The organism is Rhodococcus jostii RHA1 (assembly GCF_000014565.1).
GTDB lineage: Bacteria > Actinomycetota > Actinomycetes > Mycobacteriales > Mycobacteriaceae > Rhodococcus_F > Rhodococcus_F jostii_A.
The window spans coordinates 229695-343516 of sequence record NC_008269.1; the positions used below are offsets into that span (position 1 = coordinate 229695).

Here is a 113822-nt window from a genome sequence, read left to right on the forward strand (position 1 = left end):
CGAAATCCGGCCGCGGGAGGACACCTCCAAGCCCGCCCCGATCGCCCACGCACGAATCTCCCTGGTCGTCTTCTTCGTTGGCGCCCCGCTTGCCGCTGCCCTGTTCGTCGAGGCCTTTTCCCCGACTACCTTCTTTGCTGCCCTCTTCTTCGCCGTCGTCGTCTCCGCGATCGTCTTCTTCGCGGCCGTCCTCTTCACCTTCGCCGGTTCAGCCGGAGCCGGCTTCGCCTGCGCGTCATGGAAGGCTTGCTCGATCTCGACCGAAATCCGGCCACGGGAGGACACCTCCAAGCCCGCCCCGATCGCCCACTCACGAATCTCTTTGGTCGTCATCTTCGCCGAACCTGCAGAACCCCTCGGTGATACCGCCACGTTGTCTCCCCATTTCGCCAGGCAATCGTCAAACACACAGTAGCGGCATTTCGGCGCCCCCGCCGCCAGCCGATGAAACGGCAACCAATCACACGCGGGCCGCACTGATCTGGGAAGACCCGTAGCCCTCACCCTGTCGTCTGACAGGACCACACAGAGCACCATCTGCCGACGGTGCCGGACGACTGCAGGACCATGTCAGCCAACCAGGCCTGGGTCTTCTTTTCGTATCGGAGAGAGAATACGGACTCTATTGCTCTGCAATCGTTTCCGACGATCAATAGGGATCACGGCAGAACCGTCGACATGCACCGAATTCGCGGAACTGCCACGACGTGAAACGCAGCCCCAAACAGAAATGGCGTGAAAGTGTTCGAGCCCCCAACCACGGCCTCGAGGAGACCGAGAGATAGAGAATCACCTGATACCCCATTTTCCCAACCGATCTCCAACCCATCACCAAGCATGAACCCTGTGTCACCGTGCTGGATGCGAGTCCACACCCACGCCCATCCGTTGCCGAAGCCCGGGCTACGGAAGCCGAGCGCTTCCCACACCCACACATTTCAAGTGGTGGACCTCACCCGGGACCGTGACCACCTCGTCGACGGTGCCCTGGTCGGTCAGCCGCGTCAGTGGACTCGGCGAATGGTCAGTGCAGTCGAGCCCAGGGTTCCGCGGCGGGCAGCATCAGGACGAGTTCGGCGGGGTGGTTGCGGCAGCCGCACATCACCCCGTCGAAGTCCGGGGCGGCGGCGAGGATCTGATGGCGAAACATTGGCCGAGGGCCGGATCGCTCGCGCTCACCCCCGGGAACAGCTGCACCCGATCGGCCCACCGCACGCCGTCATCGAGGGCCGTCCCGACGAGGGCAGTCACTGCTGTTCGGTTGCCCCTGACCCACTATGTCAACGTCGACAGGCGAACCGTCGGAACCATCGATACCCTCACCCGATCCCCACCTGAAACGGTGAGCCGGCCGCGACAGACCCCGAATCAGTCTCGCACACCACGCATCCCAGCGGGGACCCGCGTACACCGTTCAACGAGATTCCTATAAACAGACCGCTCATACTTTTCGCAGGGGAGGCTCCATGAAGAGCACGATGGTCATCGCCGCAGGCGCATTGGCACTCGGCTTCGGCGCAATGTGCGCTCCGACCGCCACCGCGCAGGACGCCGGCTACGGGGAGTACCCCTGCAGTGACCAATTCCAGGTCCCATGGTCACTCGATGCATGGAACGGCACCCACAAGGTCGCATTCAGCCCCTTCGGAACCGACAACATCGAGTGCGTCTCATTCTACGGACAGACCGCGGCGTACCAGCTCGATGCGCAGGGACGAAAGCATGCCCTCAATCCGCCATCCGGCGTACTCGGTGCGTTTGTCCCGAATCTCTACTTCTGAGACCCCGCGGCGTACTGACCACCCCCATCGGATCTGCCCTCCCATCGGCCCCGCGCGGGCAGGGCCGCTTCCATCTCCGGGGCCTGCACCACCCCCACATCGGTGACGAACTCCGGCGCCTGCGCGCCCCGACCGCGCCATCGTCGGTCAAACCCATCAGCGCCACCCCCGCAGGATTGAGATACAGCGGGCGACCGCTGTCGTAGTCGGAGACGGCAACCAGGTTCTGGGCACGTTCGATCACCGCGAGCAGCAGCCGAGTATCCGCCGCCGTCGGCCCCCCTTACGATCCCGTTCCGTACCGACCGGCGAGGTGTCAGCGAGCGGTCGGAGTGTTCGGTCGGCGATCGTCGGCGTACATGGCCTCGACCCGCGCCTTGATCTCGGCGGTGCTCATCACCGGGCCGCCGCCACGTCCGGGATTCGGGCACGGACATCGTCGGGGTCGAGGGTATCGCCATGAGAAATCTGCCTTCGTCACTCGGGTGTGGGGCCGCCACCGCGGCGGCCCGCGTGGCTGGTCCAGCACCCACGCATAGGTGTGATCTGATTCACATGCCGCGGCGTTACATGCACCATCCCCAACCATCGACCGGCCACCACCAGCACACCGGCCTGGGCCCGACACCCTCCTCGCCGCCGACACCCCCACCTTCCCGGACGGCCGCCCGCCACGTGGACCGAGCCGAAAGCCTGCACGACGGGCACACACCCCCGTCTTTGACCGACACAATCGCCCAATCCCTGCCCGCACACCTCGAGCACGCGTGGTGTGGGCTGACCGATGACGACCCGACGCCCCGACGGCCTGCCGGCCCGCACAGACGGCCACGTCACGGATGTGATGCCAGTTACTTTCCAGCGATTCTCTTCGGCATCGGGTGCCGCGCCGCTACGCTCGACAACACACCCCGATACCAACCCCTGAGACGGGCGCCGGGTGTAGAGCATCCGGGCACCTCCCGGATCCACCGATGTCGAGCCCAGGCATCACCGCACCGACATCCCCACCCGTGTGGGCGCGGTGCGCACCGAAACCAGTCCCGAACCCCGGTCGGTCACTGTCGTGAACCCGACCGCCCATCCCCGGGGCTCAGAAGTGAAACCGCGATGCGTCGAGGGGTCATGTCGCACAACACTTCCCGGACCACAACGAAACGGTGCGCACCCGATCCCACACCGTCCGCGCCCACAGGAAGCCCACACTCACCCACATCGATGTGCCGTACACGCGCGGGCCGGGGACCGCCCACAGCCCGCCAGCCGCACCGTGCGCACCGTGCGCACCTCGCTGCGCGATCCGCCGATCGTGTCACCGTTCATTTTTCGAAAGCGACTCATCTGCTGTGCCTGATCATCTCCACCACCCCATCGACCTGGACTGGCAGCACCGCGCCTCATGCCGCGGCACCGACACCGACATGTTCTTCTCCCTCGACGGTGAACGCGGCAACGTCCGCGCCCGGCGCGAGCGCGCCGCCAAACAAATCTGCCAAGACTGCCCCGTGCTCGACAACTGCCGCGCGCACGCCCTCACCGCCACCGAGTCTTATGGCATCTGGGGTGGCATGTCCGAAACCGAACGCGCCCGCCACACCCGGCGCACCCGCCGCCCGGCACGACCCCGCGAGCGTGTCGTGTCGACGGACCCTTTAACCTGGCGGATCCGAACACCCTGAGCGTGAAGGTAGAACAGCCATGGCCACCGACTACGACGCACCACGAGTCACCGAATCCGACGAGCCGGACACCTCCCTCGAACAGCTGACCGCCAGCCGGAAAGACACCCAGTCCCCCGTCGTCGACGTCGAAGACACCGACACCGCCGAGTCGTTCGAACTGCCCGGCGCGGACCTGTCCGGTGAAGAATTCACCGTCCGTGTCATCCCGAAGCAGTCGGACGAATTCACATGCACCAGTTGTTTTCTGGTCCACCACCGCAGCCGCCTCGCCGACGCTGCGCAACAACTCTGCCGCGACTGCGCCTGAGTACGTCAGCGCACTCGAGATACTCGGCCCATCGCCAGGTTGAGCGGAGTCCGCATTGCCCACGCTCGTTCCGCCGGCACGGCAGCCCTGACGGAGCCCTTCCCGAAGGTCGCCCGGCGGCGCGGTGGGGCGGGCGGGGCTCGAACCCGCGACCAATGGATTATGAGTCCACGGCTCTAACCGACTGAGCTACCGCCCCATCACCGCACCACCCCTCGCTCTGCGGGCGTAGCGATGGTATCTCCACATTGCTGCCCCGTCCCGCTCGCGGCGGGGCAGTGCTCATACGCGGCCGAAGAGCTGCCGCACGCCACCACCGTCCTCATCGACGGCATACAACGCCATTCCCAACAGATCGAGAATCCGTTGCGGCATCGACACCGCCTCGATCCGCTGCGCGGCCCCCGCGGGCAGGGTGTCGGTGAAGAAGGTGCCGAGCGCGGCGGCGTGCTTGCCCTCGGTGCCCCAGACGATCTTGCCGGTGTCGTGGTCGGACACCATCGTCAGGTACTTGTGGTGGCGGCGCCACGAAATCTCGTCCACCCCGATCTCGACCAGATTCGTGAATCGGTCGAGGTCGAGTTTGTCGGCGACGACCCGGCCGCAGATCGCGCCGACGGTGCGCCAGGTGATGCGGTAGAACGTCGCCACGGTGGACTTGTCTGTCTTGGTGGCCAGCCACACCGCCAGGTCCTCGAAGTCGCGGGTGAACCCGGATCCGGGGCGGGCGAAGTCCACCGCCTCGACCAGCACCCCGTGCTCGGGGCACCGCAGTCGCCGGCGGCGCATCGTGAGCACACAGACGCGTCCGCCCAGGTTGAGGTGCCGCCACGACGAGTCCACCTCCCGGGTGTCGTAACGATGAAGGGTTGAATAAGCAGTGCCGAGCAGCCCAGCATGATGCGGCGTTTGCCGTACAGGTCGCCGAGGCGTCCGCTGATCGGGGTGGCGACGGCGGCGGCCAGCAGGGTTGCGGTGACGACCCAGGTCGCGTTCGAGCGCGTCGTATCGAGCAGCTCGGGCAGCTCGCCGATCAGCGGCACGACGAGCGTCTGCATGACCGCGGCAACCACGCCGGCGAAGGCGAGCACGGCGACCACGGCATTGGTCCGAACCGCAGGCCCTGGGTCGTTCGGGATCGGAGGCGTGGCGCCATCAGGTTGCGCGGAGGAGGGAGAATCAGTCACGAAACCGTGGGAGAACGTCATCGCGGGTTGATCCGTATCTCGCCCTGCAGGCGGGTTTGCTGTGAACCACTGGTCTCAACTCGCCCTGACACCCAGGGCCTTAACCAACCCACAACCGTTCGGTGGATCGAGGATAAGGCACGCTGGGGACTTGCTCGATCGGAGTGAAATCCCGCGAGACCGACGATCAGGCGAGGCCCTGCCCGTCGGCAGAGCCGACACGTGCAAAAGTAGCACCCTCGACGTCCAGCTCGAGGTCGGTTGCGGCGCCGCCGGTGGCGGGCTGTCGTCCGTGTCGCATAAACATGGAAATTATCAGGGCGATGACAGCGCTCCCTGCACCGACAAGGAAGATTGTGGTGAACGCGGCGTCGTTGTATAACGGCCCTTCGGGGCCTACGTCCGCGACATTGCTCGACAGCACGGCGCCCACGATTGCACTGGCGATAGCAGTTGAGATCGAGACCGAGCAGACCTGGATCCCACCCGAGACTCCCGTGTACTTCCGAGGCACCGCCTCCACCATCAGATTGGGTTGGGCCGCCCAAAAGAGCCCGAACCCGACACCCATAACGCATAACCAGACGAGAACAAGTACCAGTGAGTGGTGCGCTAGAGCCAGCAGCGTCGATCCGATCGCGAAGCTGGCCATGCTGGAGATCATGATCGCCCGCGGGTTGAAGCGTTTCGTAAGCAGCCCGCCGAGCGGTCCGAACACCATGGACGTGATCCCGAATGGGATCTGGGCCAGGCCGACCATCAACGCACTGAGACCGAAGGCGTACATCATGCCGGTGGAGGAAGGGGTCTGCAGCATCTGCGGGAGGGCGATCGCCATCATCCCGCACGCCATGAACCCAACCAGACCGACTGTAAGGGTCAGCGCGACGGCTGGGTTGCGCAGTACCCGGAGGTCGATCATGGGTTCTTCAACCCGGCTCTCGACCAACACGAACATGCCCAGTGCGATAAATCCACCGAGAATGACCAGCAGGGTTAGGGGCGCAAGCCAGCCCCACTTGTCACCCTGCCCAAGCCCAAGCAGGATCCCTCCGATGCCCAACGCCAGTAGCAGGCCACCGAGGATGTCGACTCGCCCGACCTCAGCGGACCGTTGCCGAGGAGTGCGGGGCAATACGATGACGCTCAGCGGCGCGAGCACTGCCGTGAAGGCGAAGAAGAACCAGAAGATCGACCGGTAGCCCAGACCATCGACGAACGCACCCCCGATGACAGGTGCTAGCAGTCCGGAGACGCCGAACCCAGTTCCGAGTGCCCCTAACGCAATCGGGACGACGCGTGGTGGTAGTGAGTCCCGGAACACCCGGTACGCGATCACAGGCATCACCGCTATCGTCCCCTGGAGTGCCCGACCCACGATCATCAAGGCGAAAGACGACGATAGCGCCGAGATCAGGCTTCCTACCAGAAATACCGCGCAGGCGGTGAGAACCACCGGCCGTTGGCCGAAGCGGTCAACCAGCTTACCTCCGAGGGGCATCACCATCGCGCCGACCAGAGAGACTATCGTTATTGTCCAGGCGAGTCCTTCGACCGGAAACTCTGCTGCCATAGGGCGTAGACCAGGTACCAGCATTGCGACAGCCATCGCGTTGAGTTCGCACAACAGCAGGATGACCGCGACGATCGCTATCTGCCGTCGGACCCCGTGGATTCGTCCGTCAGTTTGACCCTCGGGGCAGCCATCCTCACTCGGCGCTTCATTGATAGACATTGAAACATCGCCCTTTCAGTCGTTAATGACCGTGTCTGCAGGGATCGCGTACACCGGGGCCGCCGGGAGAGGATGGCTTCTGTGTGCTGCCCTTGAAGGAGGCCGAGGGATTGGCTCAGATCGGCCCTTCGCTTCTCGACGACTTCAGACGTTAGCCCTGAGACTGCGGAAAATCGGGGTCCTATTTGGGCGCTTAATGATTCGTTGATTAGTCGTAGCCTCGGCGGACAGACCTCATCGGTCAGGAATCGTTCAGTAAGGCGACCTACTCGGCTTCGGCGAGACGCGATCCGCCTCCGGCAGTGAGCGATCACCTCGTCGTCGGTGTCGGTCGCCCCTCTATCGAGGACGACGACTTACCGACTGAACCAAATTTTGTGCGGGCAGGCGCCGTCGAACTTGACGCGTCGGACCGAAGTTTGGCGGAGGCTGCTATCTGCGCGATGACCAGCAGCCGATACCTGTTTATTCGTTGGTCTGAGTTCGCATCGCTTGGTGTGGCCGCGGAGGGTCGCAATATAGGGCACTAATCTGGACGGCTGGCGCCCCTACAGTTCATTGTGATGCAAATCTCAACGAGGCCTTCATGGCTAAGGGGTGTTTGAGAACTCGCGATCGCGGGCGTGTGCCTCGCTTAGAATCGAAGAATGAGGGCTCCTGGTTGGGTCGGTGAGTACATGTCCCCGACTACACCAGGAGCCCACAATGACATCATCGCCGATACCGCCATGCCGGTCGTGCCCGCCCCACGCGGCGGGCGGGCACGGTTGCGTGGTGTACCCGTCGTCGGTCACCGACGCAGAGTGGGCGACCCTCGAACCGCTGTTGCCCGCGCCCGGCATCTCGGCAGGCCGAGGCGGCAGACCCGAAGCATTGCCGCCGTTTGGACGCCATCTTGTTCATCGTCCGCGGTGGTATCGCGTGGCGGCAACTGCCGATGGAGTTCCCGCCAGCCGGGACGGTGTACGCGATCTTCACCCGCTGGTCCCACAGCGGCGCGTGGCAGCGCATCGGTATCGGCGGCCGGTACCGTCTGCGAGTCGATGATCGCCGCGGTCGGGCACCGGGCCCGCCCGTCACGCACCCGCAGGCGGTCGCGCAGCGCGTCGACGTGCCCCGATCGGGCCGCGGCTGGGATGGCGGCAAGAGAACGAACGGCGTCAAGCGACACGTTGCCGTGGATGTGAACGGACTGCTGCTCGCCGTCGTCGTCACCGCTGCCTCGATCCAGGACCGCGACGCCGCGCACCGACTCCTGACCGCACTGCGCGGCAGGTTCTCCACCATCCGGCTGGTCTGGGCCGACGGCGCTTATCCTGGACGGCTGCCCGTCTGGGCGAAAGACGCTCTCGCCCTGCCTATGCAGATCATCAAACGCATCCCCGGCGCCACCGGTTTCCACGTCCGACCCCGCGTTTGGGTGGTCGAGAGAAGTTTCGCGTAGCTCAACAAGCACCGCCACTGCGTGCGAGACTACGAAACCAGACCCGACCACCACGAGGCCATGGTTCACATCGCGACGATCGCGACACATGACGAGGCGGCTCGCCCGAACCTGACGGTTTTCAAACGCGCTCTAAGAAACATGGCCCAAGTGGATCACCGAGGATGCCCTATGGCCCGGTCTGCCGGGCCGCCTCAGAAGTGCCTGCACGGCCACGGTGCCGCCGATTCCTCCGGCGAGCAACCCCAGCAGCAGTGCCACGTTGGTGTACATGTCAACCTCCCTTCGGGTGTGGTGATGGTCGGACACTGTTTCGGCGGGCTTGACCCCGTGCTCACGTACGCATAGTCAGATGACGGGCGGAGCCGTCTCTACTTCGTTGTACCCGCTGTCGTCACGGATGCCTCTGCAAAAGAGGGCGGGCGTCGGCGCGACTTAGCTTCGCGAGCGTCGGCGTTGGACCGCAGGGGGTTGCCTGTCTTGGCCACACGATGTCCGACAAGAGTCAGTATCGGTCGTGGAATCCCGAGACCCTTCACCGGCATGCCTGTCACATAGCCTTCCGTGAAGAGATAGTTCGCGGCGTCGTACACCTCGTCGTCGCTGAGCGCCGACGCGGCCCACCCGACTTCTCCTCCGATGGCATCCGCGTCCAAGATCGGGCTGCGATAACCCTCCGTTGTCTTTGCAAGAAGCCAACGCAGGACAGCGTCACGAACCGCCCACTGACGATCGGTAGCTGCACTCACATTTCAGTCCTCCGGTAGATGCCGTTGATGCCTCCATGCACCATAGCCGTCGGCAAGGAATAGACAAGTATCGAACTATTCTGCGCGTCTTAGGATTTCAGAACAGCCCCGGTCGATGCCGCAAGCTCGTCGGCGCGGGCGCGACTGAGGCGCAGGGCATCTCGCGCGGCAAACAGACCCGTGACAACGTTCTAGCCGATCCCGTCGTCACCATCGACGCACTCCGAACCGGCCCTTTTGCGCGTGACTCGGTAGACGTGCCCTTCCCCGAATATACCACTGAACTGGACTTATTTCTTTATTTGGGTATGGTCGAGGTCAGTTCGCGGTTGCCGATTCGGAAAGGACCGACAATGGCCGACAAGTCCGCCGTCAAGAGTTCAAAACAGTCTGCACGTGCTCTCAAGGAGCGCCGGGCGGAGAAGAGAGCGAAGGCCCTCGAATCGACTCAGTTCATTCGAAAGCGTAAGAGCTGACGTCATCCTGGAGCATCGCCACCTACCTGCCATCCTCGTCACTGCCTGAGGGTTGGAATGTCGCACCCGACGCTCGGCCAAGAGAAAAGCCGACTCGCCCCATCACGGACTAGCAAATTTCGGGTTCCAGCTACGTGGGGTGAGGACCTCGCCGGGCTTCCCTCCTTTCCGCTCATAAACAGAATCGGAAAAGGCTCACGGAGCGCTGAAGAGTGTTCTGGAAACACGGCGAATGTCATCGGCCTGCATCCGCGTGAGACCTAACGGGGGGCCAACTTCCGGCGCAGTTTAGTGCTGGGTGCCGGATCGACTGAAACGAGTGGTGACGATGCGAGTGTTGAACGTGATGCAGCGACCGGTTCGAGTGGTGCGCCAATCCGACAGTATGCGCACGGCCGCAGTGCTACTGGCCGAGTACGGGTTCGCGGCGGTGCCGGTGGTCGACGACCACGACCGGTTGGTCGGGATGTTGAACAGCGGAGACGTGTTGCGGGCCGGACAAACGTGCTCGGAGACGGTGGGCGAGGTGATGACTGCACCCGCCGTCGCTGCGCCGATGTACCACTATTTGGCCGATGTGAGCCAGATGCTGCTTCAGCAGGGACTACGCAGTCTACCGGTCGTGGATATCGACGGGCGGGTAGTGGGCATCCTCAGCCGCAGTGACGTGGTGCGGTTGATGCTCAAACCGGACGAGACGATCGCCGTGGGCGCGCAACGCTGCCTCGACGACTATACCGGGGACGGACGCTGGCGCGTGACGGTCGAGGAGGGCCGCGTCACCCTCGCAGGCCCCTTCGCAGACGAATCCGAACGCCGCATCGCGATCGCGTTGAGCAAGACCGTACCGGGCACCCGCACAGTGTCCATTGCCACTGAAGAATAGGTGGTGGTCGATCAGGCACAAGCTGTTGGCAACAGCGCGCCACGGTGATCACTGCACCGCCGCGACTCAGTGCGCGATGAGGGTGTTTCGGCATCGCCCCGACGGCCCGAGTGATCAGTCCGCGGCCACGCCACCTGGCTGTGGCCGAAGGCACTCTGATCGCGTCCCCCGTCGTGACGCTGCGCCGCACGCACGGCCACCCTGCGCCGGTAGCGGCCCGGAGGCCGAGAAAGAGAGAGAAGAGGAATGTACCGATCGCGCACGCCCGCCGCGGCAATCCATCGATCCTTCGCCCACGGCGGATCGATGAGCACGCGCCAGATCAAGGCCCATCTCGAGGTGATGTTCGCCCCCGAGACCGATCACGGCGCCCCGGGAGGAAACGCCGGTTCAGTGCTCGCACACCGGCTCAGCGAGGTTGAGGAGAACACGGTTCCGCTTCTCGCAGGCAGTGCCTGAGAGCGCAGAGCGCCGGACACCCCGCAGCACACGTGAGTACCGAACTCACCGACGGGCACGATCCCCCACCACGCCGACAGCACAATCGGGACAACATCGGCCTGGACGACCACACCAAGGACCCCGACACCGACCTACGAAAACGTCAGGAGCAACCATGACCCCTACCCCCATCACCACCGCCCTCGACGCCGAGCAGCAACGGATCGCCGGCAAGGCACTGCAGGGCACCGTCGTCGACCTGATCGACCTGAGCCTGATCGCCAAACAGGCCCACTGGAATGTCATCGGACCCCACTTCCTGGCGGTCCACCCCTCCCTCGACGAGCTAGCCACCGTCACACGCAATTTCACCGATGAGGCCGCCGAGCGCGCCACCGCGATCGGTGTCAGCCCGGACGGCCGCGGGGCCACCGTGGCCGCGGACGCGGGTACCACGGGATCCGCCGCAGGGTGGACACCCGACACCGAGGTGGTCGAGACGATCGTCGCGAACCTGGCCGCCGTCATCGAGCGGTTCCGGGCTCGCATCGAGTCCACCGAGAAGGCGGACCCGGTCACCCAGGACCTGCTGATCGGCATCACCGCCCGACTCGAGCAACTGCACTGGATGTGGCAGGCCCAGAGCGCACAACCATCTGCCCAGCGCCGTCGACTCGGACAGTTGCTCAGCGGATAGCTCCACCAGACGGTGAGCAAAAGAGGAGGCGGCCGCGCCGAACGATCGGCACCGGCGGTCTCGGCCATCAATGCCATAACGATCGCGTTTGCATGCCGCACTCCAATCGCCCCAGCACGGGAAGCCCGAGTGCGACGACAGTCCATGCCGCCCAATGATCGGTTGCGGGTCATTCCAAGCGGCTGCGCCACAGTGTGTGTGAGAACTCGAACTGGCACGCTTTGTGCCTCGCCGAGAATCGAAGAAAGTGGGCTCCTGGCTGGGTCGGTGATCACCAGATCACCGACCCAACAGGAGCCCACAATCTCATCATCGCCGATTTCGTTGTGCCCGGGGGGACATGGTTGCGCGGTGTACTCGTCGTCGGTCACCGACGCAGAGTGGGCGCCCCTCGAATCGCGATTGCCTGCACCGGTGGCACGGCAGGTCGCGGGAGGCGACCCGAGAAGAATGCCGCCGTGGATAGTGGATGTCACCCTGTACATCGTGCGCGGTGGTACCGCGTGGCGGGAAACCGCCGGTGGAGTTCCGGTCAACCGGGACGGTGTACGCGGTCTTCGCCCGCAAAATACCTGTGCACGAAACTCACCCAGAAACTCATCGCAATGGTCTGCAGATCTGGATTTCGACGAACACCGTCTGCACTCCACAGGACACCGGAATCCACACGATCAAGTGCAGCCTGCGGTACCCGTTCGGCTCTGTCGACGATGCGTGAAAACTCGATCTCGAGCCGTCATCTGACTGACCTTCGGGCCGCCAGGACGATGCCGGGGTCATGCCCACGGTGCTTCCGTGCCTCGCCGAAGCGTCCGACGGTACGAATCGGCCCGGTCCAGGTCGGCGTGGCTGTCACCCGGTGGTGGGGCGACCCCTCGACGCCCCACCGGTGTACGCACGGTCGAACGACCCGGTGAACGCGGCCCGGCGTACCCCCGACGCAGCGCCAACAGGCCGCTCATGGAAAGACCCGAGCGGTCGACGCTCACCGCGGCGGGCACGGTGGGTGTGCTTTCGTCGGTCCGACTCGGTCATGCCACCCCACACGCCATAGGATTCACCCACCGTCAGCGCGTGATCGCGACACCGCACCAGCACGGGGCACACCTGACAAATCTGCCGGGCCCGCGCTTCACGCCGATCGCGAGCGCCGCGCCGTTCGCCGTCGGGGGAGAAGAACACCGACAGATCGGCGCCGCGACACGCGGCACGCACCCGCCACTCACCAGAATCAACGGTGACCGCCACCAAGGGCGGATCCTTCGGGATCGACAACGGCGGATTCCTATCCATTGACACCACCGCCGCCGTCGCGGCGCGGCAGATGCGCTGTTGCACGGGGATGTTGCTCACGGCCACCGCGATCCGCAGACGGCCGCGACAGGACTCGTACAGCTGCGGTGGTGACGCTGACGTGGCTACGGCGCGCCACATCGAGGAGAGCATCGAAGCCGGCGTCATGGCTGCAGGCGCGCTGCTCGGCCAGAACTGCAGCCGCGGCGGACAGCAACTGTGCGTCCGCGGCCTGCGGCGAAGGCCCTCGTCCGGGTACTGCGGAGGTGTCGGTCGGCATGAGAGTCCTTTCGCTACATCGGGCGGTACTGCGATACAGGTGACGTCGGCGCGGTGGGGCGATGTCTCGCGTCTCACTGTTGACGGCCCGGTATCGTCCGTGGCTCCAGCTTCCATGAAGGGACATCCAGAGACCACCGGCCTTTACCTAGTCCTTACCTAGGTAAAGCACGGGTGTCGTGGGTGAGACCGTTGATGGGGTGCTCGGTCTTGTGTCGCGGACCACGCACGGCGGCGTGGCCGATCTGCGACCCGACACCGATACGCGGCGTGTACGCGCGGTTCAATTCGGCGAATGGTGCGGATGACTCTGGCTGTGCAGGGGTAAATCCGATGAGGCCTCCGGCCTCTGTGATAGCTGACACCACTAGCGAACGATCCATCGCACGCCTTTCGCCGAGCGGTGCCTGATTTGACAGTGTTCGTCGCAGTGGTCGACTCCTGCGCGCGGCACCCACTCCGAACGGTGCGATGCACCCCCTGCCGGGTCGATCGGGACGCTCTCGACCCGAGGAAGGAACCGGATTCAGCCTCCGGCCGACAGATCTCAGCCGCGATAGCATGCACCACAGCCATCGACGACGAATGGGCAGCTGAGTCATCCTGCGTCTCTCATACTCTCAAGGTGAGCGTGCGGTGATGCACCAGGATCGAGGTTGATGTGGTCGAGGTTGCGGTGCGCATAGACATCGGGTGTGCGGCGGATCTGGTGCCCGTCGTCGCGGCGAACATCCAGCGGGGCGTAGACCAGGTGTACCGCGCACACCAGGGTGCATCAGCGTCGACGGTGCGGGCAGCTCTCAAACGCAAGTTCGGCAGGGCGATCGGGACAACCGCAATCGAGGACCTCGCCGGATGCATCTCGGACGGGAACACTCCGGTGATCACACCCTCGTCCCCGTGGCGATCGGGCCGGCAGACGAAAGGAGGACCCGAGCGATCCGAACGTCCTGGTCTCCATCACCGCCACTCACAGCTGCAGCCTGCACCGGCGGTCACACGGGACGCCCCCATGCGGCTGCATCCGGAAGACCAATCCAAGAGCGGACTGGCGCCGAGGGTAGTGATCAAACGGTCGTCGGCGACTGGCCACCGCCGAAAACTTCGGGCGCCGGCACCCTCGATATCGTCGCCATAGACGACGTCGCCAGGGATCGGCCTGATCGTGCACCTCGACGTCGTGCAGGGCCCTTTCGACACCACGGCGCCACTCTCCGCGCAAGCCGTGTTCGCCATCCTGGTGGGATCCGCAGTGCCGTGGGTTGACGAAGTCGGCCAGGCATCTGCCCGGGCCCACACGCACCCGGCGGCACGGACATGCGAATGAAAGTGGGCCGGCACGGGATGCGCGGCAGCGCCCGTATCAGACCCACCCCCCATCGCGGGATCGCTCATCCTCTTCCCTTCGCGGCCCCCGGGGGCCCGGCGCCGAGAAGGATTGGTCAGCCGTTGACGTGGAACACCGCACGCCGGCCGCGATCGGCGCCGCGGCGCAACGCGGCCTGGACGGCGGCGGTGCCACCGATTCCGCCGGCGAGGACAAGTAGCAGCAGGGCGACATTGAGGTTCACGGGACAGGTCCTCCTCGGGGCGGGCCAAATGCGGCGGCCGGTGCGGATCGTAATGTGGTGGGGCTCAGTTCACTCGCAGCCCGCGGGGTCGGTACTGATCGACCCGGCACCGGCGAGGATCGACGGAATCCTGTGGTCGGGTCTCACACTCATGATGAACGCCACGAGAAGGCCGCGAAGTCATTGCCGACCGTTACACCCTCACCAGCGAACAACGTGCCCGCCGCCGCGCGAACGGCGACGGGCAGGCGAAACTGTAGCTCGCCCTGCGCACCTTGGCCGATCCTTCCAGCGCCCACGCTACGATATTCGGAGCACCCTGTCATCCAGTAGGACCGCAATGAATTCTGCTATCCTTCCGAAGTTTTCGGTGATGCACCCTGGCCGCCCGGCGCCGACATACGGTCCAGGCCGTACCGATCGCTAACCAATGAAATAGTCGACCGATGGGTCGGTCCTTCGCGACGGAGTGTGCGTACGCGGATACGACACATACCTCGCGGCGCGACCGGACTGGGTAACCTCGTCGGTGCCGGCGTGGTCTGCGCCGACGACGGCGCGGACCGCACAGGTTCCGCGCTCAACCCCGTGCTCACGTACTCATCGTCGAGTGACCGGTCGAGTCATTCTCTCTTTCACTTCACTGCCGCCGTTGTCGCGGATGTCTCTGCGAGCGGTGCCGCCAGACGCCGGCGCACCTTCGCCTCGTGAGCGTCGACCTTGTACCTCAGCGGTTTGCCGGTCTTGGCCACCCGACGTCCCGCGACAGTCAGCATCGGTCGTGGAATCCCGATCCCCATCACCGGCACGCCTGTCACATAGTTCTCCTTGAACAGGAACATCGAGGCGTCGACGACTTCGTCGCGGGTGAGCGGCGAGGCCACCCACCCGACCTCTGATCCGATGGCATCCGCGTCCAGAATCGGGCTGCGATAACCCTCCGTTGTCTTCGCAAGAAGCCAACGCAGAACAGCGTCACGAACCGCCCACTGACGATCGGTAGCTGCACTCACATTTCAGTCCTCCAAATAGATGCCACTAATGCTGCCCTGCACCATAGCCATCGGGAAGAAATAAGCAAGTCCGTGAAATTTCCTGCACGCCTTGCACCTCGGAAACTCCCGGCGGACGTCGCACGCGACCGGATCGGACGCCACAGGGGGTGAGAGTACCTCGGATCGGGGAACAGCCCGCCGACGCACCAACCGACGCCGTCGTCACGGCCCGCGCATCATCGAACCGCCTCTAATCGGCCGCTGAACTGGACTTATTTCTTTTGTTGGGTATGGTCGAGGTCAGTTCGCGGTTGCCGATTCGGAAAGGACCGACAATGGCTGACAAGTCCGCCGTCAAGAGTTCGAAACAGTCCGCACGAGCCCTCAAGGAGCGCCGGGCGGAGAAGCGAGAGAAGGCGATCGCGTCCATTCTACTCACCCGAAAGCGGAAGAGCTGATGCGACACTGGCGTCAACACCGCACCCCGCCACCCTCCTCGCTGCCTGAGGATCGATGATATTCCCCCGGGAACTCGGCCAACAGCCCTGACCCGCGCCCACATCAGATGTAGCAGCTTCGGAAGAGAACGGCTCGGAGCGTGGAAATATCAGCGACTGCACTCTCTTCCAATTTTCTACAACGGTGAAAGCGGCTCACAAAACCCTGCCGAGTTCAATGGAAGCACACCGCAGTCTTATTGGTCCGCCCCGCGTGTGACCACCCGATCGGGGGGCCAACTTCCGGCCTCTGACACGCCCGTCCCGGCCCCTCCACGGCCGGGACGACGTGTTTCCCAAAGAGTTCAGGGTGAGCGAGACAGGGGCACTCCCACAACATCCGGTGAGATGACCGTCTCCCCTGCCGACCTATGGGGTCGGTGCAGGAGTACCGGATGTGTCGAGAATTGATGGAACAGAAATGAATCGTCCTGGACTCGTTACCCGTCGGCCGAACCAGGCTTCGCTGTCGTCGAGGAGACGCCGGGCACTGTTGCGGGTCATCCTGCTGCCCTTGGACATCGTCGAAAGCGCCGACCCGGTCCCGGTACCCGCGGTCGACGAGGTCGAACCGTTCCTGCCGGCCCGCATCAGCGCCCCCTCCGCCACCGGGGACGATGGACCGCACGCACAGTTGCTGGCGTTCCGGCACATCGTCGATCGCAGCAGTCCGCCGGTTACCTTCGGCCTCGCACTCGATGGACAGCGCGCACCTAACGGCCCGCAACGCCGCTACGTCGGCCCCCCGGCGACGTGCCTGTCACTGTGGGAGGTTCCCGGCAACGGGCTGGTGCTGGCCTGCGAGGAACTCACCCCCGACCGCACCGGCAGCCTGATCGACCGGCACAATGACCCGCTCCGCGGCGGCGGTAGCCCCGAATTCTGGGCCGCTATCGAAGCATTTCTTCGTCCCTTCGGGCTGACGACCGAGGCGAGCCCGATCGACGTCTTCCCGCGGCTGGACACCCGACTGCCCAGATCTGAGGTCTACCGGCCGCTACGCAGCCTGACAATCCACGGCCCTAATTGGACCGGGCGGGACACCCTCGAGGGCCTGATCATCGAGGTCCACACCGACGGGGTCGATACGGTACAGCGACTGGTCGACGAACCGGGCACTACACCCAGCGCAGGGGCCGCGTCCCGCTCCTACCGTGGACTCTTGGGCTGGCACCGGGTCCCGCTGATCGACAGGGCGTCACGTCTCGGATCGGGGATCGCGATTCGCGAGGACGCCCGAGCCCTTGCCGTCGACCTCGGTTCCCCCGCCACCGGTCCCGGCCATCTCGATCGGGGCACCCGTGAGATGGTCTACTGCCTCATCGGCTGGGTCGCCCTCCGCGCACAGCACTCGGCGGACCACCGACGAGTACTGTCGCTCCTGCGCAACCGCCGCCAACTGAGCGAACGCGGCGCCCTCGCGGGCCTCGGCGACATCGCGGCGGCCCGCAGACGGATGATCGAGACACGGCTTCTGCAAACACACCCCGCGGGTGCTCACCGGCCTCCGCGGATCGAATCGACACACCTTCGATCAACGCTGGCGAACCGCACCGCCGACGAGATCGCCGTCCTGCATACCGAACTCGGTAAGCTCTGTGACAGTGCTGAAAGCTGTCTGCTGCCCCACACGCTCGCCTCCGCCCGAGACCGGCGGTCCACGCTCGTATCGGTCGCGGCCGCCGGTGCGCTGTTCGCCACCTCGCTCCACGCGGCCGTCGCGGCATCACCGGAGTACCTCCAGCGCTGGGGGTTCACCGTGGCGGTTACCGCCGCGATCGGCGCTGTCGCCCTACTCGACGTTGGGGCACGTCGTCGCCCCGGCGGGACACTGACGAAACCGACACCGGTCGCGCCGCCGCGGGCCTCGCCCGCCGTGACACCTGTCAGGGACCTCGAACGTCGACGGCGGGAGTCGATCTTCCCCTTCGAGACGCAGGTGTGGCGCACCGCTCCGAGTCGCCGCGGCAAGACGCCCACGTTGCGAGAGTGCCTCGAGGCCAACGACCTTTCCGGCTGCGCACCTTCCAACCCACCGTTGGTGGCGGCAAGTTCGTCGTCCCGTCCAGCACCAAAATGGACCTGACCTTCAGAACAGGCACCCACGCTTGCAGCGTCGAAGTCGAACTTGAACTGTAGGGAACCGCGAACATGAGCGAACTGATGACGCAACTATCGGTCCTCGACCGCGTTGCCGGAGTCCATTGGCGAAGACCCACCCGAATAGGGGCGCTCCGCCATCGACTCGGGCCGGGTAGCGGTGAGGGAAAGGAAATACGATGACCGGAGACACGGCAAAGGTGAATCGGATGGTGACCTTCGCGCTTCGCTGGTTCCCGCATGGCGGCGGCCCGGCGGAGGAGATTATCGCTGTTTTCGGTATGGATACCGGCGAGTTCTTCCGCTGTCTGCACGCGCAGCTGCACCCGAACCCCCCGACTCCGCTTCGGCCGACGATCGTGGAGAAGATGAAGGCAGTGGCACGGCGGCGTCTGTGGCTCGCGGGTTGAGATCCACGGCTCGCGGAACGCTTGGACGCGCTCCGGTTGCATACCGGCAGCTGGCGCTAGTGGGAACGCTGTGCGTGGGGCAGGCACGGCTCCGGGAGTTTTCCACAGGACTGCCGCAGATCATCTGTGGGAATGCAGGCGCGCCGCTTGCCGGTCGACAATAGAGCGTGCCGTGTCCTCGAACCCGTCGGTGATGATCTGCGGGGCCTGCTGGCGAAGAAGGCCGTACAGCGGGACCGCCGCAAACCGTGGGCGACGACGTCACTGCCTCCGGGAGCGCGTGTGGTCACCGAATACGGCTGAACGGGCCGGACGGCTCCCCCAGCTGGAACGACTCGGCTTCGGACTCGTCGGCTACGGCTACACCACCTGCACCGAAAACTCCGGCCCGCTGGCCGGGCAACGCGAGTGTGAGCAGTTTCCCACCGGATGAGCGGCGGGGCGATCATGGCGACGAGGAAAGCCGTGTCACTCACTCCGTCGTGGTCATTGGTCTGTTGCCGCTGCTGACAGCGGTGTGATGAGGAACGCGAGCCGGAATTTTCCGATTTTGATCTCGTCACCGTCGGCGAGCAGTGCGGTGTCGACCGGTGTCCCGTTGCGGTAGGTGCCGTTGAGGCTGCCGACATCGGTCACCCGAAATGTGTCGTTGTCGCGCCGGATCTGGGCGTGGCGACGGCCGACGGTCGTGTCGTCGAGGTAGATGTCGCTGTCGATGTGGCGACCGATCGTGGTGACCGTCTGATCGAGCAGGAACCAGTCACCGCGGTTGGGCCCCCGGGTGACCACGAGCAGTGCCGAACCGGACGGCAGTGCCTCGACCTCGGCACGGTCCCAAGGCGGGTCGCTGGGGGCCGGATGCCGTCGACGGCGGGCGGTGGGGAGGTTCACCCCGGCACACGTCTTCGCCGACAGTGGGCCATTGAGTGACAATTCGGTCACCAGTGCGGCTTTCGCTCGATACTCGCGGAGCAGACGGTGAGCGTCGTCTCGGTCGATTTTGGTGTCGGTGATGTCGAATGGTGCGGTCACGACGAGGTCCTCTCTCTGCGCGAGGAGAGCAAGCTAGCACTACCTCATACAACAACTATTATTTACTATTAGATTAGTGCAAACTCATTGACCGACGGTAGGTGCAATGCATGTGACGCGCATCACTAGCACCGTGTGACCTCGAAGGATCCGACGCTCGACCCCGCGCTGAGTTCCCTCGCCGATACGGATGGTTTCTACTAATAGTCTCGGCTAAAGTAGGCACTATGAGCGAGCAGACGTTGATCGACCCCACGCTGCCGACCGCGCTCGGCGAGACCCGGAACCGGGTGCTGGACCTGTTGTGCGCCGCGGCGGAACCGATGGGCGTACAGGACATCGCCGACCGGGTCGACCTGCATCCGAATACGGCCCGGTTTCATCTGGACGGATTGGTCGACGCGGGCCTGGCCGAGCGTCGCGCCGAGGACAGCCGCCGGCCGGGTCGGCCCCGGATGGTCTATGCCGCTACCCCCTCGGATGCGTCCACCGGACAGCGCAGCTATCGGTTGCTGGCGGAGATGCTGACCGGTCTGATCGCCGACACTCTGCCGGAGCCCGGCCGGGCTGCCGAGACGGCCGGGGAGGCGTGGGGTCGCTACCTGGCGGAGCGGCCGGCCCCGTCGCAGCGGGTGGACGCCGCCGACGGGGTCCGCCGGTTGTCGACGGTGCTGGCCGAGTCCGGCTTCGCCCCGGGCGTGGTGGAGAACCTCGATCGACCAGTGATCCCGTTGCGACACTGCCCGTTCCGGGAGGTAGCCGAGCGGCACCGGGACGTGGTGTGTTCGCTGCACCTGGGCTTGATCCGCGGGGCGCTGGCCGAGGTGCGGGCACCGCTCGCGGCCGATCGACTCGAACCGTTCGTCGAGCCGTCGCTCTGCCTGGCGCACCTGATCCCCACCCCCGAATGAGAGTTACCTCCACCTCGTGTGATTAGCGAGTGGTTGTTTCCCGGACAACCTCCCGGACAACCGATCACGCCGTAACCAGATATCGGTCATTGTGGCAGCCACCGAGAACGTCGCTTGACGGATTCAAGAAGACATGATGCCCTGAGGGGTATGCGGCACAACACATCACGCGATGTGGAATTGCGGTTGCGGGAAGTCGACCTTCGGCTCACCAGCCCGCGACGGGGCTGTGCTCGAGGTTCTCGATGATCACCCACACCTCACTGCGAGAGACATCGCCCATCTGGTCCGCGAGCAGATCGAAACAGGTGTCTCAAGCAAGCGATACCGAGGTCGTCTTCTGAGGGCTGTGTCCGCAACGTCGAAAGAAAGAAGGGCATGATGGTTGAGAACAACTACACCACCGATGATGCGGGAATTCCGGTACCGAGCGACGAGCGTTCGCTCACCGTCGGCGCGGACGGTCCGATCTTGCTGCACGACGCCTACCTCATCGAAAAGATGGCTGCTTTCAATCGCGAGCGTGTACCCGAGCGGCAGCCTCATGCCAAAGGAGGAGGGGCGTTCGGCACATTCGAGGTGACGGGCGATGTCAGTGCGTTTACCTTGGCGGACCTGTTCCAGCCTGGCAAGAAGACGGAGATGCTCGCACGGTTCTCCACAGTCGCCGGCGAACGTGGCAGTCCGGATACCTGGCGCGACCCGCGCGGTTTTGCCCTCAAATTCTATACCGAACAAGGCAATTTCGACATGGTCGGCAACAACACTCCGGTCTTCTTCATGCGGGACCCGATGAAATTCCAGGATTTCATCCGTTCGCAGAAGCGGCGTGCCGACAACAATCTGCGCGATCATGATATGCAGTGGGATTTTTGGACGCTGTCTCCGGAGTCCGCGCATCAGGTGACGTGGTTGATGGGTGACCGCGGAATTCCGCGCACCTGGCGGCACATGAACGGCTATTCCAGCCATACGTACATGTGGATGAACGCCGCGGGCGAGAAGTTCTGGGTGAAGTACCACTTCATCACCGATCAGGGAATCGAGTTCTTCACGCAGGACGAGGGCGATCAGATGGCCTCGATCGACACCGACTACCACCTTCGTGACTTGTGGGAGCACATCGAACAAGGTGATTATCCCAGCTGGACACTCAAGATGCAGATCATGCCGTTCGAGGATGCAAAGACGTACCGGTTCAACCCGTTCGACCTCACCAAGGTCTGGCCGCATGCGGACTATCCACTCGTCGAAGTCGGCAAGATGACGCTGAACCGCAATCCGAGCAACTACCACACCGAGATCGAGCAGGGGGCATTCGAGCCCAGCAACGCCGTGCCCGGAACCGGGCCGAGTCCGGACAAGATGCTGCTCGGCCGGTGGTTCTCGTATCCCGATTCGCATCGGCACCGCATCGGCGCCAACTACAAGGAGCTGCCGGTCAACCGGCCACACGCGACCACCGTGCGGTCGTATTCGAAGGATGGCCACATGCGCCACGAGAATCCCGGAGACCCGGTGTATGTACCCAACTCCAAGGGCGGCCCGCATGCGGATCCAGCGGTGGCGGGCGAACCCATCGGCTGGTACAGCGACGGGGACATGGTGCGGCAGGCCTACACACTTCGCCAGGACGACGACGATTGGGGTCAGGCGGGCACGATGGTACGCGACGTTCTCGACGATGCGGCCCGCGGACGCTTGGTCGACAACATCGTCGGGCACCTACTCAACGGCGTGAGCGAACCTGTCCTGGCGAGAGTGTTCGAGTATTGGCGCAATGTGGACAAAGGCCTCGGCGACAAAGTCGCGCAGGGGGTGCGCGCCAAAAAGGATGAACTCGATCCCAAGGCCGCGGGACAAGACAACCCGTCGCGTCGATCCGCTCAAGAGAAGGCCTGAGGACTTCGTCAGATCGTGATCACCTACACCGAGACCCCTCACTCCGTCTGCACCGGGTCGATGCGCTTCTCGGGTGGTTCCACTGGTAGCTGATCCGCCAACCACACATGAATACGCCTGTCGCTCAGTATGGATTAAACGACAGGCATATTCGGATCTATCGCCACCCTCGGCCGACTGCTTAGGCGGGCCGCCCCCTCATGAAGAATCGCGCGAGAAGGACTGGTATTGAATCGAGCGTGGTTGCACACTGGATAGATCGGCCTACGAGCGAACGAGAAGAGCATGCCCGTGTTCGTCGTTGAATACACCTACAGCCCCGAAACATCCTCCGGTCGTGATGATCACCGAACCGACCACCATGCGTGGCTCGCCGAATTGGTCCGCCGCAAAGTGGTCCTGTCATCGGGTCCCCTCGCCGACCATACCGGCGCCCAGTTCATCGTCGACGCCGCCGACGAAGACACCGTCACACGTCTGTTCACACACGATCCATTTGCTCAAGCAAACCTCGTAGCAAAGGTTCTCATCGGCACATGGAACCCCGTGGGTGAAATCCGCGCCTAGATGCTGATCCACGCCAGTGTCAGGATCGGGCATCGTCAGCGGAATTGACCGAACCGTGCACGGTATCTCTTGAAGGCTCGATGACCTCTGGTACTCGACGGTTCTCGTCGAACGGTCATAACCTCGACGCCGGGGATCCGTTGTGCGTAACTCGTCGTCTGAAATAGCCAGACCGCGGCACGGTCGCATTCGATAACAAGGCGCTCGTCTTGCCAGCGTGGCGGATGCACCACCGCCTGTGGTCACCCGCGGAATCGTTGCGCGATCAGCTCCCGCGGTAGCTGCTCGGGGCCCGGGTAGGCGACGATGACCCGGATGCCGTCCGGGTCGCAACCATCCACGAAGGTCACCCCACCGACCGTCTGCGTGTATGTGGCCGCGTCATATGTGCGTAGTCGCTCGGTGATCCGCGCCAACTCGTCCTCGGTGTCGGCGGCCCACATGACGTAGTGGACGCCGATAACGCTTACCCCGCGACGGGTCGATGCCCCCTTCTTCGCGTACATGTAGATCTGAAAGTTGTCCGGCGTCAGAAGGAGTGCTGCATCGGGCTCGCGCACAGCGACACGGCAGGCGAATACGTCGCAGTAGTACTTCACCGACCGATCCAACTCGGCCACTTGCATCACCGACGAGGCAACCTTGGCAGCGCACATTTTCATCTCCTACGCCCGGGCGGTCCATGATCTTCAACCGCTCACGGCGCGGGGTGGACCCGTCGCTCAGATCGGAACGCACGCATCCAATATTGTCCTCCGACACCATCGCGCCGCGCAATGCGGCAAGCGAATCGGGCCGATGACTAATCGTCCCACACTGTCCTGCAGATCGCCCCACTCCGTCTGCACCGTTGAGCCACCGGATCGGTCGTGGAGGTGGGGACATTCGGCCCTGGCAATTTGATGCGGACGGGCTATGGTGGCAGGCAAGGTCCGCGCTGCTGCTGCGGTGTCTGTGCTACGGCTGGCAACGCTGAAACAGGAGGACAGCTGTATGCCCGAGTCGCTGTATCAGCCCACCACGCCGGAGATTTCGGAGCGCCGCAAAACGCTCGCACCCGGGATTCACGAAGCCTTCGAGAATTTCAGTCGCTCCGTCTTCGCCGACGGTGCGCTGCCGGAGAAGACGAAACAGCTGATCGCGGTCGCGGTCGCCCATGTGACGCAGTGCCCCTACTGCATCACCGGGCACACCAAGCTCGCCCGCCGCACGGGCGCCGAACCGGAGGAAATCATGGAAGCCATCTGGGTCGCGGCGGAAATGCGGGCCGGTGGTGCGTTCGCACACTCCACGCTGGCCCTGAACGCGATGAACCATAGTGGCCACACCACTACCGGGGAGCCCGAACCGTGAGCGGCAACAGTTTCGGTGCGCGCTCCACACTGACGGTCGCAGACCAGACGTACGGTATCTACCGGCTGGATGCGATCGAGACCGACGTCCAGCTTCCCTACAGTATGAAGGTGCTGTTGGAGAATTTGCTCCGCAACGAGGACGGCCGCCTGGTCACCCCCGGTCAGGTCTCGGCCCTGGCCTCCTGGTCACCGCGCAATCCCGGCCACACCGAGATCCAATACACGCCCGCCCGGGTGCTGATGCAGGACTTCACCGGCGTGCCGTGTGTGGTCGACCTGGTGGCGATGCGGGACGCGATGACGGCGCTGGGCGGCGACCCGCGAAAGATCAACCCGCTCATTCCCACCGAATTGGTCATCGATCACTCGGTGATCGCGGACGTCTTCGGTCGGCCCGACGCCTACCGGGTCAACGCCGACCTCGAGTTCTCCCGCAACAAGGAGCGCTATCAACTGTTGCGGTGGGCGCAGCATGCCTTCGACGATTTTCTGGTCGTGCCACCCGATACCGGCATCTGCCATCAGGTCAACCTCGAATACCTGGCCCGCGTGGTGTTCACACGGGACACACCGGACGGCCCCCTCGCCTACCCGGACACTCTCGTGGGCACCGACTCGCACACCCCGATGATCAACGGCCTCGGCGTGCTCGGTTGGGGAGTCGGCGGAATCGAGGCGGAGGCGGCCATGCTCGGCCAGCCGATGAGCATGCTCCTGCCGCAGGTCCTCGGGCTCAAACTCACCGGCGCCCTACCCGAGGGCACCACCGCCACCGACCTCGTCCTCACCATCGCCGAGTTGCTCCGCAAGACCGGTGTCGTCGGCAAATTCGTGGAGTTCTACGGCCCTGGCGTCGCCAACGTCCCGTTGGCCAACCGGGCGACCCTGGGAAACATGAGCCCCGAATACGGTTCGACCTGCGCCATCTTCCCCATCGACGACGAGACCCTCCACTATCTGCGTCTGACCGGGCGACCCGAGCAGCAGATCCGACTCGTCGAGGCCTATGCCAAAGAACAAGGAATGTGGCACGACCCCGATCAGGAACCGGCCTACAGCCACACCGTCGAGCTCGACCTCGCCACCGTCGAGCCCTCCATCGCGGGCCCGAAACGACCCCAGGACCGCATCCCGCTGGCCAGCGCGTCGCACGCCGTCGGGTCCTTGCTGGCTGGCCAACCACTGCCGACTGCGCTGGAAGCCGGCCTCGACGAGGCATCCGACGAGTCATTCCCCGCCAGCGATCCGATCGCGATCGACCACGACCGCGCCTCGGACGGACCGGCGGCACCGTGCCGGTGCGGGAAGAGCCATGAATGGCCCTCCGACCCGGTGGAGGTGGTCCTCGACGGCGAGGTGCACAGTGTCGATCACGGGCACGTGGTCATCGCCGCCATCACCTCGTGCACCAACACCTCGAACCCGTCGGTGATGATCGGCGCGGGCCTGCTGGCGAAGAAGGCCGTGCAGGCGGGCCTGACCCGCAAACCGTGGGTGAAGACGTCGCTGGCCCCGGGATCGCGTGTGGTCACCGACTACTACGAACGGGCCGGTCTGACCCCCTATCTGGAACGGCTCGGCTTCGGACTCGTTGGCTACGGCTGTACCACCTGCATCGGTAATTCCGGTCCGCTGATCCCCCAGGTCAGCGACGCGGTCACCGGACACGATCTGACCGCCTGCGCGGTGCTGTCCGGGAACCGCAACTTCGAGGGCCGCATCCACGCCGAGTGCAAGATGAACTTCCTCACCTCCCCGCCGCTGGTCATCACCTACGCACTCGCCGGGACCATGCTCGCCGATGTGCGCCGCGACCCGATCGGGACAGGGTCGGACGGGCAGCCGGTGTACTTGCGCGACATCTGGCCGAGCACCGAGGAGGTCAAGGCAGTCATCGACGAATGCCTGCAGTCGCAGATGTTCACCGACGGCTACTCGAATGTCTTCGCCGGCGACGACAACTGGCGCGGCCTCGATGTCGCCTCCGGCGAGATCTTCGAATGGCACGAGGACTCCACCTATGTGCGGCGGCCACCGTACTTCGACGGCATACAGCCCGAACCGCAACCGATCTCCGACATCACCGGCGCCCGGGTGTTGGTCATGTTGGGGGATTCGGTGACCACCGACCACATCTCACCCGCGGGCACGATCCGCCGCGACAGCCCGGCCGGTATCTACCTGCGCGAGCATGGTGTCGAACCGCCCGACTTCAATTCCTACGGATCCCGTCGCGGCAACCACGAGGTGATGATCCGCGGCACCTTCGCCAACATCCGCCTGCGGAATCTGCTGGCTCCGGGCACGGAGGGCGGCGTCACCCGCCACCTCCCCCGCGGGGAGGTGATGAGCATCTTCGACGCCTCGAACGCCTACGCCGCCGAGGGCACTGCGCTGATCATCCTCGCCGGCGCCGAATACGGATCTGGGTCCTCGCGCGACTGGGCGGCCAAGGGAACACTGCTCCTCGGGGTCAAAGCGGTCCTCGCGACGTCGTTCGAACGCATCCACCGCTCCAACCTGATCGGCATGGGGGTGCTGCCCCTGCAGTTCCCGCCCGGTCGCACCCGCGAAAGCCTCGGGTTGACCGGTGAAGAGGAATACTCGATCACCGGACTCGAAGGCGGCGACCCGCGCGCGGACTTCCCTACCGAGGTCACCGTCCGAGCCGACCACCATGGTCAAGTACAGGAATTTCCGGCCACGGTGCGGATCGATACCCCCGCGGAGGCGGGATACTTCCGGCACGGCGGGATACTGCAATATGTGCTGCGACAGCTCCTCGTGACCTGAGCGGCTCGCCATAGAGCACCCATGCGGAAACAGCGTCTCTCGCACAGCCCCCGCACCTCCGCCGCCGTCACCCGGCGTGGAGTGAACCGTGCCAGGCCGCCCACGTGCATCGGATGCTCGCGGGACTCACCCCACAGCAACAGTGAGTCGGTCGTGGAAGCAACAGGGTGACACCCTTTCGTTCCCCGACCAGGGCCGGAGACCCCTGTTCAAGGTCTGGCGGTGCAGAACTCGTGCGGCTACCGCACGACTGCCTTGCGGTTGAACAGCAACGCGCGTTTGACTTCGGTGATCGCTTGCGTCACCTTGATTCCGCGCGGACAAGCGTCGGTGCAATTGAACCGCCAGATCAAACCGTTCCTGATGACATCGGGTCAGGAGCCCACCCGCGAGCGGATCCAGTCCCAGGCCGATCGTGCCCGGTACGACGACACCACCGAGTGCATCCTGTGCGCGTGCTGTACCGAGTCGTGCCCGGTGTATTGGGCGGATGGTAGCTATTTCGGGCCGGCCGCCATCGTCAACGCCCATCGCTTCATTTTCGACAGCCGCGACGAAGGCGCCGGGGAGCGGATGGACATTCTGGGGCGGCGTCGACGGCGTCTGGCGTTGCCGCACCGTACGCCGAGAAGAACGGCTCCATGTCGACGACGAGATCCTTCTCGACCGGGAGTCCCTTGAGGGGTGCGATCGTGACGGTGGTGTTCTTACCGTCTTTGTTCAGCATGTCGCGCATGAGCACCTTGCACGCGAGCCGGTTGACTCCGTTGATGACCATTGCATCCGATCCGCACACGCCGTGCGCGCACGAGCGGCGGAAGGTCAGGGTCCCGTCGAGATACCCCTTGACGTAGGTGAGCAGGTTGAGCAACCGATCGGTGGGCAGGCACGGAACCTCGAAGCTGACCCATCCGGCCTTGCCCGGGTCCTCGGGGTTGAAACGGCGAATCTTCAACGTGACCATCACGGCGCCTTCGGGGACTGGCGGTAGCGCGACGAAACCCGGGCCCTCGTTGTTCATGGTGACAGACATGGTTATCGACTCCAACCTCGTCAATTACGTTTTCGGGGAGCTCGTCTCGGATTGTCCACAGGTTAGCTCAGTGGTCGGTTGTCGGATCGGAAAACCGGTCCGGACCCTCTCTCGCGCCGGGGGCCGCGTGATGTGCGGACGCGACACCCCTCCTAACGAGGGCCACGAGCACCGACAGTCCGTGCACGAGCATCCCGAGGGACATCGTGGCGTGGCCGGCGAAGGCGCCTGCCGGCACCACGACACGGTTGCGGGCGCGACACCGATGTTCTGCCGCATCACGGCCACGGTGCGCTCGCCAGGTGGATCGACTCGGGCAGCTTCAGCAGGTTCTCACCCATCAGTGCGGTGTCCGCGGTCTTCACCCCCCACCGCCACCGCCACAGTGCACCGCGGGTTTGTCATTCGTTGTGGGCACCGTCATTTCGTGTCATGATCGATCTATGGGCCCGATCGAATTGGTGCGAGCCTATGACGCTCGCGGCACCAAGAAGACATCGCCAACCTTCTTGGTAGATCGACTGTGGCCACGGGGCATCGCGAAAGCGGACCTCGACTGCGACGCCTGGATCAAGGAGGTGGCACCCAGCACGCAGCTGCGGACCTGGTTCGGCCACCAGGCGGATCGCTTTCCGGAGTTCCGCACCCGCTACCTTCAGGAACTCGACACCAATCGCGCTGCCGCCCAACCGATCGTCGAGGCGGCGCGTAACGGGACTGTGGTGCTGCTGTATTCGGCGAAGGACCTCGAGCACAACCAAGCCGTGGTCTTGCGCGAGTGGATCTCGAATCAGTTCTGACATCACCGTAGGACGGCCTGAATACTCATCGCATCCATGAACCCTCGGCCTTGCACCTCGAGCCGTGCCGGTCGGCCGCGGTCAGAACGGGGCCGTGGTCCGCGGGGCGGTGGTGGGTCGGTCGCAGGTCAGTGCGGGCAGTCAGACCCCAAGGCCCGCAGGGCGACATCCTGGAAACCCGGAAGACACCGGGTGACGGTCCTGCCCCCTACCCGTAAGTCCCGCCGCAACAGAGGTCACCGTGGTGTCGGGGTGAACCACCGCTCCCGACACCGCCTGCTGCCCAGGACCCCCGAACGGAACCGGCGATCACCGCTCTGGAACTTGCAGGGTCTATTGGCCCTATCCGAATCGTGATTGCTCGAGGGCGAATCCGCGGGCGTCGACGGATCTGTGTTGTGTGTGCCGGGTCGACGGTTCGTTGTTTACGTTGGCAGGCGTGGTTGTGGTTGTAGGTTCGGCTGTTCGCGTCGGAACATGGGCGGTGTGCGGTGTCGCTCGTTCCAGAAAGCGGAGCAACTCGACCGGGAACGGCAGCACGAGGGTCGAGTTCTTCTCGGCCGCGACTTCCACGACGGTTTGCAGGAGCCGCAGTTGCAGGGCGGCGGGATGTTCGGTCATGGTCTCGGCGGCCTGGGCCAGTTTCGCCGAGGCTTGCAGTTCGCCGTCGGCGGTGATGATGCGGGCCCGCCGTTCACGTTCGGCCTCGGCCTGGCGCGACATCGACCGCTTCATCGAATCGGGGAGGACCACATCCTTGATCTCCACCCGGTCGATCTGCACACCCCACCCCAGCGCGGGGCTGTCGATCATCAGCTCCAAGCCCTGGTTGAGGCCCTCCCGGTTGGACAGCAGGTCGTCGAGTTCGCTCTTGCCGATGATCGACCGCAGCGACGTCTGTGCGACCTGACCGATCGCGGAGACGTAGTCCTGCACGTCCACTGCCACTCGCACCGGATCGGCGACGTTGAAATAGACGACCGCATCCACCCGGACGGTCACGTTGTCGCGGGTGATGCCGTCCTGGGCGGGCACCGGCATCGTGATGATCTGCATGTTCACCTTCTCGAGCCGGTCGGCGATCGGGATCAGCAACATCAGGCCCGGTGCGCGGACGGCGGGCTGGACGCGTCCGAACCGAAACACGACGCCGCGTTCGAACTGTTTGACGACGCGAATGCTCGAGCTCAGGCCGAGCAGGCCGAGTCCGACCAAGACGGCCACCGCATAGAGAATCATGGTGTTCTCCCATCCGCCCGTGGCCTCTACCGATACCCGGTCACCACGGGCTTGCTGCCAATCGATGAATTAACCTCGCGTCCCCGCGTTGACGGCTCCTCGGAGCAGCGCCTCGATTCGTAGAGGCGCCCAAACCTGCGCGAGGCGTTGGATTTCCGAGTTCGCCACTCAGTTCGGTGCCGGCACCTCGCGGGGCGGCCACGGTATGAGCACAGCACCGGACGCGGTCGACGGATCGAGGATCCGGACGGTGTCGGTATCGACCGGAATCGCGCTCGCGGAATGGGAACTGCCGACGGCCAGACGGTTGCGTGCAGGCACCGCCCGTGTTGTACGTGGCGTCGGTGAACTCTTCCGGACGGTGATCTCGGCGTCGTTGAAAACGCGGGGCCCCCGCAGTGCAAACATGCCGAACGTCACCGCGAGCACCAGCACTCTCAGCCGGACCCGCACACTGCGATCGTATGGTGGGCGCGGTGTGACGCCGTGAAACACTCGGACCAGCGTCGGGCTGCTTGCGAGTAGCCGTTGTTCGATCTCGCACAGAGCATTTCGTTCATCGTCGCTGAGCACAGCGCACCTCCCGGACTCCCCCGGCGAGGTCTTGGTGCCGGGACGACCACTTTTTATATCGTATCACGATAAAAATGTTTCGCCAGTAGCACGGGAAGGCGCGGCGTCGGCCACCCGGTTGACTGCGCTCCTCGCCGGTGGTTCGGTAGTGGACCTTCTTCGTGCGCGAAGGCACTCGCGCCCAACCACATATCCGGTCCCATCGCTCGATCCGTATGCGACTTTCGCGAAAATCACGGTCGACATCCGGCACCGCGGTAAGCCCGGCCCCTGCCGGACACGAAGGTGATTGCGCGCCAGTAAAGGTGGGGATGCCGCCGCTACCCCCTTTTCTAGCAACGGTCGGGGATTGGTGCGGTCGGTGATGTCGCCGCATGGGCGCCGGTCCCGCACCGCGCGAATAGGGGTTGCGGTAGAACTCGCCGGGAATCGGGCGGATATGCCTGGGTGGGCTTTTCGAGCTGTACTTCTCGTTCAGTACCGGGAGTAGTGCTGTCCAGTCGCCGGTTCGCCAGCGCAGATGCACTTTCGGCCGAGGTTTCGGTCCGAGGTCGCGGCGCAAAACCGAATACCGAGCGCATCGTGGGAATCCGGGCTGTGCGGACATGCCGTGCAGTACGGCGTTGATTCCAGTGCCCGTTCAAGGCTCGACACATTGGTCGCGTTCGACGCCATGGCGGCGCTCCAGTTCTCGGCCCTGCGATCGGGCCGGTTCGGGCGCCGAGGACGACATGGCTTGACCGCGCATGTTCGGGCCCTCGGCACCCTCAAGGCTACACGTGCCCGCCGGCTCCTTTGGCTCCGCGGGTGAACGACCCTCTCCCGGAACCTATTGCGATGACGCGTCGAGGGTTCACAACGTCCCGACGACCCTTCCTCGGCCCTCGGCGATCCTGTCGCAATTGCACCCGAACGAGTCCTCGATGCTTTCGTTGCGGAATCGTCCGCCCGTGCTCATCGCTCCGCTGCACGGGGCAGTGCGGGCGCTGATGCATGATGTGTTCCTGTGCGTCCTTCTTCTGAGGGAATCGGAAATCGTCTGCGCTGGAATCACGACCGCCAATCGGCGATACTTTGTCGACATTGCCGCGTCGGTGGCCGATCGCACGGCGGGGCGTTACGCACTCGTCGCCGTGGCATCGACGTCGGCGCTGTCTCCAAGGACTCGTCGCACGATGTCGGGCAATGCCCCGTTCAGGCGTGATGACCACGAGAACATCCCTGGTGTATCGTATGACGATATATAGTGCGGCGGTTCTGACGACTGAAGGGGCGAGGTGCCGTGACTGCAGAGGAGCACGTGGAGTCGGAGCCGTTGACGAAGCGGGATTTCGAGGCACTGGCACGTTTCCGCTTCGGTATCCGCCGCTATGTGCGCTTCAGTGAGGATACGGTCCGTGACCATGGCCTCACCCCGCAGCACTACCAGCTGCTGCTCGCACTCAAGGGATTTCCCGGCCGCGAATGGGCCACCATGCGAGAGTTGGCCGACCGCCTGCAGCTGCGTCATCACAGCGTGGTGGAGCTGGTCGACCGAGCGCAGAAGCAGGGTCTCGTGGAGCGCGCGCCGCACCCGTCCGACGCGCGAGCGGTACGGGTGGAGTTGACCGAGCACGGGCAGCTGATCCTGGCACGTCTGAGTGCGATGCACCGCGACGAACTGCTGCGCCTCGGACCCGCCCTCGAGTTACCCATCTGGGACGACCCTCCCCAGGATCGGTGACGTCGCGTCCGTTCGTCGACCGCCCGGGGCCGTGATCGGTCGCCCGCACATCAATCCCGGTTCCCATCAGCTGCCGGTCGGCGAAGATGCGATTGCCCGAGGGTCGGTAGGCACCGAGTGAGGAGCTGGCGCAGTCGGATCCCGGACATCGGGGACGTCGCGCTCGTGGGCGCAGGTTCTGCGGTAGGTGGTGCGACGTAGCCGGCCTCGGCGGGACTCGGGCGAACACCACAGACTCCGGCGATGCCGTCAAAACCTAGACGAGTCGGCGTTCGTCCAGTCGCGGAGCCAACTCGTCGGGGGGTCCTCTGTGAGCAGGTCGCCGGGCTGCAGCCACTCGTGTAGGTCCGCGTAGGTCATCGTGCGGTGCCCCTGAATGCGCCGGTGGAGCATCGACGGATCGAGGTCGCAGAAGTCGTCCAGCCCCATCGATGCCAGGATTTGTTGGGCGCTCGCGACGGTGGATCTCTGGAGGTTGTACACCCGGGTGGTCTTGTCCGGAACATTCAGTGCGCGGGCCCGGCGGGCGTCCTGGGTAGTGACACCGACGGGGCACCGGTTGGTGTGGCAGCGTTGGGCCTGGATGCAGCCGACCGCGAACATCATCGCGCGGGCAGCGAGGGTGAAGTCCGCTCCCTGGATCAGGCGTTTGATGATGTCGATTCCGTTGGCGACCTTGCCCGAGGCGCCGATCTTGATCCGGTCCCGCAGCCCGGTGCCCACCAACGCGTTGTGCACCAGCATCAGACCTTCGGTGAGCGGCATCCCGACGTGGTCCTCGAATTCGAGTGGGGCAGCCCCGGTTCCGCCCTCAGATCCGTCGACGATGATGAAGTCCGGGGTAATGCCGGTCTCGATCATGGCCTTGCAGATGGCGAGGAATTCCGTGCGGGAACCGACGCACAGTTTGAAGCCGATCGGCTTTCCGCCGGACAGTGCACGAAGTGTGGTGATGAAGTCGATGAGCTCGAGCGGTGTGCAGAACGCGCTGTGGGAGGGCGGCGAGATCACGCTCTGCCCGACCGGCACCCCCCGGGTTCGGGCGATCTCGGGGCTGACTTTCGCGGCGGGCAGTACGCCGCCGAGCCCTGGTTTCGCCCCCTGGGAGAGCTTGATGGAGATGCATTTGACCTGCGGAAGGGCGGCCTTGGCGGCGAACTCGCCGGGATCGAAGTGCCCGTCGGCGTCGCGGCAGCCGAAGTAGCCGGAACCGATCTCCCAGATCAGGTCGCCGACCTGCGCGAGGTGGTAAGGACTGATACCGCCCTCGCCGGTGTCGTGGGCGAACCCGCCGCGTGCCGCGCCCCCGTTGAGCGCCTCGATGGCGTTGCCCGACAGGGCGCCGAAGCTCATCGCCGAGACGTTGTACAAGGCGATGTCGTACCCCATGGTGCACTGTGGACCGCCGATCCGAACATGTGGTGTGTCATCGGAGGCCGGATGCGCGCGCAACGAGTGGGTGACGAACTCGTATCCGGTGGCGGTGACGTCCCGTTCGGTTCCGAACGGTTCCACGTCCTTGGTGCCCTTGGCGCGTTCGTACACCGTGGTGCGGGTGTCGCGGTCGAACGGTGTTCCGTCCGTGGATCGTTCGATGAAGTATTGTTGGATTTCGGGGCGTATCCTCTCGAGCATGAACCGGGCGTGGCCGATCACCGGATAGTTCCGCAGCACACTGTGCCTACGCTGCAGCAGATCCCAGGCGCCGACCATGGCGATCGCCGCCACGATCACCGTGCCGAGCAGCCACCACGCCGAGACGAAGAAGACCAGCAGCAGCGACGCCGACCCCAACACCCAGGCGCCCGCGATGACCAGCCACCGGATCATGGGAATCCCTCCCGGCGCGTGGTCGCGGACGCACCCACCCTCCGTTGCGACCCCCGCGCACCCGACCGAGCAGGTCCGGCCGAACCGGAAGCGCCGTCGGTAAATCCAGGAAGTCCCGACGAGTTCGAACAGACCTGTCGACACCACTGAGACGGGGGCGGTGTCTCGGGGGTTCGCGTCCGTTCCTGCTGGGGCATGAGCGTCACCGCGCACCTCCCGGCACCCGATCGGCCAGGTACCTCAAGAGCTCGTCCGGGTCGGCCAGTTTCGCCGGGTCGACCCGCTCACCGGAGCGCACCAGCGCCTCGATGGCATCGGTGACCCCCCAGGTGTTGACGTTCATGCCGGCCAGCACCCGCCCGTCCCGCATCCAGAAGGCGATGAACTCGCCGGCGGCGACGTCGCCGCGGAACACGACCGAGTCGTAACTACCGTGCGGGACGTAGCCGGAATACTCCATCCCGCTGTCGTACTGATCGGAGAAGAAGTAGGGCACCTGGTCATAGGCGGTGACCCGGCCGATCATGTTCTCCGCCGCCACCGGTCCCTGGTTGAGGGCGGCCGACCAGTGCTCGAGGCGCAGATGAGTTCCCAACAGCGGGTAAAAGGTGTTGGCGACGTCCCCGGCGGCGAACACGTCGGGGTCGGTCGTGGCCAGGTGTTCGTCGACGACGATCCCGTTGTCGACCGCCAGCCCGGCCGTCTCGGCCAGTGCGGTGTTGGGCACGATGCCCACCCCCACGACGATCGCGTCCGCCTCGACCACGGTGCCATCGGTGAGGCGGATTCCGGTGGCCCGGTTGTCCTTACCGACGATCTCGCGCACCCCGGAGTTCAGGCGCAACTCCACACCGTGGTCGCGGTGCAGGGCGGCGTAGGTTTCGGCGACCTCGGCGCCGAGCACCGCCAGCAACGGCAACTTCGATCTCCCCACCACCGTGACTGCGCAGCCCGCCGCTCGGGCGGCGGCCGCGGTCTCCAAACCGATCCACCCCGCCCCGACGATCGCCACCCGGTCCGCCGCGGCGAACGCGGCCTTCATTGTTTCGCAGTCGGTGACCCGGCGCAGGTAGTGCACCCCGTCCAGATCAGCGCCGGGCACCTGCAGCCGGCGGGGCGACGAACCGGTGGTCAACAGCAACTTGTCGTATCCGAGCCTCTCGACGCCGTCGATGACCACCTCGTGTTCGGTCCGGTCGAGGGCGGTGACCGGGGTCCCCACCCGCAACTCGATGTCGTGGTCGGTGTACCACCCGGCCGGGTGAATGTAGATCTTCTCCCGCGCGGTGGTGCCTTGGAGGTAGGCCTTCGACAGTGGGGGTCGGTCGTAGGGGCGGTCGGTCTCGTCGCCGATGAGAACGATCCGTCCGTCGAACCCGCCGGTGCGCAGCGCCTCAGCGGCCTTCGCACCGGCCAGTCCGGCGCCCACGATGACGAATGTCTGCTCTGCAGTGGCCATGTCATGTCCTTCTCTGATGCGAGGTGTTTCAGGTGTGAGGACCGATTTCATGCGTTGCGGTTCAGGTCGCGGTGTCCTGTTCACCGCGCGCCGTCCGTATCGCGCGCCCGGTCGGGTCGGGTCGGGTCGTGCCGGTCATCGTTGCGCCAGCTGGTGGGCTTTGGCGTGGAGTTCGGTGAGCAGATCGGCGTACGACTGGTGAAAGGCGGTGACACCCTGGTCTTCGAGGGTGCGGCCGACGTCGTCCATGTCGATGCCCACCGCGGCGAGCTCGCCGAGGACGGTGGCCGCGGCGGCGGGGTCGGTGTCGATGGAGCGCGTGAGGGTGCCGTGATCCTCGAATGCCGTGATGGTGGCCTCGGGCAGCGTGTTGACGGTGTCCGGGCCGATGAGACTGTCGACGTAGCGGGTGTCCGGGTAGTCGGGGTTCTTGGTCGAGGTCGATGCCCACAGTGGCCGTTGCACCCGGGCGCCGCGGGCGGCGAGTGTCTCCCACCGCGGACCGGTGAAGCGGTCCCGGAAGATCCGGTAGGCGAGGCGGGCCTGGGCGATCGCCGCCCGACCCCGCAACCCTGGGGCCTCGGGGTCGCCGCTGTGCTCGAGTCGTCGATCGACCTCCGTGTCGACGCGGCTGACGAAGAACGATGCGACGCTGCGCACCGCGGCCGGTTCCCCGCCCCGTGCCGCCAGCGTCTCCAGACCCTGCAGGTACGCCTCGATCACCTGTTCGTAGCGGGCGAGGGAGAAGATCAAGGTGATGTTGATGCTGACGCCCTTGCCGATCATGTCCGCGATCGCCGGTATTCCCTCCGCGGTCGCGGGGATCTTCACGAACACGTTCGGTCGGGCGATCCGTTCGTGCAGTCGCCCGGCCGCGGCGATCGTGGCGTCGGTGTCCCGTGCCAGTTCCGGGGCGACCTCGATCGAGACGAACCCATCGGTGCCGCCCGAGGTGTCGTAGACGGGCCGCAATATCGCGGCTGCGTCGACGACATCGGCCGCGGCGAGCTCCCAGTACGCGTCCTCGACCGCGAGTCCCTGGGCGATGAGCGCCGCGAACTGTGCGTCGTAGGCATCGGAGCCGGCGATGGCCCGCGCGAAGATGGTGGGGTTGGCCGTCACCCCCCGGATCCCGGCGGCCACGAACCCGGCGAGGGTGCCATCGCGCAGGTAGGGGCGGGTGAGGTTGTCCAACCAGGGGCTTTGTCCCTGCTCGCGGTACAGACGATGCAACCGGCTCACCGCTGCCCCTACCGATGGGGGTGGGAATCTGTTCATCGCCGTGCCTCTCGTCGTTCGGGCGTCTCATCCACGCCCACTTGGCTCCCCGCTCTGCCGGCGTGTGCACCGTGTCACTGCCGGTCGGTCGGTGGTTGATCTCGTGTGGTGAGAAACTTCGATGGATCGCTGCCCGCCCGGGCCCCGGCGGTGAACCACGCCGCGAATCCCTGCGGATCGCGGCGCTCGATCTCGTCGAGGTACTGCTGACGGATCCGGGCAAGTCGCAACCGGTCGGTGACCGACCTGGCGTTCTGCAGCTCCGCGAAACTGGTGCGCCAGCCGCGGCACAACGCATCGCCGGACAATTCCGCACAGCTCGGCGGCGGTGCCGCCGGGGAACCCGGAGCGCTCGCCTCGTCCGGATCACACAGAGCAGAGGGCTGCCGGGAGAGCAACTGCGCCAACGGCGGCCAGCTTCGAAGCCACCGCGCCACCGGCCGGGCGGTGACCGTCAGCACGAGCACCAGCGGCACGGCCGCAGCGCCGGACAGCGCGATCAGGCCGACAATGCCGATCAGGGCCGCGCCCGCGGTAGCGGCGTTGAGTGCGGCGGTCGGCAGCGATGAACGCGGCGTGGCGGTGGCGGACCTGTCGGCCACCATCGCGGTCAGGCCGCCGCCGGTCACTGCCGCCGCGAACGCCGCGGACACGAGGACGTCGGGGTGGACGGTGAAGATCGCGACCGCGAAGCCGACCAACCCCAATGGCACGGTCACCACCCACCAGAGGATTCGATAGACACCCATGGGATGTAATCCCTTGCAGAGATATGGCTTTGAGCGATGCGGACCGCCCTGGACCCACTGTGTCACCGAAAAGAGTGACGAACGGTGAGCCGTCATGGGTCCCCGGTTCGGGGGTTTCCAGATGCGGTCCCGATGGTTCGCGGTGTGATGCGCGACGAGCGCGTCCTGGCACGCAACGCTTGCATGGAGCGCCGCGGTCGCGGTGCGCCGGAATGCCGGTGCTCGGATGGGCGGGTCCGTCGATCGACGCGCGAGCCGATCCGGCGCCTCGCTCCTGCCGGTTCGTGTCCGTCAGGGACGGGCGGCGGTGCCCGGGGGCGAGTGTGCGTGTGCGGACGCTGCGTGGTGGACCACGACACAGCACCGGTCCGGTCGCGGGTCCAATTCTGCGTGCGCGTCGTGTTGGGTGCTCCCGGCGATCGCGCCCTCGACAAGGCGTAAATTCAACCCGCACACCACGTCCAGGTGGTCACGGGCGACATGGTGAAAGGGGCAGTTGCGTAGGTCGATACGGCCGTCGTCGGCGACCTGGGGCAGGTATCCGCAGCCGCGGAGCGCCGCCAGGAGATCTCCCCCGGTGTCGGCGACGGCCCGCTTGCCGGCGTCGAGCGCGGCCTCGTTCACGGCCGCCCGCACGGTTCCGCTGGTGTCCTGTTCGACCGAGGAGACGAGCAACCGTGCGAGCAGTTCATAGTCCCGGGGCGGCACGCTGACGGTCATTTCCGTCGTGGCCCGGGTGTAGAACTTCGCGGGACGGCCGGCGCCGGGCCCGCCGCGGCCGGCCGGCCGCTGGTAACTGACCGTCACCAGGTCGGCATCGGCCAGCTTGTCGAGGTGATAGGCCGCGAGGGTCCGGCCGACGTCGACGGCGGCGGCCGCCTGCTCCCGCGAGACCGGTGCGTCGCTTTCGGTCACGTAGTCATACAGCCTGCGCCGCAACGGATCATCGAGGTTGCTCAACGCCGCCAGCACCGCCGGCGCAGCGGATCGCGGAGTGGACATACCCCGACTGTAACACCAAAAAGTATTGACAAATAGGTGTGGAGGGAAGATTCTAAAAATGAGTCCTATTACTTTTACAAAGGGGTTTCTGATGACTACTCCCACGCCCGACTCGTCGGCGACCGCACCCACACCCGGCACAGCCCTGCAACGCGCTCGCAGTGACCCCGCCTACGGCGCGTTCCTGTTGCTGCGGATCGGATTCACCGTGCTCCCGATCGTGATGGGCATCGACAAGTTCACGAACGTGCTCACCACCTGGGAGGACTACCTGGCGCCGTGGATCGTCGACCTCAGCCCGTTCAGCGCGCACCAAACCATGCTGGTCGTCGGAGTGATCGAAATCGTCGCCGGCATCGCCGTCGCGATCAAACCACGCTATGCGGCCTACATCGTCGCCGCCTGGCTCGCCGGAATCGTGATCAACCTGCTGAGCTACCCCGGCTTCTACGACATCGCACTGCGTGACTTCGGACTGATGCTCGCCGCCCTCACCCTCGGCCGGTTGGCCTACGTGTACGACCCGGCCTGGCACCGGCGCACCGCACTCGCCCCGAAACTCAGTGCCGCCTAGCCGACACCGACGTGCGTCCCCTCGTTCCGGGGCGCGCGACGTCGACACCCTCATTCGTCCACCCGCCCGAGACCGCTGCGCTTCGCCGGGTGGACGCCACCCACCACCACTGCGGAAGGAACCCGGCATGCCGTCGACCGCGACACTCCACGTTCTCCATCAGGCACCAGGACGAGACCTGGCTGCGGCCGAAGAGGCGGCAGCGGCGTTCCTCGAAGCTCTCGGGATCGACCTGGACTCGGAGAGCCTGCGCCAGACGCCCCGCCGCATGGCCCACGGCTACGCCGAACTGTTCACCCCCCGCGCCTTCGATCTGACCACCTTCCCCAACGACGAGGACTACGACGAGCTCGTCCTGGTCCGCAACGTCCCGCTGCGATCGGTGTGCGAGCATCATCTGCTGCCGTTCGCCGGTACCGTGCACATCGGGTATCTGCCCGGCGAACGCATCATCGGATTGTCCAAGCTCGCCCGCGTGGCAGAGCATTTCGCCTGTCGCCCTCAAGTTCAGGAACGGCTCACCAAGCAGATCGCGGGCTGGCTCGACGAACACCTGCATCCTCGGGGTGTCGGGGTGGTCATCGAGGCCGAGCACAGTTGCATGACCCTGCGCGGCGTGCAATCGGTGGGATCGGCCACCGTCACCTCCGCCCTGTTGGGAGCGTTGCGCGATGATCCTCGTTCGCGCCAGGAATTCTTCGCCCTCGCCGGCGTCCACGCCTGACCGGGTGGGTGGACGACCCGCGGCCCGTCATTGCTTCGGCCGGGCGGCACGCCGAGCGCTGCGCCGCTCCGCGTTGCGGTCTCGGCCCGGTGCCGGGCCGGAGCGGACGTCGGGCACGAGTGCGGGCCACCGGGGCTGCCGATCAGGACCTCGCCCGGGGGCGGTCCCAGACCACCTGGCCGTCGGCCCGCACCCGAGCGCCCTGCGCCGGGAGGTGCGGGGTGCGCCGGCCGTCGTGCATGAGGTGCTCGACGCGCACCCCGCGCCGCAGGACTGCGACGTCGGCGACGAGCCGGCGGTGGCACCGCCACCACACGCTCTCACTGCACATCATCGCCGTTTTCTGCCGCGCCGCCCGATCCAACAGCTCGGTCAGTGCCGCGGCGAACTCGGTGGTGCGGGTGTGTACGGCATAGGCGGCGAACTGATCGACCTGCCACCACGGATCCTCACGCGGCTCGCCGGGCGGCAGGCGGCGGCGACCGCCCAGTCGCGGCTCCCAGCGATAGCCGATCCCGGCGGCCGGCAACCAGTGCGTCATCATCTCGCTGCCGACATCGGGATTGCGGCGACTGCCGGGATACCGGCGAATGTCGACCACCGCGTCGACGCCGGCCGCGGTCAGCAGCGTGGTCAGCTCCTCCCGACCGAGCCGGCCGTGCCCGACGGACAGCAACATCGCCTCACCACCTCCCCCTGCCGGAGACCACACCGCCCCCGTGCGCGATCGAGGTCGGCGCCGGGCATACCGGGCCGGCTAGCGTCGCGCCAGGTGAGCGATGCAGGTCCGGGGCGTTTCCCACGGGATCAGCCGATTGTCGGTTTCCGGTGCACCGAGCCGGTCGAGGACGCCGCGCATCAGTCCCAGATGCAGCGCGCACACGACGTTCGGGCTCTGCCGGGCGACCGACTCGAACGGGCAGGCATGCAACCGGATTCGCATTTCCTCGGGTTCGGACTCGAGCTCGGGGTCGAATCCCATCTCCGCGAACAGGGTGGTGAGGGTGCTCGCGGCGTCCTCGATCGATCGGGGTGCCCCGGAGGTGCCGGTGAGGTCGTCGAGTGCCCACGCCCGCCCGGCCGCCTCCGCCCGGCCCACGGGGTCGTCCTCGGAGCTCGCCCAGTGCGCCGCCAACACCCGAGCCAACCCCTGGTATCCGGAATCGGCGTGCCCCGGTTCGAGGGGGGCCAGCGCCCGGTAGAGCCGACGCGGGCGGCCTCGCGCCGGATTCCGCTCGGGTTCGGCCGAGACCAATCCGGCGCCGGTCAACGCGTCGAGATGGAAGCGAACCGTGGTCACGTGCAGCTCGCACAGCGCCGCCAGTTCCCCGACGGTCATCGGTGTCGGACTGGCCCGCAAAGCGTCCAGCAGCTGGACCCGCCTGCGCGAGGCCAACACTGCGTGCGTCCCGGCGCGTCCGGCACCGGTTCCTTTTCGTATCGCCATACTGTATGACTTTAGAGGAAGGGATTCCTCTAAAAAAGGGTTAGCTTCCCGGAGGTGGCCATGACCTATGTGATCGCAGAGCCGTGCATCGATGTGATGGACCGGGCCTGCGTCGAGGAATGCCCGGTGGACTGCATCTACGAGGGCGGCCGGTCGCTGTACATCCACCCCGACGAATGCATCGACTGCGGCGCATGCGAGCCGGTCTGCCCGGTGGAGGCCATCTACTACGAGGCCGACCTGCCCGCCCGGTGGGAGGCGTTCACCGACGACAACGCCCGGTTCTTCCACAGCCCGCTCCCCGGCGCGAGTGCCGCACTGGGGATGCCGGGAGGGGCGGGCAAGCTCGGCCGGCTCGCCGCCGACACCGAATTGGTCAGTGGGCATCCACATTCGGACCCCGCCGCTACCGGCGAGGGGTCCCCCTGCGGCGGCGGTGCATCGTGACCCCTCTCACCGTAGACGTCGTCCCCGTCCGGCCGTACCCACAACGGCGCGGGATCAAGGGGACGTTCCTCTACAAGGCCGCCACCACCACCGACCCCAAGATGCTGGGTCTGATGTACATGGTCACCTCGTTCGTGTTCTTCATGGTCGGCGGGTTGATGGCGCTGCTGATCCGCACCGAACTCGCGGTCCCCGGTCTGCAGTTCCTGTCCAACGAGCAGTACAACCAGCTGTTCACGATGCACGGCACCATCATGCTGCTGCTGTACGCGACGCCGATCGTCTTCGGATTCGCGAACTACATTCTGCCGCTGCAGATCGGCGCACCCGACGTGGCGTTCCCCCGGCTGAACGCGCTGAGCTACTGGCTGTACCTGTTCGGCGCGATCATCACCGTGTCCGGGTTCCTCACCCCGGGAGGGGCCGCGGACTTCGGCTGGACCGGGTATTCCCCCCTGACCAGCGCGGTGCATTCGCCGGGGGTGGGCGGCGACCTGTGGATCACGGGACTGGCGTTGGCGGGTGTGGGCACCATCCTCGGTGGCGTCAACATGATCACCACCGTCATCTGCCTGCGGGCGCCGGGGATGACGATGTTCCGGATGCCGATCTTCACCTGGAACATCTTCATCACCATGATCCTGGTCCTGATCGCCTTCCCGATTCTGGCCGCGGCACTGTTGGGCCTACTCGTGGATCGGCACCTGGGGGCGCACCTGTTCGACCCGGCCACCGGCGGCGCCCTGCTCTGGCAACACCTGTTCTGGTTCTTCGGTCACCCCGAGGTGTACATCGTCGCGATCCCCTTCTTCGGCATCGTCTCGGAGATCTTCCCGGTCTTCAGCCGCAAACCGCTCTTCGGCTACACCGGCCTCGTCTACGCGACCATCGCCATCGCCGCACTGTCCACCGCGGTGTGGGCGCACCACATGTTCGCCACCGGCGCCGTTCTGCTGCCGTTCTTCTCGCTGATGAGCTTCTTCATCGCGGTGCCCACCGGGGTGAAGTTCTTCAACTGGATCGGCACCATGTGGAAAGGGCAGCTCACCTTCGAAACCCCCATGCTGTTCTCGCTCGGTTTCGTGGTGACCTTTCTGTTCGGTGGCCTGTCCGGCGTGTTGCTCGCGAGCCCGCCGCTGGACTTCCACGTCACCGACTCCTACTTCCTCGTCGCGCATTTCCACTACGTGCTGTTCGGCACCATCGTGTTCGCCACCTACGCCGGCATCTACTTCTGGTTCCCGAAGATGACCGGAAGGCTGATGGATGAACGCCTCGGCAGATGGCACTTCTGGACCACGTTCATCGGTTTCCACACCACCTTCCTGGTCCAACACTGGCTCGGCGCCGAGGGCATGCCCCGCCGCTACGCCGACTACCTCCCCACAGACGGGTTCACCACCCTCAACACGATCTCGACGATCGGCTCGTTCGTCCTCGGCGGGTCGGTGTTGCCGTTCGTCTGGAATGTCTTCAAGTCCTACCGGTACGGCCAGGTGGTCACGGTCGATGACCCCTGGGGTTACGGGAACTCGCTCGAGTGGGCCACCAGTTGTCCCCCACCGCGCCACAACTTCACCGAGCTGCCCCGAATCCGTTCCGAGCGCCCCGCGTTCGAATTGCACTACCCCCACATGGTGAAACGGATGCGCGCCGAAACGTACGTCGGCCGACGGCCCAAGTCGGTCACGGTCACCGCCGGCACAGCCCGGGTCCCGAGCGAGAAACGGGCCGGCGATGAGTGACACCGCCGATCGTTCCCACAGTTTCCTGCGGTGCCCCGAAGCCGAGGCGGCCGCGACGCCTGCACGGTCCTGGTCCGGTGAGCGGCGGCGACCGGCCGACCCCGCGGGACGACTACTGCTGCACCCGTCCACCGGAGAACGTCCGACGGACCCGAACCCGCCCGACAAGGGGGGTGGCACATGACTGAAGTGGCGCGCTACACGCAGTTGATCCTGCCGGTCTTCTGGTTCGGGATGGTGGTGGCGATTTCGTTTCTCGAGGCGCCGATCAAATTTCGGGCCCCGGGCGTGACCCTGGCCATCGGGCTCGGCATCGGCCGGAAGGTCTTCCTCGCCCTCAATGCGGTGGAATTGGTTCTGGCACTCGCGTTGTTGGCGTCGTGCGTCGGCGCGCCCCCGGACGCAACCGTGTTGACGGTGCTCGCGCTTGTCACGGTGGTGCTGGTGGTGCAGATCGCGGTGGTCCGCCCGCCCCTGAGTACACGATCGGACCGGATCCTCGCCGGAGAGCACCTGCCACGATCGAGGATGCACCTGGTGTACATCGGACTGGAAGTAGCGAAGGTCGCATTGCTGATCGCGTTGATCTTCCAGCTCTTTCGGGCGGTGGCCTCATGCCTTCACTGACACCAGACGAACCTACGCGCACGGATCTGGCCACTCGCACCGACATCGAGGACCTGCTCCGCCGCTTCTACGGGCGCGTGCTCGTCGACGACCTCCTCGCCGACCCGTTCGCCGAGATCCGCGAGAGCGGACTCGAATCACACCTGCCGATCATGTGCGACTTCTGGGAGACCGTCCTGTTCGGGGCCCGCCTCTACCAGGGCAGCGCCCTGCGGGTGCACCGGAGCGTCCACACCCGGCGTCGACTCGAGGCACGACACTTCCTACGATGGCTCACCCTCTGGTCCACCACGGTCGGGCAGATGTTTCAGGGTCCGATCGCCGAACACGCCACAGTCCACGCCACCAGGATCGCCCGGGCGATGCACCGCAATCTGACCGGCACCGACTCCGCCGAACTCGACGCCCTCACCTCCCGACTTCACCGTCGGGTCCGCGAGGACCACACGCCTGATCGCTCCCCCAGCGGTCACCTCGAGGACAGAACGGCATCGCATCGCCGGGCGCACGGTCAGGCCACGGATCTCCCGGAAAACCACCACAATCCGCGCCGAACAGAGCAGACAGTGGCCGCAGACACCCCCCCCGGGGCCATCAGGGTCGACCCGGATGCGTCCGCGACGGCAGAACACGAAAGGAAGTGCATCAACCGTGAACGAGAAGACATGGTCGGTGAACATCGTCATCGACGAACACAAATCGGCGGAGACCGGCGCCCAGACACGCGCGAGGGCCCGTCTGCGTACCAGCGGCCGGGCCGCCTTCGTGGGAACGGGACTCGCCCGGCGCAATCCGCGCCATACCGACGTCCCGGAGGTCAGCGATGACATGGCCGCTGCCCGCGCCCTGGCAGACCTGTCGCATCAACTGTACGAAGCGGCCGCGCAGCGGGAAGCGGTCACGCGCAGCGCGCTCACCTCCGCACGCGCCGCCGACTTCGGCCGTCGACGTTCGTCGGCCTGAACTCGGCACGCACGAATCCCCTGTCGACCCGTTGGCGCGGGGCGGCGCCCGACACCTGCATTCCCCGCGGACATTCCTCCACAAGGACATCACGATGAGCGAACATCTCTTTCACATAGCCCTCGCCGACGACTGGGAAGGCGCCGCACGGTTCGGAGAATACGAGGCGTCCACCCGCGCCCACACACTCGATCAGATCGGATTCATCCACGCCGCGACCGCGGAGCAACTCGAGCACGTCCTCGCCGCCGTCTACGGTGACGTCAATCTTCCCCTGGCGGTGATTGTGATCGATCAGGACGCACTCCGCGATGCCGGTGTCGACGTTCGATGGGACGAGATGGCGGGGCCGTCGGGTACGCCCGGTCGGTGGGTTCCGCGGATCATGGGAGCGGTGCCGTTGGATCCGGACATTGTTGTGGCGACCATCCCGCTCGAGAAACACGGTGAGAATTGGGCCGTCCCCGACCTTTCCGGGTACAGCGTCGGCGAGGCGGCGTCGTAGCAATCCCCCTGCCCGTAAACCCGGCCCACCGCTGTCGGCACACGTCCGCCGACACGGGCCAACTGTGCAGATTCGCGCGCGGCCGCACCGGTAGCGTTGGCGCACAGTGCAGCTCGGGCGTTCACGAGTGCCTCACATCACCAGATGCGGTCGAAAGAAACCCGGAGCCTACAGATTTCGATGGAATCGAACATTATCCACAGAGTCACTCTCGGAAACAACGTGTCACGACGCGTTCCGGAGAACGATCGCCACAATATTCCCGGCATCGCCGCCGTCACCCCGACCCAGACCCTGGCACCGGCAGCGCCGCGTTTCGGGCAACCTGACTCATCCCGCCACCAGCCTGGCCACGCACAGTTCGGGTTCGACGAACGGCTCGAGGTGAGCCGAGATGGCCGGTCGCTGCGGCTTTCGGTTTCCCTCGGTCGCTGACGTGTCCAGCAGACCCTGCAGCAACCCCCGATGCACTCCGCACACCACCTCTGGATGCGACCGGGCCAGATCCCGTACCGGGCAGGCGTGCAGGCGAATGATCCGTTCACGTTCGCCCGCGGGGCCGCCGCTGTCCGTCGACGGCGGTGTCGACGGTCCCGGCGCCGAGACCAGCTCGGGGCCGAACCCCATCCGCGCGAAAGCATTCGTGGTGCGGGCCGCCGCGTGATCGAGCGCATCATCGGCATCCGACTGCGGGGTGTGCCCGCTGTCACCGGTGCCTGCGCTGCGGGAAGCCGTCATCCGCGTGGCCCATTCGTGCCCGGCGTGCTGCGCGCGGCGAGCCCGCGTCTGCACCGTCTGGCCCAGCTCCATCGCGAGGACGTCGGCGAGAGTCCGGTAGTCCACGCGTTCCTCGATCGCCAGATAGCCGGTACGGGGCCGGCCGGCGCCCGGCCGGTTCATCCGGGTGCGCGTGATCGCGCCGTCGTCACACAGCGCGTCCAGATGGAACCGCACCGTCGTCACGTGCACACCGAGCTGTGATGCCAGTTCGACGGCGTCCACCGCACCCTCGTGCTCACGCACCATCCGAAGAACACGTTCCCGTTGCCGGTTGCGCGGCAGGAAATTTCGCCGCGGCCCCCGGGTATCGCTTTCCTCGTCCACCTCGTCACCTTACATTCGACCAATTTAACGGATATACTTCCGTTAAATACTAACCGCTTCACAACAGCAGAGGTAGGGCATGACGGTCGACAACATCTGCGATCCCGACTTACCGATGACGACGCAGTTCGAGCTCTTCGGTCCCGAATTCACCCAGTTCGTGTTGCCCTACCAATGCGCAATCGCGACGTTGACCACCAAAGTGCAAATCCTGCGAAAGGGTTTCACGCACCTGGATCGCCACTGCCCGATCGAGCATGTCTCGGCACGGGTGAAATCCCCCGACAGCATCATGGCCAAAGCGCAGCGTCTGCGCTGCCCGCTCACGGCCGCCGACATTCGTCAGAACATCCGCGATATCGCCGGAGTCCGCATCACCTGCGGTCTCATCTCGGACACCTACCGCGTTGCGGACCTGATCGGCGGTCAGCCCGATGTCACCGTGCTCGAGGTCGAAGACTACATCGCGAAGCCGAAATCCAATGGCTACAAAAGTTTGCATGTGGCAGTCGAGATCCCGGTGTTCTTGAGCGACCGAGTTGTCCAGGTACCCGTCGAGCTGCAAATCCGGACAATCGCCATGGACTTCTGGGCCAGCCTCGAGCACAAGATCTACTACAAGTACCAGCGCTCCGTCCCCCGCCGATTGTTGCAGGAGCTGACCGAGGCCGCCGACGTCGCGCACCGACTCGACAGGAAGATGGAGCGGCTGCACAACGAAGTTGCCGGTCTGAAGTCGGCGCTGGACTCCGACGACGGTCCACTGAGCCTCAAGGCCATTGACCACGATCACGGCGATCGCTCTCAGAACCGTGCCGGAAACCACACAACGCGACCGCCGGGCCTCTCGTTCGATACCCGCCGGCAGGTCGTGTGGATGTCTGCCGAACCACCACACACGTCACCTAACGGAGCGTTGCAGGACAACACCCGAGAATGACCTAGCACCACAGCAGTGCCGACGAAACCCCAATCCGTAAATCCCACGACACCAGTTTCATCAATCATCAACAGGCGGGAGGCCACTCATGTCCACACCAACTTTGCATGTGGATGCCTCGAAGGCGACACCCTCAACCGGTCGAGGACTGCGATTGCGGCTCAAGCCCGCCCAGTCCCGTGGATTCGTACAGGGCGCCTGGTGGCCACGATCGACTCACCTCACCGATGAACTTCCGGCCCTGCTCACGGCCCTCTCGCGGCGGCTGGGCCACATCGACCGGATCATCTACGACGAGAACGGCTGGGCGCCAGCACCGTCGTGTATCGACCACGCAGGCAACACGGTGGATCTGCGACACTCCAGCGACCAGTCGAGCAATACCCTGGCGATCACCGGCGAGAAGTTCGGGCGGCTGGTCCTGCTGGTGGTCCCTCCCTACACCGACCCGGTCTTCGCCTATGCGACCATAATGACGGCGGCGAGTCCGCGCGACGTCTCCACCGCCGACGAACTGCTGGCGATCGGTGCGCGCGAGGCCGAGGATCGCCGGCTGGCACTGCTCGCCCAATACCGCTGGGAGTCCGAAGGCGGAGCACTACGCCACCGTGGAGACAGGTCTGTGCGGCCGCACCGCACCGGCGACCGCGACGGGGTGCGACGCGGCTGAGTGAGACCCTGGGGGACACAAATCTTGTCCGTCCACCCTGCCACCGCCACAGTGATCCTCGACAATGGGCGGTCAGGGTGAGAGCACCCAGTGCCCTCGTGGACAACGCGTGCGACAGCAGCCCGTCGAGCCACGCGCGAAACGTTGTCCAACGGACGCGGAAGTTCCGCATGCGCTCAGAAGTCGTGCGCGTCGCGGCGCGGTCATCGTGTTCCACCATTCACCTGGTGATAAACGACTCCACGGCGCAGAAGCGTCCGTACCGCTGAGTGAATGGGACACGTGCTCGCAGAATCGCAAGACGGTGCGGTCGGTGCCTTTTCATGTCCGCGGGTAGTTCGGCGGATTACCGACGGCCTCACCGAAGAGGGCGGAACTGCGACCCACACACGCCTCGATGCCCGAAGTTCGACATCCACAGGATGTCCCCCCGTCTGGTGCTGGTGCTGCCTCCTCCAGTGCCACTCCCCCCTGCCACCACCAGTCGCATAGCCGAGAGGCACTGTCGTTCCGGCCCACTCACACTACCGAGCACACAAGTGAGACAGCCAGTGCAAGTGTTGCTTGATACAATTGTCGTGCACACCACGGCACGGATACCAACGTCGTTTGCGTGCTGTGGGACGCGAAAAGTCCTCCTCCGATGGGATTCTCACGTCGAGGTTCTGTCTCAGTGGAAGTATGTCGAGTATGCGAAGACGCTGGCCGGCCGCACCCCCACCCTCGTGGCGCGGGGTGGGTATTGTTCACGGGCGTTCCGTTCTCGCTGCGGGCCTCGGGATCACCGTCGAACTCATCGACCTTCTTCGCTACCCGGCCGGGGTGGAACTGCGTCTTGCCCTCACCGCCTACGGGCACGCGGCCCAGCAGGCACGCTATGAAACACGACCGCTGACTGACCCCGGGGACCCGTCGCCGCGGTGGTCGTTCCTCCGGACGCACGTGCGCGCCGGGGATCTCACGGGCGAGGCCGACCCGTACCAGGCCCCGATCCTGTCGACCGGAACGACGCGGTTAATCGACTTCCGCACCACGCCGCGGTACTGGATAGACGGAATCCCCGCGCCGGTGTCGCTTACGGTGACCGTGGAATGGGCCCGGATCGGACTGGCGGCAACGTCGTCGACCATCGAGATCGGACCCGTACCCCACGCCCTCCCCTAGTAGGACGGCGCCAAGCGGTGTGGTGGCACAGTCGGCAGGTACCGATCCAACGAGCAAGTGCGCGTTGCACGTTCGCGGAGGCAGTTCTGCCCAGCCTGTTTTGGAGACAATCGGATCAATCGCAGGGCGGTAAGAGGTGGGCGGCGGCGGTGACCAGGGTGGCGTGGTGGTGCCTGTCGAGCCAGGTGGGCTCGCCGTAATGGTCCAGTCCGAGCCCGGTTTCCAGTTCCCGGTAGTCGCGCTCGATGCGCCATCGGATCGCACGTGTGACCTTTTCGCACGAGCCGGTCACCACGGGAGCGGGCAGTTCACCGCACGAACGAACTGAGCGCGGGTGGTGTCGACGTTCCGTCGAGGCACTCGTGTATGCGACGCAGGGTGGCCGCACAGTCGGACCGCTCGGTGGGGTCGAGTTGGTCGAGGATGCGACGTAGCTCCCCTTGCCGTCGTGCATTCACTTGCTCGACGACGGCGCGCCCCCGTGCCGTCGATTCCAGGGTGACGACGCTGCGATTCGATTGATCCGCGCCTCGTCTGAGGTGCCCGGAGGCGAGGAGACGATCCGCGAGGCGGGTGACCGTCGATGCGGCAACACCCAGTGCTCGCGCCGCTTGACTCGAACTCACTGTGCCCTCCTCGCTGAGTACCATCAGCAGCCTCAGCTGCGGCAACGTGACGTCGACGTCGCCGCCCTCGATGCTGCGGAGCGCCACACCCACGAGATCTCGGGTGGCGACTTCGAATGCTCGCAGATCCTCGGGGCTCGTGCTCACCGACTCGTCGTCACCGCCGCGTTTGCGCATAGCTCAAGTATTGCAGAAGCTAAGCCTTGCATGCTGCAAGAACTTGGGTAGCTTGGTGGGTACTGGACCACCGCGCCGGCTGAGCCTCGTCAGTGATGTTCGAGCTTCGGCCCGAGCCGGGCCCGGCGCAGCGACACGAGTACCCAGCCCGCTCGAGACGAAATGAGGCCTCAGTGCACACAGATTCCCCGCACCCTATGACCCCCGCGTCCGCATGGAAGATTCTGTGGCAGGGAAACGAGCGATTCGTCGACGGGACCCCACTGCATCCCAACCAGGGGATCGCGGACCGCGCAGCGCTCTCCGACGGGCAGCACCCCACCGCCGTGTTGTTCGGATGCGGAGACTCGCGAGTCGCCGCCGAAATCATCTTCGATCAGGGTCTCGGTGACGTGTTCGTCGTGCGCACCGCAGGCCACGTCCTCGACGACGCCGTTCTCGGCTCGATCGAGTACGCCGTCGAAATCGTGAACGTTCCGCTCATCGTCGTGCTCGGCCACGACGGCTGTGGCGCCGTGAAGGCGACGCTCGACGCGCTCGACAACGGCGCGGTGCCGGACGGGTTCATTCGCACTGTTGTCGAACGCGTGGCACCGTCGGTCATGACGGGACGTCGTGAAGGGCTCTGCACCGCAGACGAACTCGAGGCCCGTCACGTAGTGGAGACCGGCGAACTTCTCGCGCAGCGTTCACGCCTCATCGCCGGACGCATCGAGGCCGGTGCCTGCGCCATCGCGGGCGTCACCTACAAGCTGTCCGACGGCCGAATACATCTTCAGGGGACGGTGGGAGACATCGGTGAGCCCGGCAACTGACTCCCCAGAACCACGACTTACGTCGGATCCAACACCACCACATCACTCACCACCGGCGGATAGCGCGGGCGGGGCACCGGCGCGGCCGCGGATCGACCAGATCGACCCCGCGATCAACGCCATAGTCACTGTCCAACCCGAGCACGCACTCGAACTCGCCCGAAAAGCCTATGTCCGCACCATGTCTGGTGAACCACTCGGCCCCCTCCACGGGTTGCCGATCGCCCACAAGGACACCCTCGATACCGCGGGGCTGCGCACCACCCATGGGTCCCCGATCTTCGCCGACCACATCCCTCCCGCAGCCAACTCGTGGTCGAACGCACCCACGCCGCCGGCGCAATCCCGCACCAACACGGCATCGTCGACGGGGACGTGCTCGCGATCTCCACCCCGCGAGGAACCCTGCACGCCCAGGCGCGGATCACTGGCATCCGACCCGGCGTGCTGTTCGTCCCGTTCCACTACGGCTACATGAACACTCGCCGCATACAAGACCTCGTGTCGACTATAGGTCGAATGTTGCATATTGCCAGTAGCCGCTGAGCCGGTAGTACCCGACGGTGTCCAACCACTGCTCCGCGGCCGCGGGGTCGACGAGGGACTGTCGGGATAACGGTTGAACTGGATCTGGCCGACACGCCGAGTTCTCTTGGCGAGAAGGCAAGACGATGACCGAAACACTTGATCACATGGATCAGTCGAAGATTGACCACCAGAAGCTGGCCCAACAACTGTTGGCCCAGGCCAAAGCCGAGGGCGTCGAGCTGGTCGGACCGAACGGACTACTCAACCAGCTCACCGCGAACGTCCTCGAAACCGCACTCGAAGCCGAAATGGACGAGCACCTCGGCTACGAGAAACACCACGTCACGGGACGAAACAGAGAAAACTCCCGGAACGGGAGGCGGACGAAGACCGTGCTCACCGAAATCGGACCGGTACAGATCCAGGTGCCACGAGACACCGATGCCTCGTTCGATCCGCAGATCGTCAAGAAACGGCAGCGACGCCTGACCGGGGTCGACGAAATCATTTTGTCCCTCTCGGCGAAAGGCCTGACCACAGGCGAAATCGCAGCACACTTCGACGACGTCTACGGCGCATCGGTCTCGAAGGAGACCATCAGCAAGATCACCGACAAGGTCCTCACGGAGATGGCCGAATGGTCCGTCCGTCCCCTCGACCCGGGGCGGATTCCACTAGTCGTGGCGAATCATCGGGTAATCGTGCAGGGGCCACCATCGTCGCACAGCCTGGTTCGGAGTGAGGTCATTCAGGCATAGCCTCGGACGGTCGTTGAGTTCGGTGGCGACCTCGTCGAGCTGGTCTTGGGTCCAGCCGCTTAGGTCAGTTCCCTTCGGGAAATACTGCCGCAGAAGTCCATTCGTGTTTTCGTTTGATCCCCGCTGCCACGGCGAGTGGGGATCGGCGAAGTAGATCTTCAGGCCGGTGGCGTCCGCGATACGCTCGTGGTGAAACATCTCGTTGCCCTGGTCCCAGGTAAGCGACCGACGCAGGGAGACGGGCATCTGCGTGAAGCGCTCGATGAGAGCATCCCCGACGACTTGCGCGGAGTGGCCACCACGGATCGCGACCAGGATGGTCAATCGCGTCTTGCGCTCGACGAGTGGCGCGATCGCCGATCTCTGGCCGGCGCCGATGATGAGGTCGCCCTCGATATGCCCTACCCGACGACGTGATTCCACGTGGGCTGGCCGTTGCGCGATGGGCGTCATATTCGTTGACTGCTTGAGCGAACCGTCCCGGGATCGTCCGCGGCCACGGCGCCGGCGATAAGTCCGGCCGGTGCGCAAAGACCCGCCAGTCGCAGCCAAGACCAGTCCGCGGTACACCGCTTCATAGATCGTCTCAACGCACACGTGCCACGCCGTGCGGCGTGGGTAACGTCGCCGCAGCCACCGGCTGATCTGTGCCGGTGACCAGCGCTTGCCGAGCTTAGCGGCGACGAGCCGACGCAGCGTGTCATCGTGGGTGAACACACGCACTTTCGGGCGTCGTCGACGCTGGTGTGCCTGGTTGTGGGCGTACCACGGTTGGTAGCGACCATCGGATTTTCGATTGCGTGCGATCTCCTTGTACACCGACTGGAAGCTTTTGCCGATGCGTTCCGCGATCGTCTTGACCGACTCCTCACGGGCCAGCCCGTCGGCGATCTCGATACGGTCGTCTTGGCTCAAGTAACGGCTACTGATCGGACTCTCGACATAAGACATACTGCCAGCGTCGATGAACCACAGCGACCCACAGCTCAGCGGCACGCCGACCGTCGCTGCCGCCTTCGATCCTGAGTGGCCTTGTCTGATCAGCTCGAAGTAGCGGCGCTTGTCTTCCTGTGGTGACTTGTTCCACGCATACCTGGGCATCGTAATCCTCTCGGGAAAGGATTCGCCTCGATCAGTGGAATCCGCCCGGTGTATCCGGTGCTGTTCATCGATGCCATCCACGTCAAGATCCGCGACGGTCAGGTCGCCAACCGGCCCGTCTATGTCGCCATCGGCGTCACCACCGCCGGGGAACGCGAGATCCTCGGGCTGTGGGCAGGTGACGGCGGGGAGGGATATGGAACGCGCACAGGTTCGTTTCCGTAGTTTTGTGCTGCTGCCTGAGGGTTTCCCACTGATTGGCGTGTCGTTGATCTTCGAGGTGGAAGCCCGCGAGTTAAGGTGTTACCGCGAAATGCTAGGTGCGAGGAAGGCGTGCGGTGGGCGACGAGCGATTGCGGGTGATCTCGGGCGACGTCGCACCGATCGTGGCGACGCGAGATCCGCAGTGGTTCCAGGCCGAATGCGTGGAGGCGTTCGTCGCGTCGTGGACCGCGCGTGGATTCGCGGCATCGACGATCGCCAACGACATCGGTGTCCTGGAGCGGATGCTCGCGGGGCTGGGTCGGCCGGTGTGGGAGGTGACCGCCGCCGACGTCGACCGGGTGGTGGGCGAGCTGGCCAACTCGGGTCGAGCGGTATCGACGCGGCGTAACTACCTGCAGGTGTTCAAGGGGTTTCACCGGTTCCTCGAGGTCCGCAAGGCCGCGGAGATCGAGGCAGCATTCGGGGTGCGGCTGGCCTGTCCGCTGGACGAGTTCAACGCCACCCGCCACGTCAGCGACGACTCGCCGGCTGCGGAGGCACCGCCGACACCGGAGCGGGTGGGCGGCGTTCTTCGAGGTCCCCAAGCAACGGATCGCGACCGCCCGCAAGTACGGCCCGGCCGCGCGGGACTACGCGTTGTTCCGCACGCTGTACCACGCCGGCCTACGATCCGAGGAGGTCGTGATGCTCGACCGCGGCGACGTCCACTTCGGGCGAGGCACGTTCGGCAAACTGCATGTGCGCTTCGGAAAGGGCGCCAAAGGATCCGGGCCGCGGCCGCGCTGGGTGCCGATGCTGGACGGGCTGGATCTGGTGTTGCGCTGGTATCTCGACGACGTGCGCGGCCGGTTCCCGGACAGCGCGGCGCTGCTGTGCGACGAGTCCGGCGGACGGATGGCCGCGGCCACGATCCGCAACCGGCTGCGGCACCTGATGAGCGTGGAAGGACGGCCCGAAGCGGAGTGGTTCAGCCCGCACGCGATGCGTCGCGCCTGCGCCACCCACAACTACGAGCGCGGCGTGGATCTGGTTGCCATCCAACAACTTCTAGGCCACTGGACGGTCGCGTCGACCATGCGGTACGTGCGCCCGTCGGAAACGTTCATCGAAGACGCCTACCAACGCGCGATCTCGGCGACGCTGACCGAGTTGGCCGGACAGGAGTGAGCATGCAGATCAGGTGGAAACTCCGGATGGCCGCCGCCCACCGCGAGGTCTGGACCGGCACCCAGCTGCAACGGCTGCTCGCCGAGAAGGCCGGATTGGAACTGTCCTCGGCGTCGGTGTCGGCGTTGTTCACCAAACAGCCCAGCCAGCTCAAGCTGTCCACCCTGATCGCGCTGTGCACCGCCTTGGACTGCACACCGAACGACCTGTTCGACATCGATACCACCCCAGTCGCACAACCGATCTCGTCGAACCCGACCAAGGTCGCGGCGAACGACACACAGGCGTCGCGGCGGGGCCGGTCGATGCCGCCGATCTGAGCATGACCCGCCGGATCCGGGACTGCCGCCGCTGCGGCCGCGCGGTCGGCAAACCCGACCGTGACCTGTGTGCACGCTGCCACTGGGCGGCCTCCCACGCCCCGGTCACCCACCCCTGCCCGCGCTGCGGCGTCGACCGGGTCCTGCAGCCGGACACCGGCCGCTGCGTGCGCTGCTCGCGCACCTGCCGACAGTGCCAGGCCCCGGTGTTGTTCGTCGACCGAGACCTGTGCAAGGAATGTCTCCGACGGCAACGGCGAGACGCCGATCGAGCCGACTGCCCGCGCTGCAGCAAACGCCGGATACTGCGACCGGCCACCGGCCTGTGCGGTTCGTGTTCGCATCCGGGCCGGCCACCGAATCCGGACACGGCCTGCGTCGACTGCGGCCGGGTCACCCGACTGACCGGTGCCGGGCGGTGTCGATCCTGTTGGGAACGCTCGCCGCACAGGATCACCGTCCGCGCCGCCAATCTCGCCGAGGCACTGGCTGATCCGCCAAACTGGCTGGGCACCTTCGCCGCCTACCTGGTCGGCCGCCATCACCCCAGCCGCGCGTGCGCCATGCTCACCCGACTCGGCAAGCACCTGACCGACGAGCACCCGACGCATCCGCAGGCACTGCTGGGAGCTGTCGCCGACGACGTGCCGCTCGCGCGGGCCCTGGAAGACTTCCTCACCGCGAGCAAGCTGGCACTGCCGCCCGACCGCGACGAACGCCGCGCCGCCGCCCGCCGCCAGTCCCGCATCGACGCCGTGCCCGCCCCCTTGCGACCGGCGGTGACCGGGTTCGCCGAACACCTTGTCGCCGGCCGCGATCGCGCCCGCCGCGCCGGCACCCGCCCGCGCGGGCACACCACGCTCGAGGCTCGCCTCACCGCGGTGCGTGACTTCGCGCAATTCCTGACCGCGCGCCGCTGCAAGACCGACTGGGCGACCGCCGATGTCGGCGACATCGAAGCGTTCCTGCACGCACATCCCGGCCGACGGGCCTCCTACCTGACCGGACTGCGCCAATTCTGCCGCTACGCGCTGCGCCGACGGTTGCTGCTCATCGACCCCACCGCAGGGGTGCAAGCGCCGCAGACCATGGCATTCAGGGGACCGACGCTTCCCGTCGACCGGCAGCGCGAGTTGTTCCGGCGATGGAGCACCGACCCCGAGGTGCACCCGCACGAGGCGTTCGTCGGGCTGGCCGCCCTACTGCACGGCGCTACCACCCAGGAACTGCAACACCTCACCGACGACGATATCGACCATGAACAGCACCGCATCAGGCTGGGGCGTCGACCGCAGCCTACTCCGTTGGACCCGTGGACCTGGACCGCGCTGCAACGCTGCCTGCAGCACCGTAAGAACTTGGGCAGCAACAACGCCCATGTGCTGATCACTATGCAGACCAAGGCCACCCGCGCGGCCGCCTCCGACTCCTACGTCAAGCAGACCCTGCGCGAGGTCGGTATCCAACCCAGAATCCTGCGCTCCACCCGGCTGGTCGACCTCATCGGCACGGTCGACGCGAAACTCGTCGCCGCCGCTTACGGCATGACCAGCGAGGCCGTCATCGCCTACCTCTCCGACCACGTCGACTTCGCCCGGCTGCCGAACCCGTGACAGTTCAGGCGCCACCTCGCACACGTTCGCGCGAACGTGTGCGCTTTGGCCAAGTTCTGGCTCGCCGTCCTGACGGAAATCCGCAACCGCGGGGTCGCAGACGTGTGCATCGCCGTCTGCGACGGACTCAAGGGACTGCCCGACGCGATCACTACCGTGTGGCCACTCACGGTGGTGCAGACCTGCCTGATTCACCTCTTGCGTAACACCTTTCGTTACGCATCGCGTCAGTACTGGGACGAAATGTCACGGGACCTGCGGCCGATATACACCGCTGTCAACGAGGCCGCGGCCAAGGAGCAGTTCACCGAGTTCGCCGACAAATGGGGGCCGAGGTATCCGGCGATTGTCCGGCTGTGGGAAAGCGCCTGGAGCGAGTTCGTGCCCTTCCTCGACTACGACCCCGAGATCCGCCGGGTCATTTGCTCAACGAACGCGATCGAGTCCCTCAACGCGCGCTACCGGCGGGCGGTGCGGGCGAGGGGCCACTTCCCCAGCGAGCAGGCCGCGCTCAAGTGCCTCTACCTCGCCACCCGGTCGCTGGACCCGACGGGTAAGGGAAGAGCACGATGGGTGACGAGGTGGAAGCCGGCCCTCAATGCGTTTGCTATCACATTCGAAGGCCGAATCACCCCAACCGTGATCTAGATTCATGCGCCAGAACTGGATCCACCGATGTTCTGACAGTCCCGTCGACGATCGTCATGCCCCGCGATTCCAGCAGCTGCCGTGCTGGGGAATGGTCTTGAACGGTTTGCCGTAGGCGGGCTGGCTCATGAGGATAAAGAAAACCAGCCTCCCCCTCGAATGAGTGGAAGGCTGGCCGTGTTGGCGTCAACTGTACCGGAACCGGTCTGGTCGTTCCTTCCTCGGTTCGGCGCCAGGTGTCGGCGCCACTTGTCTTCCATACAACGCGCAATGGTTGCGATTGCGCAATGGTTGGGTGCAGGATTGGGTATGAGGCGTGTGTGCGCCGGCAGCTGCAGACCGGCAACGGGGCAGGTGAGGCGGTGGTGTGACGTCGCGTGCTGGTCGGGCATCGCGACGGCGTCGGGTGTCGGGGTCGAGGACGTCGTCCCGACGCCGCACTGTAGGTGCGGTTGCCGAGGGCACGAGGTGAATTCGTCAGACGGTGACCTCGCGTCTAGGCAATGTGCCTGCGCCACCGACCGCCGTGCCGGAAGCGCGCACGCAACCATGGGAGTGGGCTGACAAGTGGCAGTGGTGGTCGTTCGCGACTGCGCACCATCCCGAGAGGTCGCCCCGGGAAGAAATCGAGAACAGTATGCCTACGTTCGTCGTCGAGTACACCTACAGTCCCGAATCCTCGTCCGGTCGTGACGATCACCGCACCGATCATCATGCATGGCTCGCGGAATTGGTTCGCCGCAAGGTGGTGCTGTCGTCGAGTCCCGTCGCCGACCACAGCGGCTTCCAGTTCATCGTCGACGCCGCCGATGCCGACACCGTGGCCCGCCTGTTCGGGCACGACCCGTTTGCGCAGGCACACCTCGTATCCCATGTATCCATCAGCCCCTGGAACCGGTGACAGGACGATCTCACGAGTTATGGGAGCCGGTTGTGGGCAAAGGTTGAGATGTCCGGTGACGAGGTAGCTGAGAGCGACTCGTACCCGCAACGGTGCAGCCTCCGGTCACGATCCGGGACCGGAGGGGCCCCGCGGGTGCCCGGAGGCGATCGACGTGGCTCCTCCCGCTGCCACGTGTCGAAGCGTCGCGCCCGCGCGATGTGGGGGTACCCCAACCGCGCGGTGGGGCACGGAACCTTCCGTAGCCGTCCGGCTGGGATGTGACGGTGAAAAGGGACTGTGACAGATTGCGCGGCAGAAGACCCGCACTGCGAGGGTTCGTACATTTCGGGTGGCGTCCTGACCCGTGACGCCGGCCGCTTTCCCGGGCGAGGGTCTTGCGCTGCCCGCCAACGTCCACGCGTCTGAGTATCACTCGTTTCCGGGGTTTGGTGCGCTTTAGGGTCGGTGTCCCGGCTCGGCGCCGGGGTGGAAGGTGTCCGCGCTGGCTTCGGCCCAGTCGGCGGCCCAGGCGCGCGGTGTGTGATGGAGAAGTTCACCGGGCGTCAACCATTCGTAGATTTCGGCGTAGGAACTCACCCGGGTCGGGGTGATCTTCTTTCGCAGCAGGTGCGGGCCGAGCCCGGACGGGTCGGTGACGCCCATCGAGGCCATGATCTGCACGGCCTGGCGGACGGTGGCCTCGTGGTAGCGGTACGCGCGAAGGCTCTTGTCCGCCACGTCGAGGGCCCGGGTGCGCTTCGGGTCCTGGGTCGCGACACCGACCGGGCAGGTGTTGGTGTGACAGCGTTGCGCCTGGATGCAGCCGATGGCCATCATCATCGCCCGGGCGGCGTTGGTGTAGTCCGCGCCCTGGATCAGCCGCTTGACGATGTCGTTGCCGACCGCGACCTTGCCGCTGGCCCCGAGCCGGATCTGCTCCCGCAGTCCGGTGCCGACGAGGGCGTTGTGGACGGTCATCAACCCATCGGTCAGCGGCAGACCCACATGGTCTTCGTATTCGAGGGGTGCGGCGGCGCTGCCGCCCTCGGCGCCGTCGACGACGATGAAGTCCGGTCCCGTGCCCATCTCCAGGATCGCCTTGCAGATCGCGAGGAGCTCCACCCGCGAGCCCACACACAGCTTCAGTCCAACCGGTTTGCCGCCGGAAATATCGCGCATCCGGGCAACGAATTCGATCATCTCCCGTGGGGTGTGGAACGCGGAATGCGCCGCGGGGCTGACGCATTTCTCCCCGACCGGCACGCCCCGGTATTCGGCGATCTCGGCGCTCACCTTCGCTGCCGGCAGCACACCCCCGACGCCGGGTTTCGCGCCCTGGCTCAGCTTCAGCGAGATCGCCTTGACCTGTTCGTGTGCGGCCTTGTCGGCGAACCGGTGCGGATCGAACTGCCCACCTGGGGTGCGGGTGCCGAAGTATCCGGACCCGATCTCCCAGATGATGTCACCGCCGCCGGACAGGTGGTACGGGGTCAGGCCGCCCTCGCCGGTATCGTGGGCGAACCCGCCCCGGGCGGCGGCGCTATTCAACGCGCGCAGCGCGTTCGCGGACAGCGCACCGAAACTCATCGAGGAAATGTTCAGCAGGGACATCGAATACGGCCGGGAGCAGTCCGCGCCGCCGACGAGCACCCGCGGCGGATGCTCGGGTTCGGCGGCCGGCATCACCGAGTGCACCAGATATTCGTAGCCGACCTCTTCGATGTCGCGTTCGGTGCCGAACGACAGTTCACCGTGGATCCCTTTGGCGCGTTCGTAGATGACGGTGCGCACGTCCCGGTCGAAGGGGCGGCCGTCGAAGTTGCGTTCGATGAAGTACTGCTGCAGTTCCGGGCGCAGGCTTTCCAGTAGATACCGCAGATGCCCGAGGATCGGATAGTTACGCAGCACCGAATGCCGACGCTGCAGCAGGTCGTAGAGGCCGACGATCAGCAACACCGCCAGCAGCGAAGCAACCGCCCACCATGCCCAGGACCCGAGCGCGGCCGCGGCGGTGACGACACCGAGCCCGAGGACGGTGAATCCGACGATCAGGAACCGGAACATCGACACCCTTCCCCGCCGAGGAACAACGAAGGCGGAGCATCCCAGGTTCGAGCTGATGGGCACGGAGTGCAGGACACCCCTGACCAACCGGCGTGCCCGCTCCCCCACGGCCCGGCGTTGCGACCATGCAGCCGTCTCATCGGCAGTTCACTTCCTTGAAGGCCGTCCCGCCGCGAGAGGCAGGTGGTCCCGGATGGTTGCGCCTGCCGGCAGGCGAGGTAGTTGCGGGGAGAGCCCACCTACCATCCAACGCGCAATGGTTGCGGTTGCGCAATGGTCGGGTGCAGGATTTGGGTATGAGCGCGGTGCGGGGACAGCAGGCGGAGTCGGGGCAACGGTTCACCGAGCAGGTGGAGGCGGTGTTGTGGGCGTCGCGGGCGCTGGTGGGGATCGCGGCGGCCTCGGTCGCCGAGGTCGAGGATCTCGTCACGGTGCCGCACCTGCGGATTCTGGTGATGGTCGACACCCGGGGGCCGCTGAATCTGGGGGCGGTCGCCGAGGCGCTGGGAGTCAATCCCTCCAACGCCTCGAGGGCGGTGGACCGGCTGATCAAGTCCGGGTTGCTGGATCGGCGCGATGCCCCGGAGGATCGGCGGAATCTGAATCTGACGCTCACCGCCGCCGGGCAGGAGCTGGTGGATCGGGTCAGCACCCATCGCCGGGAGGCGATTTCGGGGGTCCTGGAGCGGATGACACCGGAGGATCGGGATGCGTTGGCGTCCGCGTTGCGCCGCTTCGCCGCCGCCGCGGGCGAGCCGATCGACGGTGATGTGCTCACGTTGTTGTGGCCGCCCGCCCACTGAGCGTGCTGTCGGCGCAGGCGTGTGCGGTCCGCACACCGGCGATGGTGAAACCGTTGGCGCACACCATTTCTGCGATCGCGGTCCGGCGGCGGCGCCGATCGCACGCGGCGACCATCATGCTGGCCGCGTGCACGGCGTCGACACTCGCGCCGCACCGCAGCGCCGATGGTGTGGGCAGCGCGGTGGTGACCGCGGCCTGCAGCAGATGCCGGGCGCCGAGTAGCCGCAGCACCAGCTGGTCGCGGCGGCGCAGCGGCCGTCTCAGTAGGCGGGCGGGCACCAGGTTCGGGGCGCTCAGTTGCAGCAGCCCGTAACCGACTCGAATTACCACGAGGGTGCGGGCGGTCATCGTCGCCGCCGGGCCGTAAGGACGGTGGCGGCGCCGGCGGCGAGCAGGCCGGCGGCGGCGCCGAGGATCCCGTGGTGCTGGGAGGCCCACAGTTGCCCGCTGCGGGTGTGGGCTTGGGCGTCGAAGATGCCGTGGGCGCCGAAGTCGTGGCCGTCGGGGTCGTCGGCGGGGTGCCACAGATTCGTCGGTTGCTGCGGGTCGCGGGGCTGGTCGGTTTGCTGGGAGGAGATCCCGGTGGCCGCGAGGTACCGGTCGAGCAGACCCGGGGCGATGGCGTTGGCGGCGAGGGTGGCGGCGGTGCTGGCGCCGACCCAGTATTCGCGGCGGGCGGGGTGCTCGGCGGCGTAGAGGACGGCGCGGGCGGCGACCTCGGGTTGGAAGATCGGCGGCACCGGCTGCGCGTGGTGGGGCAGCCGGCTGAGCACCCAGGAGAACTGGGGGGTGTTGACCGCGGGCATCTGCACCATCGTCACCCGGATGTTCGAGCCCTCGTGCAGCAACTCGCAGCGCAGTGCCTCGTGAAATCCCTGGATGGCGTGCTTGGCGCCGCAGTAGGCGCTCTGCAGCGGGATGCCGCGGTAGGCGAGTGCGGAGCCGACCTGCACGATCGTGCCCGCATTCCGGGGCCGCATGCGGCGCAGCGCGGCCATCGTGGCGTAGACGTAGCCGAGGTAGCTGACCTCGGTAACCCGGCGGTATTCGGCCGCGGAGATGTCGGTGAACGGGGCGAAGACGGAGGTGAAGGCGACGTTGACCCAGATGTCGATCGGTCCGAGGGTGTTCTCGACGAGGTCGGCGGCGGCCTCGACCTGGTCGGGGTCGGCGACGTCGGTGGGCACCGCCAGCGCGATTGCCCCGGCGTCCTCCACCTCCCGAACGGCTCCTTCGAGGCCCTTCTTTCCGCGGGCGAGGAGGGCGATCTGGTCGTGGCGGCCGGCGAACGCGCGGGCGACGGCGCGGCCGATGCCGCCGGAGGCGCCGGTGATCACGACGACGCGTCCGGGTGCCGGTGTGCTCATGGTGGGCGTTCCTTTCGGGCGTGGCAGTTCCTGGCGGCAAGGGATTTTCAGGGGTCCGCCGGCCACGGGCGGGCGAGGCGGTGCGCGGATTCGAGCAGCAGTGCGTGGACGAACGCCTGCGGCAGGTTGCCCCGCAGTTGGTGTTCGATGACGTCGAATTCCTCGGTGAACAGGGCCGGGGAGCCGCAGGCGGCCCGGTTGCGTTCGAACCAGCGCACCGCGTCGATGTCGCGGCCTTGCTGGTGTTCGGCCAGGGCCAGGAGGAACCCGCAGAGCAGGAACGCGCCTTCGGCGTCGGCGAGGGGCCGCTCGTCCTGGCGGAACCGGTACACGTAGCCGTCGCGGCCGAGTTCGCTACGCACGGCGGCCAGGGTCCGGGTGGTGCGCGGATCCGAGGCCGGCAGGGCCCCGCGGAGCGCCGGCAGCAGCAGCGCCGCATCGACCCGCTCGTCACGGGGGGTGCGTTGCCACCGGCCGGTGTGGTGCACGCAATCTCGGGCGGTGTCGGTGACAATCCGGTCGGCGAGATGAGACCAGGACGCCGACTGCGGGGCCGGGGCGGCGGCGGCGATCGCCCGCAGCCCGGCCGCGCAGATCAGCCGCGAGTGCGCCCAATGCTCGTTACGGAGTTCCCAGATGCCGGCGTCGCGGCGTCGCCAGCGGTGCTCGATCGCCGCCACCGCGATTTCGGCGGACTTCCAGTGCTCGCGGTCGAGCCGGTCGTGGCGGTCGGCGGCGGCGAGCAGCAGCAGCGCCTCACCGAAATTGTCGAGTTGGAACTGGTCGTTGACCCAGTTTCCGGTGCGGGCGTCACCGCCCGGATAGCCGGGCAGATCGAGGGTGGTCTCGTCCGGAACGCGGCCCCCGCCGACGGTGTAGGCGGGTTTGAGGTCGGGGCCGTCGGCGAGCAGGCGGTCGCTGACGAAGCCGACGGCGTCGTCGAGGAGCGGCAGCGGACCGGCTGCGGCGACGGCGTGTCCGGCGTAGCACTGGTCCCGGATCCAGCAGTACCGGTAGTCGTAGTTGCGGCCCTGCTCGGCGCGTTCGGGCAGGGCGGTGGTGGCGGCGGCGACCATGCCCCCGGTGCTGCTGGTCAGCCCGCGCAGTACCGCGTAGGCGTGCCGGGTGTCGCGGTCGGCCAGCGATCCGTCGATCCGCGGAACCTCCTGGTGCCAGGCGTGTTCGGTGCGCTCCCACAACCGGCCTGGGTCCGGCACGGTACCGGGCAGGGCGTTGTCGCCGATCTCGAGGACCAGATCGTGATGATGGCCGGCGGGGATGTCGAGAACCGCCTCGAGCCGTCCGCTGCGGTGATGCGCCGCCGGCGCCCCGGACCAGCGCACCTGCAGGGGCCCGGCGCGCAGTGTCCGGATCCCGTCCCGGTGGCCGATCTGCTGCATCGGATGTGCACCGAAGTCGGCGGCCACGTCGAGTCGCACCGTGACCTGCGCGTCGCCGTCGACGGCCAGGACCCGGCGCAGCAGGACCGCGGTGTGCCGGTCGCCGGGAAAGGCGAGCGCCTCACGGCATTCGACGATGCCGGTGGTCGTAACCCAGCGGCTGCGCCAGATCAGCGTGCCGTGCTCGTAGTACCCACCCCAGGTGAACCGCCGGTCGGTCGGCGCGAGGGCGTAGACGCCGGGACCACCGAGCAACACCGAGAACACCGCGTCGTCGTGCCAGGTCGGCACGCACAACCACGCGATGTCCCCGCGCGGGCCGATCAACGCGCCGCGCTCACCGTCGGCGATCAACGAATACTCCCGCAGCACGTGTGGGGGAAACAGCGCACCGGCCGTGGTCACCATCGAACCACCCTTCACATCGCAATCTTTGCGCGCTCGCAAACAACTGTCGTCGAATCGAGTTCCCGATGACCGGACGCTCAAACCGTGAACTCGGATTGATCAGGAAAATCTCAGAATGTGCGACCGCCGCGGGGCCGCCGTCGAGATCGGCGAAACTTTGCCTCAGCCCTTGCGCTATCGCAACCTTTGCGCGTACAGATGGAGGAGGACGTCCGCCGCTCGAGAAGGCCACACCCTGCGAGCCGGCGCGGACCGCGTCACGTCGCGGGACGTCGATCCCGTGTCGGTCAGACGCCCCAGCCGGCCGACCCCCGCCGGGCCGAAGACGTCGCACCTGCCGCGAGGAGGACCACCGATGGCCAGCCAGAACGTCGCCGACTACCTACTCGAACGCCTGCGCGCGTGGGGGATCGAGCACGTGTTCGCCTACGCCGGGGACGGCATCAACGCCATCCTCGCCGCCTGGGCCCGCGCGGACAACCGGCCGCAGTTCGTCCAGGCCCGGCACGAGGAGATGTGCGCATTCGAAGCCGTCGGCTACGCGAAGTTCACCGGCCGGGTCGGGGTGTGCATGGCCACCTCCGGGCCGGGCGCGGTGCACCTGCTCAACGGCCTCTACGACGCCAAACTCGACCACGTCCCGGTGGTCGCGATCGTCGGGCAGACCAACCGCACCGCCATGGGCGGCTCCTATCAGCAGGAGATCGACCTACTCAGCCTCTACAAGGACGTCGCCAGCGACTACGTGCAGATGGTCACCGTCCCGCAGCAACTGCCCAACGTCCTCGACCGGGCCATCCGGGTGGCCCTGACCCAACGCGCCCCCACCGCCCTGATCATCCCGGCGGACGTGCAGGAACTCGACTACTCCCCGCCCACCCACGAGTTCAAGATGGTGCCCTCCAGCATCGGTATCGACTGGCCCACCACCACCCCCGACGATCAGGCGATCATGCGGGCGGCGGAGATCCTCAACGCCGGCAGCAAGGTCGCGATGTTGGTCGGGCAGGGTGCCCGCGGCGCGCACGAGGAGATCGCCCAGGTCGCCGACCTGCTCGGCGCCGGGGCCGCGAAGGCACTGCTGGGCAAGGACGTGCTCTCCGACGAACTGACCTGGGTCACCGGGTCCATCGGTCTGCTGGGTACCCGCCCGTCCTACGAGCTGATGACCGGCTGCGACACCCTACTCACCATCGGGTCGTCCTTCCCCTACAGCCAGTTCCTGCCCGAGTACGGGCAGGCCCGCGGCGTGCAGATCGACATCGACGGCCGGATGATCGGGATCCGCTACCCCAACGAGGTCAACCTGGTCGCCGACGCGACAACCGCGCTGCGCGCCCTGATCCCCCATCTGATCCGTAAGGACGATCGGTCCTGGCGGGAGGAGATCGAGGCGAATGTGGCCCGCTGGTGGGAAACGATGGACATGCAAGCCCAGGTGGACGGCGATCCGGTCAACCCTCTGCGGCTGTTCGGCGAACTGTCCCCCCGGCTGCCCGACGATGCGATCGTCACCGCCGACTCCGGGTCGTCGGCGAACTGGTACGCCCGCCAGTTGCGGTTCCGCGGGAACATGCGCGGCTCCCTGTCCGGGACGCTGGCAACCATGGGACCCGGTGTCCCGTACGGGATCGGCGCCAAATTCGCCCATCCCGGCCGCCCGGTGATCGTCTTCGCCGGCGACGGCGCCATGCAGATGAACGGGCTCGCCGAACTGATCACCGTCAAGCATTACTGGCGGCAGTGGGACGACCCTCGGCTGATCATCGCGATCCTGCACAACAACGACCTCAACCAGGTCACCTGGGAGATGCGGGCGATGTCCGGGTCCCCCAAATTCGCCGAGTCGCAAACCCTTCCGGACGTCGACTACGCCGGGTTCGCCGCGTCCCTGGGATTGCACGGCGACACCGTCACCGGCCCCGATCAACTCGCCGGGGTCTGGGAGACAGCGTTGTCGGCGGACCGGCCCACCGTCCTGGACGTGCACACCGACCCGAACATGCCCCCGATCCCCCCGCATGCGACGTGGGAGCAGTTCAAGTCCGCCACCGCCGCGGTCCTGGGCGGCGACGAGGACTCCTGGGGGTTCATCAAGACCGGGATCAAGACCAAGGCGCAGGAATTCCTCCCCCACAAGAACACGTGAGCCGAGATCCGTCATGATCGACACCCCGATCACCGACCTGACCGCGACCGCCTACACCATCCCCACCGACGCGCCGGAGGCCGACGGCACCCTGACCTGGGACTCCACCACGATGGTGCTGGCGCAGGTGTCCGCGGGCGGGCAGGTCGGGACGGGCTGGACCTACGCACCCCCCGCGGCCGCGGCCGTGGTCACCGGGATCCTCGCCGACCTGATCACCGGCGGCGACCCGACGGCAGTGCCCGGCCTGCACGAAACCATGGCCGCGGCAATCCGCAACGCCGGCCGCCCCGGGATCGCCGGGTGCGCCCTCTCCGCGGTCGACATCGCCCTGTGGGACCTCAAAGCCCGGCTACTCGCGGTGCCGCTGCACCGGTTGCTCGGCGCCGCCCGCGACACGGTGCCGATATACGGGTCCGGCGGATTCACCACCTATCACCGTCACCAACTCGAGACGCAACTGTCCGAATGGGTGCAGGAGCAGTCGATTCCGCGGGTGAAGATCAAGATCGGCGAAGGCTGGGGCACCCGCACCGACCGGGACCTCGACCGGATCCGGCAGGCCCGCCGCGTCATCGGTGACGACACCGAACTGTATGTGGACGCCAACGGCGCCTACGGGCGCAAACAGGCGATCCGGGTGGCCGCCAACGCCGCCGACGCGAATGTGGTCTGGTTCGAAGAACCGGTCTCCTCCGACGACCTCGACGGACTTCGCGAGATCCGGCAGGTCGTGCGCCCGGATGTGGCCGCCGGCGAATACGGCTACGACCTGCCCTATTTCGAGCGGATGTGCGCCGCCGGGGCGGTGGACTGCCTGCAGGCCGACATCACCCGCTGCGGCGGCATCACCGACTGGCTGCGGGTGGCCGCCGTCGCCGCCGCCCACAACCTGGAGATCTCCGGGCACTGCGCACCCCATGCGCACGCCCATGCCGCCGCCGCGATCCCGAATCTGCGGCACCTGGAGTGGTTTCACGACCACGTCCGGATCGAACAGCGGTTCTTCGACGGCGCGTTCAATCCCGCCGGCGGTGCCCTGCGACCGGACCCGCACGCTCCGGGGCACGGTCTTGCCCTGCGCGCACCCGACATCGCACCGTTCCAGATCGCCTGATCCGGACATGAAGGAGTCGACACCGATGTCCAGGACTTACCCCGGTCGCGTCCTCGCCGCACCGGTTCCCGCATGTTGCGAAGCTCTGTCCGCTCCTGGCTCGAGGAGGTTGCGGTGACCGTCGAGCACACCCGTACCACTCCCCTGTTCCAGGCTCTCGAACAGCGCCTGCGCGAGACGGTCGACGGTGAGGTGCGGTTCGACCCCGGTTCGCGGGCAGCGTATTCCACCGACGCCTCCAATTACCGGCAGGTCCCGATCGGGGTGGTCATCCCCCGCACCCCGGATGCCGCCGCGGCGGCGATCGCGGTGTGCCACGAGCACGACGTTCCAGTCCTCTCCCGCGGTGGGGCGACCAGCCTGGCTGGGCAGTGCTGCAACACCGCGGTGGTGCTGGATTGGAGCAAGCACTGCACCGACATCGAATCCCTGGACGCCGAGGCCGGCACCCTGGTGGTGCAACCCGGCATCGCCCTCGACCCGCTCAACGACCACCTCGCCCGGTGGGGGTGGATGGTCGGCCCGAAACCGTCCACCCACGTCTCCTGCACCATCGGCGGCATGATCGGCAACAACTCCTGCGGGTCCACCGCGCAGGCCTACGGGAAAATGGCCGACTCGGTCCGCCGCCTGGAAATCCTCACCTACGACGGACACCGGATGTGGGTCGGCCCCACCACACCAGCCGAACTCGAGCGCATCACCGCCACCGGCGACCGCACCGCCGACATCTACACCGGCCTACGTCAACTGGCCGACACCTACGCCGACGAGATCCGTGCCCGCTACCCCGACATCCCCCGCCGGGTATCCGGCTACAACCTCGACCAACTGTTGCCCGAGAACAACTTCCATGTCGCCCGCCTGCTCGTCGGCTCGGAAAGCACCCTGGTCACCGTCCTGCGGGCGGAACTGTCCCTGGTGCGGGTGCCGGCAGCGACATCGCTGGTCCTGCTCGGGTTCGACAACATCTGCGCCGCCGCCGACGCCGTCCCCCAGATCCTCGAACACACCCCGGCCGCACTGGAAGGGATCGACCACCGGTTGGTGCAGCTCGAGCACAGCCAGCACCTCGCCGCCGCCGCCCTGCGGGAGCTCCCCGACGGAAACGCGTGGCTGATGGTGCAATTCAACGGCGACACCAAAGACGACGCCGACCGCGCAGCGCAGGCCATGATCGACGACCTGCACTCGGTCACCCCGCACGCAAAGCTCCTCGACAATCCCGACCACGAGAAACAGGTATGGGCCGCCCGCGAGGCCGGCCTCGGCGCCACCGCCTATCCGCCGAACGACCCGGAAACCCACGAGGGCTGGGAGGACGCCGCCGTCCCACCCCGCTTCCTCGGCAACTACCTCCGCGACTTCCGCAGGCTGCTCGATGACTACGGGTACGGGACCGCGTCCCTGTACGGGCATTTCGGGCACGGCTGCGTCCACACCCGCATCCCGTTCGACCTGCGCACCGCCGAGGGCATCGCGAAGTACCGGTCCTTCGCCACCGCATCCGCCCAGCTGGTGGTCGACTACGGCGGATCTTTGTCCGGGGAGCACGGCGACGGGCAATCCCGCGGGGAACTGCTGCCGATCATGTTCGGGGACCGCCTGGTCACCGCCTTCGAAACCCTCAAACGACTCTTCGACCCCGACAACCGGATGAACCCCGGCAAGATCGTCCACCCCTACCGCCTCGACGAAAACCTGCGGCAAGGAACCCACTACCTGCCGCTCGAACCGGCCACCCACTTCGCCTACCCCGACGACGAGCACCGGTTCAGCCGCGCCGCCGCCCGCTGCGTCGGCGTCGGCAAATGCCGAGGCCACGAATCCGGGGTGATGTGCCCGTCCTACCGGGCCACCGGCGAAGAGGAACACTCCACCCGCGGACGCGCCCGACTGCTGTTCGAAATGCTCCAGGGCGAGGTCATCACCGACGGCTGGAAATCGGTCGCCGTCCGCGATGCCCTCGACCTGTGCCTGGCCTGCAAAGGCTGCCTGTCCGACTGCCCGGTGAACGTCGACATGGCCACCTACAAAGCCGAATTCCTCTCCCACCACTACCGGCGGCGGATCCGGCCCCGCGCCCACTATTCGATGGGCGCGATACCCCTATGGGCCCGGATTGCGGCCGTCGCACCCACCCTGATCAACAACCTCACCCACACCCCCGGACTGAAGACGGTGCTCGAGGCCGCCGGCGGCGTCGACTCCCGCCGGCCGTTCCCTCGGTTCGCGCGGCGGCGGTTCACCGCCACCTGGCGCCGCCGAGCACCGGCGCCCCGCCCCGGCAGCCGGGGACGGGTGGTGCTCTGGCCGGACACCTTCACCAACAACTTCGACCCGCAGATCGCCGCCGATGCGGTCACCGTGCTCGAGGCCGCCGGGTTCACCGTCGAGGTCCCCACCCAGGCGGTGTGCTGCGGGCTGACCTGGATCTCCACCGGCCAACTCACCACCGCCAAGCATGTTCTCCGCCGCACCCTGACGGTGCTGGCGCCCGCGCTGCGGGCCGGCACCCCGATCGTGGTCCTCGAACCGAGCTGCGCGGCGGTGTTCCGCTCGGACCTGCCGGAGTTGTTGCACGGCAACGAAGATGCCCACCGGCTCGCCCAACAGACCGTCACCCTGGGCGAGCTCCTGCAACAGAAGGCACCGGACTGGTCCCCACCGAGGCTTCACGGGGTGGCGGCGCTGGTCCAGCCGCATTGCCACCAGCACGCGGTCCTCGGCTACGACTCCGACGACAAGGCCCTGCGAGCGGCCGGGGTGGACACCCGCGTCCTCGACGCCGGATGCTGCGGTCTCGCCGGGAACTTCGGGTTCGAAAAAGGGCACTACGAGGTGTCCGTCGCCTGCGCCGAAGACACCCTCCTACCCACCCTCCGCACAGCGGACCCCTCGACCCTGGTGCTCGCCGACGGGTTCAGTTGCCGCACCCAGATCCGCGACCTGCACCCCGGCGCGTCGCCTCTGCACGGGGCGCAGGTCCTCGCCGCCGCCATCCGCGGCGACGACCCCACCGACTCCCGGGCACAGGCCGAGGTGTCCCGGCCCACCGTCCCGACGCGGACCGCGCTCCTGGCCGCCCCCACCGCGGTGGCCCTCGCCCTGCTCGTCCGCCGGATGCGCCACCCACACCACTGACCCCGCCCGGTACAGGAGAAATTATGCCCAGACACATCAACGATGTCGTGGTCATCGGATCGGGACCGAACGGGCTGGCCGCCGCCGTCCTCTGCGCCCGCGCCGGACTGGACGTCCAGGTCCTCGAGGACCAACCCACCCCCGGCGGTGGGTGCCGCACCGAGGAGATCGCCCTCGCCGGCGCCGCACTGCCGCACGACCTCTGCTCGGCGGTGCACCCGATGGCCGCCGCGTCCCCGTTCTTCACCGCCTTCGACCTCCCCGCCCGCGGGGTCCAACTCAACGTTCCCGCAGCGTCCTACGCCCACCCGCTCGACCACCGTCCCGCCGGGATCGCCTACCCCGACCTGACACGGACGACCACCGAACTCGCCGAATACGGCACCCCCGGCGACGCCGCCGCCTGGCAGAACCTGATGCACCCGCTGGTCGACGACTTCACCACCCTCGTCGCCCTCTGTCTCGGGGACATGCGCTCGATTCCCCCCGCCGCCCGCGACGTGCCCGGGATTCGGACCGCGCTCGGCTTCGCCACCCGGGTCCTCGAGCAAGGAACCCGGGCATGGAACCGCCGGTTCACCGACGACCTGGCGCCGGCGATGCTGACCGGCATCGGCGGGCACGTCCCCGCCCCCATGCCCTCGCTCGCCGGCGCCGCCACCATGCTGCTGCTCGGCTCCGCCGCCCACACCGTCGGCTGGCCGATCCCCACCGGCGGCTCCCAGGCCATCACCAACGCACTGATCAACGACCTGCACGCTCACGGCGGACACCTCGACTGCGAGCAAGGTGTCTCGGACTGGCGGCTGCTGCCCCCGGCCCGAGCGTATCTATTCGACACCTCCCCCTGGATGCTGGCCCACATCCTCGGCAACCGGCTGCCGAGCCGGTACCGGCGGGCGATCAACCGCTACCGTCCCGGCCTCGGGATCGCGAAGGTCGACTTCGTCCTCAATGATGCGGTGCCATGGGCGGATCCGCGGGTGCAGCAGGCCGGGTCGGTGCACTGCGGCGGCACCCGGGCCGAGATCACCGCCGCCGAAACCGCCATCGCCGCCGGCCACCACCCACCCAGACCCTTGGTTCTGGTCAGCCAACCCGCCGTCGTCGACCCCACCCGGGTCAATCGGGAGGCCCGGCCGCTGTGGACCTACACCCACGTCCCCAACGGCTCCGACACCGATGTCACCGAGACGATCACCGCGCAGATCGAACGATTCGCACCCGGCTTCCGCGACACCGTCGTCACCTCCCGCTGCACTCCCGCCGCCCGGCTGAGCGCCCACGACCTCAACTACCGCGGCGGCGACATCGCCGCCGGACGGGTGTCGATGTACCGGATGATTGCCCGCCCCGCACCGAAATGGAACCCGTACCGCACCCCGCTCGACGGCGTGTACCTGTGCTCGGCATCCACCCCACCCGGACCCAGCGTCCACGGAATGCCCGGCTACTACGCCGCCCGGCAGGTCCTGAAAGACAAATTCGGTATCACCACACTCCCCCACCTCGGACCCACCCCGGAACAACGCGCCACCGCACCGACGAACACCGACGATCGAAACCGGCGGTCGTCTCCGTGAACCCGCATCGGCTCCGCCACAACGACATCGACGTACAGCGCACCCGCGGCCCCGACCGTCGACGGTGCCGCGATCACCCCGTGCCGGTGCCTACCCGACAAGGTCGCTCACCGAACTGCTCTACGACCCACCGCCGTGGCAACCCAACCCTTCACCCTCCCACCGGCCTTCTGCCACTGTCGCCATCGGCGAGAACGGCCACGTGGCAGACGCACCGCGTCCACCGTCGCCCCACGGCACGGACAACCTTCCTACCCACCACAACTACACGAGGAGCACCGTCATGACCTGTCGGCACGTGACCACCGACCACAACGAGATCCGCCTCTGGATCCAAACCCACCACGGCGCACCCGCCCGCATCACACCCCCGGCCCGCACCGGCGACGCGCAACTGTGCATCGACTTCCTCGGCCTGAGCACCCCGAACCTCGAGCACCTCGGGTGGCAGGACTGGTTCACCGCGTTCGACGCGCAGTCACTCGCCCTGAGCTACCCCGACACCGCACCATCTCGCGGCCCCGGGATGTGGGAGCTGGTCCACCGCCCCCACACACGGTGAGATCCCGGCCCGCCTCCGCGGAATATCCCTGGGCTCGACGAGCACGCCCGAGAATTGTGACGGCGGCCGGCGGTCGGACCCGTTCCGGGACTACCGACGCGGCATCGAGCGTCACTTCCGCCACGCGGGGAGGCGGATGGTGGGGCGGTGTCGGTCCGCAGCTCACCGGCGATCATCGGAGCCTCCCCCACTCCTCATTCTTCGGCGGACCCGGGGTGCGGCGACGATGCGCGCGAGGTAATCGCGACCGCCAGCGGCCACACCGGCTGGGCGAACACGCACACCCGCTCCGCCAACCCGAGCAACGACCACCCATCGATGGCGGCACCGGCCAACCAACCCAGCAACCCGAGCAGCACCGCCGCCGCGGCGATCGCCACCGGCGCCCGGCACGCCGCCGCGGCGTCCGGTTCGCGGGAGATCACCAGAATCGGCCACACCGCGATCAACAGCGCCCCCACCGCCGTTGCGGCCACGTGCACCGGCACCGCCCGAGGCGCCGGCGGGAACACCGTCAGCACGAATCCGCACAAGCCCGCCAACGCCAGCGTGATCCGGGCCGGCATCCGCAGCACCCGCAACCCCACCGCGGTGACGACGTAACAGCAGGCGACCGCCAGGAACCCGGCGGTCATCACGGCATGACCGTGTCCATGGGCGGCCAGCGTGCTCAGTGTCTGCCCCAACGGGCTGTAGCCCGGCGGCTGCATCCACCGAGCCGCCGTCGCGGTCACCACCAGGATCACCGGGGACAGTGCCGCGGCCAGCAACGCCCACACCGGCACCACCGGTGCAGTCGCACGCGGTCCGCGACGCCGCCGCGCCCACTGCGGCACACCACCGGAGGCGAATGCCCGAACCTGCTCACACGGACCGGTCCGAGCGCCGACGCGGCGATCGTCGGTGCAGGGCCAAATCTGCCGGTCGCTGCCCGCCGCCGCGGCGGCGCCTGGGGCTACCCGCGGGCTCATGTTCTCCACCGCTCCACATCCTTGTAGGCCGTTCCGCCGAATCACCTCTACGCCGCGTCGGCATCGAGGAGATAGTCCAACCACACCACGGCATCGATGAGGATTTGGGTCCGCACCGACGCCTCACCACCGTCCGGTAACGGCGCCTGCGACCGGTGGCCGTGCGCCGCGATCGTCAGCACCGAATCGAGCAGCCACCGAGCCGGAATCGGCAACAGTTCCTGCCCGAGACCCCGCTGATCGTGCGCAATGAATAACACGGCAACGAAACTGTCGACGGCATGGGTGACACCGGCCCGGGCGGTGACCACCTCGGCGATCGTCATCACTAACCAATCCAACACCGATTCGAAAAGGGCCCGCCCACGTTCGCACTTCAACTGGCAGACCTCGTCCGCCAGAGCCTCCACCTCGCGGTCGCCGACAAGTTCGAGCAACCTCCCGCCACACCGGGCAGCATCTTTACCCGAATTGTGTACGTCCATGATGAAAGGATTCCCACACCAACACATTCCACACCCACGAACAGACAATGAAAGAGGATTCCCCCGAGTAGCGGCGGCGAAGGTGCACCCCGCGCGGAGGTCTGCGCACAGGGCGGGGTCACAAATCACGGCGAGCGAACCGAACAGAACCCTGAGATGAATCCCGCCCTTCCTCGGCCTCGTGCGTGACCCGTCCTCCGGCCATGTGAAAACCGTCGCCCCACCACTTCCCGCTGGCGGGGTGTGTCGCCATTCGCACATACAACCCCGCCAGTCACGCACGCGGTGCGCTCATGTATCCGGGCCCGGGCATCGACTATCTCCTCACACCGCCGAAGGCACGTCCGGATACCATCCCCCGCATGCTGACTGCCGTGCTGTATGGACTGGGGACTGCACTGCCTTTGCTGGTCGGGGCCGGCGTCGGCCTCCGGTACAACCTGCCCAGACCACTCCTCGCCGCGCTGATGGCGTTCGGGGCCGGCACCATGGTCGCCGCGGTCTCCACTGAACTGTTCCAGCCGGCGTTCGAGACCGAAGGCATCTGGGGGGCTGGTGCGGCCCTGTTCGCGGGCGCACTGGTCTACGTCGTCGCCGACCACGTGATCGAGAACAAACTCGGCGCCGGCGCCCTCGGATGGGCTCTGATGCTAGTGGTGTGTCTCGCAAATAATTCTTGATCGATTCGATAGAATCCGTACATGAGGAACCCGGTACCAGCTTTGGAGATTTCCGATGGGCAGCGCGTTGTACTCGAGTCGTTGGCGCGCTCGCAGTCGGGTGCACATCGGGAGGTGGTGCGGGCCAAGGCGTTGTTGATGGCGGCCGAGGGCTTGGCTAACACTGCTATCGCGCAGGCGTTGTCGGTATCGCCGGGATCGGTGGCGAACTGGCGGGTGCGGTTCGCCGAGGACGGCATGGCGCGGTTGGGTGAGGTGCGCAAGGGTCGTGGTCGCAAGCCCTCGATCCCGCAGGAGAAGATCGAGGAGATCGTGGACCTGACGCAGAACTACCGCCCGAAAGGCGAGACTCATTGGAGTTGCCGGACGATGGCAGAGTATGTCGGGGTCTCCAAGGACACCGTCCAGCGCGTGTGGTCTGCTCGCGGACTCAAGCCGCACCGGGTCGAGACGTTCAAACTGTCGAATGATCCGCGATTCGAGGACAAGCTCGTCGACGTCGTCGGTCTGTATCTGAACCCGCCCGAGCGGGCGATCGTGTTGTGCGCGGACGAGAAGTCGTCGGTGCAAGCCCTCGACCGGACCCAGGCCTCGCTCCCGATGATCAAGGGCCGCGGCGAGACGATGACCCACGACTACAAGCGTCACGGCACCACCACCTTGTTTGCCGCGCTCGACGTCCTTACCGGCAAGGTGATCGGCCAGTGCCTGCCGCGCCACCGTCACCAGGAGTTCTTGAGATTTCTGCGCACCATCGACCGTGAGGTGCCCAAGGACTTGGAGATCCATCTGATCCTGGACAACTACGCCACCCACAAGCACGAGAAGGTCCGGGCTTGGCTCGATAAGCATCCACGGTTCCACCTGCACTTCACTCCCACCTCCTCCTCGTGGCTTAATCTCGTCGAACGTTGGTTCCGAGAGCTGACAGATAAAGCTCTGCGGCGCGGGGTCTTTCACTCCGTACCGCACCTCATCGCCTCCATTGAGGAATACCTCGATGCCCACAATGAAAGCCCCCGACCGTACGAATGGACCGCGACCGCCGAATCCATCCTCGCCAAGGTTGCGCGCGGCCGCGTCGCACTGGAAAAGATCAGCTAAATCAGAGACACACCACTAGGTGCCCTACTCGACGGCGTACCGGAAAACACGGCACTCGGGGTCACCCTCGGCGGCACCGGCGGGATCGTGCTGCTCGTCGCGGTCGCGGTCGGCAACGTCCCCGAGGCCGTCGCCGGGGCGGCGTCGATGCGCGCCCAACCCGGTTTCAACCGTCTGCGAGCCTTCGCCGTGTGGGCAGCGACCGCAGCGCTACTCGTCCTCGTCGTCATCGGGGCGAATCTGGTCTCCGACCAGATCTCCGACGGCGCGATCGCCACCATCCAGGCCTTCGCCGGCGGCGCGACCATCGCCGTACTGGCGGATTCGTTGATGCCCGAGGCCTACAAGGAAGGCGGTTGGTGGGTCGGTCTGTCCACCGCGCTGGGATTCCTCGTCGCATTCGGACTCGGAGCATAAGCAGCCATGACGTCCTGTCCCTGCCGGACCATGGGTGCGGCCGCTCCCCCATATTGGTGTCCCGGGGGTGCCCTGTCGGAATGGTCGCAGCTCGCAGCAGGTCCGGGCTCGCCGAGACGGGCGCCCCCAGCCGAGTCGCCCGTCGCCGAGCCGGTGTTGACGATCCTGCCGTCCCGGCAACTACTGACGGTATGGAGCACCGCCGTCTTGCGGTACCGTCGATGTCCCAAATCTGTGCGCTCGCCCGGTGTGCCGCCGATTCGGCCGACATGGTCCAGCAGTCGGGCCCACCGACACGGCCGGATTCTGCCCCCTGCACGGACATTGAACCCCGGCGAGGCTCACCGTGGTGGACAGGAGGAACAGTGAGCGCGTGGGCTCAGTGGATCCTCGCGGTACTTTCTACGCAGGTGCTCGGCGGTCTCGGTGTGTACCAGCTGTGGTGGAGGCCCCGGGTGCGCAATGTGAGGTTGGCGCGTTGGATCGAGCAGGGCGGTCCCTGGGTAATTTTGGGGACCTGCTCCGGGCCGGTTGAGGTGCAGGTCCGCGACGGCGGTGTCATCCGTCGGTGACCGCTCGACGCCGCCGACGACCGTCGCCGCCGCGTCTTCGAACTTCTCGACGAGTACGGGTGAAGTCGCGTGGACCCCGCCACGATCGTCGACCAACAGACATTCTTCTTGCCGGTGACCCATCGGCCTCACCAGTGACCGCGAGGCACTGAAATACCCCCAACACGAGACCCATCCGGGTCGTCGGCAATCAGCGTGCACCCGGACAGGCGGAAAGATCCCGGGCTGTCCGGGTGCCAGGGCTATCGACCGGGCTACACTGTCATCGTGACCCGGTGACCACCCGGATGCGGCGGAGGGTGCCGTCGGCGGCATCGGGTATTCCCATTCCGGCATCCACGCCGCTGCGCAGATAGTCGATCACCGGTCGGTCGAGTCGCTCTCCCGGCACCACCGCGGGAATGCCCGGTGGATACGGGGTCAGGGGTTCGGCCGCGATCCGCCCGGCGGCCCGGTCCGCGTCGACCATCTCCGCCGCGCCGAAGAACGCATCCCGCGGTGACATCACCGACTCGAGCTGCAGTTGTTCGGGACTCGGCAACGACACCGGCGGTGGCGGATCGAACGAGGCCGCCGCCTGAGCCAGCTCGTCGAGCGCGGTGACCAGCCGGCCGCTGGTGGTGTCGTCGTCGGCCATCGACAAGGTCGCTGCGATGCGACGGTGATCGTGCATGCCGACGTCGAGGTGGCAGTGCTCCCGCAACCAGTCGGTGCACTGGAACCCGGATACACCGAGTTCGCTGACATCGATGAGGACCTGCAACCGGTCGAGGTCGTGCGAGGCCTGCTCCCCGAGCAGCCGGTCCTCGAGCACGGTCAATCCGTCGATACCGGCGATCCGTTCCCTGGTGCTGGCGGCGAGCGCGAGAGCGCGGCCGAGCAGGTCCGTGCCGTGCTCGGCCATCTGCCGGCGCCACCCGTCGATGGCCGCGTACAGCATCACGTTCGGGCTCGTGGTCGTCAACAGGTCCGCGCACTGCGACAGGTGCGTGCCGTCGACCAGCTCCCCCTGCAGGTGATAGACCGATCCCTGCTCGAAACCGGCGCCCATCTTGTGGACGCTGACCACGCAGACGTCGGCGCAGGCGTCCATCGCCCAGGTCGGCAGGTCGTCGTGGAAGGGAAGGTGCGCACCCCACGCCTCGTCCACGATCAGCGGCTTACCCCGCTCATGGCACACCCGTGCGATGGCGGCGAGGTCGGCGCACGTGCCGTACGGACTGGGGCTCACGATCAGCGCCCCGGCGGCGTCGGGGTACTTCTCCCACACAGCACGGACCTGGTCCGGGGACGGAGGATGAGAAAAGTGCATGTCCTCGTCCCAGCGCGGGGTGATCCAGCGGGGCGTCACACCACTGAAAATCAGTCCGGCGACGATCGACTTGTGCGAGTCGCGGGAGACCAACAAACCGCCGGGATCGTTTCCGGCGACGGCCAGCATCGCCGCCTTCACCGACAGTGAGCTGCCGCAGGTCGAGAAGAAGGCCCGCTCGGCCCGAACCGCGTCGGCCATCAGTTGCTCGGCCCGGGACAGGTACCCATTACTCGACCGACGGTCGTCCAGTCCGCCGGAGGCGAGCACGTCCGCACGGAACGGGTCGGCGCCGAGCACCTTCTTCACACGCTCATCCGCGCCTCGCCCCTGCCGATGCCCCGGTGGGGAGAACCCGTATCGGTCGAGCCGGTGGTACTGCTCCAACGCATCCAACAACGGTGCCTGCGACTGGTCCATACCCGAAGGGATACCCCCACCCCTGCGGCCCTGAACCTGGCGTCGGCTGCCAGCACCCCGCCCGGTTCCCGCGCCCTCCTCCCCCGCCGGGCGTACCGTAGATTCCTGTGCCCGACATCGGTGAGTTGGCGGCCTTCGACTTCACCGGCGACGACGAACTGCGTCGGTAACTACCCCCCCCGTGCCGCAGTCGACCAATCACCTCGAACCCGAACGGTGTTATACGACAGGGCAGTCGACAACGACGAGGGAAGGATCGATGACGGTCATCGAATGCACCGGGAACGGCCGCGAGCGTGGCCGCGCCCACGGTGAGCAGGCCCGCGACCTGGTCCACGCCGCCCTGGACCGGTGGCGCGAGGGCACGAGCACTCGAAGTCGCCGGCACCTCGCGTCGACCGGACTCCTCGCCGCGGTCGAGGCCGCCGTGCCCGACCTGGCCGAGGAGATGCGCGGCATCGCGGAGGCGACCGCGGTTCCGTTCGCGGAGATCCTCGCGTACAACTTCATGGACGAACAGTGGTGGATGCACCGCGAGCACCTCGAACTCGGCTGCAGTGTCATCGGACGAGCCCACACCAATGGGGTGTTCCTCGCCCAGAACATGGACCTGCCCGATTTCATGGACCGATCCCAGGTCGTTCTACGCCTCCGCCCCGAGACCGGCCCGGAGGCGCTCGTACTGAGCTCGGCGGGAATGATCGGATTGACCGGGATCAACGCCGCCGGCGTCGGAATCTGCGTGAACGCCCTCGGCATGCTGCACCACGACTCCACCGGCCTGCCGGTCGCGGCCGTGATCCGAGGCGCCCTCGCTCATTCGTCCCGCGACCAGGCGGTGGATTTCCTGCACCGTATCTCGCACGCGAGCGGGCAACACTACGCGCTGTCCGATGCCCACGGTTTCCACGGCGTCGAGTGTTCGTCGGCCGCAGTCGTTGTCAGTTGCCCGGCAGGGTCGCCCCTGCTGTTCCACACCAATCATCCACTGGCGAACAGTGACCTCGACCCGGCCGCCGAGCGCGAATTGGAGCGGGAGGGACGGATCACCGATTCCCGGGTTCGCCTCGCCTTCCTGGAAACGATGGTGGCGTCGGTCCGGGACCGGTCCGCCGCCGAGCGCGTCCTCGCCGACCGCACCGCACCCCTGTGCGTCACACCCCGGCCAGGCCGCCGGACGCAGACGTTCGGGGCCGTCGCCTTCGAGTTCGGCACAACCCCGCCGACAGCCCGCTTCTGCCTCGGCCTACCCGACCAGCAGCCCTGGATCGAACCCGGATGGCGTTCATCACCCCACCCGGTCACCTGCGGTCGCCCGCCGGGCGAAGCAGGGTAGTGCGTGCCCACTGACGATCCGATATCGATGACGAGGTAAGAGTCACCGGGTCCACCGTGCCAGGGGGACCGGGCGGGATCGGCCACAGGAGGCCCGACGCGGCGCGGCCTGCCCTCACCCTGGTCGACGTCGTGATGAGCATCAGCCCACCCACCGCGAACGTCGTCCAGGGCTCTGGTCGACCCGCGCATGGGGGCCGCTCTCCGAGGCGCATCGGCGCCTCTTTTCGGGCAGGGTGTTCGTCATGACTGGCCAGGGTCTGCGCCGAACCGGCTCCATTCGCGATCCCACCTGCGCATCCGTTGCCGGAGCAGGATCCGGTGCAGACCGACGAGGACCAGGTTGGCCACGCCGGCACCCAGTGCCCATACCCCGCAGGCGGCGGTCACCGCTACTGCCGCGTTCTGTGTGCCCGATCGGCCGGGATCGGCGAGGTTGCCGGCGGCATCGACCAGGACGGTGACCGTCTGCCCGGCCGTCGCGCCGGCGGCGGTGGGGACCACACCGGTGCGCTCTCTGCCCGCGGCCGACCACCGCGCCAGGGCGCTGTCACCGGGCTCGGGGTGTTGGAGTGAGGCTTCGATGTGGGCAGCGGGGTGGGCGTCGCCGAGCAGCACCGCGGGAACCGGACGCACCGTGGTGCGGACGATCTCGGCCTGGCGCTGCATGCGGGTGTAGGTCGCCGTCCCGAACGAGGCGGCGAACGGCACCAGCGCCGCCAAGACCATCGCAGTCACCAGCAGCGCGACTGCCTCGGCCCGGTCACCGCCCCGCATCAGCCGGTTGCGGCTCCAGGGCCGAAGTCGCCACCACCGCACCGGTGCCGGGACCGGAGCCGGATGTCGCATCATCGACCTCCATCGAGCGTCCCTTCACTCGATTGTGCGACCGGATCACCGGTTCGTGCACCCCACCCACCCGACCGGTGCGGCCGCGGACGACGACGCCGAGAATCCTCCGCCGGGTCACGGGCATTCGATATGGTCGGCGGGTGACCGACCGGGTGGGACTCGTGGTCGCGGGTGGTGGCGCCCGCGGCGCCTACGAGGCCGGTGCGATCACCTCGCTGCTTCCCCGGCTGGGCCGATCGCCGACGATCCTGGTCGGAACCAGCGCCGGCGCCCTGAACGTGGTCGGGCTGGCCGCAGGGGCCCATCACGGCATCGACCAGGCCGCCGAACGCGTGGTGTCGTTGTGGGATTCGGTGTCACTGGGCGATGTGTTCTCGGTGACCGGCAGCCTCACCAGGGGCGGCCTGCGGTATCTCGGGCAACTCGCCGGGTTGCCGATGCGGTTGCCGAGCCTGTTCGACACCACCCGAATGCGTGAGACCATCGGTGCCCTGGTCTCGTTCGAGAAGGTGCAGGAGAACATCGATCGGGGGCTGGTCGAGGCCGTGGCCGTCGCGGCCACCTCGGTGGCAACCGGCGGCACCGTCGTGTTCGTGCACAAACACCCCGCGATCGCCCTGCCACCATTCGACGCAAACCGCAACATCACCTACGTCGAAACCACATTGCAGCCCGAACACGTCCTCGCGTCGGCGGCCGTGCCGGCGCTGTTTCGGCCCATCCACATCGACACCCCGGCAGCGTGGGCCGGCTGGTACGTCGACGGCGGCGTCCGGCTGAACATGCCCCTCAAACCGGCTGTCCAGATGGGCGCCGGTCGGCTCGGTGTGGTCGCCACCCGCCCTCGGCACTGGCCGGTCGGGTTGCCCTCGCAGCAAACGACCGGCACCGGGGAGCCGGACTTGTTCAACACCGCCGCGGTGATCTTGCGGGCCATGCTCGCCGACCGGATGGTCGAGGACCTGCACCGTCTCGAAAGCCGCAACGCGGAAGCCCGGGCGCACCCTGAGGCGGTGCTCTATCGACACATCGACGTCGAATTCGCGGGGCCCCCGTTGGACCGGGCGAACAGTCTCGCCGTCCTCGCCGACGAGATCCTCCGTCAGCGCTTCCGCGGGCTGCAGCGTCTGCGGAATCCGCAACTGAGTCTGCTGGCGAAACTGTTCGGTGGCGAGTCCGCGCAACCCGCCGACCTGCTCAGTTTCCTGTTCTTCGACCCCGCCTTCACCACACCGGCGGCCGCCCTCGGACGGGCCGACGGCAGGCTCCGGTATCACCCCCGCCCGGCCGGGCACTCGCGGTAGTACCACGACAGGTCCCGACTGCCTCCGACACCGGCGAGCGGACCGGAACGATCCCGGTACAGCAAAGGGGGTGTCCCTATGGTTTTCGTCAAGCCGCTGAGGGGGTTGGATTCCGGTAGAGTTCCTTGTTCTTGAGCATGGCGTAGAGGACGTCGCAGCGGCGTCGGGCGAGGCAGATCAGGGCCGCGTTGTGTTTCTTCTTCTCGTCCCGTTTCTTGTCGTAGTAGGCGCGACTGGTGGGGTCGTGGAGGGCGGCGAAGGCGGACAGGAACAGGGCGCGTTTGAGTTTCTTGTTGCCGGAGCGGGCGGGGTGCTCGCCACGGATGGAGGATCCCGATTTTCGGGTGACCGGTGCGATGCCGGCATAGGCCGCCAGGTGGGCGGCGGAGGGGAAGGCGGAGCCGTCGCCGACCTCGATCAGGATCCGAGCTGCTGTCCTGACGCCGATGCCGGGCATCGAGGTCAGGACTGGGAAAGAGGGTGGTCATCGAGGGCCCTCTCCACGTCCGCGGCGACCGCTTTGCGTTGTAACAGGGTCTCTTTCAGTGAATCCGCGAGTTTGGGTAGAACGGTTTCGGCGGCCGTGGTGCCGGGCACCACCACGGCCTGCTCGTCGAGGGCGGCAAGGATGTCGGTGGCCAACCTGGCGCCCATTCGGGGTGCGTGCTTGACCGCGATCGCGGTGAGCTTGCGCTTGCCGGCCTGCCGGATTCCGGCCGGCCCGCCGCAGCGGGAGAGGATCTCGAGGACCGCCGGATGGGTTATGCGGGGGCCGAGGACCCGCTCGAGGGCCGGGTGGATGGAGGTGAGCAGGCCGCGGATGCGGCCCAATGACCCGGGTGGCCTCACCGGCAAGGTCGTCGTCGAATCCGACGAGGACCTCGAGCTCGGCGAGGGCCTCGTCGCCGGTATCGACCCGGCGCAGGGTGTGCGGCATGGTGCGGGCGGTATCGGCGATGATGAACGCGTCTCGGGCGTCGGTTTTCGCCTGTCCGGGGTACAGGTCGGCGATGCGGCGCATCGCCAGTCCGGGCAGGTAGCCGACCTCGTGGCCGCCTACGCGGGCCACGGTGACCGGCAGGGCGCCGATCGTATTGGGTTGGTCGACGACCACCAGCACCGATCCGTGGCTGGCCAGGCGGTCGAAGACCGCCCGCAGCTTCGCTTCGTCGTTCGGCAACGCCTTGTCGTAGATCTTCTTTCCGGCGGCGGTCAGTCCGACGGCGTGGTGTTCGCCTTTGCCGACGTCGATGCCGCAGTACACCGCATAGTTCGAGTCCATTCAGGGGTCGTCCCTTGTGTCTCGGTCGGCCGGTCGCCGATCCGGCATCGACGCCCGGCACCCACGTTACAAAGAGACCTACCCAATTTCGGTTGGCCGTGTCCCTATTAGCGGTCCGTCGACGCCACCACACCCGGCGTCACCACCCCCCGGATCATGCGAGAGACAGGGGCAAGGAGTCATACCGGGTCTGGCGACCGTAGCCCTTCTGTGAAGGACCGTGAATAAGGTAACGGGCGTGAGTGAGAGGAGGTGTGTACGGATGACCGTGATGGATGTGGCGGCATTTCAGCGTCTGTTTCGGCGGGCGGCCGGGATCGACGTCGACGGCACCGACCTCACCCGCTACAACGCCGTGGTCACCCGCAAACTCTACGACCTACTGCTGGCCGGGCAGGCGTCTGCGGCGAGCCACCGCCGGTACATCATCGAACCCGAGGACCTGCCGATCACCCCCGGAATGCAGACAAACATCCGCATCTTCGCCTCCTTCGAGCACCGGATCGAACTGGAGCGCATCCTCGCTCAACTGGCCCTGTATCCACCGCTCGACCGGATTCCGGCGACCGAAACGAAAGCCCTGTTCCCGGACATCGTCGGCGGCCTCAGCGTCGCGCCCGCCCGCACCCTCGCAATCGTCCACCCCGGTATCGCGGCGCCGCAACCCGAACACTGGGAAAAGCTACGCACCCTCATCGACCTGTACCTGTAAGCGAACGGCCCGGCTCCGCTGATCGTGGAGCGGTGCATCCGGGCGCCATCCTTGGCACAGTCTCCTTGCCTGGCGCGGGCGTCACAGGGTGCTCTCATCTGGTGCTGGCGCAATCCGTCCGCGCGGCGCAGTCTCGACAGTGGGGAGGAGTAACCGGTGCCCGGCGGCACCCGGCGACCCCTCCGTCGGAGTCGTCCACGTCGTTACGGATGCCCCTGATCGTCGACTACCTCGTCGGCACCGACACCGAGATCGCCGACGGCCGCGGTGCGTTGACTGGGGTCACACAAAGCAGGGAGAGGCGTGCGAGCTGGGTTCGGGTGGGCTGGCGCGATGAGCCCTTGATGAACCCTTGAGAGAGTGCCGATGTTTCACGGCGACCACCCGACACCATCGATGTGGCCCTGCCTCTTCCGTTCTCGGCTTTTCACATCAGGTTTGGCTGCGTGACGGGGTGGGTGCATGAACGCACTCAGAAATGACGGTGGGCTGGTAGACGAACTCTTGGACGTTGTTGTCGAGTGTCCGGTTCTCGACCAGCTCCAGGTCGAAGTCCGTCGCCCCTTGGAAGATCGGGTGATCGCCAGCCTGAGCGTGATCACCGGGAACAGCGTCACCTGCTGGCGGTCGACGAGGCCGGCGGCCATCAGCGTCCGGGTCATCGACAGGCTGCCGTGCGAGCGCAACGGCACCTCGGACTCCTCCTTGAGCCGGGCGTCGACGTCGACGCCGTCACCGCTCACGACGGTCGCGTCCGTCCAGTCGAGAGGTCCTTCCCGCGTCGTCGACACCACCGTCGCCGGCAGGCTCCTCATCTAGGTGGCCCACGGGTCGAGCACCGACTCCTCGGTGCTCGAGGCCAACAGCTGTGTGAACGCCCGACAGGTGTTGGCTCCGAATATCATCCGCTGCTCTGCCGTTCTGGAACCGCGCCCGGCAGCACCTGTGCCCGCAGTACCGGCACGGTTGGTGACAACAATTTGATGACACCCCGCTATCCGGACCCCGCCGTGAGGCGGGCGGTTCAGGCCGGAGGAAGCAGCGGCGGTACCCGGCGAAGACGCCCACACGGTCGCAGCCGGTAGAGATGCGGGGCAGCACGGCATCGGGCCCGGTCGCTCTACGGGACTGACCATCTCCTAGAACATCATCTGGACAGTCGGGACGACCATCACCGTCAATCGCGCCTCCGCCCTTCCCGGTGGCCGATGCCGTTCAGTCACATGGCGGTGCGTCGTCGTCGCTCGAATCAGGCTCTTCGGCAGCGCGGATTCCGGCCCTCGATCACTGCCGGGGTGTGCAGGGGTCGGCGAATCGAAGCAGCACTGGCATCGACCTTCTTTAACCGTCCTCGGTGGCCGGACAACGAGGACGGCCAAGGCCACGACCGGGGCGCCATCGAGTCGCATATCGATTGCGCACCGGTTCAGGACATTGTCACGGATTCGGCGTACACGTTCCGCGCCCGAGCCGAGGGCACCACAGTCACCTACCTGCTTCCGGCCGACCGTTCCGAGGCAGCGTCGGGGCGCGCCTACCCGAAGCCGTGGACGAGGGGATCGCCGACCGCTGAGGACCTCAAAGCCGAACAGCATCCGCCGGTAACGTTGCCCCGCATCCGAGCGGTGTACCCGGTGTCCCGCCGGCAGCGTCAGTCGTGTTTCGCGCCGGCGGGACCCTTCTCCCTAACCGGATCTCCCGCGCAGACTTTGCTGTCGACGACGGAAGCACCCAATCGGCTGCCGTTGTCAGTAGCGAATACACCAGGATGGTGCCCATGCGGATGAAGTTTCAGGAGAAACTCGATGCGCTGACCGACCGGTTGGCGTCGATGTGTCACCTGGCAGGACAGGCCGTCGAGTCGGCAACAGATGCCCTGGTGGTGGCCGATTTGCGCGGGGCAGAGCGGGTATTCGACCTCAGCGAGCAGATTGAGGCGTTGCGGGGTCCGTGTGAGGAGCAGGCGATGGCGCTGCTGGCGTTGCAGGCTCCGGTCGCGCGGGATCTGCGGCAGGTCATTACCGGGGTGCACCTGGTGACGGATCTGAGCCGGATGGGTGGGTTGGCGCAGCATGTGGCCGAAAGCGTGCGCCGCCGGCACCCGAACCACGTCACTTCTGGGGAAGCCGAGCAACTTCTCGGACGGATGGGGCGGTTGGCGGGCGCGTTGGCGGGTCTGGCCGAGCAGGTGCTGCGGACCCGAGATCCGGAGCTGGCCGCGGAACTGGACCGGCGCGACGACGAACTCGACAGCCCGCATCGTCGGTTGTTGGACCTGATTCAGAAGCCCGCGTGGTCCGACAGCGTCACCGCTGCGGTCGACGCGACCTTGCTCGGCCGCTTCTACGAACGATTCGGTGACCACACCGCGGTGGTCGGCCGCCGAGTGATCTTCTTGGTAACCGGAGAGCAGATGGCGCAGTAGCCCAAGTGCCCAGGGTCGGATGGCTTGCAGCGATGGCGTGGCTGCCATCCGTAAGCCTCCCGAGAAGTGGGTCCCTCGGCCCATTCCCGCCCGCGACGGGCGTGGTCAGTGCGCCGAGCAGGGCGTCGCGGCGGGCGGAGACGTCGACGACGAATTCCGGGTCCCCTGGGCAAAGCACAGTGTCGCCTGCACTACACCGGCACCACCCCGTCGTCGGCGACATCACCATCGACTACGAAACAATGCCGCGGCCCGCCGACCCCGGCCGGGTCCCGAACCTCAACAGCGTCGAACCCGTCCGCCGACGCCATGACCCTGCTCGCCCACTGGGCAGCCACCACGCTCGCCGCCATCGCATCCGCCGACCACCCGGCCTACACCACCCGGGAAAAGCGGTTCGGCGACTCCACCTCACGAAACGCGCCAGGTATCGACGTGCGATCATCGGCAACTCACCTCGGTCTCGCGGCGGCCACAGCCGGGTGCGTCCTGTGCGGCATCACGGTGTTCTGCTGCGTTTACCCTTTCTCCAGGGTGCGGTAGCTGGCGGTCCCCGCCAGTCGCGTCGTGCGCATCGTCTCGTCGGCACCCTGAATCTCGCTCGCGACCATATGTTTTCAGCACAGACAGGACACCACCACGGGGATGGTTGAGGAATCAATGCGTTACCCGAATGTCGTCCCACACCACTTGGCCGTCGGGTCGCACCCGAGCGCCGTCGGCCGGCAGGTGCGGAACTTGCCGGCCATCGTGCATGAGGTGCTCGACCTGCACCCCGGCCTGTAGCACCGCGACATCGGCGACAAGTCGGCGATGGCAACGCCACCACACGCTTTCGCTGCACATCATCGCCGGACGTTGCCGTGTCGCCTGGTCCAGCAATTCGGTGAAGGCCGCGGCGAATTCCGCGGTGCGAGTATGGGCGGCGTACGCGGCGAACTGTTCGACGCGCCACCAGGGGTCCTCGCACGGTGTTCCGCGCGGCAGGCGTCGGCGCCCACCCAGCCGCGGCTCGAGACGATATCCGATCCCCGCCTGCGGCAGCCACTGTGTCAGTGCCTCGCTGCTGACGTCGGGGTTGCGGCGGCTGCCGGGATACCGTCGGATATCGACGACGGCGTCGACGGCGGCGGCATGCAGCAACGCTGCGAGTGCCTCGCGATCGAGGCGGCCGTGTCCCACCGAAATCAACATCAGGCCACCTCATCGGAGAATGAACATCGTCGTCCTCCACTATCCACCGCGCGTGGACGGGACGAGATGGTGAGAGTGGACGTCGCGGTCTGCGCACCGTGCTGCCGCACGATCCTCCGCATACGTAGCTGACCACCCGGCAGCCCTGCTCTGGTACCCAATTCCGGAACCCGCGCATTTCGTTACGCCTGTGGACATGCGATTCGGCAAAGAATGCCACGATTTTCGACGCCAGCGGTTCGGCCGACGCCTCGGGCCGACTCGAGACCCATCTTCTGCGCCACCGTTTAGGATCGGGCGATGCCCCGGCTTTCCGCAGACGCCCGCCGCCACCAACTTCTCGAGGCGGCCCTATCCGTCGCCGAGGACCGCGGAATCGGGGACGTATCGCTGCGGGCGGTCGCCGAGGCCGCCGGAGTGTCCCTCGGGCTGTTGCACTACCGATTCGCCGACAAGAACGAACTCATCGCGGCGATGGCCGATGCCCTGATCGTCCAGATCAGCGACGGCCTGCGGCTGGCGTTCGGACAGATCGCCAGCGCCCCCCACCTGACCGGTGTCGACGGACTGCGGCGGGTGCTGCAGACCGGGATCGGGGCCCTGGTCCCGATCCTCGAATCCACCGCCGGACGGCAACTACTCACCTACGAGATCACCACCACGGCGCTCCGCCGCCGCGACACCGGGGACAGCGACGGCGGGCAGGTCGCCGACCGCCAATACCGCACCATGGACACCGAGGCCGTCGACTTCCTCCACCGGTGCGCGGAACGGACCGGCACCACCTGGCGCATCCCGGTCAGCCTCGTCGCCCGCTCCGCCCTCGCCGGGTTGGACGGGCTGGTGCTGCGGTGGCTGGTCGACCGGAACACCGATGCTCTGATCACTGGCCTCGACGACCTCATCTCGATGATCACAGTCAAGGCGATAGCGTCCCCCATCGATGCAACACCGGCGGTTCGTCCTATCTCGCGCGCGTAAATAGTCAGGTCCCAGATCCCGTGCAGCACACGACGGAACGACGGCCTTACTCATGTGAGGTGCCCGTTTTAGCTGCCGAGCCGCGCGACCCTCTGTACCGCCTGGGCGGGGTGCGTGATGTGATTCGGTCGAGGTGTCCGCGCTGTGCGATCCCGCGTGCACGGAAGAGGAGGGCCGGGATGATCGAAGTCGACTACATCGACGTGATCGGGGCGCAGTCCGTGCTCGAGGTGGCCGAAGTGGTCGCCGCGGCGCTCGGTGCCCGGATGGAGATGGGCGGCGAACCCGGCCTCATCGTGGTCACCGGAGCGCCCGATCCCGATCTCCGGATTGTCATCGGGCTGGCGATCAACGACCGCGGGTTACCCGACAGGTGGACCAGGCGAATCACGATCACCCACGAACGCGGTGGCGACGAACGGCGCCGCTGGGCCCAGTACCTCCACGGCGCCCTCACCGAACGTCGGAACTGGACCCTCACCTCACCATGAGTATCCGGCTGGGCCCTCCGGCCGAAGGGGTCAGACGACCGGAGGGTCCGGGCTGTCGCGTGGAGTTGTCGTCCGAGGTCACGCGGCAGCACGCCCACCGGATACCCCGACCCGACCGGTTCACTCCTGATCCCGTTCCGGCGTATTACGGGGTGCCACACCCCACATGGGCACCCCTCGACGCACACCGGCTCGCAGAAAAGGACGCGAGCACGCCACGTTGCAGGTGGGGCCGCGAGGGTAAGGGGCAATGCCGCGAGCTGCCTTGGGTGACCGCCGTCGCACAGGAACTGCACCCGCGCGTACCCTTCTGCACGGGAGAATCGGTGCCATGCACGCCCGCCGCCGTCTCGGTCAACTCGCCGCCGTTCTCGCAGTCCTGCTGCTCGCTGTCGCGGCTGCCTGCGCACCGTCCACCGAACAACCCGCTGGGCCGGCCACGCCGCCGCCGGGACCGAAGATCACCGTGTCCCCAGCCGACGGCACCGCCACGGTCAACCCGCTCGACCCGGTGTCGGTGAACACCACCGGTGGCACCCTCGAGACGGTCACCATGACCAACGACGAAGGCCGGGTCATCGAGGGCATCTTCACCCCCGACCGCCTGTCCTGGAAACCGGGAGTACCCCTCGGCTACGGCCGCACCTACACCCTCGCGGTGACCGCCATCGGCGACCAGGGTATTCGGAGCGAGAAGACCAGCACCTTCTCCACCGTCACCCCAGGAAACCAGACCAAACCCACCTTCGTCACCACCGGCGGGAACCTGCTCGCCGACGGCGGCACCTTCGGCGTCGGCATCGTCATCGTCACCCACTTCGACGAACCGATCACCGACCGCGCCGCCGCCGAGAAGGCCCTGCACGTAGAAGCCACACCCCCGGTCAACGGCTCCTGGTACTGGGCCGACGACCAGAACGTGCACTGGCGACCGGAGAACTACTGGACACCCGGCACCCAGGTCACCGTCCGCGCCGCCGTGTACGGCATTCCCCTCGGCGAAGGCCTCTTCGGACAGGAGGATGCGCAGACCTCGTTCACCATCGGTGACGCCCACATCTCCGTCGCTGACGACACCACCAAACAGGTCACCGTCACCGACAACGGGCAAGTGGTCCGCACGATGCCGACGTCGATGGGTCGTGGCGGCACCGAGGTCGTGGGCGGGCAGACCCTCTCGTTCTGGACCCAACCGGGCATCTACACCGTCATCAATAAGGCCAACCCGGTCATCATGGATTCCTCCACCTATGGGTTGCCGGTGAACTCCCGCCTCGGATACAAGGAAACGATCAACTACGCCACCCGCATCAGCAACGACGGCATCTACCTCCACGAACTCGCCGACACCATCTGGGCGCAGGGCAACACCAACGTCTCCCACGGGTGCCTGAACCTCAGCCCCGACAATGCCCGCTGGTTCTACGACTTCTCCGTGCCCGGCGACATCGTCGAGGTCCGCAATACCGGCGGCGCTCCCCTCGAGCTGTGGCAGAACGGCGACTGGTCGCTCCCGTGGGACCAATGGCAGGCCGGCAGCGCCCTGACCTGACGAGGAGACCGGGGCGGTCATGGCCGTCGCAGGAGCAGCTCGTGCGATCAGGCTGCGGTTGAGGGTTTCGTGACCGCCCCGATCCGGTTACCGTCAAGGGCGCAGGTTCAGACACCAGCCCGGCAGTCCACCCATCACCGCGGACGGGTGCCCGCCCACCTCGGCGGGGGAGCTCTCCCCCCCAGGGTCCGCTCCCGCCCGCTCACCCGGGGGAGCACCTTCCATGGTCTATCTTCGTTCCGTCATCGACAGCCCGCAGCATCTGCGGCTTGCCCTGTCGCAGACCGCGTTCTTCGACCAGGCCGATCCCGACGAAGGCGGTTTCGCCCTCGAGGTCGACGAACCGGCCGGCGGCCCGATCGTGCTCCGGGTGAGCGGCGACCTCGATATGGTCACCGCACCGATTCTGGCGGCCTGCCTCGACGAGGTCGTGTTGCGCGGGCGCTGCGCCGTCGTCGACCTGCTGCCCGCCGGGTTCGTCGGCTGCGCCGCACTGGCCGTCCTCGCCGACGCCGGCACCCGGCTCCGTGAGCAACGCAGCCGACTGACCGTCGCCGCATTCGGACCCCTGCGGCACATCCTCGACGACGCCGGGATCGATGCGGTGCAGTGCTGCGGCACCCTCCCCGACGCGTTCACCGCCGCCCACACCGGGTCTGCGTCCGTGGTGGAGTTGGTGCGGCCGAGGCCGGGCCGTCCGGCCGCACCGCGCCGCCGACCGTTCGGCGCGCGCCGGCCCACCCCATCCATCGGATGACCGCATCTGGTGGGAGAGATGAGTTTCGGCCACGACACGGTGGGGCGTAGCGTCGGGGAGGTGGATTCGGTGTGCATTCTCCGATCCGGTCCGGATACGGCTTTGTGAGCCCCTGGGGGCTGTATCCGGACACCGGGGAAGCGGCGGGTCAGCGGGGTGGTTCCGCGAACTTCTTCAACGCCTGATCCCACACGCGCAGCCGGGACCGGACCAGCATCCGGTGCACCCCGCCGATCACCAGCCCGCCGGCGCCGGCCAGGACCGCCCACAACCCGCAGGCCGCCGCGATCGCCAGCACCGCATTCTCGGTGCCACCGCGCGGGTCGAGCAGCTCCCCGTCCGGGCCCACCTGCACGGTGACGGTGTCTCCGGCCCGCGCCTGCGGTGGCGCCGGAACCTGTCCGGTGTGCTCACGCCCGTCCACCGTCCACCGCGCCCAGGACGAGGCGCCGGTGTCGATGATCCGCACCGCCGGTTCGGCCTGCGGATCGATACCGGCGTCGACGAGCAGGACCGCGGGGACCGGCCGCGCCTGCGCGGCCAGCGCCCGGCTCTGCTGCTGCAGCGAGGTGAAGGTTTCGGTCCCCACCGCCGCGCACACCGGCACCAGCAACAACACCACCGTGACCACCAGCGCAACCACCACCGCCTCGACCCGATCGGTGCCCCGCATCAACGGGTTACGGCTGCACGGCTGCAACCGCCACCACCGCACCGGATCCGGTGCCCGCCCCGCCATGATGCTGCCCTTTCGAATACTCCCCTGCGCCTTCGGCATTCGGACCGAACCACCGCCCATCCTGCGATCGCCTCACCCGGTGGCCTCGACGCACGTCGCTTCCGGATCTCACAGCGGCGGTGGGTGATCGGGGTCGGCGAACTCGGCCATGAGGTGGCGGGCGACGGCATGGACCTTGGTGTTGGTGCGTTGGGAGATCTCGGACAACCGGGTGAAGGCCTCGTCGGCGCCGATCCGGTGCATCGCCATCATCACCCCCTTGGCCTGGTCGATGTCCGCCCGGGAGGTCAGCGCCTCGGTGAGGTGCTCGACCTGCCTCTGCGCGCGTCGCCACCGACGGGCGTTGCTGATCGCGGCCGAGGCGGCGGTGGTCAGCAGCTGCATCAGTTTCTCGTCGAACGGGTCGAACGCCGCCGCGGTGCGGGCGTAGACGTTGAACGAGCCCGCCAGCTCTCCCGGATCCTCGCCGGGGGTGTCGACGATCAACGGCACCGACAGATACGCCCGGATCCCCGCGGCTCGCGCGGCGGCGGTGAATTCCGGCCACCGGTCGGCGTGCTCGCCGACAACCGCCCGCACCGGGCGCCGTGAGATCGCCGCCTGCAGGCACGGACCGCGGCCGGCGGCGTACTGGTCCCCGTCGATGGCGGCGAGGGTGTCGTCGGTCAGGGCCACGGTGCGCGGGCCGGCGTCGTCGAGATGGGTGACGCTGACCGCGTCCGCGTCGGGCACCGCGGTGGCCGCCGTGCGGGCCAGCCGCCCGAGCACCTCCTCGAGCGGCTCCTGCGCGGGGGTCTCGTCCCGCAGCACCGCCAGTGCGCGGGTGACGGTGTCGAGGGCGTGCGCCGCCTCGGACCGCGACAGCGGCGCGGTGCTGATCTCGCTCATCTCGCACCCCTTTCCGCGGCCCGGCCGGTGCCGTCCGGCGGGGCCGGCGTGGTTACAGCTATTCCTCCACCACCTCGTACCCCACCGCCCCGCCGGCGGGTTCGTCTCGATCCTCGTCGTCGAAGGCGACGGTGGTGGCCTGCTCGAGCCGGTCGGCTTCGGGCACATCCCATTCCGTCTCGAGACCCCCGGCACGCCACGAGTCTTCGGCAGAGCTGACCGGTTGGGTCTGCTCGAATCGGTCGGCCTCCGGCGCATCCCAGGTGGCGTCTGCCTCCCAGTCGGCGGGGCCGGCCGCACCGAGGGCGGGATCGGCGGACAGGTCTTGTTCGAGGCGATCGGCCTCGGGCACGGTGTGCAACGGATCGTTCATGGCGCTCACCCCTTTCCGCTCGAAACCGGGACATTGCGCTCCCGGATATCCAACGAAATTCTGGACATATTCTACGACGTCCAGAGGAGTAAATCTATTGCTTCTGTGCAAGATCACGAAGGGGTGGTGACACCGCCGTGCTCCGCCGTCACCGGTCACCCTGTCCGGCGGTGGAGCCATCGACTCATTCGCGGACACGGGCCCGCGTACTCGTCGGCCCAGCGGGTACCCGAACTCCGGCAAGGGCGACAACCGCCCGTCCGCCCCGTCCTGGAGGTGAGTACGGTGATCAATCTGTACTATCCGCTGGTCATCGTCCTGTACGTCATCTCGGCGCTGTGGCAGGGAAACCTCGGACACTGGTGAACTCGATCGATCATTGACCGATCTCTTTGCGTGCGGCCGGGCCCAACCGCATTCCGCGCCCGGACTGCGGGGGCTGTTCTCCCCCAGGTAACCGATTCTCACCACTGGGCGCTGCCGTCCTTCACCAGCGCTATCGGTGATCGTCGCGCTTGGGGTCGGCAAACGTGCGCAGGAACACCCGGAACGTGCGGGGTAATCGGGGTGTTCCATCGGGTCCGGTCACGAGGATCGCGCTACCCGCGACCGTGGTGAGCAGCCGCAGGATGGTGGTCGTGGGCCGGCCACCGCCGGTCAGGGTGAGGAGCTTCGCCCGTTCGGTGGGACCGAGCCGCGACCACAGCTTCACGTAGCTGATGTTCTCGGGGACCCGGGTGTCGGCTTGGTGAGTCCAGTAGGTGAAGGTGAACCGCCGGATCAGCGGGGACCGGGTCGGGGAGGTGGTCCGCAACTCCAACCGCTCCCACCCGGCGATGCCCCGCTCGCCGAGCTCGGTGGACGCATGCTCGAGCGCCACGTCGTGGGAGCAGAACGCGGGCAGGTCCAGAGTCAACCGGATCGACGGCACCTCGCCCACCCTAGGCCGCTGCGCCCGGTACATCCCGACACCGGGGACGAGGCGTGGCGGGCAGTGCCGCCGACCCAGGACGCGGCAGACGGGAATGCCTCAGGGAGTTTCGTCTCCGCGTCCGGTTGTCCCGCCGCGTCCCGCCGCGGCCAGCAAACGTCGCCGCGCGAGGCCTTCGAGTCCGGGCGGATTCGGGTCGGCCCGTCGGTGGACGCTGCTGCTGCTCGCTTCGCGCCGACACTGCCGCACGATCTGCGTGACCGTCGGCAGCGGCACCCGGCCGTCGAACTCGCCGCACAGCCGCTCGACGATGTCGGCGTAGGAATCGGGCACCGCACTCACCACCTCCGAGAAACCCCAGTGACCACGTACCCCGGACCGGTGTCCGGCAAAACCGGCGTCCGCGACACGGGTGCGCGACGCAGCGACAGCCCCGCGTGCACGACCGGTGTCACCAGCAGGTGAGAGGGCGACTCCCATGCGATCACAGGAGCATTGGGGAACGGTGTCGAGTCGACAGATCCAAATTTTTCGGCGACGGTTGCCGTCTCCGACCGACGGTGCCCATCCGTTGCGCCCGGTGGTTACCTCGTCTCGGTGGTCAGCCGGATTCGGTGGAGAATGGGCTGACCCCGAGGTCGAGGACGTCGACGGAGGCGGGCAGTCTGATCTGGTGCCAGCTGGTGGTCAGGGTGAGGGCCCCGCCGGTGCGGGGGTAGCCGGGGATCCAGTAGCAGGGTGCGGTGCGGTACTGCTCCGGCGGCCCGGGCGGCGCCGCACACGACGCCGGTTCGTACGGGTCGGCGTCCCCGGCCTGGTCGTCCATCCTCACCCGCACCCGCAGATACGACCAGTGCGCGGACTCATCGTGGGGGTCGGTCAGCGGGCGGGTCTCGTGGCGGGCGAGTTCGGCGCGGATGCCGGTGGCCACCAGGACCAGGGACAGTGCCACCCCGGCCTGGTAAGCGGTGACGCCGGTCAGCTGCACTGCCACCTCTGGCCGGGCGATGAGGACTCGGCGGCCGTGCACCGCCATACCACCGGATGCAGGTGGGGCGATCCCGGGCCATCGGTTCCGCGCCATATCCCATGGTCGCACCGGGTTCGCCGCCCCTGCCACCTCCTCCCCTGGTTCCTGACCGGACGGTGTGGAAGGCGATCGCCCGCGCCGGTGTTGCACCGGAGGGACAACGATCGAAGAATCGGCGGAAAACCGATGAACAGGAATGTGCGATACGCCGTCGCAACGTTCCTCGGGGTGGATCTGGCCACCGCGACCGAAGAGCAGGTCCGTCGAGTCGACTTCTACACCACCCTGATGGAGGCGCAGGTCGTCCGAATGTTGCTGCGGTTCGAGGACTTTCGTCCATCTTGGGGATGATCGGTTCCGGTTATCCGGGGCCGGCTGCACGTCCCGGATGGTGAGGGGCAGTTTCCCGGCCACGCAGTGTCTACACGTGTCCGGCGCATACACGTGCGCTTCCTCCTGCTGCGGGTTACACCCGCGCCGGGTGGGGTAGTCCTGCCAGCGGTGCCCGTGCGGGCACCGCGTACCGAAGATCCCGATCCGAACCATTCTTCGTGAAGGGGTGATGCCCTGATGGCTTCGACCCCGAATACCGCCGCCGCCCTGCTGGCGCAGCTGCGCGCGATCCACGAGCTGACCAACACCGAGATCCAGATCGCCGAGACCCGCATCGCCCAGGCCCGCACCGACGCGGTGCGCCGCGAGCTGACCGAGAACGCCGACAACGCCCGCGCCCGGGCGGCGGCGATCGAGGCGGCGATCCGCGACCTCGGCGGGCTCCCCGACGTGGTCGGTCCGCTGGTCGGACGCGCCGCCGCGGCGGTGAAGGCGGTGACCGAACAGGCCCAGCCGTTCGACGAGGCCCTGCTCGGGGACCTCGCGCTCGAACACCAGCTCCTCGTCCGGGCCCGGTACCTCAAGGCCCTCGCCGCCGCCACCAAACGCACCGAGATCGAGGCGCTGGCGTTCCGGCTGATCACCGCGCATTCGGCCACCGTGGACTGGCTGACCATCGTGCTCGCCGAGGACGCCCTCGGCGGTCCCGCGGCGTTGCGGCGCACCCCGATGCAGGCCGCGGCCGGCACCGCGGTCCGGTGGATCAACACCCCGGTGTCCTGGTCCACCCGCGGGCTGGACCGGGCGATCGACACCGCCCGTGCCGCCCGCCCCCGCCTCGAGGCACTGCTCGGCCGGGGCGCGCACGCCGGCGACGTCGCCGTCAAAACCCTGACCGCCTCCCGCGACGCCGCGCTCGCGACCGCCGAAGAAATCACCCGCCGCGAAGGCGCCACCGCGGTGGCCGAGGCGATCCACTCCGCCCGCACCACCGCCGGTGTCCTCGAACCGGGTGAGCTGCCGATCGGCGACTACGACGACCTCACCGTCCCGCAGGCCGTCGCCGCGGTCAAGGACCTGACCGATCCCGCCGATATCCGTGCCGTCGTGGTGTACGAGGAAGCCCACAAGAACCGGCACGGGGTCGTCTCCGCCGCCCAGACCCGCTTGGCCGCCATCGCCCAGGAAGTCGCCGGCATCGACTGATCTCAGCGGTGTCGTCGGACCGGTCCGATCCACAGGCCGGTCGCCGGTCGCCGCGGCGGGGGTGGGGTGTCGACCACGACGATCACGCGGATCCCCGGCGGGACCGGGACCCGCGGCGCTCGTCCGGGGCGGGCCCGGGGTTCGGCCGCCCGCTCGGCTGCCAATCGCTCGGCCGATCGTTCGGCGACCAATCGCTCGGCCGCCGCCCGTCGGGCTGCTTCCCGCTCGGTCGCTTCCCGGTCGTGGGCGGCCCGGGACTGCGGGTCGCGCAGCAGGGCGTACGCGGTCAGGATGTGCTGGAGGTGCTCGTCCGCGGCCGGGTCGGTGGGTTGGTCGCCGGTGCGGGTGTCGGGGTGGTGTTCGCGCAGCAGTCGCCGGTAGGCGCTGGCGATCTCGGACTGCGACGCCGCAGAGGACAGTCCCAGCACCCGATACGGATCCTGCTCGGTGGCCATCACCCTCGCCTCTTTTAGTGCCGGGTGCACGAGAAAGGTGGTCCCGGGCTCGGGATGCCGGAACCACCAAGGCGGGGCGGGCCCGACCCGCACGAAGGGACCGCCCCCGCTTGTCACGACTATCGGGTGGGCACTGCCCGCCCGGCACGGCCGATGGTTACCGTCTGCCAGTCAATGGCGGTGCGCCCCGGTCGAATCCGACACTCCGAGCATGGGTTTGCCGGATCGGCGGTCGGCGCCGTCACGTTTCTCACTCGGCGGGTCGGCGGTGCCGGACGGTGTGGTCGAAAGCGGGTTCGCCGCGCCGCGCGGGAAGGCAATGACAGGTGAACAAGGCGGCAGCGGGCGAACCCGGTCAGCTGATGCACTCGTGTGGGTTCATCACCCCTTTCGTGCTCGACGACCAACTGTGCTCGTCTGTGGACAGATCGAGTTTCTCGGTCTCGGAGGTGAGCGTTGCGTGGCCCGGATTCCGGGGGCCGGCGGAGCCGTCACCGTCCACCTCGGCGATGTGGGAGGGGATGGGCGCGGCGGGCCGGCCGGTGCGGTGGCCACCCGGTGGAGCAGGACTACGGCCTGCGGCGTGAGCGCGTCGGCGAGGATGCGGTCCGAATCGGCCACGAGCTGTGCGTATTCGAGTTCGTGCCACGGCCACATCATCTCGTGTTCGGTGCGCTCTTTGGTGTCGGTGGCGTTCACCTCGGCGACCATGTTCGCCTGTGTCATCTTCTGCTCACCCCCTCCCGAACCTTCTCGTCTCAGGCGTTGACGGCCTTCCTCTCGGAATGTCCGCTGCTGATCTCGATCTTGCGGGGCTTGGCCTTCTCCGCGACCGGGATCGTCAACCGCAGCACCCCGGCGTCGTAGTTCGCCTCGATCTTGTCGGCATCGAGATTCTCACCGAGGAACAGCTGCCGGCTGAACACCCCGCGTGGGCGCTCGGCGGCGACCATTTCCTGGTTGTCGTCGAGTGCGGCCCGTTCGGCGCGCACGGTCAGCGTGTTCTTGTCGACGTCCAGATCCAGCGAGTCGGCATTCACACCGGGCAGATCGAACTCCACCACGAACCGGTCCTCTTCCCGCCAGGCGTCCATCGGCATCACCGCCGGACGGGCCGCGGTACCGAGGATCTGCTGCGTCAGACGGTCGAGGTCGCGGAACGGATCCGTCCGCATCAACATCATGTCCACCTCCTGAAACCCTTTCATTCCACCAGGTAAACTTCCAGCAGATGCTGTAGGTTCGTTATAGCATCTGTCGTAGACTATGACAAGAGATTGTGCGAGAAAATTCCCGATCGGAGCACGAAAATGTCCGAGAAGTCCGAGCAGCCCGAGGCCGAATCACCGTCGGTGCGTGGTGTTTACGGCATCTCGGTGGCCGCCGAGCTGTCCGGGTTCGGGGTTGCGGCGCTGCGCCTGTACGAGGACTACGGACTGATCACCCCCGGCCGCACCGCCGGGGGCACCCGCCGCTACAGCGACTACGACCTCGCCCGGCTCAAACGCATCGCCGAACTCATCGACGCCGGCGTCAACCTCGTGGGCATCGGCCGGGTCCTCGACCTTGAGACCCGCACCGGCGACCTCGAACGCGACAACCGCCGCCTGGAAGCGGACAACGCCCAACTCCGTGCCGAACAGGACCCCGGCACCACCTCCGCCGAACCCGCCCGCGAGCCCACCGGTGACGCGGCACCGGAGCCGGAGACCACACCAACCGGGCGACGTCGGCGCCCAGCGTCCCGCGGCCGAACCCGCCTGGGGGACGGTCCCGCCCGGGAAAGAGCCAGCGGCGACCACCACTGAGGGCATGCCCCGCTGGGGCTACGATTCCCCGGGCAGATGCATCGCCAGGGTCGTGCCCGTGGGATGGTGTCCGAACCTGCGTGCCGACGGACGGGTCCGGACCTGACGGACAGTGAGGGGCCCCGGCGTCGGGGGGTTACGTCGGGGCCGATATTCCTCGAATCCGGACTCGGATGGGGGATTTTCTCGAGGAACACCGTCGAGAATACGCCGCCCCTACGGCGGTGGTCCGCCGGGTCACCGGGAACGAAGAGGGGTCGGGCTGGAGAAACCGACCAGCGTGTCGTTATCATGTGGAGCACGCGTCACGTTACCCCGGACCCCGGTGGCGAGAGAGGTGAACCTCGTTGCCCCGGACCCCGGTGACGAGCGACGCGGAAGAGGCCCCGAACAGTGTGGCCTTCCCTCCTCGTCTGCGATGTCGTCCCATGCCCGCCGAACTCGAGCCAGGGATCGGCGATCCGGCAACATCGTCTGTCACATTGTCGGCCGATCACTTATCCCCGTCGCACGCTGGCCGCTCACTGCGATCCGTCCGCTGTCTCGACGCGGGGCCTCGACCGATGCCGTGGTGTGCGCGGCGTCGAGGGGTCGCCTCGCACACCACGTTTCGACCCAAGTCGGCGCACCGGCCGGTCGCGTGCACCCGAGCACCCGAGCACCCGAAAGGATCCATGACCTCCCCGCACCGTCACACGCCGCCCCGCCCCGCCGACTGGGGCTGGCAGCGCCACGGGTCCTGCCACGGCGCCGGCACCGCGATGTTCTTCTCCCCCGACGGTGAACGCAGCTCCGCTCGCGTCCACCGCGAACAGCAGGCGCGGCAACTGTGCGCGCAGTGCCCGGTGCGCACCGTCTGCCGCGATCACGCGCTCACCGCCGGTGAGCCCTACGGGATCTGGGGTGGCATGAGCGAGGCCGATCGGACCCGCCACCGCCGCCGCGGCCGCCGCCGTGAGAGCGCCGATCCTCGCCCGCACCGACGTGACCACGACACCTACCATTCCCGACCCCGTGAGAGGACCCATCGATGACCAACATCGCCCTGCTGATCCTGGTGATCGTCCCCGGGCTCGCCGCATCGCGCGCACTGCAGCATCACCTCGAGCACACCACCGCACCCCCGGGCACACCGCCGCCCCGGTTCCGCTGACCCTGCCTCGAGACACCCCATCCTCCTGAGAATCGTTGGGATACCGGAACATGCGCGGTGTTTGCGGGCAGGTCCGGCGGGCAACCTCGAAGTCAGGAGCGGCAGCGGACCGGTACGGTGCCGCTTTCAGGTTCCGCGGGTTCAACAGCGAGCTCGCGGAACCGCCCGACCTCGACTCGCCCGTGCTCGCGCGGGGACGGTCGCCCGTCCCCCAGACCCGCCGCCGCGCAGCCGGATTCCTGAGCCTGCGAACAGTGTTGGGAGAATTCGTCATGTGGTTTCCTGCGACCGCATTCTCGTTCGACCTGAACCGGCCCACCCCCGCACCGCCCGCCCTGTCCCCACCGGCCGGGGTGGGGATTCTCGGTACCCTCGTCGCGGCCCTGCGCACCTCTGGGCGTCCCCCTGCGGCGACCGAACGCCCGCGTCCGGGGACGGGCACCACAGGGCCGTGACCGCGGACCACGCCCACGCCACCACCCCGCAATCCCGGATCGCCGGGCAGCTGCTGCAGGCGGTCGGCGAACGGAACGTTCCGTCGGTGCGCGTCCAGATCTGCGTGGTGGCCTGCCCGCACGGCCGGCACGCCGCCCTGTTCCATCCGGTGATGCTCTGGCTGATCACCCACCTCGGCGTTCTGCTGCGTGACCGGGTCGGAGTCGAGGGCGACGGGGAGTCGTTCGTGTTCGAGTTGCTCACCGGCGCCGACCTGTGGTCCGAGCCGACGTCGCTGTCCGCGCAGGCCCGCAGCCTCCGGATCCGGGTGCTGGCCGCACTCGCTGCGGACCACGCGCCGCCGCCGTGGGCGCCGCAGAGCCCCGCCGCCCCGGAGCGGGTCCGGATGCTCGTCGATGCCCTGCTCTGGCTCGACGACCTGCTCGACTACAACCTGTGACGGCGCCCTGACAGCCGCGCCGAGACATCTGGGGCGGTGACGACTGCGCTATCGGGTGGGTCGGTGCAGGCAGGACAGTTCCCGGGCGGCGTCGTCGAGGCCGACGCAGGGGATCCCGCGGCGGCGCACTTCCTGCAGGGTCTGCGCCTCGTCCGGGGTGCACAGGCCGTCGAGGACGTCATCGGTGGCGATGACGACCAGGGCGTCCTCACTGCAGGTGTCGACCGGTTCCACGTCGTGCCCGCGGGCCCATCCGGTGACGGTGGACCAGCGGTCCCGGTCGGCGGGATCGGTGAAGGCGCCCAGCAGCACGATGCTCCCGGTGCGGGTGGTCAGATTGTGCACAGTCATCTCGGTTCTTCCTCAACTCGGGCACCACGCGCGGCGCAGCGCCCGGGGTAGGGCACGGGGTGTGGGGGTGGGATCCGGACCGGAGCCAATCATCCTTCCCGGAGCGGCGGGGCACCCAGCGGGATCCTCGCCGGGGTCCGGGGCGATACCGGGTAGGGTACCCAGCCGCAACCGGGTTCGAAACGCAAGCACACGGGGGTGTGGCACACCGAGCCGGTTCCCGACATCGCCTGCCTGCCCGAGGATATCGGGTGCCTGCCGCGAGTTCGACGGTGCCGGAGAGCAGTTCGGCGTCTGCGCGGTCGGGTCGCTCGGAAGTGCCTGTTCGAGGACCTTCTGCCCTGGCCAGCGCAGCGCCGTTCTCGTTATGATCGGATTCTGCCGTCCCCGAAAAGACGAGGGCGGCGCCGCGAAAACTGGACCCACCGCGGGATGTTTCCCGCCGCCGGTGCACGTTCAGCGGCGTCGAACCCGGGACGACATTCTCGGCCTCGGGCTCGACGCGCCCTGCGTGCCGCGGCGGTCGCCGAAACACGCCCCGACACCGAGCAGTCGCGGGCGATCGGTCATCTCACGGGCGCTGCACACCCGCAAGACCGGCCGGAGTCGTTGGGCAGCCGGGTTTTTCCGCACCTCGGTGTGTGCGTTGCCGCTCACAGTGCCGGAGCGGAGGGTATTTCGTGGCAGCTTGTTCCCGGGACGCGAGGAAGGGGCGAAGTCGATGACAACGTCACCGCATATCACCACCGATCACGACGAGATCCGCCGATGGATTCAGGCGCATCACGGCGCCCCGGCACGGGACGGGTCCGGCGCATTGCGGATCGACTTCCTCGGTGTCGCCACGGAACTGGAGCATCTGCAGTGGAATGAGTGGTTCACCGCCTTCGACGAGCGGGGTCTGGCCCTGTGCTATCCCGAACCGCATGTTCGCGGCGGCACCAGTGCCTGGTTCGAATTCGTCCCGCGCGCCCGAACCGCCGCCGGTTCGGTCCGATGAGCACGCCGACCCGATCACCGTCCCGCACCGGCACCGCCGACACCCCGCCCGGCCCGCGCGGTGGGGACACCCGGCCGGCCGGTACTCACACGCTCCTCGGCCGCGGCGGGGAGCTGACCGGGCCACCGGTGCCGGCGGTGCCGGCGGCCTGCCGGCTGCACAACCGGTCGGAGGTGGTGGAGTTCGGCGCCCGCTGTGGTCTGAGGATCTCGACGACCACGCCGCACGAGGCGACGGCCGAGGATCTGCTGTTCGTCCGATCGGTGCTCGACGGCGCCGGAATCGGCTACCTCCTCGTCCGCGGCAACCACACCCGCCCGGTGCTGGCGGTGAACTGGGCCGACCGTCAGGCGCTGCGGACGGCGCTGGTGGCAGCCTGCGCGGATCAGCCGTTCTACGTCAAGGCCGTTGGGACTGGCCGGGCGCCGGGGTTGATCGCGGACGGGACCCTGTCGCACACCCCGGCGGCGCGGATTCTGCGGCTGTTCCGGCCGCGGCTCGAACCGGTCAGCGGGCTGCGGTACGGGGCCGAGGGGGCGGTGCAGGTCGAGTTGTGGTCGTATACCGACGACGAGATCGCCGCGCCGGCCGCGAACGCGCTGACCCGCCCCGTCATGGCGCGCCGGGAGGCCGTCCCCGCGGTGATCGAGCGGGACGGTCGGAGTTGGCCGACGGTGGCCGGCATGTTCGACCTGCATCCGGCGGATGTACCGTTTCCGATCGACCTGGTGTTCTCCTGGGTGGACGGGAGCGACACCCGGTGGCAGGTGCAGCGGGCACGGCGGATGCGCAATTACGTCGTCGGCGACGGGGACGACTCCCCGGCCAGGTACCGGCAGATCAACGAACTGAAGTATGCGCTGCGGTCGGTGCACATGTACGCGCCGTGGATTCGGCGGATCTTCGTCGCCACCGATTCCCCGCGACCGGCATGGCTGGCCGACCACACTCGGGTCATCGTGGTGCGCAGTGAGGAATTCTTCACCGATCCGTCGGTGCTGCCCACCCACAATTCCCACGCCGTCGAATCGCAGCTGCACCGAATTCCCGGTCTCGCCGAACACTTCCTCTACGCCAACGACGACATGTTCTTCGGACGGGCGGTCGCCCCGCAGCTGTTCTTCACCGCCGGCTCGGTGAGCCGGTTCATCGAGTCCGGCACCCGCATCGGGCTCGGCCGTAACTGTCCCCGGCGCAGCGGATTCGAAAACGCCGCCCGCGTCAACCGGGTGCTGGCTGCAACAACGTTTCGGGGTGACGATCACCCGTCATCTCGAACACACCCCGGTGCCGCTGCGCCGATCGGTCATGGCCGAGATGGAAGAGCAGTTCCCCCGCGAGTTCGCCGCGACCGCGGCCAGCCCGTTCCGGGCAGCGGAGAACATCTCGGTGACGAACTCGCTCTACCACTACTACGCCCTGCTCACCGGCCGCGCCGTGCCGCACACCGCCGCCAAGGTCCGCTACGTCGACACCACCACCGTTGCGGGCCTGCGCGCACTCGGTCCGCTGCTGGCGAAGCGGAACAAGGACATGTTCTGCCTCAACGACGGCAGCACCCCGGAGGTCGACCTTGCGGTGCGCACCGCGACGGTGACCGAGTTCCTCGACCGCTACTACCCCATCCCGGCCCCCTGGGAAACCGGATACCCCCGCTGACCGGCACCCCTGACCCCACCCGGCCCATTGCCGGTTCTCCCGTCGGCTCCGCGGTCACCGGACGGGAGGGTGAAAGGTGACAGCGGTCGAGGTGGTGAGGGTGGTCGTGGAGGAACGGCGACGGCAGTCGTTGTGGCGTGCGATCGCCGACGAGGCGGGCACGCCCGGACAACACTGGTGGGCGCAGCAGGTGTGCCGGCTGTGCGTGACCGAACTGGCCGGTATCGACGACGCGGCGCTCACCCTCCGCGCGACCGGCCGGGCGCAGGACCTGCTCGGCGCCAGCGACGACTGGGCCGGGCGGCTCGACGAGCAGCAGTACACCCTCGGCGAGGGCCCCGGGGTGCAGGCGTTCGAGGACGGCAGCCCCATCCTGGTCGACGATCTGAGCCACCACGAGGAGCGGTGGCCCGGATTCGCCGACACCGCTCATGCGGTGGGGGCGGCGGCGGTGTTCGCATTCGCGCTGCGGATCGGCGCCATCCGGCTCGGCACCATGACCTTCTACCGGCGGCGGACCGGCTCCCTGGCCGCCCGCGCCGTCGCCGATGCCACCGTGCTGGTCGACCTGATCACCCTGGCCCTGGTCGAGCAGGCCGAGCACGCCGAGCGGACCGGAATCGACTGGATCCGGGACACCGGCTCCTACCAGGACGTGAACGTGGCCACCGGGATACTCGCCGCCCGCCTGTCGATCAGCCTCGACGAGGCGCTCCTGCGGCTGCGCGCCCACGCCTTCCGGCTGGGTCGCCCGATCCTCGACCTGGCCGGGGACATCCTGTCCGACCGGATCGACGTCGACGAGCTCAACGAATGACCACCCCGCCGCGGGGAGAAGGAGATCACGCATGATCGAGGACATCCCGGACACCCAGGCCCACCTGGTCGAGGTGCTGTCCGCGATCACGACGCACCTCGCCGACACCGCGACCGACCCAACGGCCGCCGCCATCGCCGACATCACGGCGGCCAGCGCGGATCTGCTCGCCGCCGCCGGCGTCCTGGTCGTCGACCCCTGGGGCGGTGTCGCAGTCGTCGCCGCGTCCGACGAACGCGCCCGGATCGTGGAACTGCTGCAAACCCAGGGCGAGCACGGCCCGTGCCTGGACGCCGTCGCCGCCGGCACCCCGCTCGAGGTCCCGGACCTGTCCGAATCCCACCGGCGCTGGCCCGACTTCACCGACGTCGCCACCACCCTGGGCTACCGTGCGGTACTGGCGATCCCGATGCTCCTCGACGGCCACGCCATCGGGGGGACTCAACCTGCTCTACACCACCGTCCGCGAGTTCACCGACTACGACCGGCGACTGGCCGCGGTCCTCGCGGCCTCGGCCGTGATGCACCTGATCCGCGACGACGCCGCCCACCGCCGTGCCAAACTCACCGAACGCACCCTGGGCCTGATCCACGACCGTGTGCACGTCGACCGAGCGGTCGGACTCACCGCCGCACCCTGCACATCACCCCGGCCGCGGCCCGGACGCTGCTCGAACACCACGCCAGCACCCACCACACCCCGCTACGCGCCCTCGCCCAGCACATCACCACCGGCTCGCTGGCACCGGCGGACCTGACCGGCGTCGACGACCGTCGGCGACCGGATACGTTCGTCACCAACCGGGCGCCCCGCGATCGACTGGTCCGGTGTCGCTGTCGAGCCTGTGGATGAGTGCCGGGACCGGAAAGGCGTCCCGGTCACGGTATTCGAGGTGCAGCAGGTCCGCGACGAGCTCGTCGGTGCGGTCGGCGATGGCCTCCGGTGCCGGGCGGCGGCCGATCCCGAGCCCGCCGATGATCAGGACCCGATCGGCGCGCTGACCCTCGATTCCCAAAGACCACCCCGAAATACCGGTTCCAGGCGATCAGGACGTGGCGGCCGCTGTAGTACCGGAACTGTTTCGACAGCACGACCACAGCATCGAAGGTGACCGCGTCCCACCGGCGGATCGTCTCGGCGTTCAATGCCCGTGCGACCGCGAACACGTACGCGTTGCTGTCGGGGTTGTCGCCGGCACCGACGCCGCTGCTCATCGTGAACACTTCCTCCGTCGCGGAACACGTACCCGTCCACGGTGAGCTCGAAACTACCCCTCGACACTGGTCAGGGCAGATAAACCGTACGACCGCAGGCCCTCGGTCCGCCCGTGGAGGGAGCAGGGCGATGTTTGGGATCGGGCCCAATCGGGCACGACCCACACACCTCCGCTCCCAGACTTCGACGGAGGTGTCCTCGATGGCGGCATTGCACAGTCACACCCTCACCCATCCCCGGGGCACGGGATCGCGTACCCGCGCCCTCGACACCGCCGAGGGGGTGCTGATCGGGATCCGCCGGATCCCGGCCGCGGACGCCTTCGACGAACTGGTGAGCGCCGCCCGCCGCCCGCCGCCACGGCGTGTCCGTCTTCACCCTCGCCGAGGCCCTGGTCGCGCTCGCCAGCGGAAACGAGGCACCCCAGCCTGCCGCCGCCCGCAGCCCGGACCGAATGGGGCGCACTGTTGCGGCCCTGAACCCCGGGAAGCACCGTGTGGAGTTGTGCGCTCGGCCACCTGGTCCCCGGATCCGCATCTCGCGGGTTTCGGTGATCGGGTAGGCGGATACTCTATGGGCACTGCCGTCCGGGTTCGTTCGGACACATCGTGATTCGGGCGGTAGGGCCCACCAGTCGCAGTGACCGATAGGGCGCTCACTCCGGTTGATGGGCCACCCAGCCCACCGGGACAACCACGACCCCGGCAAGCGTGCGCCGGGAGTCGACGACCACACGAGATGAAGGAGTTGGGCGATGTCGACGGCGGGGCACGCCGGCGGTCGGTCCACCGACCTGTGCCTGACCGCGGAGATGATGGTGCAGGAACTGGGATGGGACGACGACGTCGACGAGGACCTGCGTCGACGCATCGAGGACATCCTCGGGGGCGCATTGGTCGACGACAACTTCGGCGAGAGGGTCGACGCGGTGCTGCTGTGGTGGCGCAGCGGCGACAGTGACCTCACCGACGAGCTGATCACCGCCCGCACGGCGTTGTCCGGCACCGGTTTCGTGTGGTTGATGACACCGAAGCCCGCCCGAGCCGAGCACGTGGACCCGGCGGAGGTGACCGAGGCCGCCGACCTCGCCGGGCTGCACGTCACCTCCCGGATCGACAGGCGCGACTGGCTCGGGACCCGGCTCACCCCGTCCAGCCCACCCGCCCCACGGGCACGGTCGTCCTCGGCTCGCCAGCCTGCCCGGTGGTGACAGGCACAGGGGATCCCGCCGTGTCACCCGGACGAGCCCGAGGTCATCCAGCGCCCCCGGGGACGGGTGCTCACCCCATCTCTGGGGGTGGCGGGGTGCTCACACCGTTTCGGGGGCGGCCGAAGAGTGGCGCGAAACCCTCGGGCAGTGACCCCAGGACGGTGTGCAGGCAGTTGTCGTCGACGGCCTGGGCCACCGTGGCCAGCACCGCGCTGGTGTCCCATTCGGCGGTGGTGGGGTGGGCGTCGAGGGCTTGGGCGATCCGGTGCCGGAACTCCTCGATCCCGTAGTCGGGTGCGGCCCGTCCGTCCTCGATGGGGCCGAGCGCGTCGCGCGCCAGGGGCGAAAGCTGCGCGCCCAGGGCTCGCACCTTTCCGGGGGACAGCCGCGCCCCGAGCTTCCGGAGCACTACCTTCGTCACCCGAGTGGCCTCCCCCAGGCTGTCGTATTCTCCGTATTCGCGGACCCGTGACAGGAATTCGGTGTCGTCCATCACCAGTGTCCTTTCTGTGCTCTCCTTTGTTTTTCTTGTTTGTTCTTCTCGTCTCGGTCTCGAGGTGCTGCTCGCACGTCGGCCGATCCACCCCCGCCGCCTCCTCGCACCGACAGGGGCCGTTGGTCAGCGCCGCGAAGCCGGAGGTGCCCGGCGGGCTCAGCGCCAGGAGGAACAGCACTCCCGGGGCGATGCCGACCGCCTCGGCACCCTCGACCGGCCGTCCCCGGAGGGTCCGTGTCGGGGGTGCCACCGTTCCCGGTGTCCGGGTGGGCGACGGGAACGGCGGCGGAAGGTCAGTCGGTGGTGACCTCGATGCGCCGCGATCGGACGCTTGCGGTCTTCGGGATGGTGACGGTGAGAACACCGTCGGCCAGTGTGGCAGTGATCTTGTCGGCATCGACGTCGCGGGCCAACAGGGTGCGGAATTCGAAGCTGCCGGTGCGGCGGGTGCGGCTGCGGGTCCGCAACCACCCCGCCCTCTTCTTCTCCACGAACTCGCCGCTGATCTCGAGTTCGTTGGCCGACAGGGTGATGTCGAGGTCCTCGCGTGCGACGCCGGGCACCTCCACCTCCACCACGTAGCCGTCGTCGGTCTCGGACACATCCGCCAGCGGCCGCCAGGTCTGCCCGCCGCCGAACGGGGCTCCCGACATCGAGTCCCGCAAGGGACGTTCGGCGACCGGGTCCCACCGCCCGGACTCTCCACCGCCGCGATTCGCAGGTGCAGCCATGCCGGAACACCTCCCACTTACCGCTGTGTGTTGTTCCTCCCCCGGCGAGCATGGACCGCCCGGGGGTGGTTCTCCTGCACCATGATTGGTACCCGAACCCCAGATCTCCGAAACCGCCCTATCGGTGGCGAAATTCGGCGGGCGGCGGAGGCTCGGACGGCCGGGGTGGCCCCGGCCGTCCGGTGTCGGCGGCGGGGATGTGGGGTCCGCGGCGACCGGGTGCAGACCGAGTCCGCGGTGATCGACAGGTCCGCGAACAGGCCGAGGAAGACCCGCTGCCGCCTGCACACACCGCCGGCGTCAGCGGGTGTCGGTGCCGACCGCGGTGAGTTCGCCGATTTCCGCGACGGTGCGACCGGTGTGCGGATCGACCCAGCAGGGGTGGCGATCCCGGATCCGGGGCACCCACACCGCGGCCTGGTCGCGGCAGGGCCAAGGCACCCGCAGTTGCCGCAGCAGCGCCGCCTGCACGGTGTTGGCCACCCATACGGTCGCCTCGACCGCCGGCAGTTGCGGGGCCAGGCCGCGACCGAGGACCTGCCGACCCCCGCCGATCTCGCCGAGCCGATCACCGGGCCGGGCGCTGCCGGGTGGGGCGGGATCCCACGCGAGGAGCACCCCGTCCTGGTGTATCGCCAGCTCCCAGCACACCCCGTCCCAGCGCACCGTTCCCCGGCGGTGGCAGCACCGCAAATCCCGGGCGAGCGCCCCCAGGGCGCCCGCCCAAGCCTGGGGCGCACCGGGCCTGGGCGGTTCCTCGAACACCGGGAACCGCCACACCCGGCCGAGATGCTGATGCCCACCCACCCGCGGCGCTCCTGTGTCGTTCCGGATGCGCTGCGAGGACGGTCAGTCCTCGTCGCGGCGGGCGAAGCATTCGGTGGCCGGGGTGAATCCCGGCCGGGTGAGCATGTCGATGTCCGCCCACCCGTCGTCGCCGAACACCACCGAATCGGTGTGCCAGACCAGGCTGACGTTCTCACAGCCGTGCGCGAGGATCAGGTATTCGTAGTTCTTCAGTGCCACCAGGGTTTCGTCCGTCATCATCGCCACCACCCCCGACTCCGTGTGGTGCGGGCGCCGTCCGCCCGACCCTGCCAGGGCGGTTCCATTATGCCACTAGATCTACCGCAAATGAAGGAGAAAATCTCACCATATCGAAGGGCTGCCTCCGAGTAGGTAGGGGGAGAATGTCCGCGGATTCGGCTGCACCCGCCTGCCCCGCGGCAACATGCGGTGAGCACTCGACGGCTGCCGTGGGCCGCCAGGACCGGGCACCACCAGCCGGCTCTCGGTCTGAACGCGGGTGCACCACGACATCGATGCGGCTGGCCCGGACGGGCACCTATGCAGTGGGATTCACTGATCACATTTGTCGGGAAGCTGCGATATCAGATCGGCGCGAAAGTGCCTTACCGCACCCATTTTTGCCCCACAGGGAGGGAAGGATTTCGGCGCCGATCGTTGTTGTACGAGTAAATCACCGTTTACTTAGGAGAGGAGATGACCCGGTGGGGTGACACGGACGCAAGGTTCGCTGCAGCGGTGGGATGACGCGGTGGGCCGGGCCCTGGCGGCGGCACTGCCGACCGCGGTGCATGACGGTGTGCTGGCATACCGGCAGGTGAGCGTGGTGTTCGACGTCGTCGGCCGTGGCCGGTGGGTGGTGCGCACCCGGTTCGGCACGGTCAGCGTGGACACCAGAATTCCGGCGCGGCCGACGGCCACGATCACCGCCGACCCGGCGGCGGTGACGGCGCTGCTGGCCGGGCGGTGCAGCCTGGTGTCCGCGTTCCTGACCGGGGCACTGCGGGTGCGGGGAAGCATGAGCACGGTGCTCGCCCTCGGCGGCGTCCTGGCCCCAGCGGCGGACCTGCCGACCCGGGCCCGGGTCCGGGAGACCTCCGTGTTCGGGGTGCGCACCGGCTACCTCGACGCCGGTCCCCCCGGCGGGCCGCCGGTGGTGCTGCTGCACGGCCTGGGTGCCACCAACGCGTCAATGCTGCCGGTGCTCGCCGACCTGGCCGCCGAGCATCGGGTACTGGCCCCGGACCTGCCCGGATTCGGGTCGTCGGCGGCACCGAACTGGGACTACGACCCGGTGCAGTTGCAGCGCTGGCTGCGCGCGTTCCTCGACACCGTCGACGCACCCGCGAGTGCGGTGATCGGGCACTCGCTCGGCGGCCGGGTCGCCCTCGAACTCGCCCTGCGCAACCCCGACACGGTCCGTTCCCTGGTGCTGCTGTGCCCGGCGCTGGCCTTCCGGCGGCGGCAACTCACCGCACTCGCCCGCCGGATCCCCGCCGATCTCGCCCGGCTGCCGATCGCGTTTCCGCACCGGCTGCTGCACGAGGGCACCCGAGGCGCCTGCCGGACCCTGTTCGCCGACCCGGACCGGGTGCCCCGGCACTGGTTCGACGCCGCCGCCGACGAATGGGAGCTCACCCTGCGCGACACCGGCCACCGGCGGGCCCTGTGGTCGGCCACCCTCGCCCTCTACCTGGACGAACCGTTTGGCGACCGGGGGCTGTGGAACCGTGTGGCGCAGCTGGCGGTGCCGACCCTGTGCGTGTGGGGCGCCGACGACCCCCTCGTCCCGGCGCGCTTCGCCGACCACCTCACCGCCACCGCCCCGCAGGTGCGGTCGGTGACCCTGCCGGACTGCGGGCACCTGCCGCAGTTCGAATGGCCCGAGGCCACCGGCGCCCTGATCGACGACTTCCTCACCCGCACCGCCCGCCACCCCCGCACCGCCGCGATCGCCTGACACGGTACCGCCGGCAAGACGCTCCCCCGGTCCCTGAATTTGCTGGAGAAAACATACTGTGTTTGCGGCATATTTTCTTGACCTAGGTTGTTGTACGGAGAGATAATTGAACTGTCAACGGAAGGGTTCGGCGGGTGCGCCGACGGTGCGCCCGGGGTGTGAGGAGGGAACGTCATGGCACGGGCGGTGGGAATCGACCTGGGCACCACGAACTCGGTGGTGTGCGTGCTCGAGGGCGGCGACCCGGTGGTGGTCGCCAACTCCGAGGGCTCACGCACGACACCGTCGGTGGTGGCGTTCGCGAAGAACGGTGAGGTGCTGGTCGGCCAGCCCGCCAAGAACCAGGCGGTGACGAACGTGGACCGGACGGTGCGGTCGGTGAAACGGGAGATCGGCACCGACTGGCATGTCAAGATCGACGACAAGAACTACACCGCGCAGGAGATCAGCGCCCGGGTGCTGATGAAACTCAAGCGGGACGCGGAATCGTATCTGGGTGAGGACATCACCGACGCCGTGATCACCGTCCCCGCCTACTTCAACGACGCCCAGCGTCAGGCCACGAAAGAAGCCGGCCAGATCGCCGGGCTGAACGTGCTGCGGATCATCAACGAGCCCACCGCGGCCGCCCTGGCCTACGGCCTCGACAAGGGCGAAAAGGAACAGACCATTCTGGTCTTCGACCTCGGTGGCGGCACCTTCGACGTCTCGCTGCTCGAAATCGGCGAGGGCGTCGTCGAAGTCCGGGCCACCTCCGGTGACAACCACCTCGGTGGTGACGACTGGGACGACCGGATCGTGAAGTGGCTGGCCGACAAATTCAAGGCGAGCAGCGGATTCGATCTGACCAAGGACAAGATGGCGATGCAGCGACTGCGGGAGGCCGCGGAGAAGGCCAAGATCGAACTGTCCTCCTCGCAGAGCACGTCGATCAACCTGCCCTACATCACCGTCGACGCGGACAAGAACCCGCTGTTCCTCGACGAGCAGCTCTCCCGCAGCGAGTTCGAGAAGATCACCTCCGACCTGTTGGACCGCACCCGGGCCCCGTTCCAATCGGTGATCACGGACGCGAAGATCTCCGTGGGCGACATCGACCACGTGGTGCTCGTCGGTGGTTCCACCCGGATGCCCGCGGTGACGAATCTGGTGCGCGAGTTGACCGGTGGGAAGGAACCGAACAAGGGTGTCAACCCGGACGAGGTCGTCGCCGTCGGTGCCGCCCTGCAGGCCGGTGTCCTCGGCGGTGAGGTCAAGGACGTGTTGCTCCTCGACGTCACCCCGCTCTCGCTCGGTATCGAGACCAAGGGTGGGGTGATGACCAAGCTGATCGAGCGCAACACCACCATCCCGACCAAGCGGTCGGAGACCTTCACCACCGCGGACGACAACCAGCCTTCGGTGCAGATCCAGGTGTATCAGGGTGAGCGTGAAATCGCCTCGCACAACAAGCTGCTCGGCTCGTTCGAGCTGACCGGGATTCCGCCGGCCCCGCGGGGGGTGCCGCAGATCGAGGTCACCTTCGACATCGACGCCAACGGCATCGTGCACGTGACCGCGAAGGACAAGGGCACCGGGAAGGAGAACACGATCCGGATCCAGGAAGGGTCGGCGCTGTCGAAGGAGGATATCGACCGGATGATCCGCGACGCCGAGGCGCACGCCGCCGAGGACAGCCGCCGCCGGGAGGAGGCCGAGACCCGCAACCAGGCCGAGTCGCTGGTGTACCAGACCGAGAAGTTCATCAAGGACAACGAGGACAAGGTGCCCGCC

112 protein-coding genes, 1 tRNA gene and 14 pseudogenes (2 of these 127 cut by a window edge) are annotated in these 113822 nt (G+C 67.1%); 72 read left to right on the forward strand and 55 right to left on the reverse strand.

The genetic code is table 11. The annotated features are described in order from the left end of the window. Positions 1–372, reverse strand: the beginning of a protein-coding gene (locus tag RHA1_RS36715) for an Lsr2 family DNA-binding protein (protein ID WP_041813391.1). Its footprint begins 753 nt before the window's first position; 372 of the gene's 1125 nt are visible here — the first part of the coding sequence; its start codon is at positions 370–372; its stop codon lies beyond the left edge, outside the window. A gap of 652 nt (positions 373–1024) precedes the next feature. Continuing rightward, the gene (locus RHA1_RS53005) at positions 1025–1150 is read right to left on the reverse strand and encodes a hypothetical protein (RefSeq protein ID WP_255314991.1); all 126 of its coding nucleotides are present in this window, start codon (positions 1148–1150) and stop codon (positions 1025–1027) included. Between the two features lie 316 nt (positions 1151–1466). Here RHA1_RS53005 and RHA1_RS36720 point away from each other — a divergent pair, with 316 nt between their 5' ends. The 3 genes from RHA1_RS36720 (at position 1467) to RHA1_RS36730 (ending at position 3770) form a co-directional block, all read left to right on the forward strand. Then, complete coding sequence (locus RHA1_RS36720; RefSeq protein WP_007296970.1) at positions 1467–1781, forward strand: hypothetical protein; 315 nt, start codon at positions 1467–1469, stop codon at positions 1779–1781. Between the two features lie 1346 nt (positions 1782–3127). Continuing rightward, positions 3128–3460, forward strand: a complete 333-nt coding sequence (locus tag RHA1_RS36725) for a WhiB family transcriptional regulator (protein ID WP_007296968.1) — start codon at positions 3128–3130, stop codon at positions 3458–3460. A 19-nt stretch (positions 3461–3479) separates the two neighbouring features. After that, a complete protein-coding gene (locus tag RHA1_RS36730; protein ID WP_007296967.1) occupies positions 3480–3770 on the forward strand; it encodes a DUF4193 domain-containing protein in 291 nt (96 codons plus the stop codon). Positions 3771–3895: 125 nt separating this feature from the next. Here RHA1_RS36730 and RHA1_RS36735 read toward each other — a convergent pair. From RHA1_RS36735 to RHA1_RS36750, 4 genes and pseudogenes are all read right to left on the reverse strand, one after another. Next, a tRNA-Ile gene (locus tag RHA1_RS36735) sits at positions 3896–3969 on the reverse strand. An 83-nt stretch (positions 3970–4052) separates the two neighbouring features. Next, entirely contained in the window at positions 4053–4613 is a 561-nt protein-coding gene (locus RHA1_RS52440) for a helix-turn-helix domain-containing protein (protein ID WP_050787561.1), read from the reverse strand. Continuing rightward, positions 4574–4978, reverse strand: a pseudogene (locus RHA1_RS52445) (MFS transporter); the annotation flags it as partial. The gene RHA1_RS52440 and the pseudogene RHA1_RS52445, both read right to left, overlap by 40 nt. A 166-nt stretch (positions 4979–5144) precedes the next feature. Continuing rightward, positions 5145–6692, reverse strand: a complete 1548-nt coding sequence (locus tag RHA1_RS36750) for an MFS transporter (RefSeq protein WP_007296964.1) — start codon at positions 6690–6692, stop codon at positions 5145–5147. A gap of 883 nt (positions 6693–7575) precedes the next feature. Between RHA1_RS36750 and RHA1_RS36755 the strand changes: the two genes are divergently transcribed. Next, positions 7576–8136, forward strand: coding sequence for an IS5 family transposase (locus RHA1_RS36755; protein WP_007296963.1), 561 nt, complete (start codon positions 7576–7578; stop codon positions 8134–8136). A gap of 371 nt (positions 8137–8507) precedes the next feature. Here RHA1_RS36755 and RHA1_RS53330 read toward each other — a convergent pair whose 3' ends face one another. Next, the gene (locus RHA1_RS53330; protein ID WP_011599159.1) at positions 8508–8885 is read right to left on the reverse strand and encodes a hypothetical protein; all 378 of its coding nucleotides are present in this window, start codon (positions 8883–8885) and stop codon (positions 8508–8510) included. A gap of 35 nt (positions 8886–8920) precedes the next feature. Here RHA1_RS53330 and RHA1_RS49795 point away from each other — a divergent pair, with 35 nt between their 5' ends. The 5 genes from RHA1_RS49795 to RHA1_RS36770 all read left to right on the forward strand — a co-directional run bounded on the left by RHA1_RS49795 (position 8921) and on the right by RHA1_RS36770 (position 11385). Then, positions 8921–9361 carry a hypothetical protein gene (locus tag RHA1_RS49795; RefSeq protein WP_011599160.1) on the forward strand — a complete coding sequence of 147 codons (441 nt, stop codon included), beginning with the start codon at positions 8921–8923 and terminating at the stop codon, positions 9359–9361. A 328-nt stretch (positions 9362–9689) separates the two neighbouring features. Next, positions 9690–10247 (forward strand): CBS domain-containing protein, encoded by a 558-nt coding sequence (locus RHA1_RS36760; protein WP_007300345.1) that lies wholly within the window; start codon positions 9690–9692, stop codon positions 10245–10247. Positions 10248–10553: 306 nt separating this feature from the next. After that, a complete protein-coding gene (locus RHA1_RS36765) occupies positions 10554–10706 on the forward strand; it encodes a hypothetical protein (RefSeq protein WP_225857940.1) in 153 nt (50 codons plus the stop codon). A gap of 32 nt (positions 10707–10738) precedes the next feature. After that, positions 10739–10867: a hypothetical protein gene (locus RHA1_RS53010; RefSeq protein ID WP_257226535.1), complete on the forward strand. Its 129-nt coding sequence runs from the start codon at positions 10739–10741 to the stop codon at positions 10865–10867. Further along, positions 10864–11385, forward strand: coding sequence for a Dps family protein (locus RHA1_RS36770; RefSeq protein WP_007300343.1), 522 nt, complete (start codon positions 10864–10866; stop codon positions 11383–11385). The genes RHA1_RS53010 and RHA1_RS36770 overlap by 4 nt, the downstream gene beginning before the upstream one ends. Before the next feature lie 852 nt (positions 11386–12237). On the opposite strand, the gene RHA1_RS50825 is transcribed toward RHA1_RS36770, so the two are convergent. From RHA1_RS50825 to RHA1_RS36790, 4 genes are all read right to left on the reverse strand, one after another. Beyond that, entirely contained in the window at positions 12238–12678 is a 441-nt protein-coding gene (locus tag RHA1_RS50825) for a WhiB family transcriptional regulator (RefSeq protein ID WP_225857941.1), read from the reverse strand. Continuing rightward, positions 12671–12958: a hypothetical protein gene (locus RHA1_RS50830; protein WP_167332392.1), complete on the reverse strand. Its 288-nt coding sequence runs from the start codon at positions 12956–12958 to the stop codon at positions 12671–12673. Before RHA1_RS50830 ends, RHA1_RS50825 begins: the two co-directional genes overlap by 8 nt. Positions 12959–14399: 1441 nt before the next feature. Then, the gene (locus RHA1_RS53015) at positions 14400–14528 is read right to left on the reverse strand and encodes a hypothetical protein (RefSeq protein WP_039952787.1); all 129 of its coding nucleotides are present in this window, start codon (positions 14526–14528) and stop codon (positions 14400–14402) included. A 635-nt stretch (positions 14529–15163) separates the two neighbouring features. Beyond that, complete coding sequence (locus RHA1_RS36790; RefSeq protein ID WP_011599166.1) at positions 15164–15541, reverse strand: hypothetical protein; 378 nt, start codon at positions 15539–15541, stop codon at positions 15164–15166. Between the two features lie 317 nt (positions 15542–15858). On the opposite strand from RHA1_RS36790, the gene RHA1_RS53020 reads away from it, so the two are divergent. The 4 genes and pseudogenes from RHA1_RS53020 to RHA1_RS52450 form a co-directional block, all read left to right on the forward strand. Next, positions 15859–15981: a hypothetical protein gene (locus RHA1_RS53020; RefSeq protein ID WP_007300339.1), complete on the forward strand. Its 123-nt coding sequence runs from the start codon at positions 15859–15861 to the stop codon at positions 15979–15981. Positions 15982–16441: 460 nt separating this feature from the next. Further along, complete coding sequence (locus RHA1_RS36795; RefSeq protein ID WP_039952786.1) at positions 16442–18106, forward strand: hypothetical protein; 1665 nt, start codon at positions 16442–16444, stop codon at positions 18104–18106. A 193-nt stretch (positions 18107–18299) separates the two neighbouring features. Further along, entirely contained in the window at positions 18300–18530 is a 231-nt protein-coding gene (locus tag RHA1_RS36800) for a hypothetical protein (protein WP_007300337.1), read from the forward strand. Between the two features lie 178 nt (positions 18531–18708). Continuing rightward, positions 18709–18933 (forward strand): annotated as a pseudogene (locus tag RHA1_RS52450) (aconitase family protein); the annotation flags it as partial. A gap of 83 nt (positions 18934–19016) precedes the next feature. On the opposite strand, the gene RHA1_RS36805 reads toward RHA1_RS52450, so the two are convergent. Further along, the gene (locus RHA1_RS36805; protein WP_007300335.1) at positions 19017–19562 is read right to left on the reverse strand and encodes an FHA domain-containing protein; all 546 of its coding nucleotides are present in this window, start codon (positions 19560–19562) and stop codon (positions 19017–19019) included. 227 nt (positions 19563–19789) lie between these two features. Here RHA1_RS36805 and RHA1_RS36810 point away from each other — a divergent pair, with 227 nt between their 5' ends. The 3 genes from RHA1_RS36810 (at position 19790) to RHA1_RS36820 (ending at position 22942) form a co-directional block, all read left to right on the forward strand. Further along, on the forward strand, positions 19790–20473 hold the full coding sequence (locus RHA1_RS36810; protein ID WP_007300334.1) for a helix-turn-helix transcriptional regulator: 684 nt from the start codon (positions 19790–19792) through the stop codon (positions 20471–20473). 381 nt (positions 20474–20854) lie between these two features. Continuing rightward, the gene (locus RHA1_RS36815; RefSeq protein ID WP_011599170.1) at positions 20855–22375 is read left to right on the forward strand and encodes a catalase; all 1521 of its coding nucleotides are present in this window, start codon (positions 20855–20857) and stop codon (positions 22373–22375) included. Between the two features lie 285 nt (positions 22376–22660). Continuing rightward, the gene (locus RHA1_RS36820) at positions 22661–22942 is read left to right on the forward strand and encodes a YciI family protein (RefSeq protein ID WP_007300332.1); all 282 of its coding nucleotides are present in this window, start codon (positions 22661–22663) and stop codon (positions 22940–22942) included. Positions 22943–23184: 242 nt separating this feature from the next. Here the strand turns inward: RHA1_RS36820 and RHA1_RS36825 are convergent, their stop codons facing one another. Next, complete coding sequence (locus RHA1_RS36825) at positions 23185–23598, reverse strand: VOC family protein (protein ID WP_039952789.1); 414 nt, start codon at positions 23596–23598, stop codon at positions 23185–23187. Positions 23599–23935: 337 nt separating this feature from the next. Here RHA1_RS36825 and RHA1_RS36830 point away from each other — a divergent pair, with 337 nt between their 5' ends. Then, positions 23936–24295 (forward strand): carboxymuconolactone decarboxylase family protein, encoded by a 360-nt coding sequence (locus tag RHA1_RS36830; protein WP_007300330.1) that lies wholly within the window; start codon positions 23936–23938, stop codon positions 24293–24295. Continuing rightward, positions 24292–27090 (forward strand): aconitate hydratase, encoded by a 2799-nt coding sequence (locus tag RHA1_RS36835; RefSeq protein ID WP_011599171.1) that lies wholly within the window; start codon positions 24292–24294, stop codon positions 27088–27090. The genes RHA1_RS36830 and RHA1_RS36835 overlap by 4 nt, the downstream gene beginning before the upstream one ends. A 239-nt stretch (positions 27091–27329) precedes the next feature. Here RHA1_RS36835 and RHA1_RS53740 read toward each other — a convergent pair. Next, positions 27330–28123 (reverse strand): annotated as a pseudogene (locus RHA1_RS53740) (2Fe-2S iron-sulfur cluster-binding protein). A 443-nt stretch (positions 28124–28566) separates the two neighbouring features. On the opposite strand from RHA1_RS53740, the gene RHA1_RS36850 reads away from it, so the two are divergent. Then, positions 28567–28923, forward strand: a complete 357-nt coding sequence (locus RHA1_RS36850; protein ID WP_007300326.1) for a DUF488 domain-containing protein — start codon at positions 28567–28569, stop codon at positions 28921–28923. Positions 28924–29265: 342 nt separating this feature from the next. Here RHA1_RS36850 and RHA1_RS36855 read toward each other — a convergent pair whose 3' ends face one another. The 4 genes and pseudogenes from RHA1_RS36855 to RHA1_RS51360 form a co-directional block, all read right to left on the reverse strand. Continuing rightward, positions 29266–30162 (reverse strand): SPFH domain-containing protein, encoded by an 897-nt coding sequence (locus RHA1_RS36855; RefSeq protein ID WP_007300325.1) that lies wholly within the window; start codon positions 30160–30162, stop codon positions 29266–29268. A gap of 168 nt (positions 30163–30330) precedes the next feature. After that, the gene (locus RHA1_RS36860) at positions 30331–30615 is read right to left on the reverse strand and encodes a hypothetical protein (protein ID WP_237720600.1); all 285 of its coding nucleotides are present in this window, start codon (positions 30613–30615) and stop codon (positions 30331–30333) included. Positions 30616–30618: 3 nt separating this feature from the next. After that, positions 30619–30735: pseudogene (locus RHA1_RS52465) on the reverse strand (DUF3040 domain-containing protein); the annotation flags it as partial. A 474-nt stretch (positions 30736–31209) separates the two neighbouring features. After that, the gene (locus tag RHA1_RS51360; RefSeq protein ID WP_230990374.1) at positions 31210–31410 is read right to left on the reverse strand and encodes an RGCVC family protein; all 201 of its coding nucleotides are present in this window, start codon (positions 31408–31410) and stop codon (positions 31210–31212) included. Between the two features lie 275 nt (positions 31411–31685). Here RHA1_RS51360 and RHA1_RS49810 point away from each other — a divergent pair, with 275 nt between their 5' ends. Then, on the forward strand, positions 31686–31982 hold the full coding sequence (locus RHA1_RS49810; protein WP_039952785.1) for a hypothetical protein: 297 nt from the start codon (positions 31686–31688) through the stop codon (positions 31980–31982). Between the two features lie 35 nt (positions 31983–32017). Then, a complete protein-coding gene (locus RHA1_RS36870) occupies positions 32018–32458 on the forward strand; it encodes a MarR family winged helix-turn-helix transcriptional regulator (protein WP_011599175.1) in 441 nt (146 codons plus the stop codon). Positions 32459–32707: 249 nt separating this feature from the next. On the opposite strand, the gene RHA1_RS36875 is transcribed toward RHA1_RS36870, so the two are convergent. The 5 genes from RHA1_RS36875 to RHA1_RS36895 all read right to left on the reverse strand — a co-directional run bounded on the left by RHA1_RS36875 (position 32708) and on the right by RHA1_RS36895 (position 38776). Beyond that, complete coding sequence (locus RHA1_RS36875; protein WP_007300321.1) at positions 32708–34288, reverse strand: FMN-binding glutamate synthase family protein; 1581 nt, start codon at positions 34286–34288, stop codon at positions 32708–32710. A 202-nt stretch (positions 34289–34490) separates the two neighbouring features. Then, a complete protein-coding gene (locus tag RHA1_RS36880) occupies positions 34491–35747 on the reverse strand; it encodes an NAD(P)/FAD-dependent oxidoreductase (protein WP_007300320.1) in 1257 nt (418 codons plus the stop codon). A 135-nt stretch (positions 35748–35882) separates the two neighbouring features. After that, positions 35883–36989: a transaldolase gene (gene tal / locus RHA1_RS36885; RefSeq protein ID WP_081437553.1), complete on the reverse strand. Its 1107-nt coding sequence runs from the start codon at positions 36987–36989 to the stop codon at positions 35883–35885. A gap of 110 nt (positions 36990–37099) precedes the next feature. Continuing rightward, on the reverse strand, positions 37100–37774 hold the full coding sequence (locus RHA1_RS36890; RefSeq protein ID WP_007300318.1) for a hypothetical protein: 675 nt from the start codon (positions 37772–37774) through the stop codon (positions 37100–37102). A 291-nt stretch (positions 37775–38065) separates the two neighbouring features. Beyond that, entirely contained in the window at positions 38066–38776 is a 711-nt protein-coding gene (locus tag RHA1_RS36895) for a helix-turn-helix transcriptional regulator (RefSeq protein ID WP_007300317.1), read from the reverse strand. 91 nt (positions 38777–38867) lie between these two features. Here RHA1_RS36895 and RHA1_RS36900 point away from each other — a divergent pair, with 91 nt between their 5' ends. Both RHA1_RS36900 and folE read left to right on the forward strand, forming a co-directional pair. Further along, a complete protein-coding gene (locus RHA1_RS36900; RefSeq protein WP_007300316.1) occupies positions 38868–39350 on the forward strand; it encodes a DoxX family protein in 483 nt (160 codons plus the stop codon). A gap of 127 nt (positions 39351–39477) precedes the next feature. Next, positions 39478–40074 (forward strand): GTP cyclohydrolase I FolE, encoded by a 597-nt coding sequence (gene folE, locus RHA1_RS36905; protein ID WP_007300315.1) that lies wholly within the window; start codon positions 39478–39480, stop codon positions 40072–40074. A gap of 142 nt (positions 40075–40216) precedes the next feature. On the opposite strand, the gene RHA1_RS36910 is transcribed toward folE, so the two are convergent. Together RHA1_RS36910 and RHA1_RS36915 are read right to left on the reverse strand one after the other, a co-directional pair. Then, positions 40217–40753: a DUF488 domain-containing protein gene (locus RHA1_RS36910; RefSeq protein ID WP_007300314.1), complete on the reverse strand. Its 537-nt coding sequence runs from the start codon at positions 40751–40753 to the stop codon at positions 40217–40219. 78 nt (positions 40754–40831) lie between these two features. Further along, positions 40832–41521: a helix-turn-helix transcriptional regulator gene (locus tag RHA1_RS36915; RefSeq protein WP_011599178.1), complete on the reverse strand. Its 690-nt coding sequence runs from the start codon at positions 41519–41521 to the stop codon at positions 40832–40834. Between the two features lie 60 nt (positions 41522–41581). On the opposite strand from RHA1_RS36915, the gene fdxA reads away from it, so the two are divergent. The 5 genes from fdxA (at position 41582) to RHA1_RS36945 (ending at position 45808) form a co-directional block, all read left to right on the forward strand. Continuing rightward, positions 41582–41968 (forward strand): ferredoxin, encoded by a 387-nt coding sequence (gene fdxA / locus RHA1_RS36920; protein ID WP_007300312.1) that lies wholly within the window; start codon positions 41582–41584, stop codon positions 41966–41968. Further along, a complete protein-coding gene (gene ctaD, locus RHA1_RS36925; protein WP_007300311.1) occupies positions 41965–43713 on the forward strand; it encodes an aa3-type cytochrome oxidase subunit I in 1749 nt (582 codons plus the stop codon). The genes fdxA and ctaD overlap by 4 nt, the downstream gene beginning before the upstream one ends. Before the next feature lie 180 nt (positions 43714–43893). Beyond that, positions 43894–44340 (forward strand): hypothetical protein, encoded by a 447-nt coding sequence (locus RHA1_RS36930; RefSeq protein WP_007300310.1) that lies wholly within the window; start codon positions 43894–43896, stop codon positions 44338–44340. Between the two features lie 651 nt (positions 44341–44991). Further along, positions 44992–45303: a dsRBD fold-containing protein gene (locus RHA1_RS36940; RefSeq protein ID WP_007300308.1), complete on the forward strand. Its 312-nt coding sequence runs from the start codon at positions 44992–44994 to the stop codon at positions 45301–45303. 94 nt (positions 45304–45397) lie between these two features. Further along, positions 45398–45808: a DUF952 domain-containing protein gene (locus tag RHA1_RS36945; protein WP_007300307.1), complete on the forward strand. Its 411-nt coding sequence runs from the start codon at positions 45398–45400 to the stop codon at positions 45806–45808. Between the two features lie 330 nt (positions 45809–46138). Here RHA1_RS36945 and RHA1_RS36950 read toward each other — a convergent pair whose 3' ends face one another. After that, a complete protein-coding gene (locus RHA1_RS36950) occupies positions 46139–46834 on the reverse strand; it encodes a helix-turn-helix transcriptional regulator (RefSeq protein WP_007300306.1) in 696 nt (231 codons plus the stop codon). A gap of 157 nt (positions 46835–46991) precedes the next feature. Here RHA1_RS36950 and RHA1_RS36955 point away from each other — a divergent pair, with 157 nt between their 5' ends. From RHA1_RS36955 to RHA1_RS36965, 3 genes are all read left to right on the forward strand, one after another. Next, the gene (locus tag RHA1_RS36955; RefSeq protein ID WP_011599182.1) at positions 46992–47852 is read left to right on the forward strand and encodes a GTP pyrophosphokinase; all 861 of its coding nucleotides are present in this window, start codon (positions 46992–46994) and stop codon (positions 47850–47852) included. Between the two features lie 154 nt (positions 47853–48006). Beyond that, complete coding sequence (locus RHA1_RS36960; RefSeq protein ID WP_007300304.1) at positions 48007–48522, forward strand: DUF5994 family protein; 516 nt, start codon at positions 48007–48009, stop codon at positions 48520–48522. Positions 48523–49257: 735 nt separating this feature from the next. Continuing rightward, positions 49258–49686, forward strand: coding sequence for a hypothetical protein (locus RHA1_RS36965; protein ID WP_007300303.1), 429 nt, complete (start codon positions 49258–49260; stop codon positions 49684–49686). On the opposite strand, the pseudogene RHA1_RS53745 reads toward RHA1_RS36965, so the two are convergent. Together RHA1_RS53745 and RHA1_RS36975 are read right to left on the reverse strand one after the other, a co-directional pair. Then, positions 49683–49945 (reverse strand): annotated as a pseudogene (locus RHA1_RS53745) (IS701 family transposase); the annotation flags it as partial. The gene RHA1_RS36965 and the pseudogene RHA1_RS53745 overlap by 4 nt on opposite strands. A 49-nt stretch (positions 49946–49994) precedes the next feature. After that, positions 49995–50489 (reverse strand): MarR family winged helix-turn-helix transcriptional regulator, encoded by a 495-nt coding sequence (locus tag RHA1_RS36975; protein WP_007300301.1) that lies wholly within the window; start codon positions 50487–50489, stop codon positions 49995–49997. A 197-nt stretch (positions 50490–50686) separates the two neighbouring features. Between RHA1_RS36975 and RHA1_RS36980 the strand changes: the two genes are divergently transcribed. The 4 genes and pseudogenes from RHA1_RS36980 to RHA1_RS36995 form a co-directional block, all read left to right on the forward strand. After that, complete coding sequence (locus tag RHA1_RS36980; RefSeq protein ID WP_007300300.1) at positions 50687–51304, forward strand: carbonic anhydrase; 618 nt, start codon at positions 50687–50689, stop codon at positions 51302–51304. After that, positions 51288–51545, forward strand: a pseudogene (locus tag RHA1_RS52470) (amidase family protein); the annotation flags it as partial. The gene RHA1_RS36980 and the pseudogene RHA1_RS52470, both read left to right, overlap by 17 nt. Positions 51546–51616: 71 nt before the next feature. After that, on the forward strand, positions 51617–51850 hold the full coding sequence (locus RHA1_RS52475) for a molybdopterin dinucleotide binding domain-containing protein (RefSeq protein WP_007300298.1): 234 nt from the start codon (positions 51617–51619) through the stop codon (positions 51848–51850). Positions 51851–51975: 125 nt separating this feature from the next. Beyond that, positions 51976–52491: pseudogene (locus tag RHA1_RS36995) on the forward strand (IS256 family transposase); the annotation flags it as partial. Between the two features lie 15 nt (positions 52492–52506). Here RHA1_RS36995 and RHA1_RS37000 read toward each other — a convergent pair. Continuing rightward, a complete protein-coding gene (locus RHA1_RS37000) occupies positions 52507–53691 on the reverse strand; it encodes an IS30 family transposase (RefSeq protein ID WP_011599188.1) in 1185 nt (394 codons plus the stop codon). 48 nt (positions 53692–53739) lie between these two features. On the opposite strand from RHA1_RS37000, the pseudogene RHA1_RS37005 reads away from it, so the two are divergent. The 6 genes and pseudogenes from RHA1_RS37005 to RHA1_RS37030 form a co-directional block, all read left to right on the forward strand. After that, positions 53740–53886 (forward strand): annotated as a pseudogene (locus tag RHA1_RS37005) (transposase); the annotation flags it as partial. 143 nt (positions 53887–54029) lie between these two features. Next, positions 54030–55083, forward strand: a pseudogene (locus RHA1_RS37010) (tyrosine-type recombinase/integrase). 2 nt (positions 55084–55085) lie between these two features. Beyond that, entirely contained in the window at positions 55086–55403 is a 318-nt protein-coding gene (locus tag RHA1_RS37015) for a helix-turn-helix domain-containing protein (protein WP_007296740.1), read from the forward strand. A gap of 2 nt (positions 55404–55405) precedes the next feature. Further along, positions 55406–57016 (forward strand): site-specific integrase, encoded by a 1611-nt coding sequence (locus RHA1_RS37020; RefSeq protein WP_007296739.1) that lies wholly within the window; start codon positions 55406–55408, stop codon positions 57014–57016. A 36-nt stretch (positions 57017–57052) separates the two neighbouring features. After that, the gene (locus RHA1_RS37025) at positions 57053–57664 is read left to right on the forward strand and encodes an IS256 family transposase (protein ID WP_011599191.1); all 612 of its coding nucleotides are present in this window, start codon (positions 57053–57055) and stop codon (positions 57662–57664) included. A gap of 637 nt (positions 57665–58301) precedes the next feature. Next, the gene (locus RHA1_RS37030; protein ID WP_007296737.1) at positions 58302–58565 is read left to right on the forward strand and encodes a YciI family protein; all 264 of its coding nucleotides are present in this window, start codon (positions 58302–58304) and stop codon (positions 58563–58565) included. A 438-nt stretch (positions 58566–59003) separates the two neighbouring features. Here the strand turns inward: RHA1_RS37030 and RHA1_RS37035 are convergent, their stop codons facing one another. Then, positions 59004–60611, reverse strand: coding sequence for an FMN-binding glutamate synthase family protein (locus RHA1_RS37035; protein ID WP_007296736.1), 1608 nt, complete (start codon positions 60609–60611; stop codon positions 59004–59006). A gap of 296 nt (positions 60612–60907) precedes the next feature. Between RHA1_RS37035 and RHA1_RS37040 the strand changes: the two genes are divergently transcribed. Next, on the forward strand, positions 60908–61414 hold the full coding sequence (locus RHA1_RS37040) for a MarR family winged helix-turn-helix transcriptional regulator (RefSeq protein ID WP_007296735.1): 507 nt from the start codon (positions 60908–60910) through the stop codon (positions 61412–61414). Here the strand turns inward: RHA1_RS37040 and RHA1_RS37045 are convergent. Genes RHA1_RS37045 through RHA1_RS37055 form a run of 3 tightly spaced genes read right to left on the reverse strand, consistent with a single transcriptional unit; the run spans position 61386 to position 64590 of the window. Next, on the reverse strand, positions 61386–61763 hold the full coding sequence (locus tag RHA1_RS37045; RefSeq protein WP_007296734.1) for a hypothetical protein: 378 nt from the start codon (positions 61761–61763) through the stop codon (positions 61386–61388). The genes RHA1_RS37040 and RHA1_RS37045 overlap by 29 nt on opposite strands. Next, complete coding sequence (locus RHA1_RS37050) at positions 61760–62782, reverse strand: SDR family oxidoreductase (RefSeq protein WP_007296733.1); 1023 nt, start codon at positions 62780–62782, stop codon at positions 61760–61762. Before RHA1_RS37050 ends, RHA1_RS37045 begins: the two co-directional genes overlap by 4 nt. A 47-nt stretch (positions 62783–62829) precedes the next feature. Beyond that, the gene (locus tag RHA1_RS37055) at positions 62830–64590 is read right to left on the reverse strand and encodes a glycoside hydrolase family 15 protein (protein ID WP_011599193.1); all 1761 of its coding nucleotides are present in this window, start codon (positions 64588–64590) and stop codon (positions 62830–62832) included. A 355-nt stretch (positions 64591–64945) separates the two neighbouring features. On the opposite strand from RHA1_RS37055, the gene RHA1_RS37060 reads away from it, so the two are divergent. From RHA1_RS37060 to RHA1_RS49815, 5 genes are all read left to right on the forward strand, one after another. Then, positions 64946–66739, forward strand: a complete 1794-nt coding sequence (locus RHA1_RS37060) for a thiamine pyrophosphate-requiring protein (protein ID WP_007296731.1) — start codon at positions 64946–64948, stop codon at positions 66737–66739. Positions 66740–66752: 13 nt separating this feature from the next. Then, positions 66753–67856, forward strand: coding sequence for an enolase C-terminal domain-like protein (locus RHA1_RS37065; RefSeq protein ID WP_007296730.1), 1104 nt, complete (start codon positions 66753–66755; stop codon positions 67854–67856). Positions 67857–67928: 72 nt separating this feature from the next. Beyond that, entirely contained in the window at positions 67929–71000 is a 3072-nt protein-coding gene (locus tag RHA1_RS37070) for an FAD-binding and (Fe-S)-binding domain-containing protein (RefSeq protein WP_011599194.1), read from the forward strand. Between the two features lie 23 nt (positions 71001–71023). Beyond that, the gene (locus RHA1_RS37075) at positions 71024–72583 is read left to right on the forward strand and encodes a phytoene desaturase family protein (RefSeq protein ID WP_007296728.1); all 1560 of its coding nucleotides are present in this window, start codon (positions 71024–71026) and stop codon (positions 72581–72583) included. 283 nt (positions 72584–72866) lie between these two features. Next, complete coding sequence (locus RHA1_RS49815) at positions 72867–73145, forward strand: hypothetical protein (RefSeq protein ID WP_007296727.1); 279 nt, start codon at positions 72867–72869, stop codon at positions 73143–73145. Between the two features lie 194 nt (positions 73146–73339). On the opposite strand, the gene RHA1_RS37085 is transcribed toward RHA1_RS49815, so the two are convergent. Together RHA1_RS37085 and RHA1_RS37090 are read right to left on the reverse strand one after the other, a co-directional pair. Then, positions 73340–74116 (reverse strand): DUF998 domain-containing protein, encoded by a 777-nt coding sequence (locus RHA1_RS37085; protein WP_011599196.1) that lies wholly within the window; start codon positions 74114–74116, stop codon positions 73340–73342. A gap of 47 nt (positions 74117–74163) precedes the next feature. Next, entirely contained in the window at positions 74164–74601 is a 438-nt protein-coding gene (locus tag RHA1_RS37090) for a hypothetical protein (RefSeq protein WP_011599197.1), read from the reverse strand. A 362-nt stretch (positions 74602–74963) separates the two neighbouring features. Here RHA1_RS37090 and RHA1_RS37095 point away from each other — a divergent pair. The 3 genes and pseudogenes from RHA1_RS37095 to RHA1_RS37105 all read left to right on the forward strand — a co-directional run. Then, positions 74964–75254, forward strand: a pseudogene (locus tag RHA1_RS37095) (hypothetical protein); the annotation flags it as partial. Between the two features lie 48 nt (positions 75255–75302). Beyond that, positions 75303–76385, forward strand: a complete 1083-nt coding sequence (locus RHA1_RS37100) for an IS630 family transposase (protein ID WP_011599198.1) — start codon at positions 75303–75305, stop codon at positions 76383–76385. Between the two features lie 15 nt (positions 76386–76400). Next, positions 76401–76802, forward strand: a pseudogene (locus RHA1_RS37105) (ZIP family metal transporter); the annotation flags it as partial. Between the two features lie 834 nt (positions 76803–77636). Here RHA1_RS37105 and RHA1_RS37115 read toward each other — a convergent pair. After that, on the reverse strand, positions 77637–79106 hold the full coding sequence (locus RHA1_RS37115; RefSeq protein ID WP_007297490.1) for an aminotransferase class I/II-fold pyridoxal phosphate-dependent enzyme: 1470 nt from the start codon (positions 79104–79106) through the stop codon (positions 77637–77639). A 259-nt stretch (positions 79107–79365) separates the two neighbouring features. On the opposite strand from RHA1_RS37115, the gene RHA1_RS37120 reads away from it, so the two are divergent. Next, positions 79366–80442 (forward strand): C45 family autoproteolytic acyltransferase/hydrolase, encoded by a 1077-nt coding sequence (locus tag RHA1_RS37120; protein ID WP_007297491.1) that lies wholly within the window; start codon positions 79366–79368, stop codon positions 80440–80442. 242 nt (positions 80443–80684) lie between these two features. Here RHA1_RS37120 and RHA1_RS37125 read toward each other — a convergent pair whose 3' ends face one another. Further along, on the reverse strand, positions 80685–81293 hold the full coding sequence (locus RHA1_RS37125) for an Rv1733c family protein (protein ID WP_011599201.1): 609 nt from the start codon (positions 81291–81293) through the stop codon (positions 80685–80687). 140 nt (positions 81294–81433) lie between these two features. Between RHA1_RS37125 and RHA1_RS37130 the strand changes: the two genes are divergently transcribed. Beyond that, on the forward strand, positions 81434–82597 hold the full coding sequence (locus tag RHA1_RS37130) for a patatin-like phospholipase family protein (RefSeq protein WP_007297494.1): 1164 nt from the start codon (positions 81434–81436) through the stop codon (positions 82595–82597). An 88-nt stretch (positions 82598–82685) separates the two neighbouring features. On the opposite strand, the pseudogene RHA1_RS37135 reads toward RHA1_RS37130, so the two are convergent. Continuing rightward, positions 82686–83879, reverse strand: a pseudogene (locus tag RHA1_RS37135) (IS110 family RNA-guided transposase). Positions 83880–84141: 262 nt separating this feature from the next. Here RHA1_RS37135 and RHA1_RS37140 point away from each other — a divergent pair. Further along, positions 84142–84591: a DUF1931 family protein gene (locus tag RHA1_RS37140; RefSeq protein WP_007297498.1), complete on the forward strand. Its 450-nt coding sequence runs from the start codon at positions 84142–84144 to the stop codon at positions 84589–84591. Positions 84592–85023: 432 nt separating this feature from the next. On the opposite strand, the pseudogene RHA1_RS52480 reads toward RHA1_RS37140, so the two are convergent. Continuing rightward, positions 85024–85508 (reverse strand): annotated as a pseudogene (locus RHA1_RS52480) (dihydrofolate reductase family protein); the annotation flags it as partial. 860 nt (positions 85509–86368) lie between these two features. On the opposite strand from RHA1_RS52480, the gene phoU reads away from it, so the two are divergent. Next, positions 86369–87016: a phosphate signaling complex protein PhoU gene (gene phoU, locus RHA1_RS37150; RefSeq protein ID WP_007297502.1), complete on the forward strand. Its 648-nt coding sequence runs from the start codon at positions 86369–86371 to the stop codon at positions 87014–87016. A 657-nt stretch (positions 87017–87673) separates the two neighbouring features. On the opposite strand, the gene RHA1_RS37155 is transcribed toward phoU, so the two are convergent. Next, a complete protein-coding gene (locus tag RHA1_RS37155; RefSeq protein ID WP_007297503.1) occupies positions 87674–88210 on the reverse strand; it encodes a DUF488 domain-containing protein in 537 nt (178 codons plus the stop codon). A gap of 300 nt (positions 88211–88510) precedes the next feature. Between RHA1_RS37155 and RHA1_RS37160 the strand changes: the two genes are divergently transcribed. The 4 genes from RHA1_RS37160 (at position 88511) to RHA1_RS37175 (ending at position 91991) form a co-directional block, all read left to right on the forward strand. Further along, positions 88511–89191 carry a TetR/AcrR family transcriptional regulator gene (locus RHA1_RS37160; protein ID WP_007297504.1) on the forward strand — a complete coding sequence of 227 codons (681 nt, stop codon included), beginning with the start codon at positions 88511–88513 and terminating at the stop codon, positions 89189–89191. A 179-nt stretch (positions 89192–89370) separates the two neighbouring features. Beyond that, complete coding sequence (locus tag RHA1_RS37165) at positions 89371–89682, forward strand: hypothetical protein (RefSeq protein WP_007297505.1); 312 nt, start codon at positions 89371–89373, stop codon at positions 89680–89682. A 331-nt stretch (positions 89683–90013) separates the two neighbouring features. Then, complete coding sequence (locus RHA1_RS37170) at positions 90014–91234, forward strand: L,D-transpeptidase (protein WP_007297506.1); 1221 nt, start codon at positions 90014–90016, stop codon at positions 91232–91234. Positions 91235–91457: 223 nt separating this feature from the next. Next, on the forward strand, positions 91458–91991 hold the full coding sequence (locus tag RHA1_RS37175) for an STAS domain-containing protein (protein ID WP_007297507.1): 534 nt from the start codon (positions 91458–91460) through the stop codon (positions 91989–91991). A gap of 148 nt (positions 91992–92139) precedes the next feature. On the opposite strand, the gene RHA1_RS37180 is transcribed toward RHA1_RS37175, so the two are convergent. The 6 genes from RHA1_RS37180 to RHA1_RS37210 all read right to left on the reverse strand — a co-directional run bounded on the left by RHA1_RS37180 (position 92140) and on the right by RHA1_RS37210 (position 95958). Then, positions 92140–92730, reverse strand: coding sequence for an Rv1733c family protein (locus tag RHA1_RS37180; protein WP_039951302.1), 591 nt, complete (start codon positions 92728–92730; stop codon positions 92140–92142). A 108-nt stretch (positions 92731–92838) separates the two neighbouring features. Further along, positions 92839–93618 carry a GAF and ANTAR domain-containing protein gene (locus tag RHA1_RS37185; protein ID WP_007297509.1) on the reverse strand — a complete coding sequence of 260 codons (780 nt, stop codon included), beginning with the start codon at positions 93616–93618 and terminating at the stop codon, positions 92839–92841. Between the two features lie 58 nt (positions 93619–93676). Continuing rightward, positions 93677–93991 carry an Rv3202a family protein gene (locus RHA1_RS37190; RefSeq protein ID WP_007297510.1) on the reverse strand — a complete coding sequence of 105 codons (315 nt, stop codon included), beginning with the start codon at positions 93989–93991 and terminating at the stop codon, positions 93677–93679. 496 nt (positions 93992–94487) lie between these two features. Beyond that, positions 94488–94922, reverse strand: coding sequence for a hypothetical protein (locus RHA1_RS37200; protein WP_237720422.1), 435 nt, complete (start codon positions 94920–94922; stop codon positions 94488–94490). Between the two features lie 99 nt (positions 94923–95021). Continuing rightward, on the reverse strand, positions 95022–95255 hold the full coding sequence (locus RHA1_RS37205; RefSeq protein WP_007297512.1) for a hypothetical protein: 234 nt from the start codon (positions 95253–95255) through the stop codon (positions 95022–95024). A 268-nt stretch (positions 95256–95523) separates the two neighbouring features. Beyond that, positions 95524–95958, reverse strand: coding sequence for a hypothetical protein (locus RHA1_RS37210; protein ID WP_007297513.1), 435 nt, complete (start codon positions 95956–95958; stop codon positions 95524–95526). Positions 95959–96138: 180 nt separating this feature from the next. Here RHA1_RS37210 and RHA1_RS50840 point away from each other — a divergent pair, with 180 nt between their 5' ends. Beyond that, positions 96139–96303 carry a hypothetical protein gene (locus RHA1_RS50840; RefSeq protein ID WP_157234238.1) on the forward strand — a complete coding sequence of 55 codons (165 nt, stop codon included), beginning with the start codon at positions 96139–96141 and terminating at the stop codon, positions 96301–96303. A 219-nt stretch (positions 96304–96522) separates the two neighbouring features. Beyond that, positions 96523–97491, forward strand: a complete 969-nt coding sequence (locus tag RHA1_RS37215) for a hypothetical protein (RefSeq protein WP_007297514.1) — start codon at positions 96523–96525, stop codon at positions 97489–97491. 2 nt (positions 97492–97493) lie between these two features. Here RHA1_RS37215 and RHA1_RS37220 read toward each other — a convergent pair whose 3' ends face one another. The 3 genes from RHA1_RS37220 to RHA1_RS37230 form a co-directional block, all read right to left on the reverse strand. Further along, positions 97494–97946 (reverse strand): J domain-containing protein, encoded by a 453-nt coding sequence (locus RHA1_RS37220; RefSeq protein ID WP_007297515.1) that lies wholly within the window; start codon positions 97944–97946, stop codon positions 97494–97496. Between the two features lie 381 nt (positions 97947–98327). Further along, positions 98328–98672, reverse strand: coding sequence for a hypothetical protein (locus RHA1_RS37225; protein ID WP_011599212.1), 345 nt, complete (start codon positions 98670–98672; stop codon positions 98328–98330). A 32-nt stretch (positions 98673–98704) separates the two neighbouring features. Next, positions 98705–99127, reverse strand: coding sequence for an Hsp20/alpha crystallin family protein (locus RHA1_RS37230; RefSeq protein WP_007297517.1), 423 nt, complete (start codon positions 99125–99127; stop codon positions 98705–98707). Positions 99128–99256: 129 nt separating this feature from the next. On the opposite strand from RHA1_RS37230, the gene RHA1_RS37235 reads away from it, so the two are divergent. The 5 genes from RHA1_RS37235 (at position 99257) to RHA1_RS37245 (ending at position 101802) form a co-directional block, all read left to right on the forward strand. Then, positions 99257–99754, forward strand: a complete 498-nt coding sequence (locus tag RHA1_RS37235; protein ID WP_007297518.1) for a MerR family transcriptional regulator — start codon at positions 99257–99259, stop codon at positions 99752–99754. 674 nt (positions 99755–100428) lie between these two features. Beyond that, entirely contained in the window at positions 100429–100788 is a 360-nt protein-coding gene (locus RHA1_RS47135) for a WhiB family transcriptional regulator (protein WP_007297519.1), read from the forward strand. After that, positions 100785–100907 (forward strand): hypothetical protein, encoded by a 123-nt coding sequence (locus RHA1_RS53025; RefSeq protein ID WP_272942782.1) that lies wholly within the window; start codon positions 100785–100787, stop codon positions 100905–100907. Before RHA1_RS47135 ends, RHA1_RS53025 begins: the two co-directional genes overlap by 4 nt. A 272-nt stretch (positions 100908–101179) precedes the next feature. Continuing rightward, positions 101180–101362: a hypothetical protein gene (locus RHA1_RS52485; protein WP_237727050.1), complete on the forward strand. Its 183-nt coding sequence runs from the start codon at positions 101180–101182 to the stop codon at positions 101360–101362. Further along, positions 101359–101802, forward strand: coding sequence for a hypothetical protein (locus RHA1_RS37245; RefSeq protein WP_007297521.1), 444 nt, complete (start codon positions 101359–101361; stop codon positions 101800–101802). Before RHA1_RS52485 ends, RHA1_RS37245 begins: the two co-directional genes overlap by 4 nt. A gap of 48 nt (positions 101803–101850) precedes the next feature. On the opposite strand, the gene RHA1_RS37250 is transcribed toward RHA1_RS37245, so the two are convergent. Beyond that, on the reverse strand, positions 101851–102153 hold the full coding sequence (locus RHA1_RS37250) for a hypothetical protein (protein ID WP_007297522.1): 303 nt from the start codon (positions 102151–102153) through the stop codon (positions 101851–101853). 721 nt (positions 102154–102874) lie between these two features. Between RHA1_RS37250 and RHA1_RS37255 the strand changes: the two genes are divergently transcribed. The 4 genes and pseudogenes from RHA1_RS37255 to RHA1_RS37270 all read left to right on the forward strand — a co-directional run bounded on the left by RHA1_RS37255 (position 102875) and on the right by RHA1_RS37270 (position 106482). Further along, positions 102875–103153, forward strand: a complete 279-nt coding sequence (locus RHA1_RS37255) for a hypothetical protein (RefSeq protein ID WP_007297523.1) — start codon at positions 102875–102877, stop codon at positions 103151–103153. After that, a pseudogene (locus tag RHA1_RS37260) lies at positions 103150–104812 on the forward strand (stealth family protein). The gene RHA1_RS37255 and the pseudogene RHA1_RS37260 overlap by 4 nt, the downstream one beginning before the upstream one ends. A 100-nt stretch (positions 104813–104912) precedes the next feature. After that, entirely contained in the window at positions 104913–105629 is a 717-nt protein-coding gene (locus tag RHA1_RS37265) for an ANTAR domain-containing protein (protein ID WP_011599217.1), read from the forward strand. 31 nt (positions 105630–105660) lie between these two features. Then, positions 105661–106482: a GAF domain-containing protein gene (locus RHA1_RS37270; protein WP_011599218.1), complete on the forward strand. Its 822-nt coding sequence runs from the start codon at positions 105661–105663 to the stop codon at positions 106480–106482. Here RHA1_RS37270 and RHA1_RS52490 read toward each other — a convergent pair. Further along, on the reverse strand, positions 106424–106645 hold the full coding sequence (locus tag RHA1_RS52490) for a hypothetical protein (RefSeq protein ID WP_237727051.1): 222 nt from the start codon (positions 106643–106645) through the stop codon (positions 106424–106426). The two genes, RHA1_RS37270 and RHA1_RS52490, sit on opposite strands and share 59 nt — an antisense overlap. Before the next feature lie 954 nt (positions 106646–107599). On the opposite strand from RHA1_RS52490, the gene RHA1_RS37285 reads away from it, so the two are divergent. Next, on the forward strand, positions 107600–108055 hold the full coding sequence (locus RHA1_RS37285; protein ID WP_007297529.1) for a DUF3052 domain-containing protein: 456 nt from the start codon (positions 107600–107602) through the stop codon (positions 108053–108055). Between the two features lie 70 nt (positions 108056–108125). Here RHA1_RS37285 and RHA1_RS37290 read toward each other — a convergent pair whose 3' ends face one another. The 4 genes from RHA1_RS37290 to RHA1_RS37305 all read right to left on the reverse strand — a co-directional run bounded on the left by RHA1_RS37290 (position 108126) and on the right by RHA1_RS37305 (position 110326). Continuing rightward, positions 108126–108548, reverse strand: a complete 423-nt coding sequence (locus RHA1_RS37290) for a DUF2267 domain-containing protein (protein ID WP_007297530.1) — start codon at positions 108546–108548, stop codon at positions 108126–108128. A gap of 296 nt (positions 108549–108844) precedes the next feature. After that, positions 108845–109282 carry an Hsp20/alpha crystallin family protein gene (locus tag RHA1_RS37295; RefSeq protein ID WP_007297531.1) on the reverse strand — a complete coding sequence of 146 codons (438 nt, stop codon included), beginning with the start codon at positions 109280–109282 and terminating at the stop codon, positions 108845–108847. Positions 109283–109582: 300 nt separating this feature from the next. Next, the gene (locus RHA1_RS37300) at positions 109583–110089 is read right to left on the reverse strand and encodes a hypothetical protein (RefSeq protein ID WP_011599221.1); all 507 of its coding nucleotides are present in this window, start codon (positions 110087–110089) and stop codon (positions 109583–109585) included. Between the two features lie 42 nt (positions 110090–110131). Further along, a complete protein-coding gene (locus tag RHA1_RS37305) occupies positions 110132–110326 on the reverse strand; it encodes a hypothetical protein (RefSeq protein WP_237727052.1) in 195 nt (64 codons plus the stop codon). A gap of 472 nt (positions 110327–110798) precedes the next feature. On the opposite strand from RHA1_RS37305, the gene RHA1_RS37310 reads away from it, so the two are divergent. Together RHA1_RS37310 and dnaK are read left to right on the forward strand one after the other, a co-directional pair. Beyond that, complete coding sequence (locus RHA1_RS37310) at positions 110799–112049, forward strand: alpha/beta fold hydrolase (RefSeq protein WP_007297534.1); 1251 nt, start codon at positions 110799–110801, stop codon at positions 112047–112049. Positions 112050–112223: 174 nt separating this feature from the next. Next, positions 112224–113822 carry the 5' portion of a molecular chaperone DnaK gene (dnaK, locus tag RHA1_RS37315; RefSeq protein ID WP_011599223.1) on the forward strand. 285 nt of this gene lie beyond the right edge of the window, so 1599 of the gene's 1884 nt are visible here — the first part of the coding sequence; its start codon is at positions 112224–112226; the stop codon falls past the right edge of the window.

Coding starts and splice junctions, on each gene's coding strand:
- RHA1_RS37165 (WP_007297505.1), top strand. CDS start 89,371: ATGATCGAAGTCGACTACATCGACGTGATCGGGGCGCAGTCCGTGCTC.
- RHA1_RS36955 (WP_011599182.1), top strand. CDS start 46,992: ATGACGGTCGACAACATCTGCGATCCCGACTTACCGATGACGACGCAG.
- RHA1_RS37045 (WP_007296734.1), bottom strand. CDS start 61,763: ATGACCGCCCGCACCCTCGTGGTAATTCGAGTCGGTTACGGGCTGCTG.
- RHA1_RS37085 (WP_011599196.1), bottom strand. CDS start 74,116: ATGAGCCCGCGGGTAGCCCCAGGCGCCGCCGCGGCGGCGGGCAGCGAC.
- RHA1_RS36915 (WP_011599178.1), bottom strand. CDS start 41,521: ATGGCGATACGAAAAGGAACCGGTGCCGGACGCGCCGGGACGCACGCA.
- RHA1_RS36855 (WP_007300325.1), bottom strand. CDS start 30,162: ATGATTCTCTATGCGGTGGCCGTCTTGGTCGGACTCGGCCTGCTCGGC.
- RHA1_RS37235 (WP_007297518.1), top strand. CDS start 99,257: ATGTCCGAGAAGTCCGAGCAGCCCGAGGCCGAATCACCGTCGGTGCGT.
- RHA1_RS36765 (WP_225857940.1), top strand. CDS start 10,554: ATGAGCACGCGCCAGATCAAGGCCCATCTCGAGGTGATGTTCGCCCCC.
- RHA1_RS37290 (WP_007297530.1), bottom strand. CDS start 108,548: ATGGACGACACCGAATTCCTGTCACGGGTCCGCGAATACGGAGAATAC.
- folE (WP_007300315.1), top strand. CDS start 39,478: ATGCCGTCGACCGCGACACTCCACGTTCTCCATCAGGCACCAGGACGA.
- fdxA (WP_007300312.1), top strand. CDS start 41,582: ATGACCTATGTGATCGCAGAGCCGTGCATCGATGTGATGGACCGGGCC.
- RHA1_RS36760 (WP_007300345.1), top strand. CDS start 9,690: ATGCGAGTGTTGAACGTGATGCAGCGACCGGTTCGAGTGGTGCGCCAA.
- RHA1_RS49795 (WP_011599160.1), top strand. CDS start 8,921: ATGCACCATAGCCGTCGGCAAGGAATAGACAAGTATCGAACTATTCTG.
- RHA1_RS36980 (WP_007300300.1), top strand. CDS start 50,687: ATGACCCCCGCGTCCGCATGGAAGATTCTGTGGCAGGGAAACGAGCGA.
- RHA1_RS36800 (WP_007300337.1), top strand. CDS start 18,300: ATGACCGGAGACACGGCAAAGGTGAATCGGATGGTGACCTTCGCGCTT.
- RHA1_RS37075 (WP_007296728.1), top strand. CDS start 71,024: ATGCCCAGACACATCAACGATGTCGTGGTCATCGGATCGGGACCGAAC.
- RHA1_RS37170 (WP_007297506.1), top strand. CDS start 90,014: ATGCACGCCCGCCGCCGTCTCGGTCAACTCGCCGCCGTTCTCGCAGTC.
- RHA1_RS36895 (WP_007300317.1), bottom strand. CDS start 38,776: ATGTCCACTCCGCGATCCGCTGCGCCGGCGGTGCTGGCGGCGTTGAGC.
- RHA1_RS37020 (WP_007296739.1), top strand. CDS start 55,406: ATGACCCGCCGGATCCGGGACTGCCGCCGCTGCGGCCGCGCGGTCGGC.
- RHA1_RS52485 (WP_237727050.1), top strand. CDS start 101,180: ATGTGGTTTCCTGCGACCGCATTCTCGTTCGACCTGAACCGGCCCACC.
- RHA1_RS36795 (WP_039952786.1), top strand. CDS start 16,442: ATGAATCGTCCTGGACTCGTTACCCGTCGGCCGAACCAGGCTTCGCTG.
- RHA1_RS37060 (WP_007296731.1), top strand. CDS start 64,946: ATGGCCAGCCAGAACGTCGCCGACTACCTACTCGAACGCCTGCGCGCG.
- RHA1_RS37215 (WP_007297514.1), top strand. CDS start 96,523: ATGGCTTCGACCCCGAATACCGCCGCCGCCCTGCTGGCGCAGCTGCGC.
- RHA1_RS47135 (WP_007297519.1), top strand. CDS start 100,429: ATGACCTCCCCGCACCGTCACACGCCGCCCCGCCCCGCCGACTGGGGC.
- RHA1_RS36910 (WP_007300314.1), bottom strand. CDS start 40,753: ATGTTGCTGTCCGTCGGGCACGGCCGGCTCGGTCGGGAGGAGCTGACC.
- RHA1_RS37065 (WP_007296730.1), top strand. CDS start 66,753: ATGATCGACACCCCGATCACCGACCTGACCGCGACCGCCTACACCATC.
- RHA1_RS49815 (WP_007296727.1), top strand. CDS start 72,867: ATGACCTGTCGGCACGTGACCACCGACCACAACGAGATCCGCCTCTGG.
- phoU (WP_007297502.1), top strand. CDS start 86,369: ATGCGGATGAAGTTTCAGGAGAAACTCGATGCGCTGACCGACCGGTTG.
- RHA1_RS36830 (WP_007300330.1), top strand. CDS start 23,936: ATGCCCGAGTCGCTGTATCAGCCCACCACGCCGGAGATTTCGGAGCGC.
- RHA1_RS37030 (WP_007296737.1), top strand. CDS start 58,302: ATGCCTACGTTCGTCGTCGAGTACACCTACAGTCCCGAATCCTCGTCC.
- RHA1_RS36820 (WP_007300332.1), top strand. CDS start 22,661: ATGCCCGTGTTCGTCGTTGAATACACCTACAGCCCCGAAACATCCTCC.
- RHA1_RS37220 (WP_007297515.1), bottom strand. CDS start 97,946: ATGGCCACCGAGCAGGATCCGTATCGGGTGCTGGGACTGTCCTCTGCG.
- RHA1_RS51360 (WP_230990374.1), bottom strand. CDS start 31,410: ATGGCGTCGAACGCGACCAATGTGTCGAGCCTTGAACGGGCACTGGAA.
- RHA1_RS37090 (WP_011599197.1), bottom strand. CDS start 74,601: ATGGACGTACACAATTCGGGTAAAGATGCTGCCCGGTGTGGCGGGAGG.
- RHA1_RS36815 (WP_011599170.1), top strand. CDS start 20,855: ATGGTTGAGAACAACTACACCACCGATGATGCGGGAATTCCGGTACCG.
- RHA1_RS36950 (WP_007300306.1), bottom strand. CDS start 46,834: ATGGTGCGTGAGCACGAGGGTGCGGTGGACGCCGTCGAACTGGCATCA.
- RHA1_RS36880 (WP_007300320.1), bottom strand. CDS start 35,747: ATGGCCACTGCAGAGCAGACATTCGTCATCGTGGGCGCCGGACTGGCC.
- RHA1_RS36770 (WP_007300343.1), top strand. CDS start 10,864: ATGACCCCTACCCCCATCACCACCGCCCTCGACGCCGAGCAGCAACGG.
- RHA1_RS37160 (WP_007297504.1), top strand. CDS start 88,511: ATGCCCCGGCTTTCCGCAGACGCCCGCCGCCACCAACTTCTCGAGGCG.
- RHA1_RS36890 (WP_007300318.1), bottom strand. CDS start 37,774: ATGGGTGTCTATCGAATCCTCTGGTGGGTGGTGACCGTGCCATTGGGG.
- RHA1_RS37155 (WP_007297503.1), bottom strand. CDS start 88,210: ATGTTGATTTCGGTGGGACACGGCCGCCTCGATCGCGAGGCACTCGCA.
- RHA1_RS37305 (WP_237727052.1), bottom strand. CDS start 110,326: ATGACGGACGAAACCCTGGTGGCACTGAAGAACTACGAATACCTGATC.
- RHA1_RS53020 (WP_007300339.1), top strand. CDS start 15,859: ATGGCTGACAAGTCCGCCGTCAAGAGTTCGAAACAGTCCGCACGAGCC.
- RHA1_RS37190 (WP_007297510.1), bottom strand. CDS start 93,991: ATGAACGATCCGTTGCACACCGTGCCCGAGGCCGATCGCCTCGAACAA.
- RHA1_RS37125 (WP_011599201.1), bottom strand. CDS start 81,293: ATGATGCGACATCCGGCTCCGGTCCCGGCACCGGTGCGGTGGTGGCGA.
- RHA1_RS36975 (WP_007300301.1), bottom strand. CDS start 50,489: ATGCGCAAACGCGGCGGTGACGACGAGTCGGTGAGCACGAGCCCCGAG.
- RHA1_RS37050 (WP_007296733.1), bottom strand. CDS start 62,782: ATGAGCACACCGGCACCCGGACGCGTCGTCGTGATCACCGGCGCCTCC.
- RHA1_RS37210 (WP_007297513.1), bottom strand. CDS start 95,958: ATGGCGGTGCACGGCCGCCGAGTCCTCATCGCCCGGCCAGAGGTGGCA.
- RHA1_RS37285 (WP_007297529.1), top strand. CDS start 107,600: ATGTCGACGGCGGGGCACGCCGGCGGTCGGTCCACCGACCTGTGCCTG.
- RHA1_RS37230 (WP_007297517.1), bottom strand. CDS start 99,127: ATGTTGATGCGGACGGATCCGTTCCGCGACCTCGACCGTCTGACGCAG.
- RHA1_RS36900 (WP_007300316.1), top strand. CDS start 38,868: ATGACTACTCCCACGCCCGACTCGTCGGCGACCGCACCCACACCCGGC.
- RHA1_RS50840 (WP_157234238.1), top strand. CDS start 96,139: ATGAACAGGAATGTGCGATACGCCGTCGCAACGTTCCTCGGGGTGGAT.
- RHA1_RS37295 (WP_007297531.1), bottom strand. CDS start 109,282: ATGGCTGCACCTGCGAATCGCGGCGGTGGAGAGTCCGGGCGGTGGGAC.
- RHA1_RS37120 (WP_007297491.1), top strand. CDS start 79,366: ATGACGGTCATCGAATGCACCGGGAACGGCCGCGAGCGTGGCCGCGCC.
- RHA1_RS53005 (WP_255314991.1), bottom strand. CDS start 1,150: ATGTTTCGCCATCAGATCCTCGCCGCCGCCCCGGACTTCGACGGGGTG.
- RHA1_RS37175 (WP_007297507.1), top strand. CDS start 91,458: ATGGTCTATCTTCGTTCCGTCATCGACAGCCCGCAGCATCTGCGGCTT.
- RHA1_RS37250 (WP_007297522.1), bottom strand. CDS start 102,153: ATGACTGTGCACAATCTGACCACCCGCACCGGGAGCATCGTGCTGCTG.
- RHA1_RS37035 (WP_007296736.1), bottom strand. CDS start 60,611: ATGTTCCGGTTCCTGATCGTCGGATTCACCGTCCTCGGGCTCGGTGTC.
- RHA1_RS37270 (WP_011599218.1), top strand. CDS start 105,661: ATGATCGAGGACATCCCGGACACCCAGGCCCACCTGGTCGAGGTGCTG.
- RHA1_RS36825 (WP_039952789.1), bottom strand. CDS start 23,598: ATGTGCGCTGCCAAGGTTGCCTCGTCGGTGATGCAAGTGGCCGAGTTG.
- RHA1_RS36930 (WP_007300310.1), top strand. CDS start 43,894: ATGACTGAAGTGGCGCGCTACACGCAGTTGATCCTGCCGGTCTTCTGG.
- RHA1_RS37225 (WP_011599212.1), bottom strand. CDS start 98,672: ATGACACAGGCGAACATGGTCGCCGAGGTGAACGCCACCGACACCAAA.
- RHA1_RS37140 (WP_007297498.1), top strand. CDS start 84,142: ATGACCGTGATGGATGTGGCGGCATTTCAGCGTCTGTTTCGGCGGGCG.
- RHA1_RS37185 (WP_007297509.1), bottom strand. CDS start 93,618: ATGAGCGAGATCAGCACCGCGCCGCTGTCGCGGTCCGAGGCGGCGCAC.
- RHA1_RS53025 (WP_272942782.1), top strand. CDS start 100,785: ATGACCAACATCGCCCTGCTGATCCTGGTGATCGTCCCCGGGCTCGCC.
- RHA1_RS36850 (WP_007300326.1), top strand. CDS start 28,567: ATGGGCCCGATCGAATTGGTGCGAGCCTATGACGCTCGCGGCACCAAG.
- RHA1_RS36945 (WP_007300307.1), top strand. CDS start 45,398: ATGAGCGAACATCTCTTTCACATAGCCCTCGCCGACGACTGGGAAGGC.
- RHA1_RS50830 (WP_167332392.1), bottom strand. CDS start 12,958: ATGCCGACCGACACCTCCGCAGTACCCGGACGAGGGCCTTCGCCGCAG.
- RHA1_RS37055 (WP_011599193.1), bottom strand. CDS start 64,590: ATGGTGACCACGGCCGGTGCGCTGTTTCCCCCACACGTGCTGCGGGAG.
- RHA1_RS50825 (WP_225857941.1), bottom strand. CDS start 12,678: ATGGATAGGAATCCGCCGTTGTCGATCCCGAAGGATCCGCCCTTGGTG.
- RHA1_RS37040 (WP_007296735.1), top strand. CDS start 60,908: ATGAGCGCGGTGCGGGGACAGCAGGCGGAGTCGGGGCAACGGTTCACC.
- RHA1_RS36875 (WP_007300321.1), bottom strand. CDS start 34,288: ATGATCCGGTGGCTGGTCATCGCGGGCGCCTGGGTGTTGGGGTCGGCG.
- RHA1_RS37255 (WP_007297523.1), top strand. CDS start 102,875: ATGACAACGTCACCGCATATCACCACCGATCACGACGAGATCCGCCGA.
- RHA1_RS37000 (WP_011599188.1), bottom strand. CDS start 53,691: ATGCCCAGGTATGCGTGGAACAAGTCACCACAGGAAGACAAGCGCCGC.
- RHA1_RS37180 (WP_039951302.1), bottom strand. CDS start 92,730: ATGGCGGGGCGGGCACCGGATCCGGTGCGGTGGTGGCGGTTGCAGCCG.
- RHA1_RS36810 (WP_007300334.1), top strand. CDS start 19,790: ATGAGCGAGCAGACGTTGATCGACCCCACGCTGCCGACCGCGCTCGGC.
- RHA1_RS37015 (WP_007296740.1), top strand. CDS start 55,086: ATGCAGATCAGGTGGAAACTCCGGATGGCCGCCGCCCACCGCGAGGTC.
- RHA1_RS37100 (WP_011599198.1), top strand. CDS start 75,303: ATGAGGAACCCGGTACCAGCTTTGGAGATTTCCGATGGGCAGCGCGTT.
- RHA1_RS36720 (WP_007296970.1), top strand. CDS start 1,467: ATGAAGAGCACGATGGTCATCGCCGCAGGCGCATTGGCACTCGGCTTC.
- RHA1_RS37115 (WP_007297490.1), bottom strand. CDS start 79,106: ATGGACCAGTCGCAGGCACCGTTGTTGGATGCGTTGGAGCAGTACCAC.
- RHA1_RS36730 (WP_007296967.1), top strand. CDS start 3,480: ATGGCCACCGACTACGACGCACCACGAGTCACCGAATCCGACGAGCCG.
- RHA1_RS36750 (WP_007296964.1), bottom strand. CDS start 6,692: ATGTCTATCAATGAAGCGCCGAGTGAGGATGGCTGCCCCGAGGGTCAA.
- RHA1_RS37070 (WP_011599194.1), top strand. CDS start 67,929: ATGTTGCGAAGCTCTGTCCGCTCCTGGCTCGAGGAGGTTGCGGTGACC.